92 protein-coding genes and 2 tRNA genes are annotated in these 101118 nt (G+C 58.5%); 48 read left to right on the top strand and 46 right to left on the bottom strand.

Annotated elements, in window-relative coordinates:
• Positions 1-109: 109 nt before the first annotated feature.
• The 4 genes from AAHA39_RS06500 to AAHA39_RS06515 form a co-directional block, all read right to left on the bottom strand.
• Positions 110-2131 carry a bifunctional 2',3'-cyclic-nucleotide 2'-phosphodiesterase/3'-nucleotidase gene (locus AAHA39_RS06500; RefSeq protein WP_320655105.1) on the bottom strand — a complete coding sequence of 674 codons (2022 nt, stop codon included), beginning with the start codon at positions 2129-2131 and terminating at the stop codon, positions 110-112.
• Between the two features lie 744 nt (positions 2132-2875).
• Complete coding sequence (locus AAHA39_RS06505) at positions 2876-4735, bottom strand: peptidase U32 family protein (protein WP_320655107.1); 1860 nt, start codon at positions 4733-4735, stop codon at positions 2876-2878.
• Between the two features lie 97 nt (positions 4736-4832).
• The gene (locus AAHA39_RS06510; protein ID WP_042032146.1) at positions 4833-5441 is read right to left on the bottom strand and encodes a LysE family translocator; all 609 of its coding nucleotides are present in this window, start codon (positions 5439-5441) and stop codon (positions 4833-4835) included.
• Between the two features lie 128 nt (positions 5442-5569).
• Positions 5570-6511 carry a LysR family transcriptional regulator gene (locus AAHA39_RS06515; RefSeq protein WP_320655110.1) on the bottom strand — a complete coding sequence of 314 codons (942 nt, stop codon included), beginning with the start codon at positions 6509-6511 and terminating at the stop codon, positions 5570-5572.
• 227 nt (positions 6512-6738) lie between these two features.
• On the opposite strand from AAHA39_RS06515, the gene AAHA39_RS06520 reads away from it, so the two are divergent.
• The 11 genes from AAHA39_RS06520 (at position 6739) to AAHA39_RS06570 (ending at position 18983) form a co-directional block, all read left to right on the top strand.
• Positions 6739-7827, top strand: a complete 1089-nt coding sequence (locus AAHA39_RS06520) for a ketoacyl-ACP synthase III (RefSeq protein WP_320655112.1) — start codon at positions 6739-6741, stop codon at positions 7825-7827.
• 251 nt (positions 7828-8078) lie between these two features.
• Positions 8079-9296 (top strand): methyl-accepting chemotaxis protein, encoded by a 1218-nt coding sequence (locus AAHA39_RS06525; RefSeq protein WP_320655114.1) that lies wholly within the window; start codon positions 8079-8081, stop codon positions 9294-9296.
• A 9-nt stretch (positions 9297-9305) separates the two neighbouring features.
• On the top strand, positions 9306-9674 hold the full coding sequence (locus AAHA39_RS06530; RefSeq protein WP_033114172.1) for a response regulator: 369 nt from the start codon (positions 9306-9308) through the stop codon (positions 9672-9674).
• A gap of 13 nt (positions 9675-9687) precedes the next feature.
• A complete protein-coding gene (locus AAHA39_RS06535; protein ID WP_042032150.1) occupies positions 9688-10014 on the top strand; it encodes an STAS domain-containing protein in 327 nt (108 codons plus the stop codon).
• A gap of 22 nt (positions 10015-10036) precedes the next feature.
• A complete protein-coding gene (locus tag AAHA39_RS06540; RefSeq protein WP_320655118.1) occupies positions 10037-12247 on the top strand; it encodes a chemotaxis protein CheA in 2211 nt (736 codons plus the stop codon).
• A gap of 10 nt (positions 12248-12257) precedes the next feature.
• Positions 12258-14192 (top strand): HAMP domain-containing methyl-accepting chemotaxis protein, encoded by a 1935-nt coding sequence (locus AAHA39_RS06545; protein ID WP_320655121.1) that lies wholly within the window; start codon positions 12258-12260, stop codon positions 14190-14192.
• A 12-nt stretch (positions 14193-14204) separates the two neighbouring features.
• The gene (locus AAHA39_RS06550; RefSeq protein ID WP_042032153.1) at positions 14205-14774 is read left to right on the top strand and encodes a chemotaxis protein CheW; all 570 of its coding nucleotides are present in this window, start codon (positions 14205-14207) and stop codon (positions 14772-14774) included.
• Between the two features lie 41 nt (positions 14775-14815).
• Positions 14816-16570 (top strand): methyl-accepting chemotaxis protein, encoded by a 1755-nt coding sequence (locus tag AAHA39_RS06555; RefSeq protein WP_124241333.1) that lies wholly within the window; start codon positions 14816-14818, stop codon positions 16568-16570.
• Between the two features lie 57 nt (positions 16571-16627).
• A complete protein-coding gene (locus tag AAHA39_RS06560; protein WP_320655129.1) occupies positions 16628-17431 on the top strand; it encodes a CheR family methyltransferase in 804 nt (267 codons plus the stop codon).
• A 5-nt stretch (positions 17432-17436) separates the two neighbouring features.
• Complete coding sequence (gene cheD / locus AAHA39_RS06565) at positions 17437-17928, top strand: chemoreceptor glutamine deamidase CheD (RefSeq protein ID WP_320655131.1); 492 nt, start codon at positions 17437-17439, stop codon at positions 17926-17928.
• Positions 17925-18983, top strand: a complete 1059-nt coding sequence (locus AAHA39_RS06570) for a protein-glutamate methylesterase/protein-glutamine glutaminase (RefSeq protein ID WP_033114164.1) — start codon at positions 17925-17927, stop codon at positions 18981-18983. Before cheD ends, AAHA39_RS06570 begins: the two co-directional genes overlap by 4 nt.
• 106 nt (positions 18984-19089) lie before the next feature.
• Here the strand turns inward: AAHA39_RS06570 and pnp are convergent, their stop codons facing one another.
• The 15 genes from pnp to rlmE all read right to left on the bottom strand — a co-directional run bounded on the left by pnp (position 19090) and on the right by rlmE (position 34493).
• On the bottom strand, positions 19090-21231 hold the full coding sequence (gene pnp, locus AAHA39_RS06575; protein ID WP_104015564.1) for a polyribonucleotide nucleotidyltransferase: 2142 nt from the start codon (positions 21229-21231) through the stop codon (positions 19090-19092).
• A gap of 169 nt (positions 21232-21400) precedes the next feature.
• Positions 21401-21670 (bottom strand): 30S ribosomal protein S15, encoded by a 270-nt coding sequence (gene rpsO, locus AAHA39_RS06580; protein WP_005338797.1) that lies wholly within the window; start codon positions 21668-21670, stop codon positions 21401-21403.
• 145 nt (positions 21671-21815) lie between these two features.
• Entirely contained in the window at positions 21816-22766 is a 951-nt protein-coding gene (gene truB / locus AAHA39_RS06585) for a tRNA pseudouridine(55) synthase TruB (RefSeq protein ID WP_033114162.1), read from the bottom strand.
• A 1-nt stretch (position 22767) separates the two neighbouring features.
• A complete protein-coding gene (rbfA, locus tag AAHA39_RS06590; protein ID WP_041207984.1) occupies positions 22768-23205 on the bottom strand; it encodes a 30S ribosome-binding factor RbfA in 438 nt (145 codons plus the stop codon).
• 55 nt (positions 23206-23260) lie between these two features.
• Positions 23261-25963, bottom strand: a complete 2703-nt coding sequence (gene infB / locus AAHA39_RS06595) for a translation initiation factor IF-2 (RefSeq protein WP_041207983.1) — start codon at positions 25961-25963, stop codon at positions 23261-23263.
• Positions 25964-25987: 24 nt separating this feature from the next.
• Positions 25988-27487, bottom strand: a complete 1500-nt coding sequence (gene nusA, locus AAHA39_RS06600; RefSeq protein WP_041207982.1) for a transcription termination factor NusA — start codon at positions 27485-27487, stop codon at positions 25988-25990.
• Between the two features lie 14 nt (positions 27488-27501).
• Entirely contained in the window at positions 27502-27960 is a 459-nt protein-coding gene (gene rimP, locus AAHA39_RS06605) for a ribosome maturation factor RimP (protein ID WP_005343544.1), read from the bottom strand.
• A 166-nt stretch (positions 27961-28126) separates the two neighbouring features.
• Positions 28127-28203, bottom strand: a tRNA-Met gene (locus tag AAHA39_RS06610).
• A 91-nt stretch (positions 28204-28294) separates the two neighbouring features.
• Positions 28295-28379 (bottom strand) — tRNA-Leu (locus AAHA39_RS06615).
• Between the two features lie 7 nt (positions 28380-28386).
• A complete protein-coding gene (gene secG / locus AAHA39_RS06620; RefSeq protein ID WP_005343541.1) occupies positions 28387-28713 on the bottom strand; it encodes a preprotein translocase subunit SecG in 327 nt (108 codons plus the stop codon).
• Entirely contained in the window at positions 28714-29478 is a 765-nt protein-coding gene (gene tpiA / locus AAHA39_RS06625; RefSeq protein ID WP_156852436.1) for a triose-phosphate isomerase, read from the bottom strand.
• A 131-nt stretch (positions 29479-29609) separates the two neighbouring features.
• A complete protein-coding gene (gene glmM / locus AAHA39_RS06630; RefSeq protein WP_033114157.1) occupies positions 29610-30944 on the bottom strand; it encodes a phosphoglucosamine mutase in 1335 nt (444 codons plus the stop codon).
• A gap of 15 nt (positions 30945-30959) precedes the next feature.
• Positions 30960-31805: a dihydropteroate synthase gene (gene folP / locus AAHA39_RS06635; RefSeq protein ID WP_320655146.1), complete on the bottom strand. Its 846-nt coding sequence runs from the start codon at positions 31803-31805 to the stop codon at positions 30960-30962.
• A 60-nt stretch (positions 31806-31865) separates the two neighbouring features.
• Positions 31866-33818 carry an ATP-dependent zinc metalloprotease FtsH gene (gene ftsH / locus AAHA39_RS06640; protein ID WP_042032160.1) on the bottom strand — a complete coding sequence of 651 codons (1953 nt, stop codon included), beginning with the start codon at positions 33816-33818 and terminating at the stop codon, positions 31866-31868.
• A gap of 45 nt (positions 33819-33863) precedes the next feature.
• Positions 33864-34493, bottom strand: coding sequence for a 23S rRNA (uridine(2552)-2'-O)-methyltransferase RlmE (gene rlmE, locus AAHA39_RS06645; RefSeq protein WP_033114154.1), 630 nt, complete (start codon positions 34491-34493; stop codon positions 33864-33866).
• Between the two features lie 97 nt (positions 34494-34590).
• Here rlmE and yhbY point away from each other — a divergent pair, with 97 nt between their 5' ends.
• Both yhbY and AAHA39_RS06655 read left to right on the top strand, forming a co-directional pair.
• Positions 34591-34887 carry a ribosome assembly RNA-binding protein YhbY gene (yhbY, locus tag AAHA39_RS06650; RefSeq protein ID WP_033114153.1) on the top strand — a complete coding sequence of 99 codons (297 nt, stop codon included), beginning with the start codon at positions 34591-34593 and terminating at the stop codon, positions 34885-34887.
• 103 nt (positions 34888-34990) lie between these two features.
• Positions 34991-35575 (top strand): PilZ domain-containing protein, encoded by a 585-nt coding sequence (locus AAHA39_RS06655; RefSeq protein ID WP_320655150.1) that lies wholly within the window; start codon positions 34991-34993, stop codon positions 35573-35575.
• Between the two features lie 50 nt (positions 35576-35625).
• Here AAHA39_RS06655 and greA read toward each other — a convergent pair whose 3' ends face one another.
• From greA to pomA, 3 genes are all read right to left on the bottom strand, one after another.
• Entirely contained in the window at positions 35626-36102 is a 477-nt protein-coding gene (greA, locus tag AAHA39_RS06660; RefSeq protein ID WP_041207974.1) for a transcription elongation factor GreA, read from the bottom strand.
• Between the two features lie 146 nt (positions 36103-36248).
• The gene (locus tag AAHA39_RS06665) at positions 36249-37142 is read right to left on the bottom strand and encodes a flagellar motor protein MotB (RefSeq protein ID WP_320655152.1); all 894 of its coding nucleotides are present in this window, start codon (positions 37140-37142) and stop codon (positions 36249-36251) included.
• 8 nt (positions 37143-37150) lie between these two features.
• Positions 37151-37909 carry a flagellar motor protein PomA gene (gene pomA / locus AAHA39_RS06670; protein ID WP_041207971.1) on the bottom strand — a complete coding sequence of 253 codons (759 nt, stop codon included), beginning with the start codon at positions 37907-37909 and terminating at the stop codon, positions 37151-37153.
• Positions 37910-38118: 209 nt separating this feature from the next.
• Here pomA and xseB point away from each other — a divergent pair, with 209 nt between their 5' ends.
• Genes xseB through dxs form a run of 3 tightly spaced genes read left to right on the top strand, consistent with a single transcriptional unit; the run spans position 38119 to position 41151 of the window.
• The gene (xseB, locus tag AAHA39_RS06675) at positions 38119-38370 is read left to right on the top strand and encodes an exodeoxyribonuclease VII small subunit (RefSeq protein WP_320655155.1); all 252 of its coding nucleotides are present in this window, start codon (positions 38119-38121) and stop codon (positions 38368-38370) included.
• Positions 38371-39261, top strand: a complete 891-nt coding sequence (gene ispA / locus AAHA39_RS06680) for a (2E,6E)-farnesyl diphosphate synthase (protein ID WP_033114147.1) — start codon at positions 38371-38373, stop codon at positions 39259-39261.
• 21 nt (positions 39262-39282) lie between these two features.
• Positions 39283-41151, top strand: coding sequence for a 1-deoxy-D-xylulose-5-phosphate synthase (dxs, locus tag AAHA39_RS06685; protein WP_320655157.1), 1869 nt, complete (start codon positions 39283-39285; stop codon positions 41149-41151).
• 209 nt (positions 41152-41360) lie between these two features.
• Here dxs and AAHA39_RS06690 read toward each other — a convergent pair whose 3' ends face one another.
• From AAHA39_RS06690 to glyA, 14 genes are all read right to left on the bottom strand, one after another.
• Positions 41361-42302, bottom strand: coding sequence for an ABC transporter permease (locus AAHA39_RS06690; protein WP_033114145.1), 942 nt, complete (start codon positions 42300-42302; stop codon positions 41361-41363).
• A 2-nt stretch (positions 42303-42304) separates the two neighbouring features.
• Positions 42305-43279 carry an ABC transporter permease gene (locus AAHA39_RS06695; RefSeq protein WP_041207966.1) on the bottom strand — a complete coding sequence of 325 codons (975 nt, stop codon included), beginning with the start codon at positions 43277-43279 and terminating at the stop codon, positions 42305-42307.
• A gap of 99 nt (positions 43280-43378) precedes the next feature.
• A complete protein-coding gene (locus tag AAHA39_RS06700) occupies positions 43379-44935 on the bottom strand; it encodes an ABC transporter substrate-binding protein (protein ID WP_320655160.1) in 1557 nt (518 codons plus the stop codon).
• Between the two features lie 75 nt (positions 44936-45010).
• Positions 45011-46735 carry an ABC transporter ATP-binding protein gene (locus AAHA39_RS06705; protein ID WP_320655162.1) on the bottom strand — a complete coding sequence of 575 codons (1725 nt, stop codon included), beginning with the start codon at positions 46733-46735 and terminating at the stop codon, positions 45011-45013.
• A 486-nt stretch (positions 46736-47221) separates the two neighbouring features.
• Positions 47222-47716, bottom strand: a complete 495-nt coding sequence (locus AAHA39_RS06710; RefSeq protein WP_185227651.1) for a phosphatidylglycerophosphatase A family protein — start codon at positions 47714-47716, stop codon at positions 47222-47224.
• Positions 47713-48672, bottom strand: coding sequence for a thiamine-phosphate kinase (thiL, locus tag AAHA39_RS06715; protein WP_041207962.1), 960 nt, complete (start codon positions 48670-48672; stop codon positions 47713-47715). The genes AAHA39_RS06710 and thiL overlap by 4 nt, the downstream gene beginning before the upstream one ends.
• A gap of 57 nt (positions 48673-48729) precedes the next feature.
• Complete coding sequence (nusB, locus tag AAHA39_RS06720; protein WP_033114140.1) at positions 48730-49143, bottom strand: transcription antitermination factor NusB; 414 nt, start codon at positions 49141-49143, stop codon at positions 48730-48732.
• A 14-nt stretch (positions 49144-49157) separates the two neighbouring features.
• Positions 49158-49628, bottom strand: coding sequence for a 6,7-dimethyl-8-ribityllumazine synthase (gene ribH / locus AAHA39_RS06725; RefSeq protein ID WP_033114139.1), 471 nt, complete (start codon positions 49626-49628; stop codon positions 49158-49160).
• Positions 49629-49827: 199 nt separating this feature from the next.
• On the bottom strand, positions 49828-50937 hold the full coding sequence (gene ribBA / locus AAHA39_RS06730) for a bifunctional 3,4-dihydroxy-2-butanone-4-phosphate synthase/GTP cyclohydrolase II (RefSeq protein WP_043850107.1): 1110 nt from the start codon (positions 50935-50937) through the stop codon (positions 49828-49830).
• Positions 50938-51084: 147 nt separating this feature from the next.
• Complete coding sequence (locus AAHA39_RS06735) at positions 51085-51738, bottom strand: riboflavin synthase (RefSeq protein ID WP_041208426.1); 654 nt, start codon at positions 51736-51738, stop codon at positions 51085-51087.
• Positions 51739-51793: 55 nt separating this feature from the next.
• Complete coding sequence (gene ribD / locus AAHA39_RS06740) at positions 51794-52903, bottom strand: bifunctional diaminohydroxyphosphoribosylaminopyrimidine deaminase/5-amino-6-(5-phosphoribosylamino)uracil reductase RibD (protein WP_033114136.1); 1110 nt, start codon at positions 52901-52903, stop codon at positions 51794-51796.
• Positions 52904-53206: 303 nt separating this feature from the next.
• Complete coding sequence (gene nrdR / locus AAHA39_RS06745; RefSeq protein WP_033114135.1) at positions 53207-53656, bottom strand: transcriptional regulator NrdR; 450 nt, start codon at positions 53654-53656, stop codon at positions 53207-53209.
• A gap of 136 nt (positions 53657-53792) precedes the next feature.
• On the bottom strand, positions 53793-54269 hold the full coding sequence (locus AAHA39_RS06750; protein ID WP_320655175.1) for a hypothetical protein: 477 nt from the start codon (positions 54267-54269) through the stop codon (positions 53793-53795).
• 79 nt (positions 54270-54348) lie between these two features.
• Entirely contained in the window at positions 54349-55602 is a 1254-nt protein-coding gene (gene glyA / locus AAHA39_RS06755) for a serine hydroxymethyltransferase (RefSeq protein WP_040068624.1), read from the bottom strand.
• A gap of 323 nt (positions 55603-55925) precedes the next feature.
• On the opposite strand from glyA, the gene AAHA39_RS06760 reads away from it, so the two are divergent.
• The 5 genes from AAHA39_RS06760 (at position 55926) to AAHA39_RS06780 (ending at position 60414) form a co-directional block, all read left to right on the top strand.
• On the top strand, positions 55926-56222 hold the full coding sequence (locus AAHA39_RS06760) for a hypothetical protein (RefSeq protein WP_041207957.1): 297 nt from the start codon (positions 55926-55928) through the stop codon (positions 56220-56222).
• Between the two features lie 27 nt (positions 56223-56249).
• Entirely contained in the window at positions 56250-56648 is a 399-nt protein-coding gene (locus tag AAHA39_RS06765) for a GFA family protein (protein WP_033114131.1), read from the top strand.
• Positions 56649-56783: 135 nt separating this feature from the next.
• The gene (torD, locus tag AAHA39_RS06770) at positions 56784-57449 is read left to right on the top strand and encodes a molecular chaperone TorD (protein WP_320655180.1); all 666 of its coding nucleotides are present in this window, start codon (positions 56784-56786) and stop codon (positions 57447-57449) included.
• 4 nt (positions 57450-57453) lie between these two features.
• Positions 57454-57822 carry a hypothetical protein gene (locus AAHA39_RS06775; RefSeq protein ID WP_198506520.1) on the top strand — a complete coding sequence of 123 codons (369 nt, stop codon included), beginning with the start codon at positions 57454-57456 and terminating at the stop codon, positions 57820-57822.
• A gap of 186 nt (positions 57823-58008) precedes the next feature.
• A complete protein-coding gene (locus AAHA39_RS06780; RefSeq protein WP_407707126.1) occupies positions 58009-60414 on the top strand; it encodes a sensor domain-containing protein in 2406 nt (801 codons plus the stop codon).
• A gap of 60 nt (positions 60415-60474) precedes the next feature.
• On the opposite strand, the gene AAHA39_RS06785 is transcribed toward AAHA39_RS06780, so the two are convergent.
• The gene (locus AAHA39_RS06785) at positions 60475-60756 is read right to left on the bottom strand and encodes a hypothetical protein (protein ID WP_231499723.1); all 282 of its coding nucleotides are present in this window, start codon (positions 60754-60756) and stop codon (positions 60475-60477) included.
• Between the two features lie 167 nt (positions 60757-60923).
• Between AAHA39_RS06785 and acs the strand changes: the two genes are divergently transcribed.
• From acs to AAHA39_RS06820, 7 genes are all read left to right on the top strand, one after another.
• Positions 60924-62870 (top strand): acetate--CoA ligase, encoded by a 1947-nt coding sequence (acs, locus tag AAHA39_RS06790; protein ID WP_320655189.1) that lies wholly within the window; start codon positions 60924-60926, stop codon positions 62868-62870.
• Between the two features lie 286 nt (positions 62871-63156).
• Positions 63157-63606 carry a type II 3-dehydroquinate dehydratase gene (aroQ, locus tag AAHA39_RS06795; protein ID WP_041207949.1) on the top strand — a complete coding sequence of 150 codons (450 nt, stop codon included), beginning with the start codon at positions 63157-63159 and terminating at the stop codon, positions 63604-63606.
• Between the two features lie 36 nt (positions 63607-63642).
• Entirely contained in the window at positions 63643-64101 is a 459-nt protein-coding gene (gene accB, locus AAHA39_RS06800; RefSeq protein WP_033114124.1) for an acetyl-CoA carboxylase biotin carboxyl carrier protein, read from the top strand.
• Positions 64102-64116: 15 nt separating this feature from the next.
• Positions 64117-65457: an acetyl-CoA carboxylase biotin carboxylase subunit gene (gene accC, locus AAHA39_RS06805; RefSeq protein ID WP_033114123.1), complete on the top strand. Its 1341-nt coding sequence runs from the start codon at positions 64117-64119 to the stop codon at positions 65455-65457.
• Between the two features lie 163 nt (positions 65458-65620).
• Positions 65621-65884 carry a YhdT family protein gene (locus AAHA39_RS06810; RefSeq protein WP_320655193.1) on the top strand — a complete coding sequence of 88 codons (264 nt, stop codon included), beginning with the start codon at positions 65621-65623 and terminating at the stop codon, positions 65882-65884.
• The gene (panF, locus tag AAHA39_RS06815) at positions 65874-67325 is read left to right on the top strand and encodes a sodium/pantothenate symporter (protein ID WP_104015589.1); all 1452 of its coding nucleotides are present in this window, start codon (positions 65874-65876) and stop codon (positions 67323-67325) included. The genes AAHA39_RS06810 and panF overlap by 11 nt, the downstream gene beginning before the upstream one ends.
• 95 nt (positions 67326-67420) lie before the next feature.
• Entirely contained in the window at positions 67421-68848 is a 1428-nt protein-coding gene (locus tag AAHA39_RS06820; protein WP_201960128.1) for a PTS transporter subunit EIIC, read from the top strand.
• A 4-nt stretch (positions 68849-68852) separates the two neighbouring features.
• Here AAHA39_RS06820 and AAHA39_RS06825 read toward each other — a convergent pair whose 3' ends face one another.
• The gene (locus tag AAHA39_RS06825) at positions 68853-69725 is read right to left on the bottom strand and encodes a LysR family transcriptional regulator (RefSeq protein ID WP_042031671.1); all 873 of its coding nucleotides are present in this window, start codon (positions 69723-69725) and stop codon (positions 68853-68855) included.
• A gap of 100 nt (positions 69726-69825) precedes the next feature.
• On the opposite strand from AAHA39_RS06825, the gene AAHA39_RS06830 reads away from it, so the two are divergent.
• From AAHA39_RS06830 to AAHA39_RS06845, 4 genes are all read left to right on the top strand, one after another.
• Positions 69826-70842 (top strand): zinc-binding alcohol dehydrogenase family protein, encoded by a 1017-nt coding sequence (locus AAHA39_RS06830; protein ID WP_320655202.1) that lies wholly within the window; start codon positions 69826-69828, stop codon positions 70840-70842.
• 488 nt (positions 70843-71330) lie between these two features.
• Entirely contained in the window at positions 71331-72209 is an 879-nt protein-coding gene (prmA, locus tag AAHA39_RS06835) for a 50S ribosomal protein L11 methyltransferase (RefSeq protein ID WP_320655204.1), read from the top strand.
• Between the two features lie 219 nt (positions 72210-72428).
• Positions 72429-73406, top strand: a complete 978-nt coding sequence (locus AAHA39_RS06840; RefSeq protein ID WP_320655206.1) for a D-2-hydroxyacid dehydrogenase family protein — start codon at positions 72429-72431, stop codon at positions 73404-73406.
• A gap of 66 nt (positions 73407-73472) precedes the next feature.
• Entirely contained in the window at positions 73473-74036 is a 564-nt protein-coding gene (locus AAHA39_RS06845) for a sugar O-acetyltransferase (protein WP_320655208.1), read from the top strand.
• Between the two features lie 368 nt (positions 74037-74404).
• Here AAHA39_RS06845 and AAHA39_RS06850 read toward each other — a convergent pair whose 3' ends face one another.
• Together AAHA39_RS06850 and AAHA39_RS06855 are read right to left on the bottom strand one after the other, a co-directional pair.
• Entirely contained in the window at positions 74405-74953 is a 549-nt protein-coding gene (locus tag AAHA39_RS06850; protein WP_041207938.1) for an NAD(P)H nitroreductase, read from the bottom strand.
• Positions 74954-75058: 105 nt separating this feature from the next.
• Complete coding sequence (locus tag AAHA39_RS06855; RefSeq protein ID WP_320655211.1) at positions 75059-77086, bottom strand: NADPH-dependent 2,4-dienoyl-CoA reductase; 2028 nt, start codon at positions 77084-77086, stop codon at positions 75059-75061.
• Positions 77087-77295: 209 nt separating this feature from the next.
• On the opposite strand from AAHA39_RS06855, the gene sppA reads away from it, so the two are divergent.
• Positions 77296-79140: a signal peptide peptidase SppA gene (gene sppA, locus AAHA39_RS06860; protein ID WP_320655213.1), complete on the top strand. Its 1845-nt coding sequence runs from the start codon at positions 77296-77298 to the stop codon at positions 79138-79140.
• A 95-nt stretch (positions 79141-79235) separates the two neighbouring features.
• Here sppA and AAHA39_RS06865 read toward each other — a convergent pair whose 3' ends face one another.
• Both AAHA39_RS06865 and AAHA39_RS06870 read right to left on the bottom strand, forming a co-directional pair.
• Complete coding sequence (locus AAHA39_RS06865; RefSeq protein WP_041207935.1) at positions 79236-80156, bottom strand: L,D-transpeptidase family protein; 921 nt, start codon at positions 80154-80156, stop codon at positions 79236-79238.
• Between the two features lie 156 nt (positions 80157-80312).
• Positions 80313-80675 (bottom strand): hypothetical protein, encoded by a 363-nt coding sequence (locus AAHA39_RS06870; RefSeq protein ID WP_320655216.1) that lies wholly within the window; start codon positions 80673-80675, stop codon positions 80313-80315.
• Between AAHA39_RS06870 and AAHA39_RS06875 the strand changes: the two genes are divergently transcribed.
• The 4 genes from AAHA39_RS06875 (at position 80674) to AAHA39_RS06890 (ending at position 84841) form a co-directional block, all read left to right on the top strand.
• The gene (locus AAHA39_RS06875) at positions 80674-81699 is read left to right on the top strand and encodes an ABC transporter permease subunit (RefSeq protein WP_320655219.1); all 1026 of its coding nucleotides are present in this window, start codon (positions 80674-80676) and stop codon (positions 81697-81699) included. The two genes, AAHA39_RS06870 and AAHA39_RS06875, sit on opposite strands and share 2 nt — an antisense overlap.
• A 112-nt stretch (positions 81700-81811) precedes the next feature.
• Positions 81812-82849, top strand: a complete 1038-nt coding sequence (locus AAHA39_RS06880) for an ABC transporter permease (protein WP_320655221.1) — start codon at positions 81812-81814, stop codon at positions 82847-82849.
• A gap of 10 nt (positions 82850-82859) precedes the next feature.
• Positions 82860-83846, top strand: coding sequence for an ABC transporter ATP-binding protein (locus AAHA39_RS06885; RefSeq protein ID WP_320655223.1), 987 nt, complete (start codon positions 82860-82862; stop codon positions 83844-83846).
• Positions 83843-84841, top strand: a complete 999-nt coding sequence (locus AAHA39_RS06890) for an ABC transporter ATP-binding protein (protein WP_320655225.1) — start codon at positions 83843-83845, stop codon at positions 84839-84841. The genes AAHA39_RS06885 and AAHA39_RS06890 overlap by 4 nt, the downstream gene beginning before the upstream one ends.
• Before the next feature lie 83 nt (positions 84842-84924).
• On the opposite strand, the gene AAHA39_RS06895 is transcribed toward AAHA39_RS06890, so the two are convergent.
• A complete protein-coding gene (locus AAHA39_RS06895) occupies positions 84925-85536 on the bottom strand; it encodes a YitT family protein (protein ID WP_042031690.1) in 612 nt (203 codons plus the stop codon).
• Positions 85537-85777: 241 nt separating this feature from the next.
• On the opposite strand from AAHA39_RS06895, the gene AAHA39_RS06900 reads away from it, so the two are divergent.
• The 5 genes from AAHA39_RS06900 (at position 85778) to AAHA39_RS06920 (ending at position 90255) form a co-directional block, all read left to right on the top strand.
• On the top strand, positions 85778-87127 hold the full coding sequence (locus AAHA39_RS06900) for a UDP-glucose dehydrogenase family protein (RefSeq protein WP_320655228.1): 1350 nt from the start codon (positions 85778-85780) through the stop codon (positions 87125-87127).
• Positions 87124-88137, top strand: coding sequence for an NAD-dependent epimerase (locus AAHA39_RS06905; protein WP_320655230.1), 1014 nt, complete (start codon positions 87124-87126; stop codon positions 88135-88137). The genes AAHA39_RS06900 and AAHA39_RS06905 overlap by 4 nt, the downstream gene beginning before the upstream one ends.
• Before the next feature lie 112 nt (positions 88138-88249).
• Positions 88250-88855 (top strand): DUF2076 domain-containing protein, encoded by a 606-nt coding sequence (locus AAHA39_RS06910; RefSeq protein WP_279006861.1) that lies wholly within the window; start codon positions 88250-88252, stop codon positions 88853-88855.
• A 204-nt stretch (positions 88856-89059) separates the two neighbouring features.
• Positions 89060-89248, top strand: a complete 189-nt coding sequence (locus AAHA39_RS06915) for a hypothetical protein (RefSeq protein ID WP_033114101.1) — start codon at positions 89060-89062, stop codon at positions 89246-89248.
• 155 nt (positions 89249-89403) lie between these two features.
• A complete protein-coding gene (locus AAHA39_RS06920) occupies positions 89404-90255 on the top strand; it encodes a lytic transglycosylase domain-containing protein (protein WP_320655236.1) in 852 nt (283 codons plus the stop codon).
• 8 nt (positions 90256-90263) lie between these two features.
• Here AAHA39_RS06920 and AAHA39_RS06925 read toward each other — a convergent pair whose 3' ends face one another.
• Both AAHA39_RS06925 and AAHA39_RS06930 read right to left on the bottom strand, forming a co-directional pair.
• Positions 90264-90827, bottom strand: a complete 564-nt coding sequence (locus AAHA39_RS06925; protein ID WP_320655237.1) for a YgjV family protein — start codon at positions 90825-90827, stop codon at positions 90264-90266.
• Positions 90828-90884: 57 nt separating this feature from the next.
• Complete coding sequence (locus AAHA39_RS06930; protein ID WP_320655239.1) at positions 90885-91460, bottom strand: Crp/Fnr family transcriptional regulator; 576 nt, start codon at positions 91458-91460, stop codon at positions 90885-90887.
• A 243-nt stretch (positions 91461-91703) separates the two neighbouring features.
• Here AAHA39_RS06930 and ettA point away from each other — a divergent pair, with 243 nt between their 5' ends.
• The 3 genes from ettA (at position 91704) to AAHA39_RS06945 (ending at position 95425) form a co-directional block, all read left to right on the top strand.
• Complete coding sequence (gene ettA, locus AAHA39_RS06935; protein WP_005358378.1) at positions 91704-93371, top strand: energy-dependent translational throttle protein EttA; 1668 nt, start codon at positions 91704-91706, stop codon at positions 93369-93371.
• Between the two features lie 126 nt (positions 93372-93497).
• Positions 93498-93815 (top strand): hypothetical protein, encoded by a 318-nt coding sequence (locus AAHA39_RS06940; protein WP_005349395.1) that lies wholly within the window; start codon positions 93498-93500, stop codon positions 93813-93815.
• A 266-nt stretch (positions 93816-94081) separates the two neighbouring features.
• Positions 94082-95425, top strand: coding sequence for an NCS2 family permease (locus AAHA39_RS06945; protein WP_033114095.1), 1344 nt, complete (start codon positions 94082-94084; stop codon positions 95423-95425).
• A 173-nt stretch (positions 95426-95598) separates the two neighbouring features.
• Here the strand turns inward: AAHA39_RS06945 and gltX are convergent, their stop codons facing one another.
• Complete coding sequence (gene gltX, locus AAHA39_RS06950; RefSeq protein WP_320655243.1) at positions 95599-97014, bottom strand: glutamate--tRNA ligase; 1416 nt, start codon at positions 97012-97014, stop codon at positions 95599-95601.
• Positions 97015-97290: 276 nt separating this feature from the next.
• Here gltX and AAHA39_RS06955 point away from each other — a divergent pair, with 276 nt between their 5' ends.
• The 3 genes from AAHA39_RS06955 to AAHA39_RS06965 all read left to right on the top strand — a co-directional run bounded on the left by AAHA39_RS06955 (position 97291) and on the right by AAHA39_RS06965 (position 100645).
• The gene (locus AAHA39_RS06955; RefSeq protein WP_320655244.1) at positions 97291-99393 is read left to right on the top strand and encodes a methyl-accepting chemotaxis protein; all 2103 of its coding nucleotides are present in this window, start codon (positions 97291-97293) and stop codon (positions 99391-99393) included.
• A 100-nt stretch (positions 99394-99493) separates the two neighbouring features.
• Positions 99494-100162, top strand: coding sequence for a LysM-like peptidoglycan-binding domain-containing protein (locus AAHA39_RS06960; protein WP_320655245.1), 669 nt, complete (start codon positions 99494-99496; stop codon positions 100160-100162).
• A gap of 273 nt (positions 100163-100435) precedes the next feature.
• Positions 100436-100645, top strand: a complete 210-nt coding sequence (locus tag AAHA39_RS06965) for a cold-shock protein (protein WP_005297820.1) — start codon at positions 100436-100438, stop codon at positions 100643-100645.
• The last annotated feature ends 473 nt before the right edge of the window (positions 100646-101118 follow it).

Here is a 101118-nt window from a genome sequence, read left to right on the forward strand (position 1 = left end):
CGACCGAAGAGGGATATCAACCACCACCGCCCAATCGGGTCGAGAAAAAATATGCCCCCGAAGCGGGGGCATAAGGGTTCTGCCATGACAGCGATGCACCGCTCGCAGCCTATTCAACCAGCTGATAGATCGCGTGGTTGACGAACTTGGGATCATTCGGCTTGACCCCTTCGACTCGCTTCAGCTTGCTCCCCGCCAGTTTTTCAGTTTCCGGGTTGGTTGAGGAGTAGAAGTACACCTTGGCACCGGCTGGCAACGCAGCAAGACTCCAGTTGTTATCCACTTTCTGCTCAAACCCTTCCGGATGCTGTTTGGCCATCTCCTTGACGTAAGCAGAGAGCACTTCGCGGGTCTCCATGGGATCTTCATGCACTACCGCTTTGCTGTCGATGCCCGGGAAATTGCCGCCACCGCTGCCGCGATAGTTGTTGGTGACCACATAGAAGTTCTGTTTCAGGTCGATCGGTTTGCCCTGATAGGTGAGCTCGGTGATCCTGTGCTTATCGCTGATCTGCTTGCCATCCTGGTCATAACGGGCTGGCTGGGTGATATCAATCTTGTATTGCACCCCTTTGATCATGTCGAAGTTATAGGGGCGGAAGTCATCTACCACCAGCCACTGCGCCTTGCTGGCATCGGGGACGATCTGGTTGTACTGGCTGACGCTCTTCTCCAGCCACTCTTGCACCGTCGCACCGTTAACTTTGGTTACTTGCAGGGTGTTGGGGAAGACATAGAGATCCGCCACGTTGCGCAGGGAGATCTTGCCTGCCGCTACCCAGGTAAAATCGTTCGGGCCGTTGCGGCCACCACGGAACGGTGCCACCGCAGACAGAACCGGCAGATCCTCGTTGAGGGCACAGTTCACGCCGTTATGGCTCAGACAATCCGCCTTAACTTGATCAATATGCCACTTCTGGGCATCGCTCACGATCTGGAGGGAGGCATCGTCCTGCACCACCGAGAAGAAGCTGTAGATCGGCTTGGCGATTTCGCTGATGGGGTCGGCCAGCCACTGATTGGTCGCATCATGAGTTTTGTCGACCAGCGCCTCGATTTGACTATCTCCCGGCACATCCATGCTCTTGTCGACCAGCCGCACTTCCGAGTGGCTGGAAGCCACCTGCCAGCGACCATCCTTCCGAGTCAGTTTGAGGTCGATAACCCCAAGATGGTTACCCGCAACCCCCGGCATTACAGCAGGCACGCCGGCAATCCGGCCCTGGGCATTATCAACCTGAGCGACATCCGGATACTCGCCCGGGAAAGCCTTGTGGGCATGGCCCAGCAACAGAGCATCAACCCCTTTCACCTGCGCCAGATAAACCGCGGCGTTCTCCATAAAGGGCTCCTGCGGCGTCCCCGTGATACCGGTGTGAGCCACTACGACCACCAGATCGACCCCCTTGGCACGCATCTCCGGGATGTAGTGCTCAGCCGTCTCGACCATATCGGCTACGATCACCTTGCCTTCCAGATTACGGCGATCCCACTGCATGATCTGGGGTGGATTCACCCCCAGAACCCCTACCTTTACCGTCTGCACGTTGCCATTGACGTCCTTCACCTGACGGTCGAGCAGCACATAAGGCTTGAAGCGGTTGGGCATGGCACTCCAGTCGATCTTGCCATTGCTGTCGCGTTTGAAATCGCGGGCATCGAACACGTTAGCATTCAAGACCGGATAATTGGCCCCCGACAGCGCATCGGCCAGATAGTCGAGGCCATAGTTGAACTCGTGGTTACCGAGGTTGCCGACGTCATATTGCAACTGGTTGAGCGCATTGATGGCGGGATGGCCCAGCTTTTTCAGGTAATCCGGATTGCCCTTGTATTGCGCAAACACGTAATCCGACAACGGCGTGCCCTGGATCAGGTCGCCATTATCGATCAGCAGGTTGTTGCCATTTTCCTCACGGGCTTTATGGATCAACAGCGCGGTACGGGAGAGCCCGAGAGAGTGGTCGACCTTGTTCTGGTAGTAGTCAAAACCAAGCAGATTGGAGTGAATATCGGAGGTCTCGATCAGACGCAGATTGACATCTCCGGGGGCGGCTTTTCCATTATCGCTATTGCAACCGGAGAGCAACAGCAATACGGCTACCGAGCTCAGCGTGAGGGTCGTCTTCATTGGAATTGTCATGAGTTGTTTCTCACTTTATGTTGTGTTTATCGTTAGTGCCAGCTCGCACATTCTACCTGCAAACCAGATAGATTCATGTGAGCAAAATTGCATAAATGGCTCATACCACTATCTGCCTTTCATATGCCCTGACAACGAGACAGAACTTAAAACAATGCCAATTAATGATGTTCGCAGCACCACGGTCATTTTTCAGCAGCAATACAACATCAAACCATTACCTCGACATGAATGTATAACCACTTGAAATTTAGTTTATTTTCCCGTCCGAACGGTCAAACTTGATTACGACCAACTTCCATTGCATTACTTTTAATATAGTGCCGACAAAAATAGCCATTGTATAAACACCGGTGATAACATTATTTTATGAATGAAATTACCAACAGCGCCTTAACAATAAAAACCCGACTTAAAACAAGAATATCAGAGTAATCACACTGGCTGATTGAAAAATAAACCCTTAAAAATCCAATGATGGAGCCAAACCTTATATCTATATACTGACTTTATTAAATTTTGATATTTCATTGGGAATAAATGCATTCCTCAAAATAGGTGACGACGTAGTTATCCAATTAATCTTATTCAGCGAATAGGTGTGCAAAGGCGCCATTCCAAGCTGGGAAGAGACCGAACAGTTCCAGCCAAAACAAAACCCCGGAGCCATGCTCCGGGGCTTTTTCATTTCTTCCCGACCAACTCTGACTCAATAGAGGCGCGCTCCGGCAATTACTTCTTCAAACGGCCCATCACATGCATTTCGCAGCGGTTGCAGTCAAAGCGCAGACGGAAGGTGTCTTTACCCATCTTGAGCTCCAGCGGCTCGGCCTTGAGACCGGGCACCTCGTTCGGGCAGAGATTCTGGCTATAGCGGATGCAGTGCTTGGTGATCATCAGCACCACTTCCCGCTCCTCCTTGTTTGCCTCGTAGGCAGGGGCAATGCGCTCCACCCCGTGCTCATGGAAGAACTTTTCGGCGGCGCTGTTCAGCACATTGCCAAGGTAGGAGAGGCGGTGCTGGGGATAGCTGATGTCCCGCAGGGCGATGCGTCGCTCGGGGCGCTGGTAGCTGGCCACGCGTGCGGCCTCCAGCGCGGCGATGCCATCCCGGCGCAAGCCATTGAGCTGTGATGCGGCGATAAATAGCGGCCTCGTTACTACCAACTCAATCTTGCGCGCCACAAACAGGGTATTGCCGAGCTTGCCAAGTTGCTCCCGCGCTTGTTGCAGCGCCCGCTCCGGATTGTCGGCCAGCTGTTTGTCACAGGGAAGCGTCACCGCGGCACTGATGCCCTGCTCGTCGGTGAGCGTGAGGCTAACGCCCTCATCGCACTCTGCCAGCACCATATCGACCCGGATGCGGCGATCCGCGCTCGCCTTCTCCAGCATCTTGCTGAACGCCTGATCGTGGTTGCGGTAGATTTCTGTCCCCACCTTCAGACCCGGCATGCGTTCTGACAGGAGTAACTGCTTACCTTCGACCTTGTTGAGGCGCATTCCCACCAGCTCGTTATTCGGCTTGAAGAAGCCCAGACCATCGCCGTTGTTAAGGCTGACCTGCTTGCCGTCGATCTCGATGCCGTCACGGGTCACCTTGGTGACCCGCCCCAGCGGTTCGCCCACATATTTCGGGCTCTTGGTGGAGTCGATCCCCTGCTGGCGACCATGGAGAAAGTAGTCTGTGCTGCCGCGGTTGAAGCTCTTCTTGGGATCTGGCGTGAAGCCGTAGCTGCAACGACCCGCAGAGGCAGCCACCAAATCGGAGCGACTATCCAGAATGGCGTCCAGCTTCTGCCGATACCAGGCAGTGACGTTTTTGACGTAGTCGAGCCCCTTGAGACGCCCTTCAATCTTGAAGGAGCGGATCCCCGCCTCGATCAACGCCGCCAGGTTGTCGGTCTGATCCATATCCTTGAGCGACAACAGGTGGCTGTCGGCCACCAGCACTTCACCGTCCGGCTTTTGCAGCGAGCAGGGCAAGCGACAGAGCTGGGCACACTCGCCGCGGTTGGCACTGCGACCGGTACGGGCATGGCTGATGTTGCACTGGCCGCTGTAGGAGACGCAGAGCGCACCGTGGATAAAAAACTCCAGCTGCACATTGGTCGCCGCACTGATCTCGCGGATCTGCGCCAGCGACAGTTCGCGCGCCAGCACCACCTGAGAGAAGCCCACATCCTGCAGAAATTTCACCTTCTCCGGCGTGCGATTGTCGGTCTGGGTACTGGCATGGAGCGCGATGGGAGGCAAATCCAGCGCCAGCAGCCCCATGTCCTGGACGATGAGCGCATCGGCACCGGCTTCATAAATTTGGTGGGTCAGGCGCCGGGCCTGCTCCAGCTCGTGATCGTGCAGCAGGGTGTTGAAGGCGACAAAGACCTGGGCACCGAAGCGATGGGCGTGGCGCGCCAGCGCTTCGATATCTTCGATGGTGTTGCCCGCAGCGCTGCGGGCACCAAAGGCAGGGCCGCCCATGTAGACGGCATCGGCGCCATGGTTGATGGCTTCGATGCCGTAGGCGAGGTTCTTGGCCGGAGCCAGCAGCTCCAACCGGTTGTTGTGGCTTAACGGGTGCTTGTTCTGGTGCATGGTCTCGGGATCAGGGCGGACAGCAAATGGGCGCTACTCTAGCCCATTCACCACCCACATGCCTTGATCCCGCTTAAGGTATCCACAAAATGCAGGATTAGATAACCACCTTGAGTGCCAGTCCAAGCAGCACCAAGCCGCTCACCTTATCGATGACAAAGGATTTGGCTTTAAGCCACGCCAGCACCGGCCCGCGCGAGAGCACCAGCGCCACCAGCACGTACCAGACTGCATCGATCCCGCCCGCGGTGAGCATCATGATTCCCCCTTCGCTCCAGCCGGTATCGGCCCGCACAAACTGGCTGAACAGGGCGATGAAGAAGACCGCAAGCTGGGGATTGAGGAAGGCCACCATAAAACCTTCAAAGGCCCCTTGCCGACCACGCAGCTGGTGCGCCTCTTCACTCGCTTCACCACTGGCTGGTTTTGCCAGCAGGGCTTTCACCCCGAGCCAGGCAAGAAACGCTGCACCGCCGTAGCGGATCAGATCAAACAGGATAGGGGTCTGGGTGATCAGGATCGAGAGGCCAAGCGCGGTTACCAGCGCATAGATACCAACCCCGAGGCCGTGGCCGAGCGCGGTTGCGACGCCATGCCCCTGCCCGCCCTGCACCGTGTTGCGGATGATCAGCGCCAGACTCGGCCCCGGGCTGATGGCGCCCATCACGCAGATTGCGGCCAGTGCCAGCCAACTCGTCAGTTCCATGCTTTTCCTCTTTATATGCTCGATATGATGCCCTGCATTCAGGGTACGGGCTGAGCCATTATGCCAGTAGTGAAAGTTATGAATAGATTCCATAACCAATGGCTATGGCACCACATAACTGACTGCGGCTAACCGCCGAGATCGAGCAGCTTGCGACTCTCGCCGACGGTACGTTGCAGGTGATCCCGCAGGAATGGGTAGGCCAGCTCGCGAAACCAGCGGTGAGCCGGATCCTGATGGTGGCGCTGATGCCACAGCAGATGATACTGCTGGTCGCGGGTAGCAAATGGCAGATCGACAAAGGTGAGCTCATGGCCGCAGGAAAGCTGCCAGGCGATATGAGCCGGGGTGGTCATCAGGCAATCGGTGCGCAGCAACACCTCCACCGCGGCCTGAAAGAAGGGGACTCGGGCAAACCAGCGCCGACTCAGTCCCTGCGGTGCCAACACCTGTTCAACCGGGCTGTCCTTGTCGCCACCGCCACTCACCTGCAGGTGAGGCCAGGCAAGATAGTCATCGAGACTCAGCGCCTTGCCCGCCAGCGGGTGGTGACGTCCCATCAACACCGCCAGCCGATCTTCCCCCTGATGCAGACCGCGTATCTGATCCGGCACCTGTTCGGTGATGGTGGAGACCAGATCAAGCTCCGACTGCCACAGTTGCGGCAGCAGATGTTTGTCCCACAGGCTGTACTCCAGCGCCGCCAACGGCGCCTCTTTGGCGAGCGCAGCACAGATGTCCGGCAGGATATGCTGGGCTACATAATCGGAAGAGGCGAGCCGAAATACCCGCTCACAGCGGCTCGGGTCAAACCCGGGCGCCTCGTAGAGACGTTCCAGCGCACCGAGAGAATCCGCCAGCTGAGCTGCCAGCGCTTCAGCCCGTGGCGTCAGCAGCCAGCGTTGCCCCTCCCGCACCAGCAACTCGTCGTCAAACTCGCAGCGCAACTGGGCAAGCTGCTTGCTGATGGAGGGCTGGCTCAGGTGCAGCAGCTCGGCAGCCCGGCTGATATTGCGGGTCTCCAGCAGCACCTTGAGGGTGGGCAGCAAGTTGAGATTGGCTCTGAGCAAGGAGATACCCTCATCGGTGGAGAAACGCCTATCTTAGGGCAGACGAGTCCCGTGTTTTAAGAGAAATTTCCAGCCATGTTCAGCACGTTGCGACCTTTTCCAGCCAGATGGCGCAGCCACTTGCCCAACACATAACCATGACCACAAGATGACAGTGGTTGTCTCGTGCGGCATAATTGCACGATTTTCCGCCCGCAGGGCGCTCCACTTTGAGAAGCGGTAACAAGATGAAATACGCCAATATCACAGGCTGGGGAAAATGCCTGCCCCCCTCCGTGCTGACCAACGACGACCTCAGCACCATCATGGATACGTCTGATGAGTGGATCTATCCCCGTACCGGCATCAAGCAGCGTCGGGTCTCCCATGTCAGTACCTCTGACCTGGCGACTCTGGCTGGCCGTCGCGCGCTGGCCTGTGCTGGTCTCGAAGCGAGCGACCTCGATGGCATCATCCTGGCTACCGCCACTCCGGACAACCTGCTGCCAAGCGCCGCCTCTGCGGTGCAGAAGAAGTTGGGCGCCGTCAACGCTGCCGTGTTCGACCTCAACGCCGCCTGCACCGGTTTCGTCTACTCTCTCTCGGTCGCCACCTCACTGGTACAGACCGGCATGATGAAAAAGGTGCTGGTGATCGGCGCCGAGCGCCTCACCTATCTGCTGGACTGGGCCCGTCGCGATACTGCCGTGCTGTTTGGCGACGGAGCCGGTGCCGTGGTGATCGAGGCAAGCGAAGAGGAGTGTGGCCTGATCGCCAACAAGCTGGGCTGTGACAGCGAAGCGCGGGAGATCCTGCATGTGCCGAACTTCGGCACCGATCGGGTGCGCTTTGCCGATATCGACGGTCTGTTCACCTTCAACTTCGAAGGTCAGGAGATCTTCAAGCGTGCAGTGCGCGGTATGGGCGAAGCGACTGCTACCGTTTTGTCTCAGGCGGGAGTGACCCCCGAGCAGATCGACCTGATCGTCCCCCATCAGGCCAATATCCGCATCATCGAAACCCTCGCCAAGCGGATGAATGCGCCGATGGAGAAGGTGATGGTCAACATCGAAAACTACGGCAACACCTCGGCCGCCACCGTGCCCATAGCCCTGTGCGAAGCGCTGGAGCAGGGCCGTCTCCAGCCAAACTCCTATCTGCTGACCGCCGCTTTCGGTGCCGGCCTGACCTGGGGTGCCGCCATCATCAAGTGGGGCGATCGCGTCACCCCTATCAACAAGTGCGAGGCGGAGCTGCCGCCATGCGACAAGAGCGCACTGGAGCTCATCGCCCATGCAGTGGAAGGGTGCCAGAAAGCCCACGCCAACGAAGCCTGACAGCTACCGCTTTCAGCAAAAGAGCCTGCAACTGCAGGCTCTTTTTTTATCCAGTTCACCCTACCCCTCTTCTTGTCCCCTTAACAGCGCCTCTGGCTACCTGCCATAACAGACCAATTTGCAGCCAAGTATTTTTTTTACGCTACCCTTATTGTGCCAACTATAAATAAAGAAAGAGATTCAAGAGACCCTCACATTAAAACCATCGGCTCTTGAACCCCAAAAAATTTTGCACTGGGATAAAACTTCAAATGACACAACCAAAAAGTGGCGTAAACACACCGCTTTGGGAACCGGTTTGCTGGTTCTGCGGTATCGGTCTTGGCGTGCTGAGCTGCCTGCTGTTACAGCTTGCCGGCAGCCTTTCGCTCATTTACCTGCTTGTTATCGTGCTCTTCTCCTGCGGGGCTTCTCTCTGGACATCTCGCCATTTCCATCAGCAGTTGCACCTCCAGCAAACTCGCGCAGCTGATTCCGCGGCCATAGATAACAGCGTACATGCCCACTCCATAGCTGGTCTCGAACAGGTATGTGAAAAAGTTCTCCCCATCTGGTCAAAGCAGATTGAAAACTCTCGCCAACAGACCGAGGAGGCAATGATCGATCTGACTCAACGCTTCAGCGGACTGGCCACCAAGTTGGAAGAAGCCGTCAGTGCCTCTCATCTTGCAGCAGGAGAACTGGGAGATGCCAACTCTCGCGGCATGGCGGGAGTTCTGAGCGAAAGCCAACAACAGCTCAATGAAGTCGTGGCCATCTTGCACTCGGCCCAAGCCAATCGGGATGCCATGCTGGCCGAGATAAAGAGCCTGACAACCTACACTATCGAACTCAATGCCATGGCGATGGATGTTGCCAAGATTGCCTCCCAGACGAACCTGCTGGCACTCAACGCAGCCATTGAAGCCGCACGGGCTGGCGAAGCCGGACGTGGTTTTGCCGTGGTAGCGGATGAAGTGCGCAACCTGTCACGCCTCTCGAGCGAAACAGCCCAAAAAATGACGGATAAGGTCGACACCATCAACACAGGGATCAGCCGTGCATTCCAGATTGCAGAAAATGCCGCGGCACGGGATCACGCTTCGGCCCTCAATTCCGAACAAACCATCGAGCAGGTGCTGAGCCGCTTTCGCCATGCCACCGACAGTCTGGCTGAGTCAGCATCTTTACTGCAAAACGAAAGCACCGAAATCCATCGCGAGATCTCCAGCGTTATTGTCTCACTGCAATTTCAGGACAGAGTTAGCCAGATCCTGAGCCATATCCGGAAAAATATGGAGAACCTCTCGAACCACCTGCAATCGGAGCAAAACAACCAGCAATCGGGCCCCATCCAGATCGATGCCAACCGGTGGTTGGCTGATATGGAACTCTCATACGCCACCGATGAGCAACGCAATATTCACCATGGTCGCACTACCCGTACAGTCCAAACGCAAACAAGCAGCGCTGACATCACATTTTTCTAGGAGAGATATATGGGCAAAACGATCCTGATCGTGGATGACTCGGCAACCATTCGCCAAGTCGTAGGCATGACGCTCAAAGGCGCCGGTTATGAAGTCATGGAAGCCTGTGATGGCAAGGACGCGCTCAAAAAACTCGACGGCAAGAAGATCAACCTGATCATCAGCGACGTCAACATGCCCAACATGGATGGCATCACCTTTGTCAAAGAGGCGAAAAAGCTGGCCAGCTACAAATTCACTCCCGTCATCATGCTGACGACTGAGTCGCAGGATAGCAAAAAGCAGGAAGGCCAGGCTGCAGGCGCCAAAGCATGGGTAGTCAAACCGTTCCAGCCGGAACAGATGCTCTCCGCGGTATCCAAACTGATCATGCCATGATCCCGGAGCTCATATGACATTGCAAAGCGAGATGCTGGATAACAAGACAGTGGTCACTCTACCTGACGAGCTCACCATATACACAGTGGGCGAAATCAAAGAGGCACTCACCCCCTTGATCTATCAAGGCCGGGAACTGGAACTCAATCTGGCAAATATTGCCGAGATAGATAGTGCGGGACTCCAACTGCTGATCGCAGCCAAAAAAAGTGCACAGCAACAGGGTTACCCCCTCTCGCTGGTCTGGCATAGCAACGTCGTGCTGGAACTTCTGGAACTTTGCCAATTATCCGGATTCTTTGGCGATCCAACTCTCATCACTCATGACGAGCGGCCCTGAGCCACCATGACAAGGAGTCACTGTGAGTATCGATCTTGATCAGGCTTTACAAACCTATATTGCCGAGGCGCGTGATCTACTCGAAGAGATGGAATCCGCTCTACTCTCACTTGAAGGTGAGCCAGATAATAGCGAACTGATAGGTGCCATCTTCCGTGCAGCTCACACCATCAAAGGCTCTGCAGGGCTGTTTGGGCTGCAGCCGATTGTCGGATTTACCCACATCGTAGAGGATCTGCTCGACCAGATAAGAAACCAGCAACTTGTGGTCACCTCTCCCCTGATAAAGGATCTTCTGGAGAGTTGTGACCACATCCAGCTACTCATCAGCATCGTGGCCGAACAAGGCTCAGCATTGAGCGATAGCGACGAAATGCAGGATCAGCGCTTGCGGCTTGCTCTCACCCGTTACCAATGCGTACCGCAAACCACGTTGCCAGACACAGTGCCCACTCCCGAAGCCAAAATTGAAAAAGAGGGAGCGGTCACCAGCTCAGCATCGCTATGGCATATATCTCTGCGCTTTGGCCCGGACGTGCTGCGCAACGGCATGGATCCTGCGGCCTTTCTGCGCTATCTCTGTACTCTCGGTACTATCACTGCACTGGAGACCATTCACCAGGCCATACCGGATTGGGAGCAATTTGATCCGGAAAACTGCTATCTCGGTTACGAAATTGATTTTGACTCCCAAGCAGACAAGGCAGCCATCAGCGACGTCTTTGAATTTGTCAGAGATGACTGCCAGATTGTCATTCTCCCCCCCCACAGCAAGATCACCGAGTTCATCAATCTCATTGAATCACTGCCGGAAGATAACGCCATGCTGGGGCAACTGCTGGTCAACACCGGAGCCCTGACTGCAGAAGAGCTGGCCGCTGGACTACAAACCCAGCAAGCAACATCCAATGAAACCGCACCCAAGCTTGGTGAAATCCTTATCGCACAAGGCGCTGTCAATGAAGCCGTTGTTGATGCGGCACTGAAAAAACAAAACCAGACCAAAGAGAGCAAAAACAAGGAGGGACGCTACGTCAGGGTACATGCCGACAAGCTGGATGACCTGATCAATCTGGTTGGGGAGCTGGTAGTCGCCAGCTCAGGGGCAAACTTGCTCGCACAGCGCATCAGGGAAGCCCAGCTACAGGAAGCCACATCGGTGATCGCCATGCTTGTGGAAGAGATCCGCGATAACGCATTACGCCTGAGAATGGTCCCCATTGGTGATACCTTCAACCGCTTTCAGCGAGTTGTACGAGATGTAAGTCAGGAGCTAAACAAAGAAATCACCCTGGTAATATCAGGTGCAGAAACCGAACTGGACAAATCCGTCGTAGAGAAGATCGGCGACCCGCTCATGCATCTGGTCAGAAATGCGATGGATCATGGTATCGAATCGGCCGAGCAACGCCTACTTGCGGGCAAACCTGCCAAAGGAACATTGAACCTCAACGCCTACCACGACTCTAACAGCATCGTTATCGAGATCAGGGATGATGGTGCAGGCCTCAATAAGGCAAGGATCCAGCAAAAAGCCATTGAACGCGGTTTGATCAGTACCACCAGTACGCTGACAGACCAGGAGATTTACCAACTCATCTTCGAGCCCGGCTTCTCCACTGCCGAAGCAATTACCAATCTCTCCGGCCGCGGCGTCGGTATGGATGTGGTCAAACGCAACATTACGGCATTGAGGGGCACAGTTGAGCTGGACAGCATTCCAGGCAAGGGCACCAGAGTGCAAATCCGCCTTCCGCTGACACTCGCCATCATCGACGGTTTTCTAGTCAGGGTCTGCGATACCCATTATGTGATTCCACTGGATATGGTGATCGAATGCGTAGAATTAACACCGAGTGCTCTGGCCGATACACAAGGACGAAATTACATCAACTTGCGAGGTGAAGTGCTGCCATTCATTCGTCTTCAGCACTACTTTGATACCCAGGGCATCAGGGGACGTCGTGAGAATATTGTCGTTGTGAGTTATGCAGGGAAAAAATCTGGACTGGTAGTCGATGAGCTGCTGGGAGAATTTCAAACTGTCATCAAACCTCTGGGTAAATTATTCCAGCGGCTACAGGGAATAAGCGGTTCAACCATTTTGGGAGGAGGAGAAATTGCTCTTATCCTCGATATTCCATCGCTTATTCAGCACGCAATAAACCAAGAATCAGGACAATTTAGCCGATTCAATCCCCCATCAATCCAAACCCAAATCAGCATCAACTGAGGAGTCACATATGTTTAAAAACTCCACCATAAAATTACGCCTCATTGTTCTGCTTTGCCTGCTTTGCACACTGCTGCTCGGAGTTGGCAGCCTTGGCTTATATAATATGCAAAGCAGCAATACAGGGTTGCAACGGGTCTACAACGACCGGGTGGTTCCACTCAAACAACTGAAAACTATCTCTGATCGCTACGCCGTCTCGATCATCGACAACGTCAATAAAGCCAATGCAGGTCTGATCCCGGCAGAAGAGGCTCTGACCCAGATTCAGCAAGCGCAAAAAGAGATCAAGGATGTATGGCAACAATATCAATCAACCACTCTTACCAGGGAAGAGCAGCGCCTATCTGCCGAAGTCACAAGCCTGTTTAATGCAGCCAACCAAGACATTGGCAAGCTGGAAAAATATCTGGCAACCCAGCATGGCACGATCTCTGGCATGCTCAGCAACTTCGACGGGGCTCTGTACAACTCAATAGACCCCATAGGTAACAAGATAACCGAGCTGGTAACCCTGCAACTCGATGTAGCCAAAGCAGAATACACTGCGGCCCAATCTTGGTACCACATCATGCTCATCACCATGGCCAGCGTTGTCGCTGCAGGCATGATCCTCGCTGCCTGGTTGGGAGCCATTCTGATCAAAAGCATCATTGCCCCGATTGAACAAGCACTGCATGTGGCCAACAGTCTGGCTGCAGGCAACCTGGATGTGTCTATCAAGGTTGAATCAAATGACGAAGCAGGACAGTTGCTGCTCGCCATGGACAATATGGTCAAAACGCTGGGAGCACTGATCACCGACATAGAGACTCTGGTTACCGCCGCCGTTGAGCAAGGGGATTTCAGCCATAAAATTTCACTGGAGGATCGCCAAGGCTATATCAAGCGAGTATCAGAACTATTGAACCGCTTATCTCATGTAACGGATACCAGCCTTGAGGATGTGATGCGCATTGCAACCTCTCTCTCCAAGGGAGACCTGACACAACGCATTGACGAACCCTACCCCGGGATTTTTGGTCAGACAAAAGATGGCTTGAACCAAACCATTGTGGCACTGACACACATCATTGAAGAGGTACGCAACGCCGCAGATAACCTCACCAATGCATCCAACCAGGTGAGCAACACAGCACAAGCCCTAAGCCAGGCAACCAGTGAACAAGCAGCCAGTGTGGAGGAGACAAGTGCATCCATCGAGCAGATGAGTGCCAGCATCAATCAGAACACAGAGAATGCCAAAATCACCGACAGCATGGCCAGCAACTCGGTAAAAGAGGCAACCGAAGGTGGGCGTTCTGTTCAGCAAACAGTGGCTGCCATGCAGCAAATAGCCAAGAAAGTCAGCATTATCGATGATATTGCCTATCAAACTAACCTGCTGGCACTGAACGCAGCCATCGAAGCAGCTCGCGCCGGCGAACATGGTAAAGGTTTTGCTGTGGTCGCGGCTGAAGTTCGAAAACTTGCTGAACGCAGCCAGGTCGCTGCACAGGAGATTGGTGAGCTATCTTCCGACAGCGTCAGCAAGGCAGAGTGCGCTGGCAGTTTGCTTGAGAAAATTGTCCCCTCGATCCGCAAAACATCCGATCTGGTTCAGGAAATTAATGCGGCCTCCTCTGAACAAGCCAGTGCAGCCAACCAAATCAGTCTGGCGATGAGTCAACTTAATCAGGTAACACAGCAAAATGCGGCCAGCAGCGAAGAGTTGGCAGCCACAGCGGAAGAGATGAGCTCGCAGGCAAGTGAACTGCAGCAGACTATGTCCTTTTTCTCGTTGGAGAAAAATGCGCAAACCAACATCAGTCAGTATGAGCAGAGCCATAAAAGCCATAAAGCATCTCCTCCCAGAGGAAGCTTTATTGCCCCACCACAACGGGCTATTCCGCCACATCAGCCCCCATCTTCATCCGTGAATGAAGCTGATTTTATTCACTTTTAACCGGAGGACCGCATGAACAGTTCAACCAATATCACGCTGCCGCCGGCAACATTGAACGAACAATCAGGCGACGCCCAGTACCTGACATTTCTGATTAACAACGAGATGTTTGCCATCAATATTTTGGGCGTCAAAGAGATCATCGAATACGGCAACATTACTCCCATTCCCATGATGCCAAGCTTTATACGCGGGGTGATCAATCTGAGGGGATCTGTGGTATCTGTAGTGGATCTTAGTGCCCGCTTTGGCTGCGCCCCCTCAAACATTACGCGCCGAAGCTGCATCGTCATCATTGAAGGCATGCCGCAGCAAGGCGATGAGCCGGCTGGTCATGACATCGGTGTTGTAGTCGATTCAGTATCTGAAGTACTAGGCATCCCCCCATCCGACATCGAACCGCCCCCCAGTTTTGGTGCAAAAATCAGAGCTGACTTCATCAGCGGAATGGGCAAGGTGAATGGCAAGTTCGTCATTCTGATCGACACCGAAAAAGTCCTGTCACTGGAAGAGATGGCCCAGCTCAACGAAATAACCCAGCCGCAGGCTCGTTTACCGCAGAGTAATCTGCAACTTTCCTGAACCGGTATCTAAACCATGACATGCAGCAAAAGGACACGCTCATGACTCAATCACTCTTTGGCAAGCTCTTCGGCAGCAGTGCAGCAGAAACGCTCAAGCATGCCCAACTACTGGCATCTATCAAAAGGCTCCAGCAAGCACTAATCGATGATGCGTCACTCCACCCGCTCGATCTCTCCGGATTCGATGGTTCACAACTAGAGACTGGCCACAGCATCAATGAACTTGTCACTCTGATGAATGACAAGCTGGAGAGCTACAGGGAGGAGCTTAATAACAATCAGATCCTCCTCCATGAAAACCGGCTGGTTCGCAAAGCGCTAGACTGCGCCACAACCAATGTGATGATCGCCGATACCAATTTCGACATTATCTACATGAACGAAGCCGTGACCGAAATGCTCAATACGGCTGAATCTGATATCAAAAAAGAGCTATACAGCTTCAATGCCAATCAGCTGATGGGGGCAAACATCGACAGCTTTCACAAGCATCCTGGCCACCAGCGCGCCATGCTGGCCAAATTGAGCAGCACCTATCGCACCCAAATTAAGCTGGGTGGACGCACCTTTGCCCTGATTGCCAATCCGGTCTTCAATGACAATGGCGAACGGCTTGGTGCCGTTGTCGAATGGGCAGACAGAACCAAGGAGGTGACCATCGAGAGAGAGATGTCTGATCTCGTGCAAGCTGTCATCAACGGCGAACTGCACCACCGCATGGATCTGGCAGGAAAGAGCGGATTTTTCCAAACTATGGGGGAAGGGATCAATCAGATTGCCGAAGTAATCGACAGCACGCTAAGCGATGTCATCCGGATAGTTCAGTCTTTGGCTAAAGGAGACCTGACCCAACACATTGAAGCCGATTACCCCGGCATATTCGGTACCACCAAGGATGCTCTCAACCAAACCATTGCCTCCCTGACCAATATTGTGACAGAGGTGAGAAGTGCCTCAGATAACTTATCCAGCGCAGCCGAACAGGTTAGTGCAACAGCTCAATCCATCAGCCAGTCGAGTAGTGAACAAGCAGCCAGCATGGAGGAGACCAGCGCATCAATAGAGCAGATGAGTGCCAGCATCAACCAGAACACCGACAACGCCCAAGTCACCGATGGCATGGCCAGCAAGGCCGCGAAAGAGGCGATAGAGGGTGGAGAGGCTGTCAAACTTACCGTTGATGCAATGAAGCAGATAGCCAAACGGATTGGCATCATCGACGACATCGCCTATCAAACCAACTTGCTGGCACTCAATGCGGCAATCGAGGCAGCCCGGGCAGGCGATCATGGCAAAGGCTTTGCCGTAGTTGCAGCTGAAGTTCGCAAGCTGGCCGAGCGCAGCCAGATCGCGGCACAAGAGATTGGCGAGCTCGCCTCCAGCAGCGTGGATATGGCAGAGAAAGCTGGGCATCTTCTGGATCAAATGGTGCCCTCTATCAACAAAACATCGGATCTGGTGCAGGAGATCAGTGCTGCATCGACTGAGCAATCAACCGGCGTCAGCCAGATCAACCTCGCCATGAACCAGCTCAGCCAGGTTACCCAGCAAAATGCATCCTGTAGCGAAGAGCTGGCGGCAACGGCGGAGGAGATGAGCACTCAGGCAGAACAACTACAACTCGCTATGGAGTTCTTCACTCTGGAGGAACCACACAAAGAGAACAAAGCCAACGGCAAGTCTGCGCATCACCATACCAAAGGGCATTTCGTTACCGAGGGGAATAACAAAAACCAGGATCGATTAGCCGGTCAATCGCGTCCACTCAATGATTCTGATTTCGTCCGGTTTTAACCATGAGAAGAGAGGCATTGCCTCTCTTCTGAATATCTCTGGTGGAGGCATAGGCACTTGTACCAAATCCAGTTACATGATGACGAATTCTCCCGTTTCCAACGCTGGCTGCATCAGACGGCGGGGATTGATATGTCCCCCGCCAAAAAAGCGCTGGTCGCCAGTCGGCTGGCAAAGCGGATATGTCACTACGGGCTGGAAAGTTATGACGATTATTTTCAGTTCATCATGGCCGACAGTAGTGGCGAACTGCAACTGGCACTCGATCTGCTCACGACCAATGAAACCTACTTCTTCAGAGAACCCAAGCATTTTGATTTTCTGACCCAGCAGGTTCTAACACACATACCGGCAGATCGCTCATTAAGGATCTGGAGTGCCGCCAGCTCCTCTGGTGAAGAGCCATACAGCCTTGCCATGACCCTGGCAGAGAAGCGGAACACACTAGGCTGGGAGATCCTGGCCTCGGATATCTCATCACGGGTGCTTGAGCAGGCGATGAGCGGGCGCTATCCAATAGAGCGTGCCCATAACATACCGCTCTCATTTTTGATGAAATATTGCCTCAAGGGCATCGGCCTGCAGGAGGGCATTTTCATCATTGATCGCAAGTTGCGGGAAAAAGTCCGTTTCATGCAGATAAACCTCAATCAGGAGCTACCCGACATTGGCATGTTTGATGTCATCTTCATCCGCAATGTCATGATCTACTTCAACAAGGAGACCAAAGCACAAGTGTTGCAACGGTTGGTGCCCAAGCTGAAACACGGCGGCTATCTGCTGGTCAGCCATGCAGAAAGCCTGCACGGCTTGCCGCATGGTTTGCAGCTTGTCTCTCCCTCCATCTACCAGAAGAGATAACCAGCATGGTACGGGAGGTGATCCTGCAACCGGGTGAGCTCTTCTTTGGCAAGGAAGATTTGCACATAAAAACCTTCCTTGGCTCCTGCGTGGCCATCACCTTGTGGCATCCGGAGCAAAAACAGGGCGGTATGTGCCATTACATGTTGCCAACCCGGGGAACACCCACCACAGAGCTGGATGGGCGCTATGCCGATGAGGCCATCACCCTGCTGCTAAAGGCGATTGCCCAGTATCCCGCCCCCATTCATGAGTACGAGGTGAAGTTGTTTGGAGGGGGCAACATGTTTGACGCACCAGAGTACATCCAGAGCGACAACAATGTCGCCACCAGAAATATTCAGGCAGCCTGGCAGCTGACCAAACACCTGGGACTTGATATCAAGGCTCATCATCTTGGCCACTATGGCCACCGGAGTCTGATTTTCGAGCTCAATAGCGGTAGTGTCTGGCTGCGCCATCATCGTCTGCCACATCAACGGGAGTCGCGAGAATGAAACAGATCCGGGTCATGCTGGTGGATGATTCCGCCGTGGTCAGACAGGTCTTGCAAGCAGTGTTGGAGCAGGAGCCAGATATCAAGGTTATCGCAACAGCCTCAGACCCGATTTTTGCCCAGGACAAGCTGAAGAAAGAGTGGCCCGATGTCATCATCCTCGATGTGGAGATGCCACGAATGGATGGCATCACCTTTCTCACCAAGATCATGGCAGAGCACCCAACCCCAGTAGTTATCTGCTCGTCTCTGACCGAAAAAGGAGCTGAAACCACCCTGCAGGCAATGGCGGCCGGAGCGGTCGATATCATCACCAAACCAACCATGGGAATAAAGAGCTTCCTGCAGGAGTCAGCCCATGATCTGGCTATGGCGGTACGAGCCGCTGCACAAGCCAATATCAAGCGGCTCGGCAAACCGGCGCCCCGCACGACCAATCCCAAACTAAATGCCGATGTCATGTTGTCCCCCAACCAGCACGCCATGGCGCAAACCACCGAACGGCTCATCGCCATCGGCACCTCCACGGGGGGCACCCAGGCTCTGGAAGCTGTCCTGACCGCCCTCCCCCGGGTCAGTCCCGGCATCGTGATCGTGCAGCACATGCCGGAAAAATTTACCGCCATGTTTGCCGAGCGTCTCAACGGGGTGTGCCAAATAGAAGTGAGAGAAGCCAAGAACAATGACAGGGTGATCCCGGGACTGGCGCTGATCGCGCCGGGCGGCAAACACATGATGCTCAAGCGCAGCGGCGCTTATTACCACGTCGAAGTGGTTGATGGCCCTCTTATCAACCGTCATCGCCCTTCAGTGGATGTGTTGTTTCGCTCGGTGGCCAAATATGCCGGCAAGAACGCCACCGGCATCATCATGACCGGCATGGGGGATGATGGAGCCCGGGGATTACGCGAAATGCTGGAAGCGGGAGCCAACACCTATGCCCAGGATGAAGCTTCCTGTGTGGTCTTCGGCATGCCCAAGGAGGCGATCAAACTCTCGGCTGCCCGCCATGTACTTCCTCTGCAGGAGATGCATCACGCCATCCTTGGCAGATAACTCCTTTGACCGGGATCTCCGCCATTACCCATAAAAAAGTCCGGCTCCCCAAGGGGAGCCGGACTTTTTACTGCAACCGGAATAAGTCCGGTTTCAGGCAAGCTGATTACTCTGCAGCAGGTGCTTCAGCAGCAACCGGGGCATCGGCAGCCGGAGCAGCTTCGGTCGGGGCGTTCGCTTCCTTGATGGAGAGACGTACGCGGCCCTGACGGTCCACTTCCAGTACCTTCACCTTCACCACGTCACCGATCTTCAGGTAGTCGGCTACGTTCTGCACGCGAGCATCGGTGATCTGGGAGATGTGAACCAGACCATCTTTGCCCGGCAGGATGTTGACGAAAGCGCCGAAGTCGGCCAGACGAACAACCTTGCCTTCGTAGATGCGGTTCACTTCGATCTCGGCGGTGATGGCCTCGATACGGCGGATCGCTTCTTTGGCAGCGTCACCGTCAACGGCAGCGATGCGGACAGTACCGTCATCATCCAGCTCGATGTTGGTGCCAGTCTCTTCGGTCAGAGCACGGATCACGGAGCCACCTTTACCAATGACGTCCTTGATCTTCTCCGGATTGATCTTGATGGTGTGGATGCGCGGGGCGAAATCGGAGATCTCGGCACGCGGCGCTTGGATAGCTTCGTCCATCACTTTCAGGATGTGCAGGCGAGCACCACGAGCTTGCTTCAGGGCAATCTCCATGATCTCTTTGGTGATGCCTTCGATCTTGATGTCCATCTGCAGTGCGGTCACACCTTCGGTGGTACCGGCAACCTTGAAGTCCATGTCGCCCAGGTGATCTTCGTCACCCAGGATGTCGGACAGCACGACGAAACCTTCTTCTTCCTTCACCAGACCCATAGCGATACCGGCAACGGATGCCTTGATCGGCACACCCGCGTCCATCAGCGCCAGAGAGGAGCCACACACGGAGGCCATGGAGGAGGAACCGTTGGATTCGGTGATTTCAGAAACCACACGAACCACGTACGGGAACTCGTCGGCGCTCGGCATCACAGCCGCAACACCGCGCTTGGCCAAACGGCCGTGACCGATTTCACGACGCTTCGGGCTACCCATCATGCCGGTCTCACCGACGCAGTATGGCGGGAAGTTGTAGTGCAGCATGAAGCGATCGGCGCGGTTGCCGGTCAGCTCATCGATGTTCTGGGCGTCACGCTCGGTACCCAGGGTCGCAACGACCATTGCCTGAGTTTCACCACGGGTGAACAAGGCAGAACCGTGAGCACGCGGCAGAACGCCGGTAGCAACGGACAGGGCGCGGATCATCTCGGGATCGCGACCATCGATACGCGGCTCGCCACGTACGACACGACCACGAACGATACGGCTTTCCAGGCTGTGGAACTCTTCACCGATCTTCTTGGCATCTTCTTCCACACCGGAAGCGATCACCTGTTCAACCACGCGGCCTTTGATGGCAGCGATGGTTTCGTAGCGAACAGCCTTCTCGGTGATGCGGTAGGCTTCACCCAGCTCGGCAGTCGCCAGCTCGGCAACCTTGGCTTTCAGCTCTTCGTTGACGGCAGGAGCAGCCCAATCCCACGGCTTGGTGCCGACAGCGGCAGCAAACTCGTTGATAGCGGAAATAACGGTCTGCATCTGCTCGTGACCGTATACCACGGCGCCCAGCATCACCTCTTCAGAGAGGATGGCAGCTTCGGATTCAACCATCAGCACGGCGTTGGCAGTACCGGCAACAACCAGATCCAGATCGCTCTGCGGCAGTTCGGTGGTGGTCGGGTTCAATACATACTGACCGTTCATGTAGCCTACGCGAGCTGCACCGATCGGGCCGCCGAACGGGATACCGGAGATAGCCAGCGCTGCAGAAGCACCGATCATGGCTACGATATCGGGGGAGACAGCCGGATTCACGGACATTACGGTCGCAACGACCTGAACCTCATTGAAGAAGCCTTCCGGGAACAGCGGACGAATAGGACGGTCGATCAGGCGGGAGATGAGGGTCTCACCTTCGCTCGGACGACCTTCACGACGGAAGAAACCACCCGGGATACGACCAGCAGCATAGGTACGCTCCTGATAGTTAACGGTCAGCGGGAAGAAATCGCGGCCGTGATCAGCCTCTTTCTTGCCGACAACGGTCACAAATACGCAGGTATCGTCCATGCTGACCATAACGGCCGCAGTGGCTTGACGGGCCATCACACCGGTTTCCAGTGTGACGGTGTGTTGGCCGTACTGGAATGACTTTACAATAGGATTCACGTGAATTTCCTTTTTACAATTTGGCTCTTTAAATTCGCGCACAAGTATACTTGATTCGATGCAAAAGGTAAGCGGCGACACTAATTCTGTGAGGGCGGCGACAACCTGCGAAGAGCAATAAAAAAGGGGAACCCGGAGGTTCCCCTTTTTCGCGAAATCTGATGGTCGATTAACGACGCAGACCCAGTTTGGCGATCAGAGCAGCATAACGCTCGGAATCTTTACGCTTCAGGTAGTCCAGCAGTTTACGACGCTGGGAAACCATGCGCAGCAGACCGCGACGACCGTGGTGATCCTTGGAGTGCTCCTTGAAGTGACCTTGCAGATGGTTGATCTGGGCAGTCAGCAGGGCAACTTGCACTTCGGGGGAGCCAGTGTCGTTGGCGCAACGAGCGTTGTCAGCAACGATTTGAGCTTTGATCTCAGCATTTAGAGACATGGTAATACTCCAGTAGAGTGTTTAAAGGTTCACAGCCAATCTCTAATTCAGCCGTGAAATGAGGGCGGTATAATAATCGTCCCCGTCCCTTTTCGCAATGATAAAGAGGCGAAACGGGAAAGAGATGCCCTATACCGCCAGAGGATCACTCCTCGTCGTGATAACGCACCAGCCGCTTGGGCGCGACACGGCCATCATCATCAATCTCGCCGACACCGATGAACTCGCGCTCCGGGCCGACTGTCATGCGAACCTGACCGCTGGCTGGAGCCCCCGGTACCTGCACCGCCTGACCCTGATTCACATAGGCGGCGACTACCGCCAGCATGTTCACCTCGGGCAGGGATGCCACGGCGGTATCCATCGGCAGCAGCAGCGGATCGAGCACTTCGCGCGGCGGAATGGTCTCGTTCTTGGCCTGCTCGAAAATGCACTCGAGTTGCTCCAGGGTCAGCATCCGCTCATAGGGATAGCTGGCAACCTGGGTGCGGCGCAGCTGGGTGACGTGAGCGCCACAGCCCAGTACCTCGCCCAGATCATCGACCAGAGAGCGAATGTAGGTGCCCTTGCTGCAGTGCACCTCCAGCTTCACCTCGTCCCCTTCGAAGCTGATCAGTTTCAGCTCGAAAATGGTGATGGGACGGGCTTCCCGTTCAATCTCGATCCCCTCGCGGGCATACTCGTAGAGCGGACGGCCGTTGTGCTTGAGCGCGGAGTACATGGAGGGTACCTGCATGATCGGGCCGCGGAACTGGTCCAGCGCCTCGATCAGGGTCCCCACAGCCACATTGACCGGACGGGTCGCAACCACTTCACCATCAGAATCGCTGGTGTTGGTGCGCTCACCTAGTTTGGCCGTCACTTCGTAACGCTTGTCGGCATCCAGCAGGTACTGGGAAAACTTGGTGGCCTCACCGAGGCAGATCGGCAGCATGCCGGTCGCCAGCGGATCCAGCGCACCGGTATGACCGGCCTTGGCGGCGTTATAGATACGCTTGACCTTCTGCAACACATCGTTGGAGGTCAGGCCGGTCGGTTTGTCCAGCAGCAGAATGCCGTGAACATCACGGCCCTTGAAACGACGTCTTCGAGTCATCTCAGCCTTTATCCTCAGCGTTATCATCCGCGGCCACGTCAGACTCTTCGTCACGACCCGACTCCGCCATGCGGCGCTTGTCTTCACGGATGGTATTGGTCACCAGGTTGGAGAGACGCATCCCCTCAACCAGCGTCTGATCATAGAAAAAGCGCAGCTCGGGCACCACGCGCAGACGCATGGCACTGCCCAGCAGGCTACGGATGTAACCGGCAGCTTCGGTCAACGCCTTGAGCCCTTCATTGATGCGCTCGGCATCATTTTCCAGCTGCAAGAAGGTGACATAAATCTTGGCGTAGTTAAGGTCACGGGACACTTCCACATCGGAAACGGTCACCATGCCGATGCGCGGGTCTTTCACCTCACGCTGCAGGATCAGCGCGATTTCACGCTGGATCTGCTGTCCGACCCGACGGGTCCGGCTGAATTCTCTGGCCATATTCTATCCTGCGATAAAAGGGGGCCATGGCCCCCTATTTTGTCTGACTCTCGGCTTACAGAGTCCGTTGGATTTCAACGGTCTCGTAAACTTCGATCTGGTCGCCTTCGCGTACGTCGTTGTAGTTCTTGACCGCGATACCACACTCGTAGCCGTTCTTGACTTCGTTGACGTCATCCTTGAAGCGACGCAGGGATTCCAGCTCGCCTTCATAGATAACCACGTTGTCGCGCAGAACGCGAATACGGTTGGAGCGCTTGACCACACCTTCGGTAACCATACAGCCGGCAACTGCGCCAAACTTCGGTGATTTGAAGACGCTGCGCACTTCGGCCAGACCGATGATCTCCTGACGATACTCGGGAGCCAGCTTGCCGCTCATGGCCTGCTTCACTTCGTCGATCAGGTCATAGATGACGGAGTAGTAACGCAGATCCAGGCTCTCGGCTTCGATAACCTTGCGAGCAGAAGCATCGGCACGCACGTTGAAGCCAACCAGGATGGCGCTGGATGCAGCAGCCAGAGTCGCGTCGGTTTCGGTGATACCACCTACGCCGGAACCCACGATCTTCACCTTCACTTCGTCGGTGGAGAGCTTGACCAGCGCATCGCAGATCGCTTCCACAGAACCCTGTACGTCGGCCTTGATCACCACGTTCACTTCGGATACTTCGCCTTCGGTCATGTTGGAGAACATGTTCTCCAGCTTGGCCTTCTGCTGGCGAGCCAGTTTGACTTCGCGGAACTTGCCCTGACGGTAGAGCGCCACTTCGCGGGCTTTCTTCTCGTCACGAACCACAGTCGCTTCGTCACCGGCAGACGGAACACCGGACAGACCCAGGATTTCCACCGGCAGGGACGGACCCGCTTCCTTGATTTCGCGGCCCAGTTCGTCACGCATGGCACGGACACGACCGTATTCGAGACCACACAGAACGATGTCGCCCTGACGCAGGGTACCTTCCTGAACCAGCACGGTCGCAACCGGACCACGGCCCTTGTCGAGGAAGGATTCGATGACCACACCATTGGCCATGCCGTCGACCACGGCTTTCAGCTCCAGCACTTCGGCCTGGATCAGAATGGCTTCCAGCAGGTCGTCGATGCCCTGGCCGGATTTGGCAGAAACGTGCACGAACTGGCAGTCTCCACCCCAATCTTCGGACATGACGTTGTAACGAGCCAGCTCGGTCTTGACGCGATCCGGATCAGCTTCCGGCTTGTCGATCTTGTTGACCGCAACAACCAGCGGCACACCGGCAGCCTTAGCGTGCTGGATAGCTTCGATGGTCTGCGGCATCACGCCGTCGTCAGCTGCAACAACCAGAACAACGATGTCGGTCGCCTTGGCACCACGAGCACGCATGGAGGTAAACGCCGCGTGACCCGGAGTATCCAGGAAGGTGATCATGCCGCTGTCGGTCTGAACGTGGTAAGCACCGATGTGCTGGGTAATACCACCGGCTTCGCCAGCAGCGACCTTGGCCTTACGGATGTAGTCCAGCAGCGAGGTCTTGCCGTGGTCAACGTGACCCATGATGGTCACAACCGGCGCGCGCGGCTTGGCTTCGGAGGTCTCGTCACGATCGGACAGTACCGCCTCTTCCAGCTCGTTCTCGCGACGCAGCACAACCTTGTGACCCATCTCCTCGGCGACCAGCTGAGCGGTCTCCTGGTCGATCACCTGGTTGATGGTGGCCATGGCGCCCATCTTCATCATCGCCTTGATGACTTCAACACCCTTGACGGCCATCTTGTTGGCCAGCTCGGCCACTGTGATGGTCTCGCCGATGATGACGTCACGGTTGACGGCAGCAGCAGGTTTGTTGAAGCCGTGCTTCATGGCGTTCGGGGTAGCAACCTTGCCACGCTTGCCCTTGCGAGCGCGCGGATCACGGGAGTTGCGGTCGTTGCGATCATCGTCGCGACGGCCTACTTTCTTCGGACCCTTGGCGGCAGCGGCAGTGCGACGGCTGCTCTCTTCCTTGCGATCCAGCTCATCTTCAGCCGCCTGGGCGTGCTTGGAGGTGGTCACATGGTAGTCGCTGCTCTCTTTGGCGCGAGCTGCTTCTTCTTCAGCCCAGCGGGCTGCATTCTGCTCTGCCATGACACGAGCCTCTTCGGCTTTCTTGGCGGCGAGCTCTTCAGCTTTTTGCAAAGCTGTCTGTTCCTGTTGGCGCTTCAGTTCTTCTGCTTCGCGCTTGGCCATCTTTTCTGCCTCTTGCTGAGCTGTGCTACTGGCTGCTTTGGCGGGCTGTTGAGCCTGTCGAGCCTTTTGTTGTGCCTCGATTCGCGCCTTTTCCTCAGCTTCACGACGAGCCTGCTCAGCCTCACGGCGAGCCTTCTCTTCCGCTTCGAGACGGGCCTTGTCTTCGGCCTCGCGACGAGCTTTTGCTTCTGCTTCCAAACGCGCTGTTTCCTCGGCTTCCGCCTGACGCTGTTCTTCTTCCAGCGCCGAACGTCTTACATAGGTGCGAGATTTGCGTACTTCTACCTGCACTTCTTTGTTCTTGCCGCCAGTACCCTGCACACTGATGGTGCTTTTGGTCTTGCGCTGCAAAGTCATGCGAGCAGGAGCGGCAACCTCGTCACCACCGTGCTGTTTCTTCAAGTGTGCCAGCAGAGTCTGCTTTTCAGACTCGCTAACCATGTCGTCGGCCTTGCTCTTGCTGATACCGGCATCGACAAATTGCTGGAGAAGACGATCAACCGGTGTGTCGATGTCAGTGGCAAGTTGTTTGACTGATACTTCTGCCATTCATTTTCCTCCGTTTGATCTTACTTAAGACTGCTCTTCTCCGAACCAACAGATATTGCGAGCAGCCATAATGAGCTCACCAGCCTTCTCGGCAGTCAGCCCTTCAATACCAGCAAGGTCATCAATGCCTTGCTCAGCCAAATCTTCCAGGGTACCAACACCACGACCGGCCATAGCGTAAGCCAGTTCGCGACTCAGACCGTTCAGATTGAGCAGGTCTTCAGACGGCTCGACGCCATCGAAGGACTCCTCTTTGGCCAGTGCCTTGGTGGTCAGGGCATCTTTGGCACGCTTGCGCAGCTCTTCGACCATGTCTTCATCCAGACCGTCGATAGCCAGCAGCTCGTTAACCGGTACGAAGGCGATCTCTTCCAGAGTGGAGAAGCCCTCTTCCATCAGCAGGCCGGCGAAATCGTCGTCGATGTCCAGAGTGCTGGTGAACAGGTTCATGATGCGGTCGTTTTCAGCCTGGTGCTTGGCACGCATGTCCTCGACGGTCATCACGTTCAGCTCCCAACCGGTCAGCTGGGAGGCCAGACGCACGTTCTGACCGTTGCGGCCGATGGCCTGAGCCAGGTTGGCGGCTTCCACGGCGATATCCATGGTGTGGTTGTCTTCATCAACGATGATGGAGGCCACATCGGCAGGCGCCATGGCATTGATCACGTACTGGGCGGGGTTGTCATCGTACAGCACGATGTCGGCACGCTCACCGCTCAACTCGGCGGAGACAGCTTGCACACGGGCACCACGCATACCGATACAGGCACCGATCGGGTCGATACGACGATCGTTGGTCTTCACCGCAATCTTGGCGCGGGAACCCGGATCACGGGCTGCGCCCATGATTTCGATCATCTCTTCACCGATTTCCGGTACTTCGATGCGGAACAGCTCTTTCAGGAAGTCAGGGCTGGAGCGGCTGACGAACAGCTGGGAACCACGCGCTTCCGGACGTACTGCATACAGCAGGCCGCGAACGCGGTCACCCGGACGGAAGGTTTCACGCGGCAGCATGTCGTCGCGGAAGATGACGGCCTCGGCATTGCTGCCCAGATCCAGGATCACGTTGTCGCGGTTGCTCTTCTTGACCACACCGCTGATGATGGTGCCTTCTTTGTCCTTGAACTGGTCAACGACTTGTGAACGCTCGGCTTCGCGCACTTTCTGCACGATAACCTGCTTGGCAGTCTGGGTAGTAATACGGTCGAAGGTGACAGAATCGATCTGGTCTTCAACGTACTCACCGATCTGGATCTCCGGCTGCTCGATTTGGGCTGCTTCCAGAGTGATCTCGGCATAAGGGTTCTCCATTGCGGCTTGATCCGCAATCACCACCCAACGGCGATAGGTGTCGTAGTCACCGGTCTTGCGATCGATTTCAACGCGCACTTCAATCTCGCCTTCATATTTCTTCTTGGTCGCAGTCGCCAGCGCAGTCTCCAGAGCCTGGAAGATCTTCTCGCGGGGTACAGCTTTCTCGTTGGATACTGCGTCAACGACCAGCAAAATCTCTTTATTCATATCCGATAGCCTCGTTAACCAAAGTTCGGCACTATGTTCGCTTTTTGGATATTGGTGAAAGCCAACACTTCGTCCTTACCATCTACCGTCAGAGTGATCATGTCGCCCTGCACGGCTTTGATTACGCCTTTGAACTTGCGGCGGTTGTTTGTTGCCATCCGAAGCGTTACCGCCGCCTCTTGGCCAACGTATTTTTCGAACTGGGCAACCTTGAACAGGGGGCGATCCAGACCTGGGGAAGATACCTCGAGGTAATACTCCTCGGTGATAGGATCTTCTACGTCCATAATGGCGCCAACCTGATGGCTGACCTCAGCACAGTTCTCAACGGTCACGCCCTGCTCGCCGTCGATATAGACGCGCAAGGTGGAGTGTTTACCCGCACGGATAAACTCAATACCCCAAAGTTCAAAACCCAAGGCAACGACCGGAGCCTCGAGCAGATCGGTCAAACGTTGTTCCAACGTAGCCAAAGTCACCCTCCGAAAAACAAAAAAAGGGCATAAAGCCCAGATAGAGATCGATTCAGAGTAAATCGCACATAACAAAAAGCCCCGATGTCAAATCGGGGCTTGGCGCTTTACCCTGATTGTCGCCTCGCAGCGACCGCCTTCCTGAGCGTAGGAAATGCGTGAAATTTGGTTGCGGGGGCCGGATTTGAACCGACGACCTTCGGGTTATGAGCCCGACGAGCTACCATGCTGCTCCACCCCGCGTCCGAAATCGTGCGAGATTATAGCCACTTCATTCTTTCTATACAAGACTGACTTGGCTATAACATCCCGGTTACCCGGGTCACTGCTTAATTGGTGCCGTGGGCGGGACTCGAACCCGCACACCCTAGAGCACTACCCCCTCAAGATAGCGTGTCTACCAATTCCACCACCACGGCAAAACTCTTACTCGGGAACGTCAGTATCTTTCTTCACTGGCGCTTTGGTCTGCTCAACCTGTTGGGTTTGTTGCAGATTTTCCCATTCACTGCCCTGTTTGACCTTGTTGCTGGACATAGAGCCAAGCACCAAGCTAATTACGAAAAACAGAGTAGCCAAAATCGCTGTTGTTCGGGTCAGGAAGCTGCCTGAACCACTGGAGCCGAATACTGTGTTCGATGCCCCTGCGCCGAAGGAGGCGCCCATATCAGCCCCTTTACCTTGCTGAATCATCACCAGACCAATCAGAGCCAGTGAAACCAGCAGATAAACGACCAAAAGAATCTCGTACATTTAACTTGCACCCTTTGCCGCTTCAACAATTCCTAAAAACGCATCGCTATCAAGACTTGCTCTACCAATCAATCCGCCATCTACGTCGGGTTGGGCAAACAAATCTCTCGCATTGGTCGGCGTCACGCTCCCACCATAGATGATTCTGATCTTCTCACCTATTACCGGAGTATCCTCCGCCAAGCGACCACGAATAAAGGAATGAACCTCTTGTGCCTGCTCGGGTGTGGCGCATTTACCTGTACCTACAGCCCAAATCGGCTCGTAGGCGATGATAGCATTATCGAAAGCCATCGCGCCATTTTTCTCTATGACGATATCCAGCTCTTCTGCGATCACCTCGAAGGTTCTTCTCGCTTGCCTTGCTGCACCTGACTCCCCCAAACAGAGGATGGGAATCAGACCTGCCGCTCTGGCTGCCGCAAACTTCTCTGCGACGATAAAGCTGGTCTCACCAAAGAGACGCCTGCGCTCGGAGTGCCCTACCAATACGTATCGACACCCTGCCTCGACCAGCATCTCACACGAAACTTCACCCGTGTAAGCGCCCGTCGCGTGCTGGCTCACATTCTGAGCCCCCAACCTTATCACCTTCTGCTCATTGAGCATTGAAGCGGTAAAATCGAGATGCACATGGGATGGACAGAGAACAACATCTACATCACCATCAACACCTTTCAGGCACTGACTCGTAAACTGCTCTAACTGCGACCTACTACCGTGCAACTTCCAGTTGGCTGCTACAAACGGCTTGCGATGTCCCATCGGCAACTCCCTTGCGAAAGCGGGGCTGATAATATCCAGAGGATTGTCAGCTGACAAGTGCTATTTTCATTTTTTTGAATCGATTGAACAAGATACAACCAGGGCGGCTAAAAAGCCGCCCTGAGCGCTCATTAAAACGCCGATTCGACCTGATCGGCAATGCGCTGAGCCATATCACGCACCTGTTGCTCGTGCTCCCCTTCCACCATGACCCGGATTAGCGGTTCGGTACCTGATTTACGCAACAGCACTCGGCCACGACCGCCCAGCTCCTGTTCCACCTTGGCGACCTCCTGCTTGACTGCTTCTGCAGCCAGCGGATCCTTGCCTTCGGCAAAGCGGACATTCACCAGTACTTGCGGGAACTTGCTCATGCCGGAGCGCAACTTGGCCAACGGCATCTCGGCACTGCGCATGGCAGTGAGCACCTGCAGGGCGGCCACGATGCCATCACCCGTGGTGGTCTGATCAAGACAGATGATGTGACCGGAGTTCTCGCCACCGATACGCCAGCCCTTCTCTTCCATCATCTCCAACACGTAGCGGTCGCCCACCTTGGCACGGGCAAACGGGATACCCAGAGTTTGCAACGCCAGTTCCAGACCCATGTTGGCCATCAGGGTGCCGACGACACCGCCCTTGAGACGACCGTTGCGCAAAGCATCCCGCGCGATGATATAGAGGATCTCGTCACCGTCGATCAGATAGCCGGTGTGATCCACCATGATCAGGCGATCACCGTCACCATCGAATGCCACGCCGAGATCCGCCTTGCACTCCAGCACCTTGGCAACCAGTGCCTCGGGCGCAGTCGAGCCAACGCCATCGTTGATATTGAGACCATCCGGAGAGCAGCCCATGGTGATCACTTCTGCCCCCAATTCGCGGAACACAGAAGGCGCGATATGGTAGGTTGCCCCATGACCACAATCGACCACCATCTTCAACCCGTCCAGATTCATATTGGAAGGGAAAGTGCTCTTGCAGAACTCGATATAGCGGCCAGCAGCATCATCGATACGCAGCGCTTTGCCGAGCTCGGCGGATTCGACACACTTGAGTTCATGATCGAGTTCAGCTTCGATTGCCATCTCGACTTCGTCAGGCAGCTTGGTGCCGTCTGCGGAGAAGAACTTGATGCCGTTGTCATAGAAGGGGTTGTGCGAGGCGCTGATAACGATGCCGGCCTCGGCACGGAAGGTGCGGGTCAGGTAGGCAACGGCCGGAGTGGGCATGGGGCCCATCAGTATGGCTTTGAGACCGGCGGCAGAGAGACCCGCTTCCAGCGCTGATTCCAACATATAGCCAGAGATTCGGGTATCTTTGCCAATCAGCACCTTTTTGGTGCCCTTCTTGGAGAGCACCTTGCCCGCGGCCCAGCCCAGCTTCATTACAAAATCGGGGGTAATGGGATATTCGCCGACTTTGCCGCGCACACCATCTGTGCCGAAATACTTTCTTGCCATTGTCTGTTCTCTTTATTATCTGGAAATAAAATCTTGTCCCGTCATGACCTGCCAGCCAACCCGCAACGCATCCATGGTCTCCCGCACATCGTGAACCCTGATGATCCTGGCTCCGTGCTGCATGCCGATAAGGGCACAAGCCAGACTACCAGCCAGACGTTCACCCACAGGGCGGTTCAGCAGGTTGCCTATCATAGACTTTCGAGACATTCCCACCAAGAGCGGAAGACCGTAGTCAAGCAACTCTTCCTGGGCGGCCAGCAGCTGATAGTTGTGTGCCAGCGTCTTGCCAAAACCGTAGCCCGGATCCAGCAGCAGCTGCTCACGGGCTATCCCAGCGGCCAGACAGGCTGCAATCCGTTCGTCAAAGAAGGCTCTCACCTCCCCGACCAGGTCGTCATAGTGCGGCTCGACCTGCATGGTTCTCGGCTGCCCCTGCATGTGCATCAGGCAAACCGGAACGCGCGCTTCAGCGGCAGCGTCCAGCGCCCCTGGTTCCTGTAGCGCCCTGACATCGTTGATCAAATGAGCCCCAGCCTTGCAGCCTTCTCTCATTACTGCCGCCTTGGAAGTGTCGAGCGAGAGCATCACATCACATTCGCTCACCAGTCGTTCAACAACGGGGATGACCCTGTCCAGTTCCTCCTGCTCGCTCACATTCGGCGCTCCCGGACGGGTTGACTCACCGCCAATGTCGATAAGGGTCGCCCCATCCGCCACCATTTGACGGGCATGGGCCACAGCCCGTTCAATCTGGTTGAAATGGCCGCCATCGGAGAAGGAGTCGGGAGTCACATTGAGGATCCCCATCACGTGGGGACGTTCGAGGGAGAGGCTCAGCCCCTTACTAATCAGCTGCATCTTCACTTCCATTCACAAAATAAAAACCCCGGGCAAGCCCGGGGTTTTCAACAACAGGATTTATTTAGCCGGGATGTCGTTGGCTTTGTCGATATTGGCATCCGCAACCGGAGCACTCTCGTCCGCAACTGCCGGCTTGGGATCGACTGCAACAGTTGATCCGCCTTGTGGCGTATCACCGTGCTCGTCGTGCCAGTTGCTCGGAGCCCGAACCTCGCGACGGGCCATCAGATCATCGATCTGCTTGGCATCGATGGTTTCGTACTTCATCAGTGCATCTTTCATGCTGTGCAGTACATCCATGTTATCCAGCAGGATCTGCTTGGCGCGGTCGTAGTTGCGATCGATCACCTGCTTCACTTCGGCATCGATGATGCGGGCGGTGTCATCGGACATGTGCTTGGCCTTGGCCATGCTGCGACCGAGGAACACCTCGCCATCTTCTTCCGCATAAAGCATCGGGCCGAGACGCTCGGACATACCCCACTGGGTCACCATCTTGCGCGCGATGTCGGTAGCTCGCTCGATATCGTTGGACGCACCGGTCGATACCTTCTCGGCACCGTAGATCAGCTCTTCCGCCAGACGACCGCCGTACAGACTGGAAATCATGGACTCCAGATGCTGCTTGGAGTGGCTCCAGCGATCCTGCTCAGGCAGGTACATGGTCACACCCAGCGCACGACCGCGCGGAATAATGGAGACCTTGTAGACAGGATCATGATCCGGTACCACGCGACCGATAATGGCGTGACCCGCTTCGTGATAAGCCGTCATCTCCTTCTCGGACTCTTTCATCACCATGGAGCGGCGTTCTGCGCCCATCATGATCTTGTCCTTCGCCTTCTCGAACTCAGCCATGGAGACCACACGGCGGCTCTCGCGAGCAGAGAAGAGCGCAGCTTCGTTGACCAGGTTGGCCAGATCAGCACCGGAGAAACCTGGAGTACCACGGGCAATTAGCGCCGGATTGACATCATCTGCCAACGGAACCTTGCGCATGTGCACTTTCAGGATCTGTTCACGGCCACGAACATCCGGCAGACCAACTACAACCTGACGGTCGAAACGGCCCGGACGCAGCAATGCCGGATCCAGTACGTCAGGACGGTTGGTGGCAGCAATGACGATGATGCCTTCATTGCCCTCAAAGCCATCCATCTCGACCAGCATCTGGTTCAGAGTCTGCTCACGCTCATCGTGACCACCGCCCAGACCGGCGCCACGCTGGCGACCGACGGCGTCGATCTCATCGATGAAGATGATGCAGGGGGAGGATTTCTTGGCCTGCTCGAACATGTCGCGTACCCGGGAGGCACCGACACCGACGAACATCTCCACGAAATCGGAACCCGAGATGGTGAAGAAAGGCACCTTGGCCTCACCCGCAATGGCCTTGGCCAGCAGGGTTTTACCGGTACCGGGAGGGCCTACCAGCAGTACGCCGGTCGGGATCTTGCCACCCAGTTTCTGGAATTTGCTCGGGTCGCGCAGATAGTCGACCAGCTCCTTCACCTCTTCCTTGGCTTCATCGCAACCTGCAACATCGGCAAAGGTAGTCTTGATCTGATCTTCACTCATCAGGCGAGCCTTGCTCTTGCCAAACGACATGGCACCTTTGCCACCGCCGCCCTGCATCTGACGCATGAAGAAGACCCAGACACCGATCAGCAGCAGCATCGGGAACCAGGAGATGAAGATAGAGGTCAGCAAAGACGGCTCTTCCGGCTTCTCGCCCATCACCTTGACGTTGTGATTGAGCATGTCGTTGAGCAGCTGGGGATCCGGCGCCGGAATGATGGTGGTGAAACGCTCACCAGTACGCTTGACGCCATTAATGACCTTACCGTCCATCCGCACTTCACGGATCTGCTCTTGGGTCACCTCTTTAACGAAGCTGGAATAGTCCAGCTGGCGACTTGAGGTATCGCTGGGGCTGAAGCTATTGAACACCGACATCAACACGACGGCGATGACCAGCCACAGGATTAAATTTTTCGCCATGTCACTCAAATCAGTAACCTCGCAGACTGACAGTTAACGATGAAGGTTAGGGTACTACAGTTTAAAACCGGTAGCCACAATGTAGACTTCCCGTGAACGAGCGCGGGACGAGTCTGGTTTACGAATCTTGACAGTGGTAAAAAGTTGACGAATTTCATTGAGATAGGCATCAAACCCCTCTCCCTGAAACACTTTCACCACGAAACTGCCGTCACCGCGCAATACCTGATTGCACATGTCCAGCGCCAGTTCGACCAGATACATGGAACGGGCCTGATCCACCTGCTGGGTACCGCTCATGTTAGGCGCCATGTCGGACATGACGACATCTACCTTGTCCGGGCCGACCCGTTCCAGCAGCGCGCCCAGTACAGCTTCCTCCCGAAAGTCGCCCTGAAGGAAATCGACACCGGCGATGGAATCCATCGGCAGAATATCGCAGGCGATCACCCGCCCCTTGTCGCCGACCTGATCGATGGCGAACTGGGACCAGCCACCGGGGGCCGCCCCCAAATCCACCACCGTCATGCCCGGCTTGAGCAGCTTGTCCTTGCCCTGGATCTCGTCGATCTTGAACACGGCACGGGATCTCAGTCCCAACTTCTGGGCTTTTTTGACGTATTGATCGTCAAAATGCTCTTTTAACCAGCGGGTTGAACTGGGGGAATGTTTTTTCTGGGTCATGATAATCGACTTTAAAAAACCACAAGGGTTATTAGTATTAAGGGCTAAGTGGGGGTAGAATACGCCCCTTTCAACCCTGACTTATGAAGAAATTGCGATGATTCTCAACAACAAACAGAAACAGTACCTCAAGGGCCTTGCCCACAGCCTCAAACCTGTCGTCCTGCTGGGTCAGCATGGTCTGACCGAAGGCGTACTGGCCGAGATCGATCTGGCACTGAACCATCACGAGCTGATCAAGGTTAAGGTTGCGTCTGAAGATCGTGAGATGAAACAACTGGTTATGGATGCCATCGTCCGTGAAACCGGTTCAGTCAAAGTACAGAGCATGGGCCATGTGCTGACCATTTATCGTCAGGCTAACGAACCCAAGATCCAGCTGCCCCGCAAATAAAAGGAAAGAGCGCTGCTCTTTCCTTCTTCCACTTCTTCCCGAGTCGCTTGCCAAAGTAGTCGCCAACCCCTTAACCTGCGATGAATACTTCCGGACACGCGCTATGGCTCACCATCAAATTCTAACCGACGATGAGCTGGCCATGCTGCGGGACTTGGGGAGCAATCAGGAGAGTCATCTCCTGAGTGGTCACCTCGACGGCCCCATGCTTGGCTTGCTGCAAAAAGCCGACAACCTCGTACTCGAAGCCCGCTTCGCAGGACACCAGCTACGCTTTCCCCTCACCTTTACCCAAAGAGAAGATGGCTTTATCGAGCCATGTCTATCTGCTCCGGTGATCAGGGAGCTGGGGTTTGCCCGTCCTCGCGCCTGGCGACTCAGCCAGAAAGCGCGCTTGCGTACCGAGCAAGGGCACTATCAGGTGCTCAGCCTCTCCCTCAACGGGCTCATCGTCGAGAATATGCCTCTCGGCATGGTGGCGGATACACAGCTCAACGGCGAACTCTGCCTCGATGAGGAGGAACCTCTGCCACTGCTGGGACGATTGGTCAGGTTAATCAAATCCAACCCGGCCAGCGCCACCTGGGCGATCAGCTTCCAGATGAGCGAAAGCGACATAGAGCGCCTGCGCCACTGGTTGTTTCAACGTCATCAGGATGCCTTTACCGAGGCCTATCAGGCCGGGTAAAGAGAAACAGGGGAGCACCCGCTCCCCTGTCCCATCGAATACTACCGTGCTTAGAGATAAGCGACTTCCAGCACTTCGTACTCCACGTCACCAGCCGGAGTCTTGACGATGGCCACATCGTCAACTTCCTTACCGATCAGGGCGCGGGCAATCGGTGAATTGACGGAGATAAGGTTCTGTTTGATGTCGGCCTCATCATCACCCACGATGCGGTAGACAACCTCTTCCTCTGTCTCACTCTTGAGCAGGGTCACAGTCGCGCCAAAAATGATGCGGCCATTGTTGGTCATCTTGGTGACATCGATCACCTGGGCATTGGAGAGCTTGGCTTCAATCTCCTGAATGCGGCCTTCACAGAACCCCTGCTGCTCGCGGGCAGCATGGTATTCGGCGTTTTCCTTCAGATCACCGTGCTCACGGGCATCGGCAATCGCTTCGATAATCTGGGGACGCAGCTCGGTCTTGAGATATTCGAGCTCTTCGCGCAGCTTCTCAGCACCGCGAACAGTCATCGGAGTATGGTTCATAGTCGAAACCTGGGTTGCTTGAAAATAGAAGCTGCGGCGATCAGCAAGAAAGCCGCAGCAGTCGGTTCGGATAGGGCATCTTAATATGAAGCCGGCACAAAATCCATGTCAGCTCCCTGATGCAGATCTCGCTTTGCGACTCATCATCACTCTGCTTTCGGCACAGAGATGGGTGCCGAGACAGTGGGCTTGCCCTGCATGATGGAGATCTCCACGCGCCGGTTCGCCCGCCGGTTCTCCGGGGTATTGTTGGGCACCAGCGGCTGGGAATCTGCCATCCCCTGCACCACCAGCCGCCCCTGATCAAAACCGGGCACCTTGATCATCTGGTGAGCGACCGCTACCGCACGCTGGGTTGAAAGCTCCCAGTTTGACTGGAACAGCTCGTCATGGGTTGCCACGTTATCGGTGTGGCCAGAGATAGTGATCTCCCCCGGCACATCCTTGAGCAACTCAGCAACTTTACGGATAACAGGCCAGAATTGAGGCTGCAGAAAAGCTGAACCGGCAGGAAATGACGCCTTCTCCCGGATCCTGATGATGATCTGCTGACCCAGCACCTCAATTTCAATCGCCCCATCCTGGATCTGGGACTTCATCTGTTCGGCGAGCGCTTTGGCCAGTTCATTGGATTGCTGCTGCGCCTGGTGCGCATCCTGAGCCGTATCACCACCGGTCTGCTTGCCATCGGTTTTGTCCTGCCCGCCAGCCTGATCCGACTCGCCGGGCAGAAACTCCAGTTCGGTCTGGGTCATGTCGATGGTCTGCTGCATGATGGTATCGATGGGAGTCGGCTCCGGCCGGCCCGGTCGAAACTCCTGGGCAATCACCGAGGTCCCCTTGGGAATATCCTTCACTTCCAGAATATTCTGCACGCCGAATGCCTTCTCCATGGAACCGGCAATCTGCTTGAACTTCTGTACATCCATCTCGGCAAACGAGAGCAGCAGCACGAAGAAGCACATCAAGAGCGACATCAGATCGGCGAAAGTCCCCATGTAACCGGGCAACCCCGGTGGCGGACATTTGCATTTGGACATAAAGCCCCCTACTCCGCGCCGTTATTGCGTTTGGATTGATGCAAATAGTTCTGCAACATGGTCTGGATCACCCGCGGATTCTGACCATCCTGAATCCCCATGATGGCATCGAGGATCAGCGTGCGGCATAGCCGCTCCTCGCCACTGCGCAGCTCCAGCTTGTCGGCAATGGGAATCGCGATCATGTTGGCCTCGATAGCGCCATATAGGGTAGTGAGCAATGCCACTGCCATCGCCGGACCGATGGACTTGGGATCGCTCATGTTTGCCAGCATGGCCACCAATCCCACCAGCGTACCTATCATGCCCATGGCCGGGCCGAGATCCCCCAGAGTGCGGAACACCTTGATGGCGATGACATGACGCTCGGAGGTCAGCTCGATATCCTTCTCCAGCACGCCACGCACCACATCGGCATCGTGACCATCCACCAGCATATCGATCCCTTTTTTCATGAAGGGATTGGGGATCTCCGCCGCCTCCAGTGCCAGAAAGCCCCCCTTGCGGGATGCATCAGCCAGTTCAACCGCCTTGGTAATGAGATCTTCCAGCTTGTCGCCCTTGTACATAAAAGCTTTGCCGGCCACCTTGAACGCCATGAGGAACTGGCCAAGGTTGAACTTCATCATGGCAATAAAGATGGAGCCCAGAATGGTGATATAGACGGAGGGCATGTCCACATACATGGTTACGGGGCCACCCAGCAGCATGCCGTATATCACCACACCGAAGCCCAGCACTATGCCTATCAGACTACCTAGATCCACGTCCTACTCCTGTCATCTGTGCTGATGCACTATTATACGCCGTTGAATTTTCTGCTATTGCGGCCCCGGCGGCAAGTTTCCATCCGAAGGGGGAGAGATCTCATTATCGACCGATTTGTCGAGAGTTTGCGGCTCTGGCGTTTTCAGCCTCCCCCCAGTGGGCGGTCGATGTTAATATAAGCCGTTTTTTTCAATCCCCGAGGATGGACATGGCCAGTAAAAAAATCGACCGTCTGAGTTTTGATGCCACTCTGGAAGAGCTGGAAACCATCGTTCATCAGCTGGAGCAAGGTTCCCTCCCGCTGGAAGAGGCGCTCAAGCAGTTCGAGCAAGGAGTCCATCTGGTGCGTGCCGGTCAGCAGAAGCTGGAACAGGCAGAACAGAAGATCCAGATCCTGCTGAGCAAAGCCGATGGCGGTGACCAGCTTGCCCCCTTCCAGCCAGAACAAGGAGAAGAGTGAGTGGCGCTGGACCATTTTTCCCGTCTGCATCGTCAGCGTATTGACGACTGTCTGTCAGCACAACTTGAATCCTTGCCCGCCATGGCACCGCGCCTGCGCGATGCCATGAAATATGGCTTGCTGCTGGGCGGCAAGCGGGTACGTCCCTTTCTGGTCTACGCCGTCGGCGAGATGCTGGGGGTAAAGAGCGAACTGCTCGATGGCCCGGCCGCTGCGGTGGAGTGCATCCACGCCTACTCGCTGCTGCACGACGATCTGCCCGCCATGGACGACGACGATTTGCGTCGCGGCCAGCCGACCGTTCACAAGGCCTTCGATGAAGGCACTGCCATTTTGGCCGGTGATGCCCTGCAGACGCTGGCGTTCTCCATTCTGGCCGATCACCCCATGCCAGAGACACTGCTGGCCAACCGGGTGCGCATGCTGAGCACCCTCGCCCGTGCTTCCGGTTATCTCGGTATGTGCGGCGGTCAGGCGCTGGATCTGCAAGCGGAAGGACGCCGGATCACGCTCGCCGAGCTGGAGCAGGTACACCGCCACAAGACGGGGGCACTCATCGAGTGCGCCGTCACCCTTGGCGCCCTGTGCAAGGAGAATGTGGACGAAGCGACCCTGACGGCGCTGCAAACCTATGCCTCCGCCATCGGCCTCGCCTTCCAGGTGCAGGATGACATCCTCGACATCACAGGTGACACCGCCACCCTGGGCAAACCGCAAGGCTCCGACCTGGCGCTGGAGAAGAGTACCTATCCGGCCCTGCTTGGACTCGAAAACGCCCGTGAGCTGGCTCGCGAACTGCACGGTAAAGCCTTAACAGCCCTGCAATCCTTGCCCTACAATACCGACATTCTGGAAGCGTTCGCCGATTACATCATCGAGCGAACCCACTAAACGCTGGATAACAGTTAAAAAATGAGCGTTGATATTAGCAATTTCCCCAATCTGGCCCTCGCGGACACCCCGATAGAGCTGCGTTCCCTGCCCAAAGAGCGGCTACCGGTGCTGTGCAACGAGCTGCGCGAATATCTGCTGCGCTCCGTCAGCCGCTCCAGCGGACACTTTGCCTCCGGTCTCGGCACGGTCGAACTGACCGTGGCCCTGCACTACGTCTACAACACCCCGTTCGATCGGCTGATCTGGGATGTGGGCCATCAGGCCTATCCCCACAAGATCCTGACCGGGCGCCGTGACCAGATCCACACCATCCGGCAGAAGGATGGTCTGCACCCCTTCCCCTGGCGTGGCGAGAGCGAGTACGACGTGCTCTCCGTCGGCCACTCCAGCACCTCCATCGGTGCCGCGCTCGGTATGGCGGTTGCCGCCGAGAGTGAAGGGCTGGGCCGCAAGGTCGTTGCGGTGATCGGTGATGGCGCCATCACGGCGGGGATGGCTTTTGAAGCGCTCAACCACGCCGGCGACGTCCATAAAGACATGCTGGTGATCCTCAACGACAACGAGATGTCCATCTCCGAGAATGTCGGCGCGCTCAACAACCATCTGGCCCGGGTCATGTCTGGCAAGCTCTACACCACCATCCGCGAAGGCGGCAAGAAGGTGCTGGCCGGTCTGCCGCCGGTCAAGGAGCTGGCCAAGCGGGCCGAAGAGCACCTCAAGGGGATGGTGGTGCCCGGCACCCTGTTCGAGGAGTTCGGCTTCAACTACATCGGCCCCATCGACGGTCACGATATAGAAGCGCTGGTCGAGACCCTGCGCAACATGCGCAATCTCAAGGGCCCGCAGCTGCTGCACGTCAAGACCAAGAAGGGCAAGGGCTACGAGCCGGCGGAGAAAGACCCCATCGGTTATCATGCCGTGCCCAAGTTCAATCCGGACGAGTGCGCCCTGCCCAAGGCGAGTGGTGCCAAACCCACCTTCTCGGCTATCTTCGGCCAGTGGCTGTGCGATATGGCGGCCAAAGACGAGAAGCTGGTCGGCATCACCCCTGCCATGCGCGAAGGTTCCGGGCTGGTGAAATTCAGCCAGCAGTATCCGGATCGCTACTTCGATGTGGCTATTGCCGAGCAACATGCGGTCACTTTTGCTGCCGGTCTCGCCATCGCCGACAAGAAGCCGGTGGTCGCCATCTATTCGAGCTTCCTGCAACGGGCCTACGATCAGGTGATCCACGACGTGGCGCTGCAAGAGCTGCCGGTGCTGTTCGCCATCGACCGGGCCGGTCTGGTGGGTGCCGATGGCCCGACCCATCAGGGTGCATTCGACATCAGCTTCCTGCGCACCGTGCCTAACATGGTGATCATGACCCCCTCCGACGAGAACGAATGCCGTCAGATGCTCTATACCGGCTATCGCCATCAGGGGCCTGCCGCGGTGCGCTACCCACGTGGCAGCAGCCTGAGCGATGCCCCCATCTTGCAGGAGATGCAGGCACTGGCACTTGGCAAGGGACGCATCATCCGAGAGGGCAAAGGCACCGCCATTCTGGCGTTTGGCACTCTGCTGCAACACGCCAAATCGGCGGCCGAAGCACTCGATGCCACCCTGGTGGACATGCGCTTCGTCAAGCCGATGGATGAGGCGCTGGTGCTGTCGTTGGCTGCCAGCCACGATCACTTCGTCACCATCGAAGACAATGCCATCATGGGCGGCGCCGGTTCGGCGGTGAACGAGCTGCTGATGCGCAGCAAACAGTGTAAGCCGGTGCTCAACCTCGGCCTGCCGGATCGCTTCGTCGAACAGGGTACCCAGCAGGAGATCTATGCCCTGCTCGGTCTGGACGATGCTGGCATCCAGCGCAGTATCGAAAGCTGGCTGCAAGCCTGATAACGCTTAAAGCTATCAAAAAAAAGAAGGGCGCCTCATTGGCGCCCTTTTTATTCTTCATAATCTAGAACCTGTTCAAGGACTGTCGCGAGAAGGCCGTCAACAAGGTAAAGAGCAGCGCAGGAACCGGAGTGTATGTGAATACATGAGGATTCCGAGCAGCACATGAGCCTTGATCACGGCCTCGCAGTAAGTTCTTGCTCAGGTTATCAACCTTTGTAGATCTTGGGGTTAAACACATCCCGCAACCAGTCACCCAGCAGGTTGATGACCAGCACCAGCACCACCAGACAGATACCCGGGAAGGCGGTGATCCACCAGGAGCCGGAGAAGATGTAGTTGAAGCCTACGCTGATGAGCGAGCCCAGCGACGGCTGATCCACCGGCATACCCAACCCCAGGAAGGAGAGCGCCGCCTCACTCATGATGGCGTTTGCCACCTGCACGGTGGAGATAACCAGAATCGGCGACAGGCAGTTGGGCAGAATGTGGCGGAACATGATGCGCGGGGCGCGGAACCCCATCACCTTGGCCGCCTCCACATACTCCTTCTTCTTCTCCGCCAGCACCGAGGCGCGCACGGTACGGGCGTACTGCGGCCACTCGGCAATCCCGATGATCACCACCAGCATCACGATGGCAAAGCGCGAGTAGAACTCGGAGCCAAAGGTCGCCTGAAAGATGGCGGAGATGATGATCGCTACCATCATGGTGGAGAACGACAGCTGCACGTCGGCAAAGCGCATCAAGAGGTTATCGATACGACCGCCAAAGTAGCCTGCGATCAGACCGATGACGATCCCCAGCACCAGCTGCAGCCCTACCGCAAACAGACCGATGGTCAGCGAGATACGGGCACCATAGAGGATGGTGCTCCAGATATCCCGTCCCTGGTTGTCGGTGCCGAGCCAGAAGCGCTCCTCGCCGCCATCCAGCCATGAAGGAGGCAACTCGGCATCCATCAGGTCGAAACTGGTCTGGTCATAGACGTTGTGCGGGGCGATCCAGGGGGCCAGCAAGGCAGCCACCACGAACACCACGAACACCGCAAAGCTGAACATGGCTACCTTGTCCCGCAGGAAGTAGTAGACGATGTCGGAGTTCTTGAAACGTGCCCAACGGCTTGGGCTTGCAGTTACAGCGTTACTCATGCTTACCCCTTGGCAGTCAGGTTAACGGTCGGGTTGATCAACCCATAGAGCAGGTCGACCAGGGTGTTGGTCACCACGAAGATCAAGCCCACGAAGATGACGTAGGCGGTGATCAGCGGGGTATCGACCCGGTGGATCGCCTCGAGGAACAGGAAGCCGGTTCCCGGCCACTGGAACACGCTCTCGGTCAGGATGGTGTAGGCCACCATGGTGCCGATCTGCACCCCACCGACGGTAATGACCGGCAGCATGGTGTTCTTCAGGGCGTGCTGGTAGTAGACCTTGTTGTTGTCCAGCCCCTTGGCGCGGGCGAACTTGACGTACTCGGAGGAGAGCTGCTCCAGCATCTCGGAGCGCACCAGCCGGATAAACAGCGGCAGCATGATGGAAGAGAGCGACACCGCAGGCAGGATCAGGTGCTTGATGCCGTCCCAGGTGAAGAAGCCCGACTCCCAGCCCAGCAGGTTGCGGGTCTCGCCTCGACCGTAGGCCGGCAGCCAACCCAGCTGGATGGAGAAGAGATACATCAGCATGATAGCGGTCAGGAACACCGGGATCGAAATGCCGATACTGCTCCCCGCCATGATTATCTTGGTGGGAATGCTGCGCGGCCGGATCGCCGAGTAGACTCCCAGCGGAATGGAGACCACGACGATGATCAGTGCAGCGGCAAAGACCAGCTCAAGAGTAGCCACCAGCTTGTCGAGGATCACCTCAAGAGCCGGTCGCTTGAAAAAGTAGGAAGTACCCAGATCCCCGTGCACCGCATTTTTCAAAAAGCGGCTGTATTTGACGAGGAAGGGATCGTTGAGGCCCATCTTCTCGCGCAATTCGTGGCGCTGGGCTTCGGAGACGGATTGTCCCACCAGCTCGCGCAACGGATCCCCCAGGTTGTCCTGGATGGAGAAGGCAACCAGGCTGATGACGAACATCACTATCACGGCCTGATAGAACCGTTTCAGCAGGAATGTAAACATGCTTGTCCTTCTACGTGGCCTGTGTCGTGGCACAGGCTTCTGTTAGCAGGCGGAGTGGCCAGCTGACCACTCCGCCCCGTCCTTCCTTGTGACGTTCGCTTACTTGCCGACCACCAGATCGCCGAAGTAAGGGAAGTTCATCACGTTGACCACCGGCTTGATGTCGACGTTCTTCTTGGCGCCATAGGCCAGATCTTCCCAGTGCAGCGGCACATAAGCTGCATCCTCGATCACCATGGCTTCCACCTTCTTCAGCATCTCGGCACGCTTGGCCGGATCTGTCTCGGCGTTGGCCTGCTCGACCAGCTTGTCAGCCTCTGCGTTGGCATAGCCAGCGCAGTTGTACTGACCCATACCGGTCTTGGCATCCTTGGTGAAGGTCAGGAACTCGAAGAAGTTCGCGGTATCTTCAGTGTCGGAGTGCCAGCCAATCATCTGCATGTCGGCGGCGCACTTGTCAAACTCCGGCCAGTACTGGGCCACCGGCATGGTCTTCAGATCCACCTTGATGTTGATCTTGGCCAGCATGGCGGAGACCGCCTGGGCAATCTTGACGTCGTTGACGTAACGGGCTGCCGGGGCGATGAAGGTCATCTTGAAGCCCTTCTCATGACCGGCTTCTTTCATCAGCTGCTTGGCTTTGGCCAGATCATACTGGGGCACCAGCGCTTCGTTGTGACCGGCATAGCCTTTCGGGCTCAGCTGGCCGGCCGGGGTACCGAAGCCCTTGTTGATCTTCTCGACGATACCCACCTGGTTGATGGCGTAGTTGATCGCCTGGCGCACGCGCTTGTCTTTCAGCGCCGGGTTGGTGTTCTGGTTCAGCTCGATGATGATGGCGCGGGTACCGGACAGGGTGACCAGCTGGGAGTCCTTGCCATTCTTCACCCGCTCCAGATCGTTCGGCGCAACCGGGTAGATCACATCCACGTCACCACCCAGCAGCGCGGCTACGCGGGTCGCGTCTTCCTTGATCGGCACCACGGTCAGGTTCTCGACGTTACCCTTGGAGGCCTTGTCCCAGTAGTTGGGGTTGCGGACATAATCGAGCTTCACGCCCTGCTCGCGGAACTTGACGGTGAACGGGCCGGTACCGGAGACGTGGGTAGAGGCATAGGAGTCGCCGTTCTTGACGATCTCGGCCTTGTCTTTGCCCGCTTCGGTCTTACCGGTATAGAACTTGGAGTCCATCGGGAAGATGTAGGTGACGGTCTGCAGGATCAGCGGGAAGGGCTTCGCGGTGATCAGATCGACGGTGTAGTCATCTACCTTCTTCACTTCGACGATGGGGTCGAAGATCGCCTTGAAGTCGACAGAGGACTTCAGACGGTTGACGGTCCATACCACGTCATCGGCGGTAAAGTCGTTACCGGAGTGGAACTTGACCCCTTTGCGCAGGTGGAAGCGGACGGTCTTGTCGTCAACACGCTCATACTTCTCGGCCAGACGCGGCTCGAATTTCAGATCCTGGGTGTAACGCATCAGGGGATCGAATACCAGGTGCGACATCTCCAGGGTCTGACCGGAGAGCTGCTCCTGCGGATCCAGCGAGGTGGCATCGGAGGCGACACCTACCTTGATATCAGCGGCAGAGACGCTGAAGGCGAAACCGGCGGCAAACAGCGCCAGGGCAATCTTGGAAAATCCTTTCTTCATCTTTTTCTCCATGCTTTTGGCTTTTTTATTAACGAACAACGGGTTTGAGCGACCATCCGGCGCACCGGCGCTCTCCTAGCTTGCGATTTCCAGCCCCTCGCGGGACATTCCCTTGAACTCCGGCATGAGGGAGATCAGCTTGCGGCTGTACTCATGCTCGGCATTGGTAAAGAGTTTCTCGGTCTCGGCCACTTCCACCAGATGACCGTGCTGCATCACCCCGATGCGGTCGCACATCTGGCGGATCACCGGCAGATCGTGGCTGATGAACAGCATGGTGAGCTTGAGCTCCTGCTGCAGATCCTTGAGCAGGTTGAGGATCTGGGCCTGTACCGAGACATCCAGCGCCGAGGTCGGCTCGTCGCAGATGAGAAAACGGGGGCGGGTCGCCAACGCACGGGCAATGGAGATGCGCTGGCGCTGACCACCGGAGAACTCATGGGGATACTTGACCCCGGCACCGCGGCCAAGGCCGACGTGATCCAGCAGATCCCCCACGATCCCCTCGATCTGGCTCTCGCTGCTCGCCAGCTGATGGAGGCGGATCGGCTCGGCGATGATATCGCGCACCTTCATCCGCGGGTTCATCGAGGAGTAGGGGTTCTGGAACACCATCTGCATCTGGCGACGCAGCGGGCGACGCTCGCTCTCGCTCTTGAGGGCGGTCAGATCGATCCCCTCAAAGACGATTTTGCCGGTATCAGGCGGATAGAGACCGGTGATGGCGCGGGCAATGGTCGATTTACCTGAGCCCGACTCCCCCACCAGACCGAAAGTCTCACCCTCGAAGATCTCGAAGCTAATGTTGTTGCAAGCACGCACATACTGGCGGCGGCTCGGGAAGATGGAGTCCTTGGTGACAAACTTCAGATCGACGTTCTCCACCCGCAGCAGCGCCCCTTCATAGGCACGCTCGTCCTGACTCTGACCGAGCCAGTGGGTCTTGAGGTCGATATTGGTATCCGGCGCGCTGGCATCCTCGATATAGGAGACCAGCGGGAAGCGCACCAGCTTCACGTCGGAGCGAGGCACCGCCGAGATGAGGCTGCGGGTATAGGGGTGATTGGGGCTGCCCAGCACCTGTTCAGTGCGGCCAAACTCCACCAGATCGCCGCGATACATCACCGCCACCTTGTCGGTGACGTTGGAGACCACACCCATGTCGTGGGTCACCAGCATGCAGCCCACCTGACGCTCCTTGCAGAGGGTGCGGATGAGCTGGAGGATCTGATCTTGGATGGAGACGTCCAACGCCGTGGTCGGCTCGTCGGCGATGATGAGTTCAGGATCGCCGGAGAGGGCGATGGCAATGACCACCCGCTGGCGCATGCCACCGGAGAACTGGTGCGGATACTGCTTGATGCGCAGCTCCGGGCTCGGGATACCAACCGCCTTCATCAGATCCAGCGCCTTGGCAAAGGCCGCTTCGCGTGACAAATCGGTGTTGGCCAGAATGGTCTCGACCAGCTGATGCTCAACGGTGAACAGCGGGTTGAGGGAGGTCATCGGATCCTGAAAGATAAAACCGATGCGTGAACCACGAATAGCCCGCATCTCGTTCTGGCTCTTGCCGGAGATAAGCTCGCCATTGAGGTAGATGTCGCCACGGGCGATGCGACCCGGCGGGCTCAGGAGATCGATGACGGCGTTGCCGATGGTGGATTTGCCGGCACCGGACTCACCTACGACGCCGACAATCTCCCCTTTTTCGATGGAGAAAGAGAGATCCTTCACTGCGGCCAGTACCCCGTAGCGGGAGGGATACTCGATCCGCAAGTTCTTTACTTCGAGCAAGGACATGTTTACCTCTGCGGGGGACATCCGTCCCAAATAATTCGTCCATAAATCGGCCGCAGATGCCGGTGCTGCTCAGGGCAATTAATGCTCAATCCGTGTAGCAGTTAAACCAGCGATCCGGGCGGGTTTTTTGCATTTTTTTGGAATAACCCGCGAGTAAATTAGACGGTTTGCCCACGGGTGTAAATGATTGAGTTATACAATTCCGCAATGTTTTGCGCAGATAACCACCATTTCCATAGCGAAAAATGATGACTATAGTCACAAAAACGGCCCGCATATCCATATACCTACCGCTAGCATTACTTTAATTTCAACAAGAACGCAACAAGCAGCATTTATCACTATTCTCCATTCGCGGTAAGGCCCCGAATGAGTAGTGAATATTTATGTGAAATGGATGATATACGGCAGCATATGCCGATGAATGAAAATTAGGCAGATATAAATCGGGGAGTGCTGTAACAGTCACTCCCCGGGAGAGGGCAATCAAGCGAGCCAGGCGGCCAGTAATTGCATACAAATGAGGGCGAACAGAGCGGCAATCAGATCGTCCAGCATGATGCCGAGGCCGCCGTGGATACGGCGATCAAACCAGGAGATGGGCCAGGGTTTGAGCACATCGAACAGGCGAAACAGCAGGAAGCCCGCCAGTACCCACTCCCAACCGGCGGGCGCCGCTATCATGGTGACGCCAAAGCCGATCACCTCGTCCCAGACGATAGCGCCGTGATCCGGCATGCCGATGGCATCGGTGGCGCTCTGGCAGATGCGGATACCGATCAGGAATCCCACCACCAGCAGGGCGATAAACCAGTGGGTCGGCAGCCCACTCACCAGCAGGTAGAGCGGGATGGCGGCGATCGTTCCCATGGTGCCCGGCGCCTTGGGGGAGAGACCGGAGCCAAAGCCCACCGCCAGAAAGTGGAGCGGATTCTTCAGATCCAGTCGTTTCAGCTCGGGCTTTATCATGAACAGACTCATGCGAAGTGATCCCACCCTTTCAGTTGCAGCTCGACCGGCTGCTCGCCACGCAGGTACTCGATGCCCGGTTCACCCGCCACGATGCGGCCAATACGGGTAAACTTGACCCCGCTGTGGGCCAGCGCGGTATCGAGCGCGCCGTGATGCTCCTGCGGTACGGTGAAGCAGAGCTCGTAGTCATCGCCGCCGGCCAGCGCCAGCTGCCACGCATCCTGCTCGCTCACCGCATCCTGCAGCACCGGCGAGAGCGGCAGCAGATCAAGATCGATCTGGGCCCGCACGCCGGACGCCTTGAGGATATGGCCGAGATCCGATGCCAGCCCGTCAGAGAGATCCAGCGCACTGCCCGCCAGTCCGCGCAGTGCCTGTCCGGCCAGAATGCGGGGATGGGGGTGATCGAGGCGTGGCAGCACGGCCGCCAGCTGGTTCTCGTTGAGGGTGCGTTTGCCCAGCAGGTGGGAGAGCGCCAGGGCAGCATCCCCCAGGGTGCCGGTGACATAGATGCCGTCACCGGCTTTGGCTCCGCTGCGCATCAGGGCGCGACCGGCAGGCACCGAGCCCTTGACCGACACCGTGATGGAGAGCGGCCCGCGGGTCATGTCTCCGCCCACCAGCGCCACGTTGTAGTACTCGGCGAGCTCCAGGAATCCTTCGGCAAAGCCGGCGACCCAGCTCTCGTTGATGGCCGGCAGCGTCAGCGCCAGCGAGACCCAGCGCGGTTCGGCCCCCATGGCGGCGAGATCGGAGAGATTGACCGCCAGCGCCTTGTAGCCGAGATCGACCGGATCCATGTCGGGGAAGAAGTGCACGCCGCTGACCAGGGTATCCGTGCTCACCGCCAGCTGGGTGTCGGGGGGCAGGGTCAGCAGGGCGCAATCGTCTCCAGGGCCCATCACCACGTCCTTGCGGGCGTGGGGGACCTTGAAGTACTTATCAATCAGCTCGAATTCACCCATACAGTAAAAAGCCAGCGATAAGCTGGCTCCTCTATTAGATGCTGATGAACGCAGCTATCAGCGCTTGTCCAGCGACTTGATCACCTTGTCCAGTACACCGTTGACAAACTTGTGGCTGTCATCGGCGGCGAAGGCTTTGGCCAGCTCGATCGCTTCGTTGATGACCACGCGCGGCGGCACATCATCACGACGGGTCAGCTCGTAGGTCGCCAGACGCAGGATCGCCTTGTCCACCATGTCCACTTCTTCCAGCGGACGGGAGAGGAAAGGTGCGAAGACCTTGTCCAGCTCGTTGCAGTGGAGCGATACCCCGAACAGCAGATCGCGGAAGTAGTTCAGGTCTACACCCTTGGTGTCCTGATCAATCTTGAACTGCTCTTCGATGTCACCCACGTTGGCCTTGGTCATCTGCCACTGGTAGATGGCCTGGGTGGCGCAATGACGGGCTTTACGGCGCTCAGACGGTTTCAATGCATTTCTCCTCGTTACACGTCCAGTTCTTTCAGGACGTTGATCATTTCAAGCGCTGCCAGTGCAGCCTCTGCACCCTTGTTACCCGCCTTGGTACCTGCACGCTCGATGGCTTGTTCAATGTTTTCGGTAGTCAGCACGCCGAAGGCGACGGGGATTTCATACTCCATCATCACCTGGGCCATTCCTTTGCTGTTCTCGTTTGCCACCAGATCGAAGTGGTAGGTGCCGCCACGGATGACAGTACCGACCGCCACGATGGCGTCATATTTGCCGCTCTTGGCCAGCTTCTTGATAACCAGCGGCATTTCAACTGCGCCCGGTACTTTCACCAGAGTCAGATTGCTGTCCTGCACTTGACCTTGACGCTTCAGTACGTCTACTGCACCACTCACCAGGCTGTCGTTGATGAAGCTGTTGAAACGGGCAACGACAATGGCAACGCGCGCCTCGGGAGCGGCAATGTTTCCTTCGATAACCTTCATTGGAAATCCTGTATCTGTGAAAGCAAAAGGGCCGGAGTCAAAAGTGCGCACATTCTAGCACAACAGACCCACGACAAAAACCATGGCCGCAACGAGCGGCCATGATCGCCAATTCAATGGGCCGGCGTGGTCATGCGCCGGCATACTCCACGGCTTGCCGAGGACGGATAACGCCCTCTGCAAGCCGAAGCTGTAGCGTTTATTCGCCTATGTATTCAACCACTTCCAGACCGAAACCGCCGAGGGCATGGTACTTCTTCGGCGAGCTCAGCAGGCGCATCTTGCTTACGCCAAGGGCCTTGAGGATCTGGGAACCAACGCCCACCCGACGCGAAGTCCCCTGCCACTTGGCTCCTTCCGGCGCCAACCCCTTGTCGGCAGCTTCAAAACCCTTGACCCGGGCCAGCAGCTCGGCGCCGTGGGCTTCCGCCCCCAGGATCACCAGCACCCCGCCCTCGTCGGCGATGCGGGCCATGGATTTGGGCAGCGGCCAGCTGCGGGCGGCATGGCGGTCAGTCAGTAGCAGATCGCTCAGCACGTCGTGCAGGTGCACCCGCACCAAGGTCGGTTGATCGGCCTGCACCTCACCCTTTTTCAGGGCGAAGTGAACCTGATTGTCGATGGTGTCGCGGAAGGTGATGAGGTCGAACTCGCCAAACTCGGTCGGCAGCTTGCACTCGGCCACCTTCTCGACCGTGGTCTCGTGCTGGTTGCGGTACTCGATAAGGTCGGCGATGGTGCCAAGCTTGATGCCGTGCTCCTCGGCGAAGATCTCCAGATCCGGACGGCGCGCCATGGTGCCATCTTCGTTGAGGATCTCGACGATGACGGCGGCAGGCTCGAAACCGGCCAGACGAGCCAGATCGCAACCGGCTTCGGTGTGACCGGCACGGGTCAGCACGCCGCCATCCTGCGCCATCAGCGGGAAGATGTGGCCCGGCTGCACCAGATCGGCCGCCTTGGCATTGGCCGCCACAGCCGCCTGCACGGTCACCGCGCGATCGGCGGCGGAGATACCTGTGGTCACCCCTTCGGCCGCCTCGATGGAGACGGTAAAGGCGGTGGAGAACTGGGCATTGTTGCGATCCACCATCAGCGGCAGCGCCAATTGCTTGCAGCGATCCCGGGTCAGGGTCAGGCAGATGAGGCCACGGCCGTAGCGGGCCATGAAGTTGATATCCTCCGGACGGACGCAGGAGGCGGCCATGATGAGGTCCCCTTCGTTCTCCCTGTCTTCGTCATCCATCAGGATCACCATCTTGCCAGCCTTGATGTCGGCAATGATTTCCTGGGTTGTGCTCAGCGCCATGGGCTACTCCATCTGTCTATTTGGGGATTGAGCCCGCAGGCTCAACGGGAATGCGAGATATGCTGCTCTAGATTGGGGCGCATGGCCCCATTTCAATCGGAGCGGGATCACAGAAAATCGTTTTGGTCGGGGCCAACACCCCGACCATCAGAGAAAACCGGCCTTGGCCAGCTTGTCCAGAGTCAAGGCAGAGGCGCTGCTCTCCTGACTCTTGCCCATCATCAGCCGCTCCAGATAGCGGGCGATCTGATCCACCTCGAGGTTGACCTTGTGACCCGGCTTCCAGCTGGCGATGGTGGTCTCCTGGGCGGTGTGGGGCACGATCGTCAGGCGAAACAGGTCGCCCTGCACCGCGTTGACGGTGAGGCTGATACCATCCACCGCGATCGACCCCTTCTCTGCGATGTAGCGGGAGAGCTCCCCCGGTGCCTTGATCCAGTACTCGATGGCGCGGCCGCTGCTGGAGACGCTTTTCACTTCCCCTACCCCGTCTACGTGGCCGGAGACCAGATGGCCGCCGAGACGGGAGGTGGGCATCAGCGCCTTCTCGAGGTTGACCCGATCGCCCACTCTGGCGGCGGCAAAGCCGGTACGGGAGAGGGTTTCCAGCGACACATCGGCGGTATAGCTCTTGTCGCCCAGCGCCACCACGGTGAGGCAGACGCCGTTGGTTGCGATGGAGTCGCCCAGCTTGACGTCGCTAAAATCCAGGCCCGGGGCGTGGACGGTGAGGGCCATGTCCTCCCCCTGACGACGCAGTTCGGCCAGAGTCCCCACCGCTTCGATAATTCCGGTAAACATGCAGATCACCTTGCAGATGACGGGGGCAGCAGATGCCCCCTTGAACATTGAAAGATCAGGCTATTTTGGCGGTAATGCGAATATCCGGCCCCACCATGCGCACATCCTTGATGGCGAGCTTGGGCGCCTGGAACAGCCGGGTCAGGCCGGGTAGATGGAACAGGCCGCGCCCCTCGTCGCCCATCAGTTTGGGCGCCTGATAGAGCACCAGCTCATCCACCAGCCCTTTTTCCAGCAGAGCGCCGCACAGCCGCGGCCCCGCCTCGACCAATACCGAGTTGACGTTCTGTTTGGCCAGCAGCATGAAGAGGCTGACCAGATCCAGCTTGCCATCCAGCAGCGGCAGCTCCAGCTGCTGCACCCACGCGGGCCACTCGCCGGACGCCTTGTGACGGGCCAGCAGCACCGGGCTCTCGCTCTGGAACAGCGGCAAGTCGGGCGTGAGCCGGTTTTGCGAATCGACGATGACCCGCAGCGGCTGGCGCAGGGTCTCCTTGGGATAGCTCGCCTTGACCGAGGGGGGCAGCTCGTCCCAGCGCACAGTCAGGGAGGCACCGTCAGCCAGCACGGTTTCGGCGCTGGAGAGCACCGCATCGTGGCGGGCCCGCAGTCGCTGCACGTCACGGCGCGCATCCGGGGAGGTGATCCACTGGCTCTCGCCGCTCGCCATGGCGGTGCGACCATCGAGGCTGGCCCCCAGCTTGACGGTCACCCGCGGGAAGGCGGTCCGCATCCGCTTGAAAAAGCCCGGGTTGAGCGCTTCCGCTTCGCTCGCCAGCAGGCCGAAATCGGTCTTGATACCCGCCTCGGAGAGCATCCGCAGGCCGCGCCCCCCCACCTGGGGATTGGGGTCAACCATGGCCGCCACCACCCGGGCCACGCCAGCGTTGATCAGCGCTTCGGCGCAGGGAGGGGTACGACCGTGGTGGGAGCAGGGTTCGAGAGTCACATAGGCGGTGGCGCCACGGGCGTTGTCACCGGCGGCGCGCAGGGCGTAGACCTCGGCATGGGGCTCGCCCGCCTTCTGATGCCACCCTTCGCCAACCACCACGCCATCTTTCACCAGCACGGCGCCGACGCAGGGGTTGGGGGCCGTGGTGTAACGGCCGCGGCGGGCCAGCTCGAGGGCCCGACTCATCCATTGGTAATCATCTTGACTAAACATCCGGGCTCCTGTTTCCAGCAACGTATCCCGTGTGGTGCAGCAATCTGATGAGTTGCGTTCTTTTATCTCTTGCCGCTCACCAGCTTCTCGCCAACAACATCGGGCAGATCGGCCATGGCATTTCCCGCCATGACGGCAGGCGCCGACTCGCAGGTTGCGGTCGCACGCCCTCAAATTTTTTCACCAGCGAAACAATGCTCAGCCTGGATGTTTCACTGGCGTAACAGTCCACTTGCCAGCCGGCAGCCAGCTTGGCGGCACCGGCCGGTCATGCCCCTCCGATCCGGGAGGGGTTCGCAGCCGTTACTTCTCCAGCTTGGCGATCTCTTCGCCAAACTCGCGGATATCTTCAAAGCTGCGATAGACGGAGGCAAAGCGGATATAGGCCACCTTGTCCAATCCCTTAAGCTCATCCATCACCAGATTGCCCACCAGCTGGGAGGCAACTTCCCGCTCGCCGGTGGCGCGCAGGCGTGACTTGATGTGGTTGACCGCCTTTTCGATGGCTTCCATGCTCACCGGACGCTTCTCCAGCGCCCGCAGGATACCGGCCCGCAGCTTGTCCTCGTTGAACGGCTCGCGCGAACCGTTGGACTTGATGACCCGCGGCATTACCAACTCGGCCATCTCGAAGGTGGTGAAACGCTCGTGACAGAGCAGGCATTCGCGACGGCGGCGCACCTGATGGCCTTCGGCCACCAGACGGGAATCGATCACCTTGGTATCAACGGCACTACAGAAAGGGCAATGCATCTGACCTCCGGCGTTAACAAAACGGGGCACCCGCCAACAGGTGCGGGTGTTAGGTCGGCCAGTGTAGCACGGCCATCCAACCGCGGTAAAAAGCGCAAAAGCGTGATTTTTCCAGTCGTTATCGCCAGGGGGCAGCTCAGTCGTCATAAGGCAGGCTATCGGGATCGCAATCCTGATAATCGGGGACGGGATCGACCACAAACCGCACCGCATCGATATGGCTGTGGCCCAGCAGCAGAGCCTTGCCGATCCTGTGCATGCCATCCATCACCCGACCGGCACTGTCGAGAATGATCGGGTAGGCGAGATCCGCCGCCATGATGAGCTGGCAGTGCTCGACCACACTGCGCACCGTGGGGGTGGCGCTGCCATGGCCATACCAGTGCTCGCGGTCGAGCTCGGCAATCTCGCTCAATGCCACCGCCTGCCGCGGCAGATCACGGCTCAGTCGCACCAACCGCCGTACATCCCATGCCAGCAACCCCTGCTCACTGGCACGGAAGTGATACTGGGCGCGGATTGCCAACCGAAGCTCCGCCTCCAGCGCCTTGTCCCGCTCTGCGCAGGAGTATGCCTCTTCGCTCTGCATCTTCTCTTCGCAGTTCAACCTCATCCCTCCCCTGTTGCCCAACGCCATAAAAAACAATGCCACCCGAGGGTGGCATTGGTCTCAAACCAGATGGTCTGACTTATCAGCCATAGACCGGGAAGCGGCGGCAGATATCCAGCACCTTCTCGCGTACGGTGGCCAGCACGGCATCGTTGTCGTGGTTGTCCAGTACGTCGCAGATCCAGTGGGTCAGCTCGATGGACTCGGCTTCCTTGAAACCGCGGCGGGTGATGGCCGGGGTACCGATCCGCACACCGGAGGTGACGAACGGGGAGCGCGGGTCGTTGGGTACGGAGTTCTTGTTGACGGTGATGTTGGCTTTGCCCAGCGCAGCGTCAGCATCCTTACCGGTCAGCTCGCGACCGATCAGGTCAACCAGCATCAGGTGGTTGTCGGTGCCACCGGAGACGATCTTGTAACCGCGCTCGATGAAGGTGGCAGCCATCGCCTTGGCGTTTTTCACGACCTGAGCCTGATAGGTCTTGAACTCCGGCTCCAGCGCCTCTTTGAAGGCAACGGCTTTACCGGCGATGACGTGCATCAGCGGGCCACCCTGACCACCCGGGAAGACGGCGGAGTTGAGCTTCTTGTAGAGCTCCTCGTCGTCAGCGGCGGAGAGGATCAGACCACCGCGCGGACCGGCCAGGGTCTTGTGGGTGGTGGAGGTGACCACGTGCGCGTGGGGCACCGGGTTCGGGTAGACGCCAGCAGCGATCAGACCAGCCACGTGAGCCATGTCGACGAACAGGTAGGCACCGACCTTGTCGGCGATTTCGCGCATGCGGGCCCAGTCAACAATGCCGGAGTAGGCGGAGAAGCCACCGATCATCATCTTCGGCTTGTGCTCGACAGCCTGACGTTCCATGTCGTCATAGTCGATCTTGCCGGACTCATCGATACCGTAGGGGATGATGTTGTACAGCTTGCCGGAGAAGTTGACCGGGGAGCCGTGGGTCAGGTGACCGCCGTGGGCCAGGTTCATGCCCAGCACGGTGTCGCCCGGCTGCAGCAGGGCCATGTAGACGGCGCTGTTGGCCTGGGAGCCGGAGTGCGGCTGCACGTTGGCGTAGGTGGCACCGAACAGCTCTTTAGCGCGTTCGATAGCCAGGGTTTCAACCACATCCACATACTCGCAACCGCCGTAGTAACGCTTGGAGGGGTAACCTTCGGCGTACTTGTTGGTCAGCTGGGAGCCCTGGGCTTCCATGACACGGGGGCTGGTGTAGTTCTCGGACGCAATCAGCTCGATATGCTCTTCCTGACGACGGGTTTCGTCTGTGATGGCCTGCCACAATTGCGGATCATAATTGGCGATGGTCATGTCACGTTTCAACATCCGTTTCTCTCCTGAAAATCGTTTGCGCGATAGGTGAAGTGGGCCCGCGCATTGTAACGTGAGCTGGATCAAAGAGACAGTCCAACCACCTAAAAAAATGTTGAATTTATGTTGTAAAAATCAGGGGACCAGCCCGCTCCGGCCTGCAATCGTGACTCAAAAAGTCTCATTCAACCCTGCTCTTTGACTGGGCAAAACCCGAAGGGGATCACAACGATCCCGTTAGCCTTCCGGTAACATCTTCATTCGAAACAAATTTCATCATGATGGAGCTGATTGCAGTCATGCATCCGAGGGGCTGCACCTAACCGGAGGAATTGAAGATGGACCATCTGCTCACCTTTCTGATCCTGGCGATCTTTTTTCTGTTTTACTGGGTCTACTACACCAGCCAGCGCAAGCATATCCCCACCAGCGCGTGGGAGGAGCTCCCGACCAGGATGGAGTATCTGGCGATCCACCCGGAGGCGGTCGATGGCGACATCATCTTCTGTCACCACTGCGGCCATCACGAATTGATGGAAGTGGGGCTGGTACATCTGGCAGATTATCGCCGCGAATGGGTCTGTGCCAAGTGCAAGCAGGTGCTCTTTCGCGATGACGATCCCCACTCTCTTTGATGTGCCAAATGGCACAAGGAACAGATAATGAAACAGTTACACGCCAGCTGCCTCTGTGGTGCCATCCACCTCACCCTGCCTGACCAGTTCGACTACATGGGCAACTGCCACTGCTCGGAGTGCCGCAAGTTTTCCGGCTCCGACTATGCCTCCGTCGGCGGACTGGATGGCAGCAAGGTCACCGTCACACAGGGCGAGGAGGCGCTGACCCGCTACCGCAAATCGGCCGAAACCACCCTCGCCTTCTGCCGCAATTGCGGATCCAGCCTTTTTAGCGAAAAGCAGAGTAGCGGCAAGATCAACCTGCGGCTGGGGATCCTCGACGATGTGCCGACCCAGAGCCCCAACTTCCACATTTTTGTCGGATCCAAAGCGCCCTGGCATCAGATTGGCGATGATTGTCCGCAGTTCGAGACCCGCCCCTGAACAGAACCGCCAGCCTGCACCCTCTGTGCCCGGCTGGCTGGAGTCACCGAAACCACCCCATGAAGTTTCCTTTATTTTTAAAGTCGTTAGAATCGGGGGCCATCAAGGCTCCCGATTGCCATCCACGGAGGAAAAATGCAGGACTTTATGGCTACCAGCGAACGCCGGGCCGAACTCTACTGGTGGTTCTCCACCCTGTTCGCCGCTGAACTCAGTGATGAGCAGATCGCCGAATATGACACCTATGATGTGCGAAGCTTCCTGAAAAGCCTCTCGACCCTGGATCCGATGCGCGAAGCCGTGGCCGAACTCAATGATGCCATCGCCCGCCTGCTGGTGCGCCCTGATCGCCAACAGGAACTCGCCGCCGACTTCGCAGGCCTGTTTCTGGTGGATCCCAAGCTGGGTGCCCTGCCCTACGAGTCCCTCTACCGCAGTGATGCCAAGCTGCTGATGCAGGCCCCGATGGCCGAGATGCAGGCCCGCCTCGATCGCCTCGGCATCAATGTCAGCGACAAATACAAAGAGCCTGCGGATCATCTGGCCATCGAGCTGGATCTGATGGGCAATCTCATCATCCGCGCGGCAGAAGCGAAGAGTGCAGCCGAGCGGGAAAACTGGCTCGACGAACAGGAAGCGCTGCTGCACGGCCACCTGCTGGGCTGGTTCGACAAGTTCGAGAGTGCCTGTCGCGCCGCCGACCAGTTTGGCTTTTACGGCGCCAGTGCCCGTCTGCTGGGGGTCTTCCTCAAGATGGATGCCAACTACCTGACTCTGGTCAAGCCGGCCCAGGCCAGCTAAGCCGATGAAAACAGCCCTGCTTCTGATTGCATGTTGGCTGTTGGCCCTGATCCCGCAGGATCAGGGCATTACCCCTCTCGTTGCCCTGCTGTTCAATCCGGATCGCGAGCTCTACGGTACTGCCCAGCTCACCGGCTTTGCCGGCATCCTGCTGACCCTCTACCTCTCCAACCTCGGCGTCGAAGTGGTGCTGCGCCGCCGCTTCCAGATCGCTGGCATGCTGGCCCTACTGGCCGCCTGGATTGACTTCATCCAGAGCAGCGGCAGCAGTGCCCACTGGCTGCAACTCTATGCGCTGGCCCTGCCTTTCCACCTGCTAGGCTGGCTGGTGTTTGTGCGCGGCGTTCAGGCCTTTGGCCGCCAGAAGGGATAAGCCTTTTCTTTCAATAACCTGCCTCTATTTCTGTCAATCCCCTTGCACGTTGTATGGCTGTAACTATCTCGCCTGGCTCCCCGTCAGAGAGTTCGTGCCATACTCAAAGACGATGTTAATGACAGATAAGTCAATGCCGGGGCCATCATGGACAGAAAACCTCTCAGCAACGATACCGATGCTCTCATGACACAGCTCTCCGATCATTCGGTACTAGAGCAGCTCATGGGCACAGCCCCGCTGGGTATCGGCGTGTTCGATCGGGAGTTCCGCTATCGCAAGGTCAATCAGGTGCTGGCCGACATCAATGGCAAAACCATCGAGGAGCATCAGGGCAAACACCTGCGGGAGGTTGTTCCGAAACTGGCACCGACTCTGGAACCCATGTTTCAGCAGATCATGCGCAGCGGCATTCCCTACGTCGATATCGCCATTACCGGCCAGACTGCAGCCCACGACAGCAACTATCGTCGCTGGCAGGCCACTTACAGTCCGATGCGCGATGAGCAAGGAGAGCTGAGCGGCATTCTCGCCATTGTGCGTGACATCACCGAGCAGTATGAAACCGAGCAGCGGCTGCAACTGGCGATGCGAGCAGCCCAGATAGGAGTGTGGGAGTGGCATGTAGAGGAAGATCGCATGCTGTTCGACGGTCAGATAGAGCCTCTGCTCGGTATTCCGGCCAACCGCTTTCGCGGCGGCTTGCAGACATTTGTCGACTGCTTTGAACCGGAATCTGCACGCCAGCTCAAGTCGGCCCTGCTGGGGCGGGAGCCCATTCACCTCACACTGAGTTATCTCAACCCCCAGCAAGAGCGTCACTGGGTCGATATTCATGCCGACCATGTGGCCGCCACCGAGTCGGTCGGTCAGCGAGTAATGGGCGTGATCCACAATGCCACTGCCCGTCGTCGCCAGGAGGAGCGGCTTCATCAGGCCAACGTGGTGTTCGATACCACGGCAGAGGGGATCATCATCCTCGACAGCGAACAGCGTATCATCTCGGTCAACCCGGCCTTTACCATGCTGACCCAGTATGATGCCGAGGAAGTGACGGGGCGGACGCCGGACATCATCATGCACCCAAGGCGCTACATGGAGCATGACTATCCTTGGCATAACCTGCGTCCCGGTAACCACGCCTGGCATGGCGAGATGGTCTGCCTGCGCAAGGATGGCAGCAACTTCTCCTCTTGGCAGCAGATCAGCGCCGTCTACGACAGTTTCAACAACACGACGCATTATGTGATTGCTCTCTCCGACATCAGCGCTATCCGCAAGGTAGAGGCCGAGCTGAACCACCTTGCCTATCACGATACGCTGACCGAACTTGGCAACCGCCATCTGCTGCAAGAGCGGCTGGCCCTTGAACTCAAAACAGCGCAACTCAATCACACTCGCCTCGGGCTGCTTTTCATCGATCTTGATGGCTTCAAGCTGATCAACGACAGCCTGGGCCATGGGGTCGGCGATCAACTGCTCAAGCGGCTGGCAGAGCGGATCAATGGCTGCCTGCAGCAAAACGATCTGGCGACCCGGCTGGGAGGTGATGAGTTTCTGGTGCTCATTCCTTATCTGGAACATCCCGACGAACTGTCTGCTCTGGCCAATACGCTGCTCGCCGTGCTGCGCGAGCCGGTAGAGCTGGACCATGAGCTGGTCGCTATTTCGGCCAGTATCGGCATTGCCATGTATCCGGATCATGCCGAAACCCCGGAAAATCTGGTCAGCGCGGCAGATAGCGCCATGTATGAAGCCAAAAGCCAGGGGCGCAACGGTTATCAGTTTTACACCCCGAGCATGGCGGCGCGGGCCCGTGAACGGATGCAGATTGAACAGGGGTTGCTCAAGGCGATGGAGCTGGAACAGCTCTGTATCTTCTATCAACCCATGACCGATCTGAACGATGGTCACCTGAGTGGTCTGGAGGCCCTGCTACGCTGGCAACACCCGAATGAAGGGATGATCAACCCGGCCCGTTTTATTCCGGTTGCCGAGGAGTGCGGCCTCATCGAAAAAATTGGCGAGTGGGTGATGCGCCATGCCTGCGAGCAAGGCCAAGCTTGGTTGGCCGCCGGCCTGCCCGTCCCCCGGATGTCAGTCAACGTATCAGTGCGGGAGATGCGCTCTCCCGGCTATGTAGAGCGGGTAGCGGCCATTCTGAACGAAACGGGATTTCCGCCACAGCGGCTGGAGATCGAGGTGACGGAGAGCATTATCCAACGGGTCGAACAGAGTCTTGATCTCTTTACCCGCCTGAAAAGCCTCGGCGTGCAGATTGCCATCGACGACTTTGGTACAGGCTTCTCATCACTGAGTTTGCTGAAAACCCTGCCCATCGATCGCATCAAGATCGATCGGGCTTTCGTACAGGCTTTGCCGGAGGACAAGAATAGCCGGGAGCTCTGCCGCACAATCATCAATCTGGCCGACAGCCTGGATATGGAGGTCACCGCCGAGGGTATCGAGACGCGGGCCCAGTATACCTTCCTGCAATCACTCAACTGCGGCGAGGGACAGGGCTATCTGTTCAGCAAACCGCTGCACGTCAACCATATGGGAGATCACCTGCATCAACGCATGCACTCATAGTAGCAGACAGTCATTATCGCCAACCGGGAGGCATCCGCCTCCTGCTGGCTGCCAACCGGATTACCACTCAATCTGCAAGCGGGATTCCCAACCATCATCACGGTCATTGAGCATGCGTGTCAGCGGTGATTCGCCAGCATAACGGGGGGCAGGTTCACTGAAGGTGAGTCTGGTGCCGGGATCTTTGGCCTGCCATGCATGACCAAGCTGATCGGCCACCCGATCCCGCAGCGCGGGTGAAGCCTCCTGATGGGTGATCTCGAACTCTTTCAGAGGTTCGCCAGCGGGAACTGGCGCATCAAACTGCCAAAGGGATGCACAGAGCAACAGGGACAACATCATGACCTCCAATTAATCAACCAGCCCCTTTTTACCGACGTGTTGATTAATTGTCATCGACTTCCCTGTAACCAAATATTGCCGTCTATCCAAAAGTCTAATTGCCCCCACCCGCCAAAGGTATAAGTTGTTACTTAATCATTAAAAGAATGTATTCAAAGGAGTGAGTCATGAGCGAGAGCAAGGTCTACCCGGTCAAACCCCATATCAGCAACAGCGCCCTGCTCGACAAGGGCGACTATGCCACCATGTATCAGGCCTCCGTCGAGGATCCCGATACCTTCTGGGGTGAGCAGGGCAAAATCCTCGACTGGATAAAACCCTACACCAGGGTAAAAAACACCTCCTACGATCCGGGCCATGTCTCCATCAAATGGTTTGAAGATGGCCAGCTCAACGTCTCCGCCAACTGTCTCGACCGCCACTTGGCAGAGCGTGGCGACAAGGTCGCCATCATCTGGGAAGGGGACAATCCGGCCGAAGATCGCAAACTCACCTACCGCGAGCTGCACGCCGAAGTGTGCAAGTTTGCCAACGTCTTGAAAGCCCAAGGGGTGCATCGCGGTGACGTGGTCTGCCTCTATATGCCCATGGTGCCCGAGGCCGCCATCGCCATGCTGGCCTGTACCCGTATTGGCGCGGTACACAGCATCGTCTTTGGCGGCTTTTCGCCGGAAGCGCTGGCCGGCCGCATCATCGACTCGGGCTCCCGCATCGTCATCACCGCTGACGAAGGGCTGCGCGGTGGTCGCGCCGTGCCGCTCAAGAAGAATGTGGACGAAGCGCTTACCAACCCGGATACCCAGATCAGCAAGGTGATCGTGCTCAAGCGCACCGGCGGCAATGTTGCCTGGCACAACCATCGCGATGTGTGGTGGCATGAAGCGACCGCCGCCGTCAGCAGTGACTGCCCGCCGGAGGCGATGAACGCCGAAGATCCGCTCTTTATCCTCTATACCTCCGGCTCCACCGGCAAACCCAAGGGGGTGCTGCACACCACCGGCGGTTATCTGGTCTATGCCACCCTCACCTTCAAATATGTGTTCGACTACCACGAAGAGGACATCTACTGGTGTACCGCCGATGTGGGCTGGGTCACCGGTCACTCCTATCTGGTCTACGGGCCGCTTGCCAACGGAGCCACCACCATCATGTTCGAAGGGGTGCCCAACTACCCGGCGACCAACCGCATGAGTCAGGTGGTGGACAAACACCAGGTCACCATTCTCTATACTGCCCCCACCGCTATCCGAGCCCTGATGGCCAAAGGCACCGAAGCCGTGACCGGCACCTCGCGCCAGAGCCTGCGCATCATGGGCTCGGTAGGTGAACCCATCAACCCGGAAGCCTGGGAGTGGTACTACCGCACCATAGGCGATGAGCGCTGCCCCATCGTCGATACTTGGTGGCAGACCGAAACCGGCGGCATCCTGATCACCCCGTTACCCGGTGTGACCGACCTCAAGCCGGGTTCAGCCACCAAGCCGTTCTTCGGCGTACAGCCGGCTCTGCTCGACAATATGGGTGAGCCGCTGGAGGGGGCCACCGAGGGCAATCTGGTGATCACCGACTCCTGGCCGGGCCAGATGCGCACCGTATTTGGCGATCATGAACGGTTCGAGCAGACCTACTTCTCCACCTTCCCCGGTCGCTACTTCACTGGCGACGGTGCCCGTCGCGATGCCGATGGCTACTACTGGATCACCGGACGGGTGGATGATGTACTGAACGTCTCCGGCCATCGCATGGGTACCGCCGAAATCGAATCGGCGCTGGTTGCCCATCCCAAGATCGCCGAAGCGGCGGTGGTAGGGGTGCCGCACGAGATCAAGGGTCAGGGTATCTATGCCTACGTCACCCTGATTGCCGGCGAAGAGCCGAGCCGCGAGCTGCATAAAGAGGTGAAGGAGTGGGTACGCAAGGAGATCGGCGCCATCGCCACGCCGGATGTGATCCACTGGGCCGAGGGACTGCCGAAAACCCGTTCCGGCAAGATCATGCGGCGAATTCTGCGCAAGATCGCCACCGGCGAGACCGACAGTCTGGGGGATATCTCCACCCTGGCGGATCCGGGAGTGGTGGACAAGCTGATCCGCGAGAAGTCGGAAGCAGCCTGATCCCTCTGCCAACTCACTTGCAAAGCCGGCCTTGTGCCGGCTTTGTTGTTTTCGGAACGGTGCAAACAGCCTGCGTCACCGGAACCTCGCTCCCGGGGCGAGAGAGCTCAATAAATAGGCAGATGTAGAGATTAGACCAGTAAAATGCTGCTAATTTTCACGAAATCAATATAATTGCGAAATCTGTGTGCCAGGGCACACCGATTTGCGCAGAAAATGGCTAGATTTCTGGTAGTCCACAAGATAGCTGATAGATAGCAGCATTATCATCGAGGATGTACTCAATATGTCGCAAAATCACCGCATTCTCCTGCTCAACGGACCAAATCTGAATCTGCTGGGCAAGCGGGAACCGGGTATCTACGGCAGCAAGACGCTTGATGAGATCGTCGCCGATCTGACGCTCAACGCCAGCGAACTCGGTGTAACTCTGGAACATCTGCAATCCAACGCCGAACACGAATTGATCAGCCGCATCCATCAGGCCATGGGCCAGGTGGATTTTATCATCATCAATCCGGCCGCCTTCACCCACACCAGCGTCGCCATCCGCGATGCACTGCTGGGTGTCGCCATCCCCTTTATCGAAGTGCACCTGTCAAACGTCCATGCCAGGGAGCCGTTCCGTCATCACTCCTATCTGTCTGATGTCGCCAAAGGGGTCATTTGTGGTCTGGGGGCCGATGGCTACCAATTCGCTTTAACCGCGGCCGTGCGCCATCTGCGCGCGGCTTGATAATCACTGATCAGATAAAGAAGAAAGAGAATGCTAATGGATATCCGCAAAATCAAGAAGCTGATTGAACTGGTTGAAGAGTCCGGCATCGCCGAACTGGAGATCTCCGAAGGTGAAGAGTCCGTTCGCATCAGCCGCAACTTCGCAGGTCAGGTAACTGCCGCACCGCAGATGATCATGCCGCAGGCCGCTGCTCCGGTTGCCGCCCCTGTTGCTGCTGCTCCGGCTGCCGCTGCACCGGCCGCAGATGCCACCCCGAGCGGTCACCTGATGCGCTCCCCGATGGTTGGCTCCTTCTACCGCTCCTCCAGCCCGGATGCCAAGCCGTTCGCGGAAGTGGGTCAGCAAGTCAATGTCGGCGACACCCTGTGCATCGTCGAAGCCATGAAAATGATGAACCAAATCGAGTCTGACAAGGCCGGTGTGATCAAAGCGATCCTGGTTGAAAATGGTCAGGCCGTCGAATTCGACGAGCCGCTGTTCATCATCGAATAAGGGATATCGCCACCCATGTTGGATAAAGTAGTCATCGCCAACCGCGGTGAAATTGCCCTGCGGATCCTGCGCGCCTGTAAAGAGCTCGGGATCAAGACCGTGGCCGTTCACTCCACCGCCGACCGGGAGCTCATCCATGTGCTGCTGGCCGACGAATCCATCTGTATCGGCAAGCCGGCCAGTACCGACTCCTACCTCAACGTGCCGGCGATCATCGCTGCTGCTGAGGTAACCGGTGCCGTTGCCATCCACCCGGGTTACGGCTTCCTCTCCGAGAACGCCGACTTCGCCGACATGGTCGAGAAGTCCGGTTTCGTCTTCATCGGCCCGCGCGCCGAGACCATTCGCCTGATGGGTGACAAGGTCTCCGCCATCGAGGCGATGAAGAAGGCTGGTGTACCTTGCGTACCGGGCTCTGACGGCCCCGTCGACAACGACGCCAAACGCAATGCTGCCATTGCCAAGCGCATCGGCTATCCGGTGATCATCAAGGCCGCCGGTGGCGGTGGTGGTCGCGGCATGCGCGTAGTGCGCAACGAAGCGGAACTGGCGGGCGCCATCGCGCTGACCAAATCCGAAGCGGGCCAGTTCTTCAAGAACGATATGGTCTACATGGAGAAGTACCTGGAGAATCCGCGCCACATCGAGATCCAGGTGCTGGCTGACGGTCAGGGCAATGCCATCTATCTGGGCGAGCGCGACTGCTCCATGCAGCGACGTCACCAGAAAGTGGTGGAAGAGGCGCCGGCTCCGGGCATCACCGCCGAGATGCGCAAGTTCATCGGCGAGCGCTGCGTACGCGCCTGTATCGAGATCGGTTACCGCGGTGCGGGCACCTTCGAGTTCCTCTACGAAAACGGCGAGTTTTACTTCATCGAGATGAACACCCGTATTCAGGTGGAGCATCCGGTGACCGAGATGGTCACTGGTGTCGATCTGATCAAGGAGCAGCTGCGCATCGCCGCTGGCCAGCCCCTGTCGATCACCCAGCAGGATATCCGCATCCATGGCCACGCCATCGAGTGCCGGATCAACGCCGAAGACCCGGCTACTTTCATGCCCTCTCCGGGCCTGATCAAGAGTTTCCACGTTCCGGGTGGTCTGGGCGTGCGTTGGGACTCCCACATCTATGCCGGCTACAAGGTTCCGCCCCACTACGATTCGATGATCGGCAAGCTGATCTGCTACGGCGAGAATCGTGACATCGCCATCGCCCGCATGCGCCATGCGCTGGACGAACTGGTGGTCGAGGGCATCAAGACCAACGTGCCGCTGCAAAAAGAGATCATGAAAGACGAAAACTTCCAGCACGGTGGTACCAATATCCACTACCTGCACAAGAAGCTGGGTCTGTAAGATCTCGCAGGCAGAACAATCACTTCCGGCCGGATAGCAGCCCGCTGCTTATCTGCAATCCAGCCGGGAGGCGGCTTCGCAAGAAGCCTCTGCTGAAAAAGGGCCATGGCGACATGGCCCTTTTTTGTTATCCTTGCGCCCCTCAAATTTGTCGGAGGCCAAGGTGAACCGTTTCGCTCTCGCCCGCCGGGAAGCTGCTTTTTGTCTGCTGCTGACCCTGCTCTACTTCTTTGCCTGGTATGGCACCGCCTATTTCATCCCAGTCCATCTGGAGCTGTGGGACATCCCGCTCTGGTTCCTGCTCAGCTGCATGGTGATGCCGCTCATCTTCATCATCCTCTGCGCCCTGATGGTCAATCGCCTCTTCGTGGATATCCCGCTCGATACCCACGCCAACCCGCAGAAGGAGCACCCCCGTGAATCTTGAGTTGATGCTGCCGCTCTTCATCTATCTGGTGCTGGTGCTGGGGGTCGGTTTCTGGGCCAGCCGCCACCGCGCCGGCGGCAACTTCGTGCAAGAGTACTTCATCGGCAACCGCAGCATGGGTGGGCTGGTGCTGGCGATGACCCTGGTGGCGACCTACACCTCGGCCTCCTCTTTCATCGGTGGGCCGGGTGCCGCCTACAAGATTGGTCTGGGCTGGGTGTTGCTGGCGATGATCCAGCTGCCCACTGTCTGGCTGACCCTGGGGGTACTGGGCAAGAAGTTCGCCATCATCGCCCGCCGGGTCAATGCGGTGACCATCAACGACATGCTGTGGGCACGCTACCGGAGCAAGGCGGTGGTGGTGCTGGGTTCGGTCACCATCATCCTCGCCTTTATCGCCACCATGGTGGTGCAGTTTATCGGTGGCGCCCGTCTGCTGGAGACCGCCACCGGCCTCTCCTACCAGCAGGGGCTGATGCTGTTTGCCAGCTGCGTGCTGCTCTACACCATCATCGGCGGTTTTCGCGCCGTGGTGATGACCGATGCCCTGCAGGGGATCATCATGCTGATCGGCACCGGTGCCCTGCTGGCGGGGATTCTGGTCGCCGGTGACGGCCTGCCAAACCTTATCCACCAGCTCAAGGTGATCGATCCCAAACTGGTGAGCCCGCAGGGGGCCGGCGACATGTTGACCCAGCCCTTCATGCTGAGTTTCTGGATCCTGGTCTGTGTCGGGGTGGTGGGGTTGCCCCACTCAGCGCTGCGCTGCTTTGGCTATCGCGACAGCAAGGCGCTCCATCGCGGCATCCTGATCGGTACCGTAGTGAGCGCCCTGCTGATGTTCGGCATGCATCTGGCCGGCGCTCTGGGGCGCGCCATCCTGCCCGGCATGGACAGTCCGGACAAGATCATGCCCTCCCTGATGATGGAAGTGCTACCTCCCTGGCTGGCCGGGGTCTTTCTGGCGGCACCGATGGCGGCCATCATGTCCACCATCGACTCCCAGCTGATCCAGGCCTCCGCCACACTGGTGAAGGATCTCTACCTCAACTATCTCAATCCGAAACAGGAAAAGCTGGAGGTACGCATTCCGCGCCTCTCCCTGCTCTGTACCCTGATCCTCGGCACCCTGGTGCTGCTCGCGGCACTGCAACCGCCAGAGATGATCATCTGGCTCAACCTGCTCGCCTTCGGTGGCCTGCAGGCGGTGTTCCTCTGGCCGCTGGTGCTCGGCCTCTACTGGTCGCGGGCCAACGGCCCCGGCGCACTGGCCAGCATGGTCAGCGGCATCGTCAGCTATGGGGTTCTGAGTCAGTGGGAAATCAAGCTGGCCGGCCTGCACGCCATCGTGCCGAGCCTCGCGCTGGCACTGGTGATTTTCGTGGTGGTCAGCCTGTTCACCGCAGCCCCCACGCGGGAAGTTCGGGCCCTTTTCGAGTAGCAATAACAAAAAGATAAATAAAGGGTTCCAAAACTATCCCCAAATGGGTGGTTTCCGGTTAAACTGTGCGCCAAGTCACAAAAGATTGCCGCAGTATGCCCGTTAAAGCCACTCGACAACTGATTACCCACTCCCTGCAGCGGCTCGGTTATGCCTTGCTGCTGCCGGTCTCCATCCTGCCGATGGCGGCCCTCATCTATCGGCTGGGGCAGCCGGATGTACTGGATCTTGCGGTGCTCTCCCTCACCGGGCAGGCGATCTTCAGCCAGATGCCGCTCATCTATGCGGTGGCCATCGCCTTTGGTCTGAGCCGACAAGAGCTGGGCGGGCAAACGCTGGCGGGTGCGGTCAACTTTCTGCTGCTCAGCACGGCGTTCAACACGCTGGCGCCCAACCTGCACGCCGATATGATCTGCGGTCTGCTGGCGGGGCTGACCACCGCGATTGTCTACCCCTGGGTGCATCAGCAAAAGCTGCCCGGCTGGCTGCAGATGGCCAGAGGGGAGTTTCCCAGCGTGCTGGCTTCAGCACTGCTCTGCCTGCTGCTCGCGGTTCCCCTCTCGCTACTCTGGCCACCGCTGGAGCGCGGCTTGACCCTGCTCACCTCGGATCTGCTCACCACCCCCTTCGGCGCCTTCTGTTTTGGCACCCTCAACCGCCTGCTCATTCCGCTCGGCCTGCATCAGGTGCTGGGCAGCGTGGTTGGCCTTGGCGAGAGCAACCTGCAGGCACTGGCTGCCGCCCAGCCGCTGCACGAGGGGTATATGGCCGGCCTCTACCCCATCATCATGTTCGGCCTGCCGGGCGCCTGCTTCGCCATCTGGCTGCACCGCCAGCGGATGCAGCGACTGCCACAGGGGGGCTTGCTGCTTACTCTGGCGCTCACCTCGGCGCTGGTGGGGATCACCGAACCGATCGAATTTCTGTTCGCCTTCACCGCCCCCTGGCTGTTTCTGGCTCACGCCCTGATGACGGGGCTCTCGCTCGCCGTTTGCAGCGCGCTCGGCATCAAGGTGGGAAGCTACTTCTCCGCCGGCCTGCTGGATCTGGTATTGAGCTATCAGGCGGGGGAGCACAGTTTCTGGATCATTCCGGTCGGTATCCTGTTCTTCGTCGCCTACACCCTGCTCTTTTATCAGCTGCTGGAGCGCGCCCCCCTCAGCATGCCGAGCAAGCCCATCGCCAAGGAGCACCCGCGCCTTGCGAGCGTGGTGCCCACCGACCCGCAGATGCTGGCCATCCAGTACCTCAAGGTATTGGGCGGCATGGACAACCTGCAGGCGATGAGCGTCTGCCTGACCCGTCTCAGCCTGCGAGTGCGCGACATCAGCCGGGTCGATCAATCCCGTTTGCTGGAGCTGGGCTGCCTCTCCTGGATCGTGCTCAACGACCACCAGCTGGTACTGGTGCTGGGTCCCAGCGCAGGGCTTATCGAGGGGCAGATCCGCATGCTGGCAGAGCGCCAGTCGGTGCCGCTCGGTCTCAAGCCCAATCAGGAATCGGCCAGCCAGAGCAGCTGGTAACAACTCAGGCAAACGGCAGCCGTTCGGCCACAAAGTCCATCAGGGTTCGCAAGGCGGGAGCGAGATGCTCCCGGCTCGGATAGATGAGATAGAAGGGATTGGGCGGCACGGCGAGCTCCGGCAGCACCTTCTGCAATCGGCCACTCGCCAGATCCCCCTCGCAGACATGATGGGGCAGCAAGGCAATCCCCCCTTCGTTGATCGCCAACTCCCGCAGCGCCAGCAGGCTGTTGCTGATGCAGGCTCCCAGCGGCCGCCAGCCTCCCTCCTGAAGCGGCCAGAGCGGCAGCGCCGAGTGCACCAGACAGGCGTATCGTCCCAGATCGCTCAATTGCTGCGGCATGCCGTGGGCCGCCAGATAGGCGGGTGCCGCCACCAGATGGCGCGGCACCTGACCGATACGCCGACAGATGAGGCTGGAGTCTTTCAGCGGCGCCGCCCGCAGCGCCAGATCATAACCCTCGCCCACCAGATCAAGCTGCTCATCGCTCAGGGTCAGCTCCAGTACCACCTCGGGGTAAAGCGCACGAAACTCGGCCAGGATCCGGCCAAGCAGCAGGGTACCGGTCGCCTCGGGGGCGGTGATCCGCACCCGACCAGCCGGTGCCGATCGCAGCCTTGCCATCGCCAGATTGGCGCTGCGAGCCAGCGTCAGCAGTCCCTGACAATGCTCCACATAGACCTCCCCCTGCGGGGTCAGGCTCAACCTGCGAGTGGTGCGCTGCAGCAACCGCACGCCGAGCTGAGCTTCGAGTCGCGAGATCTTCTGGCTTACCGACGATTTCGGCATCCCCATCAGCTCGGCCGCCCGGGTAAAGCTCCCCTGCTCCACCACGGTGGCAAACAGTCCCATCAACTCCAGATCGACATTGTTCATATATTCAAACAGTCTTTACCAATTACCCATCTTAATCAGGATAATTAACCAGACTAGAGTGAGTGGCAATCCCGAACACACCGATTTGAAAGGAACAACCATGAAAGCCATTGCCCTGACTCACTATCTGCCGAGCGACCATCCCGACTGCTTTATCGCCGCCGAGCTGCCCGACCCCACGCCGGGCCCGCGGGACCTGCTGGTGCGGGTCACCGCCACCTCCATCAATCCGGTCGACACCAAGGTGCGCGCCCCCAAGGCCAAGGTCGAAAATAGCCCGCGCGTGCTGGGTTGGGATGCGGTCGGTGAAGTGATCGCCACCGGCAGCGAAGTAACCCTGTTCAAGGCCGGCGACCGGGTCTGGTATGCCGGCGACATCAGCCGCCCCGGCAGCAACAGCGCCCTGCAACTGGTGGATGAGCGCATCGCCGCCCTCGCCCCCACCAGTCTGAGCGACGTGGAGGCAGCCGCTCTGCCGCTCACCGCCATCACCGCTTGGGAGACCCTGTTCGACCGCTTTGGCCTCACCCGCGAGAGCCGTGGCAAGCTGCTGATCATCGGTGGAGCTGGCGGAGTGGGCTCCATCGCCATCCAGCTGGCTCGCCAGCTCACGGGTATGGAGGTGATTGCTACCGCTTCCCGCCCCGAAACCCGTGAGTGGTGCCTCGAGATGGGTGCTCATCAGGTCGTGAACCATCACAAGCTGCAGGAGGAGTTGACCGCCCTTGGCATTACTCAGGTCGATGCCATCTTCTGCACCAATGCCACCGCCGAGCACTGGGCCACCATGGCAGGGCTGATCCGCCCGTTTGGCCATATCTGCACCATCGCCGAGTCCAAAGAGCCCTGGGATCTCTCCCTGCTCAAGAGCAAGAGCGTCACCTTCAGCCAGGAGTTCATGTTCACCCGATCCCTGTTCCAGACCCCGGACATGATCGAGCAGCACAAGCTGCTGACACAGGTTGCCACTCTGGTTGATCAGGGCGCACTGCAGAGCACCCTGACCAAAACCCTGCCGGCCCTGACCCCGACCTCACTGGCAGAGGCCCATGCCGAGGTAGAGGCAGGCCGCATGGTGGGCAAGCTGGTGATCGACATGAGCGGCTTCTCCCGCTAATCCCTTGTGGGTAATTGCTGCACCATAGTAGTGTGAACTCACCAGTGCCACGCCCCAACAGGGGACGCAGCAACCAGAGAGCCAGACAGTCACCACGCAGAACCACCATAAAAACCCCATAAAAGAGGGCCATCCCGTCGGGATGGCCCTAAATACCTGAACATTGGGGTAACAATCACACACATATCCTTCAGCAGGACATCAGGCTTTTGCAGCTGGCGTGCCAACTATGCCGGTTGCCTTGCAACTTCCCATCTTTGAGCCAAAAAAATGCCACCTGACGGTGGCAGTGAAAAATGACGGAACTTGAGCAAAGCGTTCGGCGAAAACCGGTCATCTTCGCCGCTACAGAGCAATACAGAAACCGTGCCAATTCGGCAAAGCCTCCTCATGACACCGCCATCGCCCGCTCCGTACGGGCAAACCACGACAGCACACGCCCATGATGATAGAATCGCGCGGTTTCACATTTATGAAGAGTCGACGCCATGCCCTGGATACAAATTCGAATCAACGCCACTGCCAAGACCGCAGACAAGGTGAGCAACATGCTGCTGGGGCGTGGTGCCCAGGCGGTGACCTTTATGGATGCCAAGGATGTGCCCGTCTATGAACCCATGCCCGGTGAAACCCCGCTCTGGGGCGAGACCGAGGTAATGGGTCTGTTCGATGCCGAAACCGATCCGGCCCCCACCATCGCCTTCTTCCAGCAGATCTTCGGCGAAAACGTCGGCTACAAGGTCGAGCAGCTGGAAGACAAGGATTGGGTGCGCGAGTGGATGGATCACTTCCACCCCATGCAGTTTGGCGAACGCCTCTGGATCTGCCCGAGCTGGCGCGATGTGCCGAACCCCGATGCAGTCAACGTCATGCTGGATCCGGGTCTGGCCTTCGGTACCGGTACTCACCCCACCACCGCGCTCTGCCTGCAGTGGCTGGACGGGCTGGATCTGGCCGGTAAAACCGTGGTCGACTTTGGCTGCGGCTCCGGCATCCTCGGCATCGCCGCCCTGAAACTGGGAGCCGCCCGCGTTATCGGTATCGACATCGACCCGCAGGCGATTCAGGCCAGCCGCGACAACGCCGCGCGCAACGGCGTCGCCGACCAGATTGAGCTCTATCTGCCAGCCGACCAGCCGCAAGATGTCGAAGCGGACGTGGTAGTCGCCAACATTCTGGCTGGCCCGCTGCGCGAACTGGCACCGCTGATCGCCGGCCACGGCAAAGCAGGCAGCCTGATGGCCCTCTCCGGCGTACTGGAGAGTCAGGCCCCGGAGCTGGAAACCATCTACGGCCAGTGGTTCGAGATGGACCCGACCGCCGTCAAGGAGGAGTGGTGCCGCCTCTCCGGCCGCAAGCACAGCTAAGCTCGGTCAGCTTTGACGCCAACCTCATGCCATCAGGGCTCCCGTTCGGGGGCCCTGATTGTTTTGGCCTGCCGAACCCACCGCCGTTGATGCTCCCTGTTGATACGAAGAGGTTTGAAGGCGATATGGCACTTCTCGAACACTCCCATTCGAAGGCACTACTCACTCAGTTTCCGTTAAGATGGATCCCCAACTAAACGCTATCGAGAGGGACTTCTTATGCGGATTGCCATTCTGGATGACTATCAGGATCAGGTGCGTCATCTCCCCTGCTTTGCGCTGCTGGCAGCTCATGACGTCATCATTCTCAACCAGAGCGAACCCGATCCGGCGCGACTTGCCGCCCAGCTGACAGGCGTGGAAGCGCTGGTGCTGATCCGCGAGCGCACCCGCATCGACGAACAGCTTCTGATTCAACTCCCCTCCCTTAAACTCATCAGCCAGACCGGCAAGATCAGCCAGCATATCGATCCCGCTTTATGCCAACGCTATGGGGTAACCATTGCCGAAGGCATCGGCAGCCCGGTAGCACCTGCCGAGCTCTGCTGGGCACTCATCATGGCTGCCTCGCGCCATATTCCCGCTTACAGTCACGCTTTGAGCCAAGGCCAGTGGCAACAGTCCGGAGCTCTGGGCCTGGGCCGTACCCTGCAAGGGTTAACCTTGGGTATTTGGGGCTATGGCAAGATAGGCCAGCGGATCGCCCGCTACGGCAAGGCATTTGACATGTCGGTGTTGATATGGGGCAGTGACGCTTCGCGCAAGCAGGCCGAACTGGATGGCTATGCCAGCGCTTCCAGCAAGGAGGCGTTTTTTAGTCAGGCCGATATCCTCTCACTGCATCTGCGCCTGAGCGAGGCAACCCGCAGCTGTGTGACCCATGCAGACCTTACCCGCATGAAGGGAAACTCTCTGCTGGTCAATACCAGCCGGGCCGAGCTTATCGAGCCGGGCGCGCTCTATGCCGAGCTCAGTAACCATCCGGAGAAGCGGGCCACACTCGATGTCTTTGACACCGAACCGGCCACACAGGAAAACGAGCCCCTGCTGCGCCTGCCAAATGTACTGGCGACGCCTCATCTGGGCTATGTGGAGCAAAACAGCTACGAACTCTACTTTCGCGTGGCATTCGAGAATGTGCTGGCCTTTGCCGAAGGCAGACCTGCCAATCTGGTTCTGCCCGTATCGGGCGGGTGATCACGTTACTTCTGCCGTATTGGCGCCAATATCCAACCTTCCGGCAGATAAAGGAAAGTAACCGCCATGAACGAATATCAGAAGATGATCAGCAGCCAGCCCTATAACTGCATCGACCCGGAATTGATAGCGATACGGCGCGAGGCGGCGGCACGCTATCGCCGTTTCAATCGGGCAGAGGAAGAGGATGAACAGCGGGCGCTGTTGCTGGAGCTGGTCGGCGAGCTGGCAGAGGGAGCCTTTATTTGTCCGCCCCTCTACTGCACCTATGGCCGCCACATCCACCTTGGCAAAAACAGCTACATCAACATGGGCGCCACCCTGCTGGACAACGCCCCCATCCGTATCGGGGCCGACGTGATGATCGGGCCAAACGTGCAGATCTATACTGCAGCCCACTCACTGGAGGCCGATGAACGGGTACAAGGGGTCGAGACGGCGCTGCCCATCACCATAGAAGACAAGGTCTGGATCGGTGGTGGGGCCATCCTGCTGCCCGGGGTCACCATAGGACGGGAGGCAGTTGTCGGGGCCGGAACCGTGGTCACCAAAGATGTGCCGGCAGGCGCCAGAGTGGCAGGCAATCCAGCCAGGCTCCTGCCAACCAGGAGAGTGGAACGAGCCAGCTGACGCATCACTGCAACCATACGCGGCCCGTGTCAGCAGACGCATAACCCCATAAAAAATAAAGCCCAATGTCACGAAGACGTTGGGCTGTTTAAAAAGGTGCTACGGAATTGCGACTCTCATCGCAGAAAAATTAGAAGGAGTGCCCTTCTAAACTGGCAAGAGGGATATTAATAGACGCGAAAACGTTTTACATAGCGAAATACACCAGGATTGAGAGGTGTATCTCACTATTTAAATAATTACCTGCTACGCCTCGCCGACCCCCTTGGAGCCGTTTATTTTCTCCCACCACTCTGGTTACTATTCACGGTTAAACAAAAAGCCCCTGCACTGAGGAGCTTTCTCTTTTTGACTATTTACCGGGCAACCTAGAAGTGGCGGACAAACTGCTCGATAGGCAGTTCACGCAGTTTGCGCGCTTCCAGCATGGGGGTGCCGAGGTAGAGGAAGCCCACCAGCTGGTCTTCTGCCGCCAGTCCCAGTCCCTTGTTGATCTGCTCGTCGAAGATAAACCAACCGGAGCGCCAGATGCCGTTGAAACCCTGCGCCTGTGCCGCCATCTGCATCGCCATCACGGCGCAACCGGCAGAAAGCTCCTGCTCCAGCTTCGGCACTTTGGGGTGCTCCTGATAACGGGTTGCCACCGCGATGACCAGCGGAGCGCGCAGCGGCGCCTCGCTGCACTTCTTGATGCTCTCTTCATCTTCGCCGCGGGCACGGGCCGCCTCGGCCAGCAGCTTGCCCAGCCGCTCGCGGCCTTCCCCTTCAAACAGAATGAACTGCCAGGGAGTCAGGGTGCCATGATCCGGCGCGCGCAGCCCCGCTTTCAAAATATTGTCGAGTACCTCGCCAGCAGGAGCGGGATCGGTGAGACGGCCGCAGGAGTGGCGGTTGAGCAGCAGGGTGAGGGCATCCATGGGCAATTCCTTCTTGGGCAATGATGGCGCTACCTTAGCACAGCGCCGAATGAAGAAAACCCCTGAGGCTCAGGGGTTTATCTCCTTCATGATGGCGGGGAGAGATTAGATGACCGCCGCCAGTTCGGCGCCCTGTCTGATCGCCCGCTTGGCATCCAGCTCGGCAGCCACGTCGGCACCGCCGATGATGTGTACCGGCTTGCCAGCGGCCTGCAGACCGCCCTGCAGCTCCTTGAGCGGCTCCTGTCCGGCGCAGATGATCACCTGATCCACCGGCAGACACTGCTGCTTGTCACCCACCTGAATATGAAGCCCGTCGTCATCGATGCGCAGGTACTGCACGCCGGAGAGCATCTGCACCTTGCGGTTCTTGAGCACGGTACGGTGGATCCAGCCGGTGGTCTTGCCAAGACCGTCACCGACCTTGCTCTCCTTGCGCTGGAGCAGCCAGATCTGGCGCTCTGGCGCATCGATTTCAGGGGTGGTGAGGCCACCGCGCTCGCCAAGCTGCTTGTCGATGCCCCACTCCTTGAGCCAGTGATCACGGTGCCCCTCGGCATCCATCTCCACCTTCTTCTCGACCAGATACTCAGCAACATCAAAGCCGATGCCGCCGGCGCCGATCACCGCCACCTTCTGGCCGACCGGCTTGTGATCCCGCAATACATCGAGGTAGTTCAATACCTTGGGATGCTCGATCCCCGGAATATTGGGAGTACGCGGGCGGATACCGGTGGCGAGGATCACCTCGTCAAAGCCGCCGCCGAGCAGGCTCTCGGCACTCTGGCGCTGGCCCAGATAGAGCTCGACGCCGCACTTCTCCAGCCGCTTAGCGAAATAGCGCAGGGTTTCGTGAAACTCCTCCTTGCCCGGGATCTGCTTGGCGAAGTTGAACTGGCCGCCAATCTCGCTCGCCTGATCAAACAGGCTAACCTGATGGCCGCGCTCGGCAGCGTAGCAGGCAAAGGCCAGCCCGGCCGGCCCCGCCCCCACCACCGCCAGCTTCTTGGGCTGGGGCACCCGGCCAAAGGTGAGTTCGGTCTCGAAGCAGGCGCGCGGGTTGACCAGGCAGGAGGCGCGCTTCTGCTTGAAGACATGGTCGAGACAGGCCTGATTGCAGGCGATGCAGGTGTTGATCTCGTCCGCCCTGTCCTCGGCCGCCTTGATGACAAATTCCGGGTCAGCCAGGAAGGGGCGCGCCATGGAGACCATGTCCGCCTCGCCGCCTGCCAGAATGCGCTCGGCCACCTCGGGGGTGTTGATCCGATTGGTGGTGATAAGTGGCACCTTGAGGTGCTTTTTCAGCTCGGCAGTCACCCAGCTGAAGGCGCCGCGCGGCACGCTGGTGGCGATGGTGGGAATGCGCGCCTCGTGCCAGCCGATGCCGGTGTTGATGAGGGTCACCCCCACCGCTTCCAGCGCTTTGCCAAGGGCAATCACCTCTTCCAGAGTCGACCCCTGCTCCACCAGATCGAGCATGGAGAGGCGGAAGATAATGATGAAGTCAGTGCCGACCCGCTCGCGGATAGCGCGGACAATTTCCACCGGGAAGCGCATCCGCTTCTCGAAGCTGCCACCCCAGCCATCGCTGCGCTGGTTGGTGCGCTCGCAGATGAACTGGTTGATGAGATAGCCTTCCGAACCCATCACCTCGACCCCGTCATAACCGGCCGCCTTGGCCAGCGCTGCGGTGGCAGCGAAGTCGCGGATGGTGCCGCGGATCTGCCGCTCGCTCATGGCGCGCGGCTTGAAGGGGGAGATGGGCGCCTTGAGGGAGCTTGGCGCCAGACTGAACGGATGGTAGGCGTAACGGCCCGCATGGAGGATCTGCAGCGCTATCTTGCCCCCCTCCTTATGCACGGCACTGGTCACCTTCTTGTGCTTGCTTACCTGCCAGGGAAAGCTCAGTTGGGAGCCGTGAGGCACCAGCCGCCCACGCAGGTTGGGGGCGATGCCGCCGGTGACGATAAGGCCGACGCCACCGCGGGCACGCTCGGCGTAGAAGGCGGCCAGCTTGTCAAAACCGCCCTTCTCCTCTTCAAGGCCGGTATGCATGGATCCCATCAAGACGCGGTTGCGCAGCTGGGTGAAGCCGAGATCGAGCGGGGTCAGCAGGGTTGGGTAACGACTCACGACGCCTCCAGTTAATTTTTTGTTATCAAACTGCAACTAGAGTAAAGAATCGAAAATGCTTTTTCAAACAATTGTTTGGATGATTTTTCAGCGAACAGCCGTGCCCTGAACGAAGTTAAGCGGTAACTCTTTGCAGGAAATGGCAATTGGGGGGCCAACTGGTTAATAATGAGCCCTCTTTAACCCATTAACAGGGCGATAACTCGACTATGTCTATCTTCAAAGGTCTGGGTTGGCTGTTCCGCACGCTGTGGCGCCTGCTCAATTTCACCCGGCTGATGCTGGTCAATCTGCTGTTTCTCGCACTGGTGCTGGTCATCGTCTACAGCGTTGGCCAGAAAGAGGCTCCGGAGACGCCCATCGAAGGCGCTCTGACCCTCAACCTCAACGGCGTGCTGGTGGAACAGCGCAGCACGACCGATCCCACCTCGCAGCTGCTGCGCCAGATGGACAACAGCGACGAGCAGCCGAGCGAGATCCTCCTCTCCGACCTGCTGTGGGCCATTCGCAGCGCCAAGGATGACGATCGCATCAAGGCGCTGGTGATCAAGCCCCAGGGGCTGCAGGGCACCAGCTTCTCCAAGCTGCAGGAGGTAACTGCCGCCATCGACGAGTTCAAGGAGAGCGGCAAACCGGTTATCGCCATGGCCGACTTCTACAGCCAGGGCCAATACCTGCTGGCCGCTCATGCCGATCACGTGCTGCTCAACCAGAGCGGCGCCGTGGTGATCGAGGGGCTCGGCGTCTACCAGACCTACTTCAAGTCGGCGCTGGAAAAGCTCAACATCACCCCGCACGTGTTCAAGGTCGGCACCTACAAATCCTTCGTCGAACCCTATACCCGCGACGAGATGTCCCCCGAGAGCAAGGAGGCGAACCAGCGCTGGCTGGATCAGCTGTGGCAATCCTATGTAGCTGATGTGGCCGAGCAGCGGGAGATCGAACCGGATGCCGTGGCACCGGGCAAGGATCGATTCCTCGAGCTGCTACGCAAGGCCGGTGGCAACGCCGCCAACTACGCCCTCGACAACGGGCTGGTGGATCAGCTGGCGACCCGCGACGAGATGACCCAGGCGGTCATCAAGGAAGTGGGCGAGAGCGACGACCACGGCTGGAAAGGGGTTGGCCTGAAAGAGTATCTGGCCGCCATCCCGGATCAGTATCCCCAGAGCGGCAAGGATGAGGTGGGTCTGGTGGTCGCCAGCGGCGCCATCATGGATGGCGTCCAGCCTACAGGCACCATCGGCGGCGATACCCTCTCCGACCTGCTGGCCGACGCTCGCCGCGATGACAAGGTGAAAGCCGTGGTACTGCGGGTCGACAGCCCGGGCGGCAGCGCCTTCGCCGCCGAGCAGATCCGCGCCGAGCTGCTGGCCTTGAAACAGGCTGGCAAGCCGGTGGTGGTCTCCATGGGCAGCTACGCCGCCTCCGGTGGCTACTGGATCTCTGCCGATGCGGACAAGATCTTTGCCTCCCCGACCACCCTCACCGGCTCCATCGGGGTATTCGGCATGTTCGCCACCATCGACAAGGCGCTCTCCCAGTACGGCGTGCACACTGACGGCGTCGGCACCACCGATTATGTCGGCGTCGGCCTGACCCGCGCCCTGCCGGAACACGTCGGACAGGCGATCCAGCTGAACGTCGAGGATACCTACCAGCGCTTCGTCGGTCTGGTGAGCAAGGGCCGCGGCCTGAGCCCGGAAGAGGCGGAGAAAGCGGCTGAAGGTCGCGTCTGGACTGGCGAGGATGCCAAGGAGCTCGGTCTGGTGGATGAGTTCGGCAACCTCAATGACGCCATCAAGGCCGCCGCCGAGCTGGCCAACCTCAAGGAGTGGCAGGTCACCCCCATCGAGCAGGAGGAGTCCACCAAGGACAAATTCCTGCGCCAGCTGTTTGACAGCAGCGCCCGCGTGCTCGCCCCGCAACTGCAGAGCTGGCTGCCGGCCGGCTTTGGCAAGGCGCTGAGCGAGGTGAACCGCTCTCTCGACCCGCTCACCCGCTTCAACGACCCGCAAGGCACCTACGCCTTCTGCCCGGTCTGCATGCCATAAGATGCAGCAAACCAAGCAATAAAAAACGGCGACCATCTGGTCGCCGTTTTCGTTGCCTGCCTTGCCAGTGCGCTTGGCGCTGGCAGCATGCTCAATCAGGGATTGAGACGGGTCGGCAGGCCGGTACGCTGCTCCAGCACCTGCTTGACCACGTTGGAGTCAGACTCGGCGTGAGCGATAAAGCGGGTGATGGCCGGGGTCATCGGAAGCGGCACGGCGGCGGTGGAGTTGAACTCCTCCTCGTTGCGCGACAGCGGCTCGTGCACTTCCATGTAGCGACCGCCATCCGGCTCGACCGAGGTCTTGACCGGCTGGTTGACGAACTGGACGCGGGTGCCGACCGGCACGTTGTCGAACAGATACTTGATGTCGTCGGCGCGCAGACGGACGCAACCGCTGCTCACCCGCAGACCGATGCCGAAGCTGGCGTTGGTGCCGTGGATAGCATAGAGGTTGCCGATGTAGAGGGCATGCAGACCCATGGGGTTATCCGGGCCAGCCGGCCATACCGCAGGCAGGGTCACGCCTTGGGCGGCATAACGGCGACGGATGTTCTCGGTCGGGGTCCAGGTCGGGTTGGCGCGCTTGCGCTCTACCTTGGTGATCCAGTTCTCCGGGGTGTTGACCCCCAGCTGGCCGATGCCGATAGGCAGCACTTCCACCACATTCTTGCCTTTCGGGTAGTAGTAGAGGCGCATCTCGGCGACGTTGATGACGATCCCTTCGCGGGGGGCGTTGGGCAGGATCAGCTGATGGGGGATGATCAGGGTGCTACCCGCCTTCGGCAGATAGGGATCAACGCCCGGGTTGGCTTCCATGATGTTGGTGAGACCCAGCTGGAAGTCAGCGGCGATCTGCTCCAGCGGACGGTTGTCCGCGGGCACCACGTATTCCTGGTTCTCGCCGATCAGGCGGCTGTTGGCCGCAGGCAGAGTGTATTCAACGGCAGCGGCCTGCTGGCTGACCAGGGCAAGTGTGCAAAAAAGCGCCGAAGCGGCAGTGCGAAGGGGATTCATAAAATTCCTGTGTGGTTTCCTGTACCAAATGGGCCGGAGGCCGTCTCATCCTCGGTCTGCCAGTGGCGGGTAAACCTGCACCACGGCGCCAATAACCGAGCGCGCATTCTTTCCCGAGTCGGCCAAAATTTCAACTTTGTTGTCCCGCTTTTGTTGTTAAAAAGCGTCGTTTATGCGGCAATCGCGCTCAAGCTGGCAAAAGCCACTGTGACACAAGGCAGCCAAACGGCGGATGAACAGGATCGGGAGGGCATGGAGAAAGCGCCAGATCGCCCCGTAAACAGGGGAGGCACAGGCCAATTGTTTCACTTGCGAAACAGATATCAAAACGTTTGTCTCACCAGCAGATACAATCTCATTTGCAGCAGGGCCGGCAAAATGGTGCAAAGCGCAGCCATAGCACCGCCCGACGCGATTATTTGATTGATCTGGCTCGGGTTTATGTTTACCAATGAAGCATTGCGGCCAATCAGGGAGATGAGGGGCCGCCAGCAACCACCAAGGACGAGGTTTCGCCATGCTGTCGTATCTGCTGCGCCGCACGCTGCTCATCATTCCGACCTTTCTTGGCATCACCCTGCTGGTCTTTACCGTCACCCGCTTTGTGCCGGGCGGGCCGGTGGAGCGGATGCTGATGCAGGCGCAGGTGTCGCAGCATGAGGGGGGCCGCTCCGGCGGCAGCAAGGGGGCGCAGGCCCTCTCCGACGAGCAGATCGAGGAGCTCAAGGCCTTCTACGGCCTCGACAAGCCGATGCTGGTCGCCTACTGGGAGTGGCTGCAGAAGCTGGCGGTGCTCGATCTCGGCGATTCGACCCGCTACTACGAACCGGTGTGGGATCTCATCAAGGAACGGCTGCCGGTCACCGCCTTCTTCGGCGTGGCTACGTTCGTGCTGAGCTACGCCGTCTCCATCCCGCTCGGGGTGGCCAAAGCGCTCAAACACAACAGCCGCTTCGATTCCCTCAGCTCCATGCTTATCTACATGGCATATGCCCTGCCCGCCTACGTAGTGGGGATCTTTCTCATCACCGTCTTCGCGTTTCATCTGGAGTGGCTGCCGATGGGGGGCTTCCCGGGGGACGAGTACGACTCGATGAGCAGCAGCTGGGAGCAGATCCACACCCTCTTTGCCCATGCCCTGCTGCCGCTTATCGCCTACGCCATCGGTGATTTCGCCATCCTCACCATGACCATGAAGAACAGCCTGATGGAGAACCTCTCGGCCGATTACGTGCGTACCGCGGTAGCCAAGGGGCTGCCATTTCGCCGGGCCGTCACCGACCACGCCATGCGTAACAGTCTGATCCCCATAGCCAGCCATCTGGGCTCAGTGCTCACCGTCTTCTTCGGCGGCTCCTTCCTTATCGAGACAATCTTCAACATCGACGGCATCGGCCTGCTCGGTTACGAGGCGATCGTCGAGCGGGACTACCCCACCGTCATGGGCATTCTCGCCATCACCTCCATGCTGATGCTGGTGGGCAATATCGTCTCCGACATCTGTGTTGCCATCGTCGATCCCCGCGTGCGGTTTGGAGAGTGAAGATGAGCCCCCTTTCTCTTTTTACTGTCAGATTGAAACAGCGCCATATCGCCCCCGCTATCTGCGTTGCAATCCGGTTCGTCGATCCCCGCGTGCGGTTTGGAGAGTAGCCATGAACCCGGTCACCCTGAAAAAAATGAAGCGATTCAAGTCGATCAAGCGCGGCTACTACTCCTTTATCCTGTTCACCCTGCTGGTGCTGATCTCCCTGCTGGCGGAGCTTCTGGTCAACAGCCGGGCGCTGGTGGTGAGCTATCAGGGCACCCTCTACTTCCCCACCTACAGCGCGGTGATCCCCGGTCGCCACTTCGGTTTCGACTACGACTACGAGACCAACTATCGCCAGCTCAAGAGCCGCTTTGCCCATGAGCAGAAGGGGGATTGGGTGCTGCTGCCGCCGGTGCCATGGAACCCCTATGAGCAGGATTTCAAGGAGGATGCCTACCCCCCTTACGCCCCCAGCCACGCCGATCGCCACTTCTTCGGCACAGATACCGGCGGGCGCGACGTGCTGGCGCGGCTGGTCTATGGCTTTCGCATCGCCATCGGTTTCGCCTTTATCGCGCTGGTGGCCAGCTACGCCATCGGGGTCACCGTTGGCTGTCTGATGGGCTTTCTCGGCGGCCGTTTCGACCTCATCCTGCAGCGCTTTATCGAGATCTGGTCACAGGTACCGTTTCTCTACGTCATCATGATCCTGGTGTCGCTCACCAAGCCCGACTTCAGCCTCTTTGTCGCCATCAACGTGCTGTTCGGCTGGATGGGGATCACCTGGTACATGCGCACCCTCACCTACAAGGAGCGGGCGCGAGACTATGTGATGGCGGCACGGGCGCAGGGGGCGAGCACAGGACGCATCATCTTCCACCACATTCTGCCCAACACCCTGATGATGATCGTTACCCTGGCCCCCTTCTCAGTAGTGGGCAACATCTCCACCCTGACCGCCCTCGACTATCTGGGCTTTGGCCTTGCGCCGCCGACCCCGAGCTGGGGGGAGCTGCTCTCGCAGGGGATCAACAATCTCGACGCCATCTGGATCGTCAGCTCGGTGGTGGCGGCGGTGAGTCTGGTGCTGATCATGGTCTCCTTCATCGGCGAGGCCATCCGCGAGGCATTTGACCCGCGCCCCTTCACCCGTTATCAGTAGGAGCTTCGCCATGTCCTCCCCCATGCTCACCGTACGCGACCTCGAGGTCACCTTTACCGTCGACGGGGACGAGCTCAAGGTGCTCGATGGCGTCAGCTTCAGCGTCGCACCGGGACAGACCCTCGGTCTGGTCGGCGAATCGGGCTGCGGCAAGAGCGTCACCGCGCTGGCCATCATGGGGCTGCTGCCCCGCCCCCACGGCCGGGTGGTAGCCGGCACCATCGATTTTGAGGGGGAGGCTCTGCTCGCACTCCCTCCCGAACAGATGCACAGGGTGCGTGGCAACCGCATCTCGATGATCTTTCAAGAACCGATGACCGCGCTGAACCCGGTGCAGACGGTGGGGGAGCAGCTGATGGAGGTCTACCGCCTGCACCGCCCCGACTACGGCAGGGCCGAGCGCAAGGTGGCCGCCATCGCCATGCTGCAGAAGGTGGGGATCCCGGAGCCGGAGCGGCGCTTTGCCGTCTATCCCCACAACCTCTCCGGCGGCATGCGCCAGCGGGTGATGATCGCCATGGCGCTCGCCTGCGAGCCCGCTCTGCTCATCTGCGACGAGCCGACCACGGCGCTCGATGTGACCATTCAGGCCCAGATCCTCGACCTGATGAAGGGGCTGCAAGCCGAGACCGGCATGGCCATCCTCTTTATCACCCACGACCTTGGCGTGGTGGCGGAGCTGTGCGACAAGGTGGTGGTGATGTACGCCGGGCGGGCGGTAGAGCAGGCCGACGTGTTCGAGCTGTTTGACCACCCCCGTCACCCCTACACCCACGGTCTACTGGGGGCCATTCCTCGCCTCGATGGCCAGCCCAAGCAGCTGCTCAATACCATCAGGGGGCAGGTGCCCGCCCTGCACGAGATGCCGGCCGGCTGCCGCTTCGCCAACCGCTGCCCCCACGCCAGCGAGCGCTGCAGCCACGAAGTACCGGCTGTCGAACAGCTGGCCCCCCACCACGGCGTGGCCTGCCACCACTGGAAGGAGTTGACCCCATGAGCACGCTGTTATCGGTAAGGGGACTGACCCAACACTTTCGCCTCGGCGGCCTGCTGCGCAAGGGCTACACGGTACACGCGGTGGATGACATCAGCTTCGACCTCAAGCAGGGAGAGACACTGGGGCTGGTGGGTGAATCGGGCTGCGGCAAGTCGACTCTGGGGCGCACCCTGCTCAAGCTGTTCGAGCCAAGCGGCGGCACCATCACCTTCGAGGGGCGCGATATCACCCGCCTCAGCCCTCGCGAGATGCGCTCCCTGCGTCAGGAGATGCAGATGGTGTTTCAGGATCCTGCAGAATCCCTCAACAGCCGTCATACGGTGGGGCAAATTCTGGAGGAGCCCTTTATCATCCACGGCAAGGGCAGCACGCAAGAGCGGCGCGCCTGGGTCGATGAGTTGCTGGCCAAGGTGGGGCTGCCCACCAGCGCGCGGGATCGCTATCCCCACGAGTTTTCTGGCGGCCAGCGCCAGCGCATCGGTATCGCCCGCGCCATCGCCCTGCGCCCCAAGCTGCTGATCTGCGACGAGGCGGTCTCGGCCCTCGATGTTTCGGTGCAGTCGCAAATCATCAACCTGCTGCTCACCCTGCAGCGGGAGATGCAGCTCGCCATCATCTTCATTGCGCACGATCTGTCGGTGGTGAAACATATCTCGGATCGCATTGCGGTGATGTATCTGGGACGGATAGTCGAATTGGCGGATGCCCAGTCGCTCTATCTGGCGCCGCGCCACCCTTACACCCAGGCGTTGATCTCCGCCATTCCGGTGCCGGATCCACGTCGGCGCAGCCAGCGCATCCTGCTGACCGGCGATGTCCCCTCCCCCATCACCCCTCCCGCCGGCTGCCATTTCCATCCGCGCTGCCCCCATGCCACGGTGCTGTGCAAGAGCAAGGCGCCCCGGCTGGAGGTTTGCGATGAAGCACATCATCAGGTGGCGTGCCACACCCCGCTGACGGTCGGCAGCGATGCCAGAGAGGAGCCAGCAAGCTGATTGCCCGAGAGTGAGCTGTGAGGATAAAAACCGACGAGGCGGCCATCTGGCCGCCTCGTGCTATCGGGTCAATCTGCCAACCGTTAGGCGATCTGGTAGCGCCCCGGCTTGTGGTTGAGTGTCAACACCAGATTACAGATAACCGCCGCCACGATGGAGAGGGCCAGAATCCAGGGTTGCACCACGAAGAACGAGGCGATGACGATGGCGCAATCGAGCCCCATCTGCAGCTTGCCCGCCCTAATGCCAAAGCGATCCTGAATAAAGAGCGCCAGAATATTGAAGCCCCCCAGACTCGACTTGTGGCGAAACATGATAAGCAGCCCCATACCGATCAGGGTGCCACCGATCAGCGCCGCATAGAGGGGCTCTATCTTGCCGATCTGCAACACGCCGTTGAGGTGATCGGTCATGTAGGAGACCGCCGCCACCGAGACGAAGGTGTTGAGGGTAAAGCGCGGCCCCATTCTGAGCCAGGCGAGCGCGTAGAAGGGCAGATTGATGCCGAAGAAGAGCAGGCCAAAGCTGATGCCCGTCACCTGTTGCAGCAGCAGCGCCAGCCCGGCGGTGCCGCCGGTGAGCAGGCCCACCTGATGAAACAGGAAGATGCCGAGGGAAACAAAGCCTGCCGCGGTCAGCAGGGCCAGCACATCCTCATAGACGGGATGGGCAGTACGAGTCGAGGTGTTGTCCATAACCTGTATCCAAGCGAAGTAAAGAGAGAGTGTCTGTCGCCTGCCCTATTCGGCAGGCTGCGAGCCCTGTCGACAGGGCTTCGTTATGAGGTCCAGTCTATTTTTTGTGAAAATGATCACAACAAGAGGGCTGCACGCCCCATTCTGGTGCCTGTCATCCGGCATTGACACTCGCTGCACCAAGATGCAGCATGCCGGCCTCTGATACCCCGCATCCCATCCGCAGCAAGAGGCGTTTTCCATGAAGGTCACCATTTTTGGCACAGGCTATGTCGGGCTGGTTCAGGCCGCCGTTCTGGCCGAGGTGGGCCATCAGATCTGCTGCATCGATGTGGATGAGGGGCGGATCGCCGCGCTTCGGCAGGGCCAAATCCCCTTCTACGAGCCGGGGCTGGCCCCGCTGGTCGAGAGCCATCTGGCCAGTGGTCGTCTGCACTTCTCTGCCGACCCCGCCGTCGGAGTCGAGCACGCCGACCTGCTGCTCATCGCCGTAGGCACACCCGCAGATGAGGATGGCTCTGCCGATCTGCAACATGTGCTGACGGTGGCCGACACCATAGGCCAGCTGATGAACCGCCCCAAGCTGGTGGTGACCAAGAGCACTGTGCCGGTCGGCACGGCGCAGCAGGTGCGGCAGCACATTCAGGCGCAGCTGGCCGAGCGTGGCATTGCCCTCGAGTGCGACGTGGCGGCTAACCCCGAGTTTCTCAAGGAGGGGGCGGCAGTCAGCGACTGCATGCGACCGGATCGCATCATCATCGGCTGCGATAGCGAGGCGGCGCAGAAGCAGTTGCGCGCCCTCTACGCCCCCTTCAACCGCAACCACGACCGGATCGTGGTGATGGATCTGCGCAGTGCCGAACTCACCAAGTACGCCGCCAACGCCATGCTGGCTACCCGCATCTCCTTTATGAACGAGATGGCGGCACTTGCCGAGGAGCTGGGGGCCGATATCGAGGCGGTGCGCCAGGGGATGGGGGCCGATCCCCGCATCGGTTACCACTTTCTCTACCCGGGCTGCGGCTATGGCGGCTCCTGCTTTCCCAAGGATATCCAGTCCCTGCTGCACACCGCCCGCCGCGTCGACTGCGACACCCCGCTGCTCGCCGCGGTCGAGCAGGTCAACCAGCGCCAGCAGCAGAAGATGGCCGAGCGACTGCTGAGTCACTTCGGCCCGGATCTGCGCGGCCGCACGTTTGCCCTGTGGGGGCTGGCGTTCAAACCCGGCACCGACGACATGCGCGAAGCGCCGAGCCGCCCGCTGCTGGCCGCCATCTGGGCTGCTGGTGGCAAGGTGCAGGCGTTTGATCCCAAGGCGATGGCTCGCGCCCGTGAACTTTACGGCGAGCGGCCCGACCTGCAGTTCTGTGCAGCGCAGGAAGATGCACTGGAGGGGGCCGATGCCCTGCTCATCTGCACCGAGTGGCAATCCTTCCGCGTCCCCGACTTTGCTCGGATGAAGAGCCTGCTCGCCAGCCCCGTCATCATCGACGGTCGCAACCTCTACGATCCGGTTCGCCTCCACCAGCAGGGCTTTTGCTACTACGCCATCGGGCGCCCTCACCTTCCTCTCGCACAGGTGCAACCATGAACTGGCTGGTGACCGGGGCCGCCGGTTTTATCGGTTTTCACGTGGCCAGCCGGCTCTGCGCGGCAGGTCACCGGGTGGTGGGTATCGACAACCTCAACGACTACTACGAGGTGAGTCTGAAAGAGGCGCGACTGGCACAATTGGCCAGCTATCCCCATTTCCACTTCGAGCGGGTCGATCTGGCGGATCGCGAAGCGATGGCGGCACTCTTTGCCCGTCATGGTTTCGAGCGGGTGATCCATCTGGGGGCACAGGCGGGAGTGCGCTACTCGCTGGAAAACCCCTTTGCCTATGCCGACAGCAACCTCACCGGCATGCTGACGGTGCTGGAGGGGTGCCGCCAGCACGGTATCCAGCATCTGCTCTACGCCTCCTCCAGCTCGGTTTATGGTCTGACCGACCAGATGCCCTTCACCACCGAGCAGCCGGTGGATCACCCGGTCTCCCTCTACGCTGCCACCAAGAAGAGTGGCGAGCTGATGGCTCACGCCTATTCCACGCTCTATGGCCTGCCCACCACAGGGTTGCGCTTTTTCACCGTCTACGGCCCCTGGGGTCGGCCCGACATGGCCATCATCAAGTTCACCCGCGCCATCCTCGCGGGCGAGCCTATCGACGTCTATAACCACGGCGATCTCAGCCGCGACTTCACCTTTATCGACGACATCGTCGAGGGGATCCTCGCCGTCGCCGACCAGCCGCCCCGTCCCAATCCCGATTGGCACGCCAGCGAGCAGAGCACGGCCGAGAGCGCCGCGCCCTACCGCATCCTCAATATCGGTCATGGTCAGCCGGTGCGGCTGCTCGACTTTATCGAGGCGCTGGAAGAGGCCCTCGGCAAACCCGCCATCAAGCGGATGCTGCCGATGCAGGCGGGCGACATGCACGCCACCTGGGCCGATAGCGAGCCCCTCCATACCCTCACCGGCCTGCGCCCCGCCACCTCGATCAAGGAGGGGGTCGCCGCGTTCGTCCGCTGGTATCTCGACTACTACCAGCCCGACGCGTGAAATTGCCGGGCTGCAGCCCTTGGTCGCCGATGAGTTAATCCGGTACCACTGGCTTGCCACGCGTTTTAGGATGGCTGAACGCACTGTCTGCGCACCATAGCGAGGATTTGAGATGCAACAGCAGGAACAGGGTCTGATCGATGGACTGTTCGACCGCCTCAAGCAAGCGCAAGCCAGGGATAGCAAGCGAGACCAACAAGCGGATCAGCTGATCCGCCAGCATCTGGCCCAGCAGCCCGATGCCCCCTACTACATGACCCAGGCGCTGCTGATCCAGCAGGCTGCCCTTACCCGTCTCAACGAGCGAGTCAAGGAGCTGGAGGCAAGCCAAAGCAGTTCGAGCGGCGGCAGTTTTCTCTCCGGCCTGTTTGGTGGTGAGAGCACTCCGCCCCCGCGCTTCACGCCGCCACCGGCAACTGCGCCAGCCCAACCCGCTTCCCGTACCAGCTCCTTTCTCGGTGGCGCCCTGCAAACCGCAGCCGGGGTTGCCGGCGGAGTCATGCTGGCCGACATGATCGGCGGACTGTTTCACAGCAACCGGCCCGAGGAGATCATCGACATCATAGAGCCAGCGCCCATTGCCAATCCGGTCGATGCAGAACCGGTACGCTGGGACGGCTGGGATTCACCTCCCGATGATGGCGGCAGTTTTCTCGACGACGATAGCCAGAGTGGCGGCTGGACCGACAGTGACGATAACAACGGCGGTTTCTTCTAACCGTTACACAACCACAGGCCCCGCATGTGGCGGGGCCCAACTCGATACGAAACCCATGACTATGGAAAGTGTGATGACACCACGGACCGGCAGCGGCATGACGCGATATAATCACTTCGCTTCGTGCCACCCGGGAGATACTCCCGACCCCAGGCGCTCTGTCCGTGGCCACGCAACACCCCCATGACGACAAGGAGCCACCTCATGATCCGAACCCTTCTCCTGATTGGCGCCGCCATCGCGGCCTATGCCCTGACCCAGAACCACACCCTGCTTCCCCTTATCAGCATGTTGATCCTGCTTTCGCTCTGGGTTGTCAGCGAAATTGGCAGCTTCTATCGCGCGCTTCCTCCCGCCGACCTGGATGAGCATGAGTATCACCACGACTTCTAACCCGATGAAAAATGGTATGAAACTCTCGCAATGCCGTTAGTTCCATACCATTTTGCTCTCTGAAATCCCCCCGCTATAACAACAGGATCCACTGCTTTCATGGCGATGGCAGCCATGTTCCTCTATATCTTCTCTACTCAAGCAGGAGATAAACGATGGGGAAGATCAGCGAAAACGGACTGTTTTTGCTGCTTTTTTTGTCGTCGCTACTGGCGGGCATTCCGCAGACGGCACAGGGCAGGGATTTCAGACAAGCCCCCAGGGCAATGACGGCGCTCAGGCAGGGGCAAGCAGCCCAGCACAGCGGCAATCTGCAAAAGGCGATAGCCCTCTACTGCGTAGCCGCCAGCACCGGCAATCCCGAAGGTTACTTCCGGATCGGGCGTCTGCTCGCCACCGGCCCTGCCTCGGTGCGCAGCGCGAAAATGGCCAACAGCTATCTCGCCATGGCGATGCGCCTTGGCAACCAGCAGGCCAGCCGCTACTACAACCCGCGGGTCGGCAATGCCCCCATGGGCGATCAGTGCGGTGTCGGCGTGCGCGGCGGTCAAGGGAGTTATTTCGCCCTGCCCAGCACACCGTTCAATGTCGAGGCATATCTGGCACGCCAGTCACCGGGCAAACAGAAGCTGGCCACCATGCTGCGTCACGCAGCCAAGCGCCATCAGGTCGATGTGCGGCTGGTGCTGGCCATCGCCATTGCCGAATCCAACCTCGAAAGCCGCGCCGTCTCCGCCAAGAATGCGCAGGGGGTGATGCAGCTGATCCCCGAAACCCAGCAGCGTTTTGGTGTCACTCAACCCTTTGATCCGGCACAGAACATCAAGGGGGGCGTCAGTTATCTCAAGTGGCTGGATCGCCGCTTCGATGGCGACTGGGTCCTGATCTCGGCAGCCTACAACGCAGGTGAAAAGGCGGTTGAGCGCTATGGCGGTATACCGCCCTATGACGAGACCCGGGAGTATGTCAAACGGGTGCTCTACTTCGCTGGTCACAAGCAGCCCTGAGCGAACACTCAGTTGTCAGTCCGCTCGGAAGGCTGTTCCGGATTGCGACAACTATGGTTATGACCGCTACCGGCCGAATAGTGGAAGCCATAGTGGCGGTAGTAGCCCACCAGATTGCTGACCAGAAACAGCCCCTCCATCAGTGCGGCGACCGGTGAGCCCACCAGCAGGTTGTTGACCAGCCAGCAGAGGGTACCGAGCAGCATCCAGCGCCGCAGTTGGCGATCATCCGGGCAAAACGCGGCCCGGGTTTGCAGCAGGCTGGCCAGCAGCCCGATCAATGAGAGCAGGCCCTGATAGGTCGCCAGCGCTGCCGCACAGGCCAACCCCATGAAAAACCACATCAAGATGCGGCGAACCAGCCAGATACTCACCAGAAAGCGCACGCTGGCCAGCAGCAACAGGCAGGCTGCCGACCACTGCCCGAGCAGGGCAAAGTGACCGGCATTGAGCGCGCAGGAGAGTGCCAGGCAGGCCAGGATCCTGCGGCGATCCCGCAACTGAAACGACAACAGATCGAGCAGCAAGGCCAGGCTCACCACCAGTTGCGACCACAGAAACAGCGACATCATCCACCCCTCGTCCGTCATTTGGATGGCGCAGCATGAAGTGGCAACCGGCAGGTGGCATTAACCCGTGTTAATGCGCCTGCGGATCCGTGACAGGGTGACCGGGCTGATGCCGATGTAGTTGGCGAGCTGTACTTGGGTCAGTCGTGCCGGCCAGTGGGGGAAGGTGTGGCAGAGCTCCCGATAACGCTCTTCGGGGGAGTGGAGCAGCAAAAACGCCTCCTTGCGCTCCTTGTAACCGAGCTGCTGACGCAGCAGGGCCATGCAGACCGGCTGCCAGATGGGCTCATCCAGCAGGGCGATTGGCACCCGCACCACCTGCAGTTCCGTCAGCGCCTCCAGCTGATAGCGGGCGGGCGACCCGGTGAGCCAGCTGTCGTAAAGCAGGCAGAGCTCCCCCTCGAAGTAGAACTCCTTGCAGCGCTCCTGCCCTTCCCGGGTGTAATGGCAGGCACGGGCGATGCCCGTTTCGATATAGAAGGCAGCCTCCTGTTTGTCCCCTTGCGCCAACAGCACCTGACCGGCGCGCAGCGTCTGCCGTGGCAAACGCTGACAGAGGGATTCGCTCAAGGCAGCGTCCAATCCCATGGCACACAAAAAGGTGGCAAGCAGGGGGGCTTGAAGAGATGGGTTCATGAGGGCTCCGGGACAAAACGGCAGCCCACATCATGCCCAAATTGCACGACTGATGCAGCAAGGCGTGACCCTGTTGGCAAAGGGGGGGACATAGCCGGGTGCCGCCTTTGCCCCCCCTCGTCCGTTGGTTTACAATCGACGGGTTTTTTGGAACCCGGTTGACCTGTGTCGACCTGGCCCCACCACGACATCAGTCTGTTAATGCCAAGACATTAACCTGCTGAAAAGGAAGAGAATTAGCCAATGGCTCAATTTATTTACACCATGAACCGGGTCGGCAAGGTAGTGCCGCCCAAGCGTCATATTCTCAAGAACATCTCCTTGAGCTTCTTCCCGGGCGCCAAAATCGGCGTGCTGGGTCTGAACGGCGCCGGTAAATCGACCCTGCTGCGCATCATGGCAGGCATCGACACCGAGATCGAAGGGGAAGCCCGTCCGCAGCCCGGTATCAAGATTGGCTACCTGCCGCAGGAGCCGAAGCTGGACCCGGAGCAGACCGTACGCGAAGCGGTCGAAGAGGCCGTTGGCGAGGTGAAGCGTGCCATGGCCCGTCTGGACGAGGTCTATGCGGCCTACGCCGACCCGGATGCCGACTTTGACAAGCTGGCCCGCGAACAGGGCGAGCTGGAAGCCATCATCCAGGCTCAGGGTGGCCACAACATGGAAAACCAGCTGGAGCGTGCGGCCGATGCCCTGCGCCTGCCGGCTTGGGATGCCAAGATCAAGCACCTCTCCGGTGGTGAGCGCCGCCGTGTGGCACTGTGCCGTCTGCTGCTGGAAAAGCCGGACATGCTGCTGCTGGACGAACCGACCAACCACCTGGATGCGGAATCCGTGGCCTGGCTCGAGCGCTTCCTGCACGACTACGAAGGCACTGTCGTAGCCATCACCCACGACCGTTACTTCCTCGACAACGTGGCGGGCTGGATCCTGGAGCTGGACCGCGGCGAAGGTATCCCGTGGGAAGGCAACTACTCCTCCTGGCTGGAGCAGAAGGACGCCCGTCTGGCGCAGGAAGCAAGTTCCGAAGCGGCCCGTCGCAAGTCCATCGAGAAAGAGCTGGAGTGGGTTCGTCAAAACCCGAAAGGGCGTCAGGCCAAGTCCAAGGCCCGTATGGCTCGCTTCGAAGAGCTCAACACCAACGACTACCAGAAGCGCAACGAGACCAACGAGCTGTTCATTCCGCCCGGACCGCGCCTCGGCGACAAGGTGGTGGAAGTGGCCAACCTGCGCAAATCCTATGGTGATCGGGTGTTGATCGACGATCTGTCGTTTGCCATTCCGAAGGGTGCCATCGTCGGCATCATCGGCCCGAACGGTGCCGGTAAGTCGACCCTGTTCCGCATGATGTCGGGTCAGGAGCAGCCGGATTCCGGTGCCATCACCCTGGGTGAAACCGTGGTGCTCGCCTCTGTCGATCAGTTCCGCGACAGCATGGATGACAAGAAGACGGTATTCGAAGAGGTCGCTGACGGTCAGGATATCCTGCGCATCGGCAACTACGAGTTCCCGAGCCGCGCCTATATCGGCCGCTTCAACTTCAAGGGTTCCGACCAGCAGAAGCGGGTTGGCGAGCTCTCCGGTGGTGAACGTGGTCGTCTGCATCTGGCCAAGCTGCTGCAGACCGGCGGCAACGTGCTGCTGCTGGATGAACCGACCAACGATCTGGACATCGAAACCCTGCGCGCCCTCGAGAACGCCCTGCTGGAGTTCCCGGGTTGTGCCATGGTCATCTCCCACGACCGCTGGTTCCTCGACCGTATCGCCACTCACATCCTCGACTATCAGGATGAGGGCAAGATCGAGTTCTTCGAAGGTAACTTTACCGAATACGAAGAGTGGAAGAAGAAGACCTACGGCGCCGAGGCCATCCAGCCGCACCGAGCCAAGTACAAGCGTATCGCCAAGTAAGCGGTCGGTCGGCGCAAGCCGTACCATCGCAGCTGCGACCAGCGTCACAAGGGGAGCTCCGGCTCCCCTTTCTGTTGCCTTTTGGCTTACAATCCAAGACGGATAACATTGCATGGATGTACTGAAATGACCAAAAAACTGACCATCCAGATCCGGGTTGAACCCGGCTGTCTCGGGCCGGATGGCAAGGAACACATCGAAACCTTCTGCGTTGCCGCTGCCAAAATCTTCGAAGCGGTCGAGCCGGAGCTGGTGAGCTGGGTGCTGATCCCTCGCTATGACAAGAAGCTGCCGGAGCAGGAGTTCTTTCTCAACGATCTCAAGCTGAGCGAGGAGCAGGCCAGTCTCTTTCTGCGCCGCTTCGGCCGCGAGCTGGGGGAAGTGCAGGATCAGCTCGATTCGGTGCTGGCCCAGCTGGTGGAGCGCTACTTCAAAACTCTCTGATCTCAGCCCTCTCTGCGCCCAAAAGGTTCTCCGACGAGAACCTTTTTTGTTGGCGAAAAAGCAAACGTTTGATCTTTTGCTCCATTCATTGATCCGCTTCGCAGATCCGGGGTTTGTAAACGGCGTCGCCTGTGTAAAAATGTGCGCGCTGTCACGGTATCAGGACGAGTCTGGTTACTTCTCCACCAGAAACAGGGCCATCACTCCCGCATGAATGGGAGCCCGCTCGCCTGCTGCTTATTTCACGTCACCTATTGGAATCCAACATGAATCAACCACAACAGGCCCCCACACAGGCTGCCGGGCAAGGATTGCTTGAGCGTCTGTTTGCCCTGAAGGGCCATGGCACCAACGCCCGCACCGAACTGATCGCCGGCATCACTACCTTCCTGACCATGGTCTATATCGTGTTCGTCAACCCGCAGATCCTCTCTGCGGCAGGCATGGACACCCAGGCAGTCTTTGTCACCACCTGCCTCATCGCCGGTATCGGCAGCATCCTGATGGGCCTCTTGGCCAACCTGCCCATCGCGCTGGCCCCTGCCATGGGCCTCAACGCCTTCTTTGCCTTCGTGGTAGTGGCCGGTATGGGCTACTCCTGGCAAGTGGGTATGGGCACCATCTTCTGGGGCGCCATGGGTCTGTTGATCCTCACCCTGCTGCGGGTGCGCTACTGGCTGATCGGCAACATTCCGCTCACCCTGCGGGTCGGCATCACCGCCGGTATCGGTCTGCTGATCGCCCTGCTCGGCCTGCACAACGCCGGGATCGTCGTGGCCAGCCCTGCGACTATGGTGACCGTGGGCAACCTCACCTCCCTGCCCTGCCTGCTGGGTCTGCTCGGCTTCTTCCTGATCTGCATCTTCTCCGCTCGCGGCGTCCACTCCGCCGTGCTGATCGCCATCGTGGTCACCACAGCGCTGGGCTGGCTGTTTGGCGATGTCACCTTCAAGGGTTTCGTCTCCATGCCGCCCAGCATCGAGCCGGTGTTCGGCCAGCTGGATCTGATGGGCTCGCTCGACATCAGCCTCGCCGGGATCATCTTCTCCTTTATGCTGGTCAACCTGTTCGACTCCTCCGGCACCCTGATTGGCGTCACCAACCGCGCCAAGCTGGCTGATGACAAGGGGCACTTCCCGCGCATGAAGCAGGCACTGCTGGTCGATAGCGTGAGCTCGGTCGGCGGCGCCTTTATGGGCACCTCCTCGGTCACCGCCTTCATCGAGAGCAGCTCCGGCGTTGCCGTCGGCGGGCGTACCGGTCTGACCGCCATCGTGGTCGGTATCCTGTTCCTGCTGGCGATCTTCTTCTCTCCGGTCGCCGCCATGGTGCCAGCCTACGCCGCCGCTGGCGCACTCATCTATGTGGGCGTGCTGATGTGCTCCGAGCTGACCCGGGTGAAGTGGGAAGATCTGACCGAAGCGGTACCGGCCTTCATGACTGCGGTGATGATGCCGTTCAGCTTCTCCATCACCGAGGGGATCGCCGTGGGCTTCATCTCCTACTGCGTGATGAAGGCGGGCACCGGCCGCTGGCGCGAAATCAACCCCTGCGTGCTGGTGGTAGCCCTGCTGTTCGTCCTCAAGTTCTTCTGGGTAGACGGTCACTAAGTCAGGCTTTCGCCAACAAAAATGCCAGTCAGCTGACTGGCATTTTTTTATCCCCGATTTGCTATCGGCCTGTGCGCTGGCCATAAAAAAATCCGAAACCAGTGGTTTCGGATTTTTTCTATTCAGCATGTGGCAGAGCAGGGTTATCCCCTCGCCTGCCACATCGGCAGCAGTTACTCGGCAGCCATGCGGGCTTCGATGTAAGCCAGCGCGCGGTCGATACGAGCAAGTACGCGCTCCTTGCCAACCAGCGCCATCACGGCGTCGATGGCAGGAGATTGGCCCAAACCGGTGACAGCCACGCGCAGCGGCATACCCACCTTGCCCATGCCCTGACCCAGCTCGGCAGCGGTCGCTTCAATCAGCTCGTGCAGCGCTTCGGTGGTCCAGCTATCCAGTGCAGCCAGCTTGGTCTTGGCCAGAGCCAGCGGCTCGGCAGCCACGCCGCGCAGGTGCTTCTTGGCAGCCGCTTCGTCGATCGCTTCGTACTCTTCGAACAGGTAGCGGCTCTGGGCAGCCATCTCGACCAGGGTGTTGCAGCGCTCGGCCAGCAGGGTGACCACGTCGGCCAGCGCCGGGCCATTGCTGATGTCGATCTTCTGGTTTTCCATGTGCCATGCCAGATGCTTGGCAACATAAGCCGGATCCAGGCTACGCATGTAGTGGTTGTTCAGCCACAGCAGCTTGTCGGTGTTAAACGCTGAGGCGGATTTGGAGATGGCATCCAGGCTGAACAGCTTGATCATCTCTTCCAGGCTGAAGATCTCCTGATCACCGTGGGACCAGCCCAGACGCACCAGATAGTTCAGCAGCGCTTCCGGCAGGTAGCCGTCGTCGCGGTACTGCATTACAGAGACTGCACCGTGACGCTTGGAGAGCTTGGCACCGTCGTCACCCAGGATCATGGAGACGTGGGCAAATTCCGGTACCGGCGCGTTCAGCGCCTTGTAGATGTTGATCTGGCGCGGGGTGTTGTTGATGTGGTCTTCGCCACGCACCACGTGGGTGATCTCCATATCCCAGTCATCGACTACAACACAGAAGTTGTAGGTCGGCGCGCCATCGGTACGGCGGATGATCAGATCGTCCAGCTCGGTGTTGGCGAACTCGATGCGGCCACGGACGTGGTCATCGAACACCACGGAGCCTTCGGTCGGGTTGCGGAAGCGGATCACGTGCGGCGCATCGGCCGGGTGATCGTGGGCGTGGTCGCGGCACTTGCCGTCATAACGCGGCTTCTCGCCGTTGGCCATCTGGCCTTCACGCAGCGCTTCCAGACGCTCTTTGGAGCAGTAGCACTTGTAGGCGCGGCCGTCAGCCAGCATCTCGTCGATCAGCGCGTTGTAGCGATCGAAGCGCTTGGTCTGGTAGTAGGGGCCCTCATCCCAGTTCAGCTCCAGCCATTCCATGCCCTCAATGATGGCGTCGATGGCCTCCTGAGTGGAACGTTCCAGATCGGTATCCTCGATACGCAGCACAAACTCACCGCCCTGGTTCTTTGCAAACAACCAGGAATAGAGTGCGGTACGGGCACCGCCGACATGCAAAAAGCCGGTCGGGCTGGGAGCAAAACGGGTTTTGACTTTCATCTTTAAGCCTTGTGTAGAGGGCCTTGGGCCAATTCGTTAGAAAAAACCGTCGCATTTTAGCACCGACAATCACGGATGGGAAAACCATGACGCCGCAAAGGGCAAAGTAGCGGGTTTAATTTGCGCAACGCCGCCCTGCCCCCCTGATCTTTGAAGGGGATCGCAGAACAAAATCCCCATTTCCGATTTGCTATGCATAGCGCTGGAGAGCTGCCTCCTCCTGCCGATATCCAGACAACTCTCAACGCCCCACGCAACAAGAACAAGGAAGAGACGATGCAGTTCCGTTCAATCCAGACCCGAATACTGGTCATGGCTGGGATCGCCATGACGACAGCCCTGGTCATCCTGATCCTGCTCAACCAGTACTCCGGTCAACAGACCCAGAAGCTGACCATCAGCTCCAGCCGCGCCGCCCTGCAGCAGGAGGCATGGCAGAAGGTCAGCGCCAACGCCCGCGCCGAAGCGGCCACCATCACCCAACTGTTGCAAAAGGGGCTCTCCTACACCCAGCAGATGGCCAGCGTCTTCGCCCAACAACAGCAGGGCAAGCTGCCGCTCGATCGTCAGCAGGCCACCGACCTGCTCAAGGCCCAGCTCGCCCTTGAGCCCCAGCTCTACGGCGCCTTCGCCGGTTTCGAGCCCAACGGCTTCGACAGTCAGGATGCCAGCTTTGCCGGTCAGACTGCGCTCGGCAGTGACAGCAAGGGGCGCTTTGTCCCCTACTTCTATCGCGACAAGGACAAGGTCGGCACCGACTTGCTGCTCTCCATCGAGAAGAGCGAGACCGACAGCTTCGGCAACCCGGCCAACGACTACTACGTCTGCCCGAAACGGGAGGGGCGCTCCTGCCTCATCGATCCCTTCAAGGTGGATATCAACGGCCAGCAGGTGCTGGTGAGCACCATCACCACCCCTATCATGGTGGATGGCCAGTTCAGGGGGATTGCCGCGCTCGATCTGGCGGTGGACTCCATCAGCCGTCAGGCCCAGTCCCTCAACAGCAACATCTATGACGGCAAGGGGGAAACCCTGATCGTCAGCGCCGCCGGCGTTATCACCGGCACCAGCGGCGATGCCAGCCTGCTTGGCAGCAGCGCCGAGAAGGTGCTGGGCAGCCAGTGGCAGCAGTATCTGAAGCCGGAACTGCAGCGTCAGGAGCTGAACAACTCGTTTCGCATCTCGGTCCCCATCATGGTGCCGGGCATGAGCCGCAACTGGGCCATCATCGTCACCCTGCCCTATCAGGTGGTGCTGGCGGGGGCCGATCAGCTGGAGAACCAGCTGGGCGAGATGAACCGCACCGCCGTGACCCAGCAGCTGGTCGGCGCCTTTGTCGTGCTGGTGCTGGCGCTGGTCACCATGCTGATGATCGCCCGCAGCATCACTGGCCCCATCCGCCAGATGGTCAGCCTGGTGGATGATATCGCCGATGGCGAGGGGGATCTCACCAAGCGCCTCAATACCCGCTCGGTGGACGAGCTGGGGGATCTGGCCAAGGGGATCAACCGCTTTATCGACAAGCTGCAGGGGCTGCTCGGGGATGTGCTCAAGACTGCCAGCGAAGTGAACCGCCATGCCGGCGATACCGACCGCATCGCCGGCCAGACCGACACCAACCTGCAGCATCATCAGGCCGAGATGGAGCAGATGCTGACCGCGGTGCAAGAGATGTCCTACGTCAGTCAGGAGGTCGCCACCCACGCCAACAACACCGCCGACTCGGCCAAGCAGGCGCAAAGCGCCGCCGATCAGGGCAAGGAGCGCTTCCAGCAGGTGATCCAGTCGATGCACAAGGTCGCGGCAGAGGCCGGTAAAGGGGCCGAAGTGGTCGAAGGGCTGGCCCACGACAGCGAGCAGATCACCAGCATCCTCACCGTCATTCAGGGGATTGCCGATCAGACCAACCTGCTGGCCCTCAACGCCGCCATCGAGGCTGCACGGGCCGGTGAGCAGGGGCGCGGCTTTGCGGTGGTAGCCGACGAGGTGCGCAAACTGGCGGGCAACACCCAGCAGGCGGTACAGAACACTCAGGAGCTGATCGAGAAGATCCGCCACAGCTCGACCAACGCGGTCAACGCCATCAACCAGAGCCAGCAGCTGACCCATCAGGCAGTGGGGGAAGCGGATCTGGCGGAGGAGGCGCTTGGCAGCATCTACAAGGCCATCTCCACCATCAACGACATGACCTACCAGATAGCCTCAGCCGCCGAAGAGCAGAGCTCGGTCTCCGAGACCGTCTCCGGCAACCTGTCAAAAACCAACGCACTGGCCAACGACATCGCTCAGGATGCGACCGAAACGGCCAAAGCCAGCCAGGCCCTGCGCCAGGCAGCCGACAAATTGCAGCAATTATTGGGACAATTTCGTCTCAGCTGATAATTTTCCACCTCAGGACTCTCCCCCTCGGGGGCGAGTCCGTTTACCATAGGCGGCGAAATTTGCCTGATGGCAGGCAATGCAGTGAGAGGTAAATGCCGTGCCCACCCCGGACCGTCGCCCACGTGGCCATAACAGACGAGCCCAGCAGCGTCGCAAAGACGAATCACAAGTATCCCTGCTCCATCGTATCAATGCAGCAACAGAGTCCTTGCGCCAACGATTTGGCAAAAAAGAGCAGCAGCCCACCCCGCGCAGCCAGAGTGCCAGCATCGGCAAATTCAAGCTGAGCAGCCCGCTGCCGCGCAAGAACACCATAGGTCTGCTGATCCTGATCCCGCTCTGGCTGCTGGTGCTGGCCTGGGAGCCCGCCCCGAGCGTGCCCAAAGCGCCGCCGTCCGGTTCGCTGGAAGTGCCGCTGGCGGTACCGGCGCAAGCCATGACCGTTGGCAATGGCACCACGGGCAGTGCGCCTGCCGCCGCCAAACCGGTCGAAGAGAAGGTCAATGGCACCTGGCTGCAGCACGATGTGCAAGCCGGTGAGACCCTCTTCTCCATCTTCCGCAAGTTCGAGCTGCCGGGCGCCGAGCTCAGTCGCCTGATCGCCATCGAGGGGCCGGATCGGCCGCTGACCCGCCTGCAATCGGGCCGCTCCGTCTTCATTCTGGTGGATGACAGCCGCCGCATTCAGCGGGTCGAGATCCGCTCCTACGGTCAGGCCATCTATCGCTATGACCGGCAGGGCGAAGGGTTCGTCCTCAAGGAGTAAAACAAAACGGGAGGCTGCGGCCTCCCGTTTTACATCCCGATCCCTGCCAAATAAGCTACTGACTTCACAATATTTTTAGCTTGTTCAAAAAACGACAGGGGGTCAAATTGACAAGGATCGGCGCTAACGTACAATCGATTGTGCTTTAGACAGGGATTGTTCTGCGTGCTACTGGGACAAAGAGACGTGGTCAGTCATGAGCCAACCCCTGCTGCAAGGCAAATGCAGCCCCACAGGGCTTAGTTTCATTTTGTTATTGATAGGATTTTGCACATGTCTGACATTCGCACCGGCCAGGTAAAATGGTTCAACGAAACCAAGGGTTTTGGCTTCATCGAGCAATCCCAGGGTCCGGACGTATTCGTTCACTTCTCCTCCATCCAGAGCGCAGGTTTCAAAACCCTGGCTGAAGGTCAGAAAGTCCAGTTCACTGTGACCCAGGGCAAGAAAGGCCCGCAGGCCGAGAACGTCACCGTTATCTAAGGCCACGCCAGTGAACATGTAGGAGGTGCCATCGGCCCTCCTATTTTTTTGCCCGCTTTTTTTGCCCGCAATGTCCCCTCCCCGATCGGCAGAGCTCTTGCCAGGCTTGCCATCCCCGCCTGCAAGCCGTTTATGGCTACAACCGGCCGCTATAAATCAAATTTATGGATTTTGGTTAAATGCCCCGGTTTTAACTTATACCGAGCCCATGCCTGTCATTCATCCCCTGCCATGTCTGTTAGCCGACCACAAAGGGTTGTGCCCGATCTCCGAGAGGCTATTAGCGAGCAATACATCTTGGTCTTATGACTTGGGATATGCGGGGAAGAGATAAAGCAGGCAAACGCAGGATACGACAAATCATCGCAGCGCGATGTGATGGGCAATTCAAAGGGATTATGAGGACTTCGAAGAGAGATTGGAGCGGGAAACGAGACTCGAACTCGCGACCCCGACCTTGGCAAGGTCGTGCT

Origin of the sequence: Aeromonas sp. SE22, assembly GCF_038739755.1 — a bacterium.
Lineage (GTDB): Bacteria > Pseudomonadota > Gammaproteobacteria > Enterobacterales > Aeromonadaceae > Aeromonas > Aeromonas jandaei.

Excerpts from the sequence above, each read along its gene's own strand:
- AAHA39_RS06705 (WP_320655162.1), bottom strand. The coding sequence starts at position 46,735 with ATGTCCTTGCTCGAAGTAAAGAACTTGCGGATCGAGTATCCCTCCCGC.
- AAHA39_RS06905 (WP_320655230.1), top strand. The coding sequence starts at position 87,124 with ATGAACTGGCTGGTGACCGGGGCCGCCGGTTTTATCGGTTTTCACGTG.
- AAHA39_RS06765 (WP_033114131.1), top strand. The coding sequence starts at position 56,250 with ATGAAACAGTTACACGCCAGCTGCCTCTGTGGTGCCATCCACCTCACC.
- folP (WP_320655146.1), bottom strand. The coding sequence starts at position 31,805 with ATGCAGCTGATTAGTAAGGGGCTGAGCCTCTCCCTCGAACGTCCCCAC.
- AAHA39_RS06545 (WP_320655121.1), top strand. The coding sequence starts at position 12,258 with ATGTTTAAAAACTCCACCATAAAATTACGCCTCATTGTTCTGCTTTGC.
- dxs (WP_320655157.1), top strand. The coding sequence starts at position 39,283 with ATGAGCGTTGATATTAGCAATTTCCCCAATCTGGCCCTCGCGGACACC.
- AAHA39_RS06955 (WP_320655244.1), top strand. The coding sequence starts at position 97,291 with ATGCAGTTCCGTTCAATCCAGACCCGAATACTGGTCATGGCTGGGATC.
- AAHA39_RS06555 (WP_124241333.1), top strand. The coding sequence starts at position 14,816 with ATGACTCAATCACTCTTTGGCAAGCTCTTCGGCAGCAGTGCAGCAGAA.
- AAHA39_RS06505 (WP_320655107.1), bottom strand. The coding sequence starts at position 4,735 with ATGCACCAGAACAAGCACCCGTTAAGCCACAACAACCGGTTGGAGCTG.
- AAHA39_RS06785 (WP_231499723.1), bottom strand. The coding sequence starts at position 60,756 with ATGATGTTGTCCCTGTTGCTCTGTGCATCCCTTTGGCAGTTTGATGCG.
- AAHA39_RS06665 (WP_320655152.1), bottom strand. The coding sequence starts at position 37,142 with ATGTCCAAATGCAAATGTCCGCCACCGGGGTTGCCCGGTTACATGGGG.
- AAHA39_RS06525 (WP_320655114.1), top strand. The coding sequence starts at position 8,079 with ATGACACAACCAAAAAGTGGCGTAAACACACCGCTTTGGGAACCGGTT.
- xseB (WP_320655155.1), top strand. The coding sequence starts at position 38,119 with ATGGCCAGTAAAAAAATCGACCGTCTGAGTTTTGATGCCACTCTGGAA.
- AAHA39_RS06880 (WP_320655221.1), top strand. The coding sequence starts at position 81,812 with ATGAACCCGGTCACCCTGAAAAAAATGAAGCGATTCAAGTCGATCAAG.
- accB (WP_033114124.1), top strand. The coding sequence starts at position 63,643 with ATGGATATCCGCAAAATCAAGAAGCTGATTGAACTGGTTGAAGAGTCC.
- AAHA39_RS06965 (WP_005297820.1), top strand. The coding sequence starts at position 100,436 with ATGTCTGACATTCGCACCGGCCAGGTAAAATGGTTCAACGAAACCAAG.
- rbfA (WP_041207984.1), bottom strand. The coding sequence starts at position 23,205 with ATGGCCAGAGAATTCAGCCGGACCCGTCGGGTCGGACAGCAGATCCAG.
- AAHA39_RS06780 (WP_407707126.1), top strand. The coding sequence starts at position 58,009 with ATGACACAGCTCTCCGATCATTCGGTACTAGAGCAGCTCATGGGCACA.
- AAHA39_RS06825 (WP_042031671.1), bottom strand. The coding sequence starts at position 69,725 with ATGAACAATGTCGATCTGGAGTTGATGGGACTGTTTGCCACCGTGGTG.
- prmA (WP_320655204.1), top strand. The coding sequence starts at position 71,331 with ATGCCCTGGATACAAATTCGAATCAACGCCACTGCCAAGACCGCAGAC.
- AAHA39_RS06550 (WP_042032153.1), top strand. The coding sequence starts at position 14,205 with ATGAACAGTTCAACCAATATCACGCTGCCGCCGGCAACATTGAACGAA.
- AAHA39_RS06695 (WP_041207966.1), bottom strand. The coding sequence starts at position 43,279 with ATGTTTACATTCCTGCTGAAACGGTTCTATCAGGCCGTGATAGTGATG.
- AAHA39_RS06890 (WP_320655225.1), top strand. The coding sequence starts at position 83,843 with ATGAGCACGCTGTTATCGGTAAGGGGACTGACCCAACACTTTCGCCTC.
- glyA (WP_040068624.1), bottom strand. The coding sequence starts at position 55,602 with ATGTTGAAACGTGACATGACCATCGCCAATTATGATCCGCAATTGTGG.
- ettA (WP_005358378.1), top strand. The coding sequence starts at position 91,704 with ATGGCTCAATTTATTTACACCATGAACCGGGTCGGCAAGGTAGTGCCG.
- AAHA39_RS06760 (WP_041207957.1), top strand. The coding sequence starts at position 55,926 with ATGGACCATCTGCTCACCTTTCTGATCCTGGCGATCTTTTTTCTGTTT.
- thiL (WP_041207962.1), bottom strand. The coding sequence starts at position 48,672 with ATGGGTGAATTCGAGCTGATTGATAAGTACTTCAAGGTCCCCCACGCC.
- AAHA39_RS06750 (WP_320655175.1), bottom strand. The coding sequence starts at position 54,269 with ATGAGGTTGAACTGCGAAGAGAAGATGCAGAGCGAAGAGGCATACTCC.
- AAHA39_RS06530 (WP_033114172.1), top strand. The coding sequence starts at position 9,306 with ATGGGCAAAACGATCCTGATCGTGGATGACTCGGCAACCATTCGCCAA.
- acs (WP_320655189.1), top strand. The coding sequence starts at position 60,924 with ATGAGCGAGAGCAAGGTCTACCCGGTCAAACCCCATATCAGCAACAGC.
- AAHA39_RS06775 (WP_198506520.1), top strand. The coding sequence starts at position 57,454 with ATGAAAACAGCCCTGCTTCTGATTGCATGTTGGCTGTTGGCCCTGATC.
- AAHA39_RS06850 (WP_041207938.1), bottom strand. The coding sequence starts at position 74,953 with ATGGATGCCCTCACCCTGCTGCTCAACCGCCACTCCTGCGGCCGTCTC.
- rpsO (WP_005338797.1), bottom strand. The coding sequence starts at position 21,670 with ATGTCTCTAAATGCTGAGATCAAAGCTCAAATCGTTGCTGACAACGCT.
- AAHA39_RS06830 (WP_320655202.1), top strand. The coding sequence starts at position 69,826 with ATGAAAGCCATTGCCCTGACTCACTATCTGCCGAGCGACCATCCCGAC.
- AAHA39_RS06820 (WP_201960128.1), top strand. The coding sequence starts at position 67,421 with ATGCCCGTTAAAGCCACTCGACAACTGATTACCCACTCCCTGCAGCGG.
- AAHA39_RS06920 (WP_320655236.1), top strand. The coding sequence starts at position 89,404 with ATGGGGAAGATCAGCGAAAACGGACTGTTTTTGCTGCTTTTTTTGTCG.
- AAHA39_RS06945 (WP_033114095.1), top strand. The coding sequence starts at position 94,082 with ATGAATCAACCACAACAGGCCCCCACACAGGCTGCCGGGCAAGGATTG.
- AAHA39_RS06875 (WP_320655219.1), top strand. The coding sequence starts at position 80,674 with ATGCTGTCGTATCTGCTGCGCCGCACGCTGCTCATCATTCCGACCTTT.
- ribD (WP_033114136.1), bottom strand. The coding sequence starts at position 52,903 with ATGTTTAGTCAAGATGATTACCAATGGATGAGTCGGGCCCTCGAGCTG.
- AAHA39_RS06915 (WP_033114101.1), top strand. The coding sequence starts at position 89,060 with ATGATCCGAACCCTTCTCCTGATTGGCGCCGCCATCGCGGCCTATGCC.
- aroQ (WP_041207949.1), top strand. The coding sequence starts at position 63,157 with ATGTCGCAAAATCACCGCATTCTCCTGCTCAACGGACCAAATCTGAAT.
- AAHA39_RS06510 (WP_042032146.1), bottom strand. The coding sequence starts at position 5,441 with ATGGAACTGACGAGTTGGCTGGCACTGGCCGCAATCTGCGTGATGGGC.
- AAHA39_RS06895 (WP_042031690.1), bottom strand. The coding sequence starts at position 85,536 with ATGGACAACACCTCGACTCGTACTGCCCATCCCGTCTATGAGGATGTG.
- yhbY (WP_033114153.1), top strand. The coding sequence starts at position 34,591 with ATGATTCTCAACAACAAACAGAAACAGTACCTCAAGGGCCTTGCCCAC.
- truB (WP_033114162.1), bottom strand. The coding sequence starts at position 22,766 with ATGACTCGAAGACGTCGTTTCAAGGGCCGTGATGTTCACGGCATTCTG.
- tpiA (WP_156852436.1), bottom strand. The coding sequence starts at position 29,478 with ATGGGACATCGCAAGCCGTTTGTAGCAGCCAACTGGAAGTTGCACGGT.
- torD (WP_320655180.1), top strand. The coding sequence starts at position 56,784 with ATGCAGGACTTTATGGCTACCAGCGAACGCCGGGCCGAACTCTACTGG.
- ribH (WP_033114139.1), bottom strand. The coding sequence starts at position 49,628 with ATGAAGGTTATCGAAGGAAACATTGCCGCTCCCGAGGCGCGCGTTGCC.
- accC (WP_033114123.1), top strand. The coding sequence starts at position 64,117 with ATGTTGGATAAAGTAGTCATCGCCAACCGCGGTGAAATTGCCCTGCGG.
- AAHA39_RS06930 (WP_320655239.1), bottom strand. The coding sequence starts at position 91,460 with ATGAACCCATCTCTTCAAGCCCCCCTGCTTGCCACCTTTTTGTGTGCC.
- AAHA39_RS06900 (WP_320655228.1), top strand. The coding sequence starts at position 85,778 with ATGAAGGTCACCATTTTTGGCACAGGCTATGTCGGGCTGGTTCAGGCC.
- nusA (WP_041207982.1), bottom strand. The coding sequence starts at position 27,487 with ATGAATAAAGAGATTTTGCTGGTCGTTGACGCAGTATCCAACGAGAAA.
- AAHA39_RS06885 (WP_320655223.1), top strand. The coding sequence starts at position 82,860 with ATGTCCTCCCCCATGCTCACCGTACGCGACCTCGAGGTCACCTTTACC.
- AAHA39_RS06710 (WP_185227651.1), bottom strand. The coding sequence starts at position 47,716 with ATGAGTCTGTTCATGATAAAGCCCGAGCTGAAACGACTGGATCTGAAG.
- AAHA39_RS06845 (WP_320655208.1), top strand. The coding sequence starts at position 73,473 with ATGAACGAATATCAGAAGATGATCAGCAGCCAGCCCTATAACTGCATC.
- AAHA39_RS06570 (WP_033114164.1), top strand. The coding sequence starts at position 17,925 with ATGAAACAGATCCGGGTCATGCTGGTGGATGATTCCGCCGTGGTCAGA.
- AAHA39_RS06500 (WP_320655105.1), bottom strand. The coding sequence starts at position 2,131 with ATGAAGACGACCCTCACGCTGAGCTCGGTAGCCGTATTGCTGTTGCTC.
- glmM (WP_033114157.1), bottom strand. The coding sequence starts at position 30,944 with ATGGCAAGAAAGTATTTCGGCACAGATGGTGTGCGCGGCAAAGTCGGC.
- gltX (WP_320655243.1), bottom strand. The coding sequence starts at position 97,014 with ATGAAAGTCAAAACCCGTTTTGCTCCCAGCCCGACCGGCTTTTTGCAT.
- AAHA39_RS06690 (WP_033114145.1), bottom strand. The coding sequence starts at position 42,302 with ATGAGTAACGCTGTAACTGCAAGCCCAAGCCGTTGGGCACGTTTCAAG.
- AAHA39_RS06865 (WP_041207935.1), bottom strand. The coding sequence starts at position 80,156 with ATGAATCCCCTTCGCACTGCCGCTTCGGCGCTTTTTTGCACACTTGCC.
- AAHA39_RS06735 (WP_041208426.1), bottom strand. The coding sequence starts at position 51,738 with ATGTTTACCGGAATTATCGAAGCGGTGGGGACTCTGGCCGAACTGCGT.
- ribBA (WP_043850107.1), bottom strand. The coding sequence starts at position 50,937 with ATGGCGCTGAGCACAACCCAGGAAATCATTGCCGACATCAAGGCTGGC.
- rlmE (WP_033114154.1), bottom strand. The coding sequence starts at position 34,493 with ATGACCCAGAAAAAACATTCCCCCAGTTCAACCCGCTGGTTAAAAGAG.
- cheD (WP_320655131.1), top strand. The coding sequence starts at position 17,437 with ATGGTACGGGAGGTGATCCTGCAACCGGGTGAGCTCTTCTTTGGCAAG.
- nrdR (WP_033114135.1), bottom strand. The coding sequence starts at position 53,656 with ATGCATTGCCCTTTCTGTAGTGCCGTTGATACCAAGGTGATCGATTCC.
- AAHA39_RS06840 (WP_320655206.1), top strand. The coding sequence starts at position 72,429 with ATGCGGATTGCCATTCTGGATGACTATCAGGATCAGGTGCGTCATCTC.
- AAHA39_RS06655 (WP_320655150.1), top strand. The coding sequence starts at position 34,991 with ATGGCTCACCATCAAATTCTAACCGACGATGAGCTGGCCATGCTGCGG.
- infB (WP_041207983.1), bottom strand. The coding sequence starts at position 25,963 with ATGGCAGAAGTATCAGTCAAACAACTTGCCACTGACATCGACACACCG.
- AAHA39_RS06700 (WP_320655160.1), bottom strand. The coding sequence starts at position 44,935 with ATGAAGAAAGGATTTTCCAAGATTGCCCTGGCGCTGTTTGCCGCCGGT.
- AAHA39_RS06535 (WP_042032150.1), top strand. The coding sequence starts at position 9,688 with ATGACATTGCAAAGCGAGATGCTGGATAACAAGACAGTGGTCACTCTA.
- greA (WP_041207974.1), bottom strand. The coding sequence starts at position 36,102 with ATGAACCATACTCCGATGACTGTTCGCGGTGCTGAGAAGCTGCGCGAA.
- sppA (WP_320655213.1), top strand. The coding sequence starts at position 77,296 with ATGTCTATCTTCAAAGGTCTGGGTTGGCTGTTCCGCACGCTGTGGCGC.
- AAHA39_RS06870 (WP_320655216.1), bottom strand. The coding sequence starts at position 80,675 with ATGGCGAAACCTCGTCCTTGGTGGTTGCTGGCGGCCCCTCATCTCCCT.
- AAHA39_RS06940 (WP_005349395.1), top strand. The coding sequence starts at position 93,498 with ATGACCAAAAAACTGACCATCCAGATCCGGGTTGAACCCGGCTGTCTC.
- secG (WP_005343541.1), bottom strand. The coding sequence starts at position 28,713 with ATGTACGAGATTCTTTTGGTCGTTTATCTGCTGGTTTCACTGGCTCTG.
- AAHA39_RS06520 (WP_320655112.1), top strand. The coding sequence starts at position 6,739 with ATGAAATACGCCAATATCACAGGCTGGGGAAAATGCCTGCCCCCCTCC.
- AAHA39_RS06925 (WP_320655237.1), bottom strand. The coding sequence starts at position 90,827 with ATGATGTCGCTGTTTCTGTGGTCGCAACTGGTGGTGAGCCTGGCCTTG.
- AAHA39_RS06910 (WP_279006861.1), top strand. The coding sequence starts at position 88,250 with ATGCAACAGCAGGAACAGGGTCTGATCGATGGACTGTTCGACCGCCTC.